Annotated in this window: 102 protein-coding genes, 13 tRNA genes and 1 rRNA gene (1 of these 116 running past the window's edge); 40 read left to right on the top strand and 76 right to left on the bottom strand. The window is 40.4% G+C overall.

Translation table 11 applies throughout. The features are described from left to right. Both SFC47_RS07940 and sleB read left to right on the top strand, forming a co-directional pair. Positions 1-2,398, top strand: partial view of a S8 family serine peptidase gene (locus tag SFC47_RS07940; protein WP_411253734.1) — the 3' portion only. Its footprint begins 1,337 nt before the window's first position; the window shows 2,398 of its 3,735 coding nt (coding positions 1,338-3,735); its start codon lies off the left edge, out of view; its stop codon occupies positions 2,396-2,398. 379 nt (positions 2,399-2,777) lie between these two features. Continuing rightward, positions 2,778-3,500, top strand: coding sequence for a spore cortex-lytic enzyme (gene sleB, locus SFC47_RS07935; RefSeq protein WP_411253733.1), 723 nt, complete (start codon positions 2,778-2,780; stop codon positions 3,498-3,500). A gap of 50 nt (positions 3,501-3,550) precedes the next feature. Here the strand turns inward: sleB and purU are convergent, their stop codons facing one another. After that, the gene (gene purU / locus SFC47_RS07930; protein WP_411253732.1) at positions 3,551-4,450 is read right to left on the bottom strand and encodes a formyltetrahydrofolate deformylase; all 900 of its coding nucleotides are present in this window, start codon (positions 4,448-4,450) and stop codon (positions 3,551-3,553) included. Between the two features lie 157 nt (positions 4,451-4,607). Here purU and SFC47_RS07925 point away from each other — a divergent pair, with 157 nt between their 5' ends. Together SFC47_RS07925 and SFC47_RS07920 are read left to right on the top strand one after the other, a co-directional pair. Then, on the top strand, positions 4,608-5,327 hold the full coding sequence (locus SFC47_RS07925; RefSeq protein WP_411253731.1) for a metallophosphoesterase family protein: 720 nt from the start codon (positions 4,608-4,610) through the stop codon (positions 5,325-5,327). A gap of 520 nt (positions 5,328-5,847) precedes the next feature. Further along, the gene (locus tag SFC47_RS07920) at positions 5,848-6,318 is read left to right on the top strand and encodes a GNAT family N-acetyltransferase (RefSeq protein WP_411253730.1); all 471 of its coding nucleotides are present in this window, start codon (positions 5,848-5,850) and stop codon (positions 6,316-6,318) included. 29 nt (positions 6,319-6,347) lie between these two features. Here SFC47_RS07920 and SFC47_RS07915 read toward each other — a convergent pair whose 3' ends face one another. Then, the gene (locus SFC47_RS07915; protein WP_411253729.1) at positions 6,348-8,441 is read right to left on the bottom strand and encodes a sensor domain-containing protein; all 2,094 of its coding nucleotides are present in this window, start codon (positions 8,439-8,441) and stop codon (positions 6,348-6,350) included. Positions 8,442-8,913: 472 nt separating this feature from the next. On the opposite strand from SFC47_RS07915, the gene SFC47_RS07910 reads away from it, so the two are divergent. Continuing rightward, a complete protein-coding gene (locus SFC47_RS07910; protein WP_411253728.1) occupies positions 8,914-11,058 on the top strand; it encodes an ABC transporter permease subunit in 2,145 nt (714 codons plus the stop codon). A 712-nt stretch (positions 11,059-11,770) separates the two neighbouring features. Here the strand turns inward: SFC47_RS07910 and SFC47_RS07905 are convergent. Next, positions 11,771-12,997 carry a helix-turn-helix domain-containing protein gene (locus SFC47_RS07905; protein WP_411253727.1) on the bottom strand — a complete coding sequence of 409 codons (1,227 nt, stop codon included), beginning with the start codon at positions 12,995-12,997 and terminating at the stop codon, positions 11,771-11,773. Positions 12,998-13,179: 182 nt separating this feature from the next. Here SFC47_RS07905 and SFC47_RS07900 point away from each other — a divergent pair, with 182 nt between their 5' ends. Both SFC47_RS07900 and SFC47_RS07895 read left to right on the top strand, forming a co-directional pair. Further along, entirely contained in the window at positions 13,180-14,475 is a 1,296-nt protein-coding gene (locus SFC47_RS07900; protein WP_411253726.1) for an MFS transporter, read from the top strand. A 336-nt stretch (positions 14,476-14,811) separates the two neighbouring features. Further along, on the top strand, positions 14,812-15,006 hold the full coding sequence (locus SFC47_RS07895) for a hypothetical protein (protein WP_411253725.1): 195 nt from the start codon (positions 14,812-14,814) through the stop codon (positions 15,004-15,006). Between the two features lie 37 nt (positions 15,007-15,043). Here SFC47_RS07895 and SFC47_RS07890 read toward each other — a convergent pair whose 3' ends face one another. The 9 genes from SFC47_RS07890 to SFC47_RS07850 all read right to left on the bottom strand — a co-directional run bounded on the left by SFC47_RS07890 (position 15,044) and on the right by SFC47_RS07850 (position 25,413). After that, a complete protein-coding gene (locus tag SFC47_RS07890; RefSeq protein ID WP_411253724.1) occupies positions 15,044-16,069 on the bottom strand; it encodes a LacI family DNA-binding transcriptional regulator in 1,026 nt (341 codons plus the stop codon). A gap of 106 nt (positions 16,070-16,175) precedes the next feature. Then, positions 16,176-18,281 carry an ADP-ribosylglycohydrolase family protein gene (locus SFC47_RS07885; RefSeq protein WP_411253723.1) on the bottom strand — a complete coding sequence of 702 codons (2,106 nt, stop codon included), beginning with the start codon at positions 18,279-18,281 and terminating at the stop codon, positions 16,176-16,178. Between the two features lie 18 nt (positions 18,282-18,299). Further along, entirely contained in the window at positions 18,300-19,460 is a 1,161-nt protein-coding gene (locus SFC47_RS07880; protein ID WP_411253722.1) for an ADP-ribosylglycohydrolase family protein, read from the bottom strand. A gap of 12 nt (positions 19,461-19,472) precedes the next feature. Then, positions 19,473-20,939 (bottom strand): extracellular solute-binding protein, encoded by a 1,467-nt coding sequence (locus tag SFC47_RS07875; protein ID WP_411253721.1) that lies wholly within the window; start codon positions 20,937-20,939, stop codon positions 19,473-19,475. Positions 20,940-21,031: 92 nt separating this feature from the next. Beyond that, positions 21,032-21,913 (bottom strand): carbohydrate ABC transporter permease, encoded by an 882-nt coding sequence (locus SFC47_RS07870; protein WP_411253720.1) that lies wholly within the window; start codon positions 21,911-21,913, stop codon positions 21,032-21,034. 15 nt (positions 21,914-21,928) lie between these two features. Continuing rightward, entirely contained in the window at positions 21,929-22,831 is a 903-nt protein-coding gene (locus tag SFC47_RS07865; protein WP_411253719.1) for an ABC transporter permease, read from the bottom strand. After that, entirely contained in the window at positions 22,800-23,726 is a 927-nt protein-coding gene (rbsK, locus tag SFC47_RS07860) for a ribokinase (RefSeq protein ID WP_411253718.1), read from the bottom strand. Before rbsK ends, SFC47_RS07865 begins: the two co-directional genes overlap by 32 nt. Positions 23,727-23,738: 12 nt before the next feature. After that, positions 23,739-24,050: a DUF4387 domain-containing protein gene (locus SFC47_RS07855; protein ID WP_411253717.1), complete on the bottom strand. Its 312-nt coding sequence runs from the start codon at positions 24,048-24,050 to the stop codon at positions 23,739-23,741. A 1-nt stretch (position 24,051) separates the two neighbouring features. After that, positions 24,052-25,413 carry an acyclic terpene utilization AtuA family protein gene (locus tag SFC47_RS07850; RefSeq protein WP_411253716.1) on the bottom strand — a complete coding sequence of 454 codons (1,362 nt, stop codon included), beginning with the start codon at positions 25,411-25,413 and terminating at the stop codon, positions 24,052-24,054. A 613-nt stretch (positions 25,414-26,026) separates the two neighbouring features. Here SFC47_RS07850 and SFC47_RS07845 point away from each other — a divergent pair. Both SFC47_RS07845 and SFC47_RS07840 read left to right on the top strand, forming a co-directional pair. Then, positions 26,027-26,956, top strand: a complete 930-nt coding sequence (locus tag SFC47_RS07845) for an ABC transporter ATP-binding protein (RefSeq protein WP_411253715.1) — start codon at positions 26,027-26,029, stop codon at positions 26,954-26,956. Position 26,957: 1 nt separating this feature from the next. Beyond that, entirely contained in the window at positions 26,958-28,079 is a 1,122-nt protein-coding gene (locus SFC47_RS07840; protein WP_411253714.1) for an ABC transporter permease, read from the top strand. Between the two features lie 35 nt (positions 28,080-28,114). Here SFC47_RS07840 and SFC47_RS07835 read toward each other — a convergent pair whose 3' ends face one another. The 12 genes from SFC47_RS07835 to SFC47_RS07780 form a co-directional block, all read right to left on the bottom strand. Further along, complete coding sequence (locus SFC47_RS07835; protein WP_411253713.1) at positions 28,115-29,509, bottom strand: amino acid permease; 1,395 nt, start codon at positions 29,507-29,509, stop codon at positions 28,115-28,117. Between the two features lie 213 nt (positions 29,510-29,722). Next, complete coding sequence (locus tag SFC47_RS07830; protein ID WP_411253712.1) at positions 29,723-30,349, bottom strand: metal-dependent hydrolase; 627 nt, start codon at positions 30,347-30,349, stop codon at positions 29,723-29,725. 114 nt (positions 30,350-30,463) lie between these two features. Next, the gene (locus SFC47_RS07825; RefSeq protein WP_411253711.1) at positions 30,464-32,257 is read right to left on the bottom strand and encodes a S9 family peptidase; all 1,794 of its coding nucleotides are present in this window, start codon (positions 32,255-32,257) and stop codon (positions 30,464-30,466) included. Positions 32,258-32,330: 73 nt separating this feature from the next. After that, complete coding sequence (locus SFC47_RS07820) at positions 32,331-33,224, bottom strand: aminoglycoside phosphotransferase family protein (RefSeq protein ID WP_411253710.1); 894 nt, start codon at positions 33,222-33,224, stop codon at positions 32,331-32,333. A 106-nt stretch (positions 33,225-33,330) separates the two neighbouring features. Then, positions 33,331-33,585 (bottom strand): hypothetical protein, encoded by a 255-nt coding sequence (locus SFC47_RS07815; RefSeq protein WP_411253709.1) that lies wholly within the window; start codon positions 33,583-33,585, stop codon positions 33,331-33,333. Between the two features lie 156 nt (positions 33,586-33,741). Next, positions 33,742-34,245 (bottom strand): DoxX family membrane protein, encoded by a 504-nt coding sequence (locus SFC47_RS07810; RefSeq protein WP_411253708.1) that lies wholly within the window; start codon positions 34,243-34,245, stop codon positions 33,742-33,744. Positions 34,246-34,917: 672 nt separating this feature from the next. Next, the gene (locus SFC47_RS07805) at positions 34,918-35,421 is read right to left on the bottom strand and encodes a DoxX family membrane protein (protein ID WP_411253707.1); all 504 of its coding nucleotides are present in this window, start codon (positions 35,419-35,421) and stop codon (positions 34,918-34,920) included. Between the two features lie 147 nt (positions 35,422-35,568). Further along, positions 35,569-36,528 (bottom strand): carbohydrate kinase family protein, encoded by a 960-nt coding sequence (locus SFC47_RS07800; protein WP_411254087.1) that lies wholly within the window; start codon positions 36,526-36,528, stop codon positions 35,569-35,571. A gap of 55 nt (positions 36,529-36,583) precedes the next feature. Continuing rightward, a complete protein-coding gene (locus tag SFC47_RS07795; protein WP_411253706.1) occupies positions 36,584-38,053 on the bottom strand; it encodes a glycoside hydrolase family 32 protein in 1,470 nt (489 codons plus the stop codon). A 78-nt stretch (positions 38,054-38,131) separates the two neighbouring features. Then, positions 38,132-39,751, bottom strand: a complete 1,620-nt coding sequence (locus SFC47_RS07790) for an ABC transporter substrate-binding protein (protein WP_411253705.1) — start codon at positions 39,749-39,751, stop codon at positions 38,132-38,134. A 20-nt stretch (positions 39,752-39,771) separates the two neighbouring features. Further along, positions 39,772-40,659, bottom strand: coding sequence for a carbohydrate ABC transporter permease (locus SFC47_RS07785; RefSeq protein ID WP_411253704.1), 888 nt, complete (start codon positions 40,657-40,659; stop codon positions 39,772-39,774). A gap of 15 nt (positions 40,660-40,674) precedes the next feature. Beyond that, positions 40,675-41,610, bottom strand: a complete 936-nt coding sequence (locus SFC47_RS07780; RefSeq protein WP_411254086.1) for an ABC transporter permease — start codon at positions 41,608-41,610, stop codon at positions 40,675-40,677. 210 nt (positions 41,611-41,820) lie between these two features. On the opposite strand from SFC47_RS07780, the gene SFC47_RS07775 reads away from it, so the two are divergent. Beyond that, positions 41,821-42,726: a nuclease-related domain-containing protein gene (locus tag SFC47_RS07775; RefSeq protein ID WP_411253703.1), complete on the top strand. Its 906-nt coding sequence runs from the start codon at positions 41,821-41,823 to the stop codon at positions 42,724-42,726. A gap of 512 nt (positions 42,727-43,238) precedes the next feature. Here the strand turns inward: SFC47_RS07775 and SFC47_RS07770 are convergent. From SFC47_RS07770 to SFC47_RS07760, 3 genes are read right to left on the bottom strand one after another with little or no spacing between them, the layout of a single operon-like run. Next, positions 43,239-44,549 carry an ABC transporter substrate-binding protein gene (locus SFC47_RS07770; RefSeq protein WP_411253702.1) on the bottom strand — a complete coding sequence of 437 codons (1,311 nt, stop codon included), beginning with the start codon at positions 44,547-44,549 and terminating at the stop codon, positions 43,239-43,241. Positions 44,550-44,576: 27 nt separating this feature from the next. After that, on the bottom strand, positions 44,577-46,157 hold the full coding sequence (locus tag SFC47_RS07765; protein WP_411253701.1) for a response regulator transcription factor: 1,581 nt from the start codon (positions 46,155-46,157) through the stop codon (positions 44,577-44,579). Further along, positions 46,132-47,928 (bottom strand): cache domain-containing sensor histidine kinase, encoded by a 1,797-nt coding sequence (locus SFC47_RS07760; protein ID WP_411253700.1) that lies wholly within the window; start codon positions 47,926-47,928, stop codon positions 46,132-46,134. The genes SFC47_RS07765 and SFC47_RS07760 overlap by 26 nt, the downstream gene beginning before the upstream one ends. A gap of 204 nt (positions 47,929-48,132) precedes the next feature. On the opposite strand from SFC47_RS07760, the gene SFC47_RS07755 reads away from it, so the two are divergent. Continuing rightward, on the top strand, positions 48,133-49,050 hold the full coding sequence (locus SFC47_RS07755; RefSeq protein WP_411253699.1) for an aldo/keto reductase: 918 nt from the start codon (positions 48,133-48,135) through the stop codon (positions 49,048-49,050). An 85-nt stretch (positions 49,051-49,135) separates the two neighbouring features. Here SFC47_RS07755 and SFC47_RS07750 read toward each other — a convergent pair whose 3' ends face one another. From SFC47_RS07750 to SFC47_RS07700, 11 genes are all read right to left on the bottom strand, one after another. Further along, complete coding sequence (locus tag SFC47_RS07750; RefSeq protein ID WP_411253698.1) at positions 49,136-49,291, bottom strand: hypothetical protein; 156 nt, start codon at positions 49,289-49,291, stop codon at positions 49,136-49,138. A 124-nt stretch (positions 49,292-49,415) separates the two neighbouring features. Further along, a complete protein-coding gene (locus SFC47_RS07745) occupies positions 49,416-50,549 on the bottom strand; it encodes a hypothetical protein (protein ID WP_411253697.1) in 1,134 nt (377 codons plus the stop codon). Beyond that, positions 50,542-51,111 carry a sigma-70 family RNA polymerase sigma factor gene (locus SFC47_RS07740; protein ID WP_411253696.1) on the bottom strand — a complete coding sequence of 190 codons (570 nt, stop codon included), beginning with the start codon at positions 51,109-51,111 and terminating at the stop codon, positions 50,542-50,544. Before SFC47_RS07740 ends, SFC47_RS07745 begins: the two co-directional genes overlap by 8 nt. A 142-nt stretch (positions 51,112-51,253) precedes the next feature. Continuing rightward, complete coding sequence (locus SFC47_RS07735) at positions 51,254-51,724, bottom strand: hypothetical protein (protein ID WP_411253695.1); 471 nt, start codon at positions 51,722-51,724, stop codon at positions 51,254-51,256. A 266-nt stretch (positions 51,725-51,990) separates the two neighbouring features. Beyond that, complete coding sequence (locus SFC47_RS07730) at positions 51,991-52,131, bottom strand: hypothetical protein (protein ID WP_283952744.1); 141 nt, start codon at positions 52,129-52,131, stop codon at positions 51,991-51,993. A 109-nt stretch (positions 52,132-52,240) separates the two neighbouring features. Next, positions 52,241-52,870, bottom strand: a complete 630-nt coding sequence (locus SFC47_RS07725) for an AmiS/UreI family transporter (protein WP_411253694.1) — start codon at positions 52,868-52,870, stop codon at positions 52,241-52,243. A gap of 248 nt (positions 52,871-53,118) precedes the next feature. After that, on the bottom strand, positions 53,119-54,126 hold the full coding sequence (locus tag SFC47_RS07720) for a MupG family TIM beta-alpha barrel fold protein (RefSeq protein ID WP_411253693.1): 1,008 nt from the start codon (positions 54,124-54,126) through the stop codon (positions 53,119-53,121). After that, positions 54,123-55,484 (bottom strand): PTS transporter subunit EIIC, encoded by a 1,362-nt coding sequence (locus SFC47_RS07715; RefSeq protein ID WP_411253692.1) that lies wholly within the window; start codon positions 55,482-55,484, stop codon positions 54,123-54,125. The genes SFC47_RS07720 and SFC47_RS07715 overlap by 4 nt, the downstream gene beginning before the upstream one ends. Positions 55,485-55,582: 98 nt before the next feature. Continuing rightward, positions 55,583-56,437 (bottom strand): MurR/RpiR family transcriptional regulator, encoded by an 855-nt coding sequence (locus tag SFC47_RS07710; RefSeq protein ID WP_411253691.1) that lies wholly within the window; start codon positions 56,435-56,437, stop codon positions 55,583-55,585. A 24-nt stretch (positions 56,438-56,461) separates the two neighbouring features. Then, a complete protein-coding gene (gene murQ / locus SFC47_RS07705) occupies positions 56,462-57,364 on the bottom strand; it encodes an N-acetylmuramic acid 6-phosphate etherase (protein ID WP_411253690.1) in 903 nt (300 codons plus the stop codon). A 119-nt stretch (positions 57,365-57,483) separates the two neighbouring features. Beyond that, positions 57,484-58,347 carry an HAD family hydrolase gene (locus SFC47_RS07700; RefSeq protein WP_411253689.1) on the bottom strand — a complete coding sequence of 288 codons (864 nt, stop codon included), beginning with the start codon at positions 58,345-58,347 and terminating at the stop codon, positions 57,484-57,486. Positions 58,348-58,453: 106 nt separating this feature from the next. Between SFC47_RS07700 and SFC47_RS07695 the strand changes: the two genes are divergently transcribed. The 4 genes from SFC47_RS07695 (at position 58,454) to SFC47_RS07680 (ending at position 64,093) form a co-directional block, all read left to right on the top strand. Further along, positions 58,454-59,557 (top strand): CdaR family transcriptional regulator, encoded by a 1,104-nt coding sequence (locus tag SFC47_RS07695; RefSeq protein ID WP_411253688.1) that lies wholly within the window; start codon positions 58,454-58,456, stop codon positions 59,555-59,557. 114 nt (positions 59,558-59,671) lie between these two features. Next, positions 59,672-61,084, top strand: coding sequence for a glycolate oxidase subunit GlcD (glcD, locus tag SFC47_RS07690; protein WP_411253687.1), 1,413 nt, complete (start codon positions 59,672-59,674; stop codon positions 61,082-61,084). After that, positions 61,081-62,406 (top strand): (Fe-S)-binding protein, encoded by a 1,326-nt coding sequence (locus tag SFC47_RS07685; RefSeq protein ID WP_411253686.1) that lies wholly within the window; start codon positions 61,081-61,083, stop codon positions 62,404-62,406. Before glcD ends, SFC47_RS07685 begins: the two co-directional genes overlap by 4 nt. Before the next feature lie 484 nt (positions 62,407-62,890). Then, a complete protein-coding gene (locus SFC47_RS07680; RefSeq protein ID WP_411253685.1) occupies positions 62,891-64,093 on the top strand; it encodes a CynX/NimT family MFS transporter in 1,203 nt (400 codons plus the stop codon). Positions 64,094-64,206: 113 nt separating this feature from the next. On the opposite strand, the gene SFC47_RS07675 is transcribed toward SFC47_RS07680, so the two are convergent. From SFC47_RS07675 to SFC47_RS07665, 3 genes are all read right to left on the bottom strand, one after another. Then, positions 64,207-65,130, bottom strand: coding sequence for a hypothetical protein (locus SFC47_RS07675; RefSeq protein ID WP_411253684.1), 924 nt, complete (start codon positions 65,128-65,130; stop codon positions 64,207-64,209). 2 nt (positions 65,131-65,132) lie between these two features. Next, a complete protein-coding gene (locus SFC47_RS07670) occupies positions 65,133-66,023 on the bottom strand; it encodes a hypothetical protein (protein WP_411253683.1) in 891 nt (296 codons plus the stop codon). A 180-nt stretch (positions 66,024-66,203) separates the two neighbouring features. Further along, positions 66,204-66,713: a DoxX family membrane protein gene (locus SFC47_RS07665; protein ID WP_411253682.1), complete on the bottom strand. Its 510-nt coding sequence runs from the start codon at positions 66,711-66,713 to the stop codon at positions 66,204-66,206. Positions 66,714-66,975: 262 nt separating this feature from the next. Here SFC47_RS07665 and SFC47_RS07660 point away from each other — a divergent pair, with 262 nt between their 5' ends. Further along, positions 66,976-68,388, top strand: coding sequence for a LysM peptidoglycan-binding domain-containing protein (locus SFC47_RS07660; RefSeq protein WP_411253681.1), 1,413 nt, complete (start codon positions 66,976-66,978; stop codon positions 68,386-68,388). Between the two features lie 89 nt (positions 68,389-68,477). On the opposite strand, the gene SFC47_RS07655 is transcribed toward SFC47_RS07660, so the two are convergent. Together SFC47_RS07655 and SFC47_RS07650 are read right to left on the bottom strand one after the other, a co-directional pair. Further along, complete coding sequence (locus SFC47_RS07655; RefSeq protein WP_411253680.1) at positions 68,478-68,990, bottom strand: DoxX family membrane protein; 513 nt, start codon at positions 68,988-68,990, stop codon at positions 68,478-68,480. Between the two features lie 578 nt (positions 68,991-69,568). Further along, positions 69,569-70,225: a GGDEF domain-containing protein gene (locus tag SFC47_RS07650; RefSeq protein WP_411253679.1), complete on the bottom strand. Its 657-nt coding sequence runs from the start codon at positions 70,223-70,225 to the stop codon at positions 69,569-69,571. Positions 70,226-70,518: 293 nt separating this feature from the next. Here SFC47_RS07650 and SFC47_RS07645 point away from each other — a divergent pair, with 293 nt between their 5' ends. Next, a complete protein-coding gene (locus SFC47_RS07645; RefSeq protein ID WP_411253678.1) occupies positions 70,519-71,037 on the top strand; it encodes a hypothetical protein in 519 nt (172 codons plus the stop codon). Between the two features lie 23 nt (positions 71,038-71,060). Next, positions 71,061-71,198: a hypothetical protein gene (locus SFC47_RS07640; protein WP_411253677.1), complete on the top strand. Its 138-nt coding sequence runs from the start codon at positions 71,061-71,063 to the stop codon at positions 71,196-71,198. 399 nt (positions 71,199-71,597) lie between these two features. Here SFC47_RS07640 and SFC47_RS07635 read toward each other — a convergent pair whose 3' ends face one another. Together SFC47_RS07635 and SFC47_RS07630 are read right to left on the bottom strand one after the other, a co-directional pair. Continuing rightward, positions 71,598-72,113, bottom strand: a complete 516-nt coding sequence (locus SFC47_RS07635) for a DoxX family membrane protein (protein ID WP_411253676.1) — start codon at positions 72,111-72,113, stop codon at positions 71,598-71,600. A gap of 161 nt (positions 72,114-72,274) precedes the next feature. Next, complete coding sequence (locus SFC47_RS07630) at positions 72,275-73,285, bottom strand: DUF3231 family protein (protein ID WP_411253675.1); 1,011 nt, start codon at positions 73,283-73,285, stop codon at positions 72,275-72,277. 295 nt (positions 73,286-73,580) lie between these two features. On the opposite strand from SFC47_RS07630, the gene SFC47_RS07625 reads away from it, so the two are divergent. Continuing rightward, the gene (locus SFC47_RS07625) at positions 73,581-73,772 is read left to right on the top strand and encodes a hypothetical protein (RefSeq protein WP_411253674.1); all 192 of its coding nucleotides are present in this window, start codon (positions 73,581-73,583) and stop codon (positions 73,770-73,772) included. Between the two features lie 60 nt (positions 73,773-73,832). On the opposite strand, the gene xylE is transcribed toward SFC47_RS07625, so the two are convergent. The 3 genes from xylE to xylA all read right to left on the bottom strand — a co-directional run bounded on the left by xylE (position 73,833) and on the right by xylA (position 78,266). Then, a complete protein-coding gene (xylE, locus tag SFC47_RS07620; protein ID WP_411253673.1) occupies positions 73,833-75,254 on the bottom strand; it encodes a D-xylose transporter XylE in 1,422 nt (473 codons plus the stop codon). A 106-nt stretch (positions 75,255-75,360) separates the two neighbouring features. Then, positions 75,361-76,863 carry a xylulokinase gene (xylB, locus tag SFC47_RS07615; protein ID WP_411254085.1) on the bottom strand — a complete coding sequence of 501 codons (1,503 nt, stop codon included), beginning with the start codon at positions 76,861-76,863 and terminating at the stop codon, positions 75,361-75,363. Between the two features lie 71 nt (positions 76,864-76,934). Then, positions 76,935-78,266: a xylose isomerase gene (gene xylA, locus SFC47_RS07610; protein WP_411253672.1), complete on the bottom strand. Its 1,332-nt coding sequence runs from the start codon at positions 78,264-78,266 to the stop codon at positions 76,935-76,937. Between the two features lie 230 nt (positions 78,267-78,496). Here xylA and SFC47_RS07605 point away from each other — a divergent pair, with 230 nt between their 5' ends. Further along, positions 78,497-79,690 (top strand): ROK family protein, encoded by a 1,194-nt coding sequence (locus SFC47_RS07605; protein ID WP_411253671.1) that lies wholly within the window; start codon positions 78,497-78,499, stop codon positions 79,688-79,690. Between the two features lie 54 nt (positions 79,691-79,744). Here the strand turns inward: SFC47_RS07605 and SFC47_RS07600 are convergent, their stop codons facing one another. Then, complete coding sequence (locus SFC47_RS07600; protein ID WP_411253670.1) at positions 79,745-79,999, bottom strand: hypothetical protein; 255 nt, start codon at positions 79,997-79,999, stop codon at positions 79,745-79,747. Positions 80,000-80,160: 161 nt separating this feature from the next. On the opposite strand from SFC47_RS07600, the gene SFC47_RS07595 reads away from it, so the two are divergent. Further along, positions 80,161-80,298 (top strand): YvrJ family protein, encoded by a 138-nt coding sequence (locus SFC47_RS07595; RefSeq protein ID WP_095246428.1) that lies wholly within the window; start codon positions 80,161-80,163, stop codon positions 80,296-80,298. A 225-nt stretch (positions 80,299-80,523) separates the two neighbouring features. Further along, positions 80,524-80,718 carry a hypothetical protein gene (locus SFC47_RS07590; protein ID WP_411253669.1) on the top strand — a complete coding sequence of 65 codons (195 nt, stop codon included), beginning with the start codon at positions 80,524-80,526 and terminating at the stop codon, positions 80,716-80,718. 27 nt (positions 80,719-80,745) lie between these two features. On the opposite strand, the gene SFC47_RS07585 is transcribed toward SFC47_RS07590, so the two are convergent. Continuing rightward, entirely contained in the window at positions 80,746-81,372 is a 627-nt protein-coding gene (locus SFC47_RS07585; protein WP_411253668.1) for a class I SAM-dependent methyltransferase, read from the bottom strand. Positions 81,373-81,549: 177 nt separating this feature from the next. Between SFC47_RS07585 and SFC47_RS07580 the strand changes: the two genes are divergently transcribed. From SFC47_RS07580 to hxlB, 7 genes are all read left to right on the top strand, one after another. Then, positions 81,550-82,308, top strand: a complete 759-nt coding sequence (locus SFC47_RS07580) for a sugar phosphate isomerase/epimerase family protein (protein WP_411253667.1) — start codon at positions 81,550-81,552, stop codon at positions 82,306-82,308. Beyond that, positions 82,305-83,264 (top strand): sugar kinase, encoded by a 960-nt coding sequence (locus SFC47_RS07575; RefSeq protein WP_411253666.1) that lies wholly within the window; start codon positions 82,305-82,307, stop codon positions 83,262-83,264. Before SFC47_RS07580 ends, SFC47_RS07575 begins: the two co-directional genes overlap by 4 nt. A 1-nt stretch (position 83,265) precedes the next feature. Next, entirely contained in the window at positions 83,266-84,549 is a 1,284-nt protein-coding gene (locus tag SFC47_RS07570) for an MFS transporter (protein WP_411253665.1), read from the top strand. Between the two features lie 311 nt (positions 84,550-84,860). After that, positions 84,861-85,499 (top strand): bifunctional 4-hydroxy-2-oxoglutarate aldolase/2-dehydro-3-deoxy-phosphogluconate aldolase, encoded by a 639-nt coding sequence (locus tag SFC47_RS07565; RefSeq protein ID WP_411253664.1) that lies wholly within the window; start codon positions 84,861-84,863, stop codon positions 85,497-85,499. A 133-nt stretch (positions 85,500-85,632) separates the two neighbouring features. Continuing rightward, positions 85,633-86,610 carry a LacI family DNA-binding transcriptional regulator gene (locus SFC47_RS07560; protein ID WP_411253663.1) on the top strand — a complete coding sequence of 326 codons (978 nt, stop codon included), beginning with the start codon at positions 85,633-85,635 and terminating at the stop codon, positions 86,608-86,610. 202 nt (positions 86,611-86,812) lie between these two features. After that, positions 86,813-87,439, top strand: a complete 627-nt coding sequence (hxlA, locus tag SFC47_RS07555) for a 3-hexulose-6-phosphate synthase (protein WP_411253662.1) — start codon at positions 86,813-86,815, stop codon at positions 87,437-87,439. A 3-nt stretch (positions 87,440-87,442) separates the two neighbouring features. Then, a complete protein-coding gene (gene hxlB, locus SFC47_RS07550; RefSeq protein WP_411253661.1) occupies positions 87,443-87,991 on the top strand; it encodes a 6-phospho-3-hexuloisomerase in 549 nt (182 codons plus the stop codon). 386 nt (positions 87,992-88,377) lie between these two features. Here the strand turns inward: hxlB and SFC47_RS07545 are convergent, their stop codons facing one another. Continuing rightward, entirely contained in the window at positions 88,378-88,944 is a 567-nt protein-coding gene (locus tag SFC47_RS07545) for an LOG family protein (RefSeq protein ID WP_411253660.1), read from the bottom strand. 441 nt (positions 88,945-89,385) lie between these two features. On the opposite strand from SFC47_RS07545, the gene SFC47_RS07540 reads away from it, so the two are divergent. Beyond that, the gene (locus SFC47_RS07540) at positions 89,386-91,080 is read left to right on the top strand and encodes a DUF2207 domain-containing protein (RefSeq protein WP_411253659.1); all 1,695 of its coding nucleotides are present in this window, start codon (positions 89,386-89,388) and stop codon (positions 91,078-91,080) included. A gap of 116 nt (positions 91,081-91,196) precedes the next feature. Then, positions 91,197-92,354, top strand: a complete 1,158-nt coding sequence (locus tag SFC47_RS07535) for a pyridoxal-phosphate-dependent aminotransferase family protein (RefSeq protein WP_411253658.1) — start codon at positions 91,197-91,199, stop codon at positions 92,352-92,354. Positions 92,355-92,462: 108 nt separating this feature from the next. Here the strand turns inward: SFC47_RS07535 and SFC47_RS07530 are convergent, their stop codons facing one another. The 7 genes from SFC47_RS07530 to SFC47_RS07500 all read right to left on the bottom strand — a co-directional run bounded on the left by SFC47_RS07530 (position 92,463) and on the right by SFC47_RS07500 (position 98,068). Continuing rightward, positions 92,463-93,245, bottom strand: coding sequence for a triose-phosphate isomerase (locus SFC47_RS07530; protein ID WP_411253657.1), 783 nt, complete (start codon positions 93,243-93,245; stop codon positions 92,463-92,465). Continuing rightward, entirely contained in the window at positions 93,238-93,912 is a 675-nt protein-coding gene (gene dhaL, locus SFC47_RS07525) for a dihydroxyacetone kinase subunit DhaL (RefSeq protein WP_411253656.1), read from the bottom strand. Before dhaL ends, SFC47_RS07530 begins: the two co-directional genes overlap by 8 nt. Before the next feature lie 2 nt (positions 93,913-93,914). Then, positions 93,915-94,913: a dihydroxyacetone kinase subunit DhaK gene (locus SFC47_RS07520; RefSeq protein ID WP_411253655.1), complete on the bottom strand. Its 999-nt coding sequence runs from the start codon at positions 94,911-94,913 to the stop codon at positions 93,915-93,917. Between the two features lie 250 nt (positions 94,914-95,163). After that, positions 95,164-95,964 carry a DeoR/GlpR family DNA-binding transcription regulator gene (locus SFC47_RS07515; protein WP_411253654.1) on the bottom strand — a complete coding sequence of 267 codons (801 nt, stop codon included), beginning with the start codon at positions 95,962-95,964 and terminating at the stop codon, positions 95,164-95,166. Between the two features lie 294 nt (positions 95,965-96,258). Beyond that, entirely contained in the window at positions 96,259-97,251 is a 993-nt protein-coding gene (locus tag SFC47_RS07510; RefSeq protein WP_411254084.1) for a dihydroxyacetone kinase subunit DhaK, read from the bottom strand. 63 nt (positions 97,252-97,314) lie between these two features. Beyond that, positions 97,315-97,656, bottom strand: a complete 342-nt coding sequence (locus SFC47_RS07505) for a Lin0368 family putative glycerol transporter subunit (RefSeq protein WP_411253653.1) — start codon at positions 97,654-97,656, stop codon at positions 97,315-97,317. A gap of 13 nt (positions 97,657-97,669) precedes the next feature. Next, positions 97,670-98,068: a Lin0368 family putative glycerol transporter subunit gene (locus SFC47_RS07500; protein ID WP_411253652.1), complete on the bottom strand. Its 399-nt coding sequence runs from the start codon at positions 98,066-98,068 to the stop codon at positions 97,670-97,672. A 382-nt stretch (positions 98,069-98,450) separates the two neighbouring features. Here SFC47_RS07500 and rpiB point away from each other — a divergent pair, with 382 nt between their 5' ends. The 4 genes from rpiB to glpX all read left to right on the top strand — a co-directional run bounded on the left by rpiB (position 98,451) and on the right by glpX (position 102,667). Further along, the gene (gene rpiB / locus SFC47_RS07495) at positions 98,451-98,915 is read left to right on the top strand and encodes a ribose 5-phosphate isomerase B (RefSeq protein ID WP_411253651.1); all 465 of its coding nucleotides are present in this window, start codon (positions 98,451-98,453) and stop codon (positions 98,913-98,915) included. 23 nt (positions 98,916-98,938) lie between these two features. Next, positions 98,939-99,622 (top strand): fructose-6-phosphate aldolase, encoded by a 684-nt coding sequence (gene fsa, locus SFC47_RS07490; protein ID WP_411253650.1) that lies wholly within the window; start codon positions 98,939-98,941, stop codon positions 99,620-99,622. After that, complete coding sequence (gene tkt, locus SFC47_RS07485) at positions 99,606-101,624, top strand: transketolase (protein WP_411253649.1); 2,019 nt, start codon at positions 99,606-99,608, stop codon at positions 101,622-101,624. Before fsa ends, tkt begins: the two co-directional genes overlap by 17 nt. Positions 101,625-101,743: 119 nt before the next feature. After that, positions 101,744-102,667 (top strand): class II fructose-bisphosphatase, encoded by a 924-nt coding sequence (glpX, locus tag SFC47_RS07480; protein ID WP_411254083.1) that lies wholly within the window; start codon positions 101,744-101,746, stop codon positions 102,665-102,667. A 314-nt stretch (positions 102,668-102,981) separates the two neighbouring features. Here glpX and SFC47_RS07475 read toward each other — a convergent pair whose 3' ends face one another. Continuing rightward, the gene (locus tag SFC47_RS07475; protein ID WP_411254082.1) at positions 102,982-104,166 is read right to left on the bottom strand and encodes an amidohydrolase; all 1,185 of its coding nucleotides are present in this window, start codon (positions 104,164-104,166) and stop codon (positions 102,982-102,984) included. 141 nt (positions 104,167-104,307) lie between these two features. On the opposite strand from SFC47_RS07475, the gene SFC47_RS07470 reads away from it, so the two are divergent. The 4 genes from SFC47_RS07470 to ahpF all read left to right on the top strand — a co-directional run bounded on the left by SFC47_RS07470 (position 104,308) and on the right by ahpF (position 108,920). Next, positions 104,308-104,970, top strand: a complete 663-nt coding sequence (locus tag SFC47_RS07470; RefSeq protein ID WP_411253648.1) for a hypothetical protein — start codon at positions 104,308-104,310, stop codon at positions 104,968-104,970. A 59-nt stretch (positions 104,971-105,029) separates the two neighbouring features. Further along, positions 105,030-106,556, top strand: coding sequence for a glycine betaine uptake BCCT transporter (locus tag SFC47_RS07465; RefSeq protein ID WP_411253647.1), 1,527 nt, complete (start codon positions 105,030-105,032; stop codon positions 106,554-106,556). A 256-nt stretch (positions 106,557-106,812) separates the two neighbouring features. Next, positions 106,813-107,376 carry an alkyl hydroperoxide reductase subunit C gene (gene ahpC / locus SFC47_RS07460; RefSeq protein WP_411253646.1) on the top strand — a complete coding sequence of 188 codons (564 nt, stop codon included), beginning with the start codon at positions 106,813-106,815 and terminating at the stop codon, positions 107,374-107,376. Positions 107,377-107,390: 14 nt separating this feature from the next. Next, on the top strand, positions 107,391-108,920 hold the full coding sequence (ahpF, locus tag SFC47_RS07455; RefSeq protein WP_411253645.1) for an alkyl hydroperoxide reductase subunit F: 1,530 nt from the start codon (positions 107,391-107,393) through the stop codon (positions 108,918-108,920). Between the two features lie 264 nt (positions 108,921-109,184). Here the strand turns inward: ahpF and SFC47_RS07450 are convergent, their stop codons facing one another. Continuing rightward, positions 109,185-110,045 (bottom strand): DUF1002 domain-containing protein, encoded by an 861-nt coding sequence (locus SFC47_RS07450; RefSeq protein ID WP_411253644.1) that lies wholly within the window; start codon positions 110,043-110,045, stop codon positions 109,185-109,187. Between the two features lie 443 nt (positions 110,046-110,488). Beyond that, positions 110,489-111,493 carry a DUF3231 family protein gene (locus SFC47_RS07445; RefSeq protein WP_411253643.1) on the bottom strand — a complete coding sequence of 335 codons (1,005 nt, stop codon included), beginning with the start codon at positions 111,491-111,493 and terminating at the stop codon, positions 110,489-110,491. A 266-nt stretch (positions 111,494-111,759) separates the two neighbouring features. On the opposite strand from SFC47_RS07445, the gene SFC47_RS07440 reads away from it, so the two are divergent. Continuing rightward, entirely contained in the window at positions 111,760-112,722 is a 963-nt protein-coding gene (locus SFC47_RS07440) for a S8 family peptidase (protein WP_411253642.1), read from the top strand. A 133-nt stretch (positions 112,723-112,855) separates the two neighbouring features. On the opposite strand, the gene SFC47_RS07435 is transcribed toward SFC47_RS07440, so the two are convergent. The 15 genes from SFC47_RS07435 to rrf all read right to left on the bottom strand — a co-directional run bounded on the left by SFC47_RS07435 (position 112,856) and on the right by rrf (position 115,334). Continuing rightward, entirely contained in the window at positions 112,856-113,596 is a 741-nt protein-coding gene (locus SFC47_RS07435) for a hypothetical protein (RefSeq protein WP_411253641.1), read from the bottom strand. Positions 113,597-113,723: 127 nt separating this feature from the next. Beyond that, positions 113,724-113,797 (bottom strand) — tRNA-Gly (locus SFC47_RS07430). Positions 113,798-113,808: 11 nt separating this feature from the next. After that, positions 113,809-113,882: transfer RNA gene (locus tag SFC47_RS07425), tRNA-Cys, on the bottom strand. A 68-nt stretch (positions 113,883-113,950) separates the two neighbouring features. Then, positions 113,951-114,035: transfer RNA gene (locus SFC47_RS07420), tRNA-Tyr, on the bottom strand. Positions 114,036-114,058: 23 nt separating this feature from the next. Next, positions 114,059-114,131: transfer RNA gene (locus SFC47_RS07415), tRNA-Phe, on the bottom strand. A 51-nt stretch (positions 114,132-114,182) separates the two neighbouring features. Next, positions 114,183-114,259: transfer RNA gene (locus tag SFC47_RS07410), tRNA-Asp, on the bottom strand. Positions 114,260-114,312: 53 nt separating this feature from the next. Then, positions 114,313-114,405 (bottom strand) — tRNA-Ser (locus SFC47_RS07405). Between the two features lie 10 nt (positions 114,406-114,415). Beyond that, positions 114,416-114,488: transfer RNA gene (locus tag SFC47_RS07400), tRNA-Ala, on the bottom strand. Between the two features lie 20 nt (positions 114,489-114,508). Beyond that, positions 114,509-114,585: transfer RNA gene (locus SFC47_RS07395), tRNA-Pro, on the bottom strand. A gap of 7 nt (positions 114,586-114,592) precedes the next feature. Next, positions 114,593-114,669 (bottom strand) — tRNA-Arg (locus SFC47_RS07390). A 30-nt stretch (positions 114,670-114,699) separates the two neighbouring features. Continuing rightward, positions 114,700-114,784 (bottom strand) — tRNA-Leu (locus SFC47_RS07385). 37 nt (positions 114,785-114,821) lie between these two features. After that, positions 114,822-114,897: transfer RNA gene (locus SFC47_RS07380), tRNA-Thr, on the bottom strand. A 64-nt stretch (positions 114,898-114,961) separates the two neighbouring features. Then, positions 114,962-115,037 (bottom strand) — tRNA-Val (locus SFC47_RS07375). 66 nt (positions 115,038-115,103) lie between these two features. Beyond that, a tRNA-Glu gene (locus SFC47_RS07370) sits at positions 115,104-115,178 on the bottom strand. A gap of 39 nt (positions 115,179-115,217) precedes the next feature. Beyond that, positions 115,218-115,334: ribosomal RNA gene (gene rrf, locus SFC47_RS07365) — 5S ribosomal RNA — on the bottom strand. Between the last annotated feature and the right edge of the window lie 9 nt (positions 115,335-115,343).

Here is a 115,343-nt window from a genome sequence, read left to right as displayed (position 1 = left end):
AACATCTATGGCCTCCCCACATGTTGCTGGTGCTGCTGCCATTCTAGCACAGCGTCATCCTGATTGGACTGGCCAAGAGCTGAAAGATGCCCTAATGAGTACCACAAAGAAGCTAGATTATATTAAGCCATTTGAAGGCGGGACGGGCCGTCTTGACGTTGCCGCTGCTGTCTTTGGTAAAGTACGTGCAACAGGTTCACTCGATTTCGGATTCTTTGATTGGCCGCATGAAGACGATAGTCCTGTAGAGAAGACCATTACGTACACTAATGACGGTGATTCCGAAGTGACACTGGACCTAACTGCTTCCGTTTCAGACAGCAATGGTAAAACAGCGCCTTCAGGAATGATCACACTTTCATCAGATAAAGTGACGGTGCCGCCTAACAGCAATGCTGAAGTGAAAGTGACACTAGATCCAATGCTTGCTGCAATGGGTGCTCGTTATCAAGGTCACATTTCAGCCGCTATGAATGGTGACACTGTAGTCCATACCGCTTTGGCCATGATAAAGGAAGAAGAGAAATATCCACTTACCATCAATGCAACCGACCGTAATGGCTCACCTGCCCTTGCCTACTTTAATCTCGTTGGTCCGAGTGGCGTTCCAGAGTTTTTGGCAGTAGACGGGACAAGGGAACTGAGATTGGTGCCAGGCACCTATTCTGTTATGAGTATGATGGATGTTGATAGTGATACAGACCATAGGGGTGTGGCACTTGTTGGTGATCCAGAAATTAACCTGAACGGTCCACAAACCGTTGAACTGGATGCTCGCAAGGCAAAAGAAATTCAAGTAAACGTTCCAAATAAAACAGAAGCAAATTACAGAAAACTTGAATATTACCGTAATACCGGCGAAGCAAGTATGAATGATATCTACGTTATGCCGGTATGGGTGGATAAAATGTACGCACAGCCTACAGAAAAAGTGGAAAAAGGGGAATTCACCCTGGCAACACGCTGGCGCCTGGCGGAACCAATGCTGACTATCAAGTTCCAAGGCAAAGAGCTGGATGATATCCCTCAGGCAGGAAGTACGCTACTAAAAGGTATTCACAATTTAGCGGCCGTCTATGCAGGAAAGGGTGCGCCGGAAGATTATGCTGGTCTTGATGTGAAAGGTAAAGCCGTTGTCGTGGAGCGCAGTGATGAAGTCTCAGGTCAGGCACGTGCTGCTGCAGCATTGGAGGCTGGAGCAAAGTTTTTGATAATGGTAAATGATCAGCACCAAGAGCTCAGTGAATGGGTTGGAATTGAAAATCCGGATTTCTCACTCTCCGATTCTCCATTATCAGTAGCTGGCGTAAGCGGTACAGAGGGTAAAAAGCTCGTGGATGCAGCAAAGACAGGAAAATTGACATTAAACATAAAAGGGAATCCTGACAGTGAATTCATTTATGACCTTGTTGATATGCATCACGGAGCAATTCCACAGGATTTAACCTATGCTCCAAAAACAAAGGATCTGGTAAAAATTGATTCAGAATATAAATCTGATCAAAATGCATTAGGTGCGGAGTTCCGCTATGATCTTCTGCCTCACAGTTTCGCAGGAACTGGGTTCTTACAGCAGTTGTCACTTCCATCTGCCCGTACCGAATGGGTATCCGCCCAAGAGGGAACATCTTGGTACCATCAGGCTGGTGTGTATGACGCACAATGGGAAGTACGTCAGCCAAAAGTGATGTACAAGCCTGGTCAAAAGTTTGCGGAAGAATGGTTTTCACCAGTTGTCCGTCCGCGTCTTGGCGATGGATTCTGGGCACCTTACCGTGACCGCAACTACATGATTATTAATATTCCTGCCTGGGCGGATTCAGGTAATGGACACACAGGAGCAGACATGAATTATCCTGGGGAGCAAACGATAGAGCTTTATCGAGGAGATACGCTCGTGAAAAAAGGAAATGGGCAGGCAATTTACTCTTTTGACGAGCAGCCAGAGGATAACACGAAGTATCGAATCGTAACGGACGCTTCCCGAAGTCCTGAACGTTGGGATACCTCTGTTCGTACCCATACTGAGTGGGAATTTTGGTCTAAAAAAGAAGATGAATTCCGCTCTTCATTGCCGCTTCTTTCACTAGATTATAAAATCGATACCGACATGAACGGTGATGCCATTGCAGGTAAATCAACTCAGCTTGGCTTGTCTGTGCATCAAATTCCGGATGCAAAAGGAAACGGGGTCGTTAAAGGTGCGGAATTAGAAATTTCCTTTGATGAAGGCAAGACGTGGGAAAAGGCAGCTCTTACTGCAGACGGCAATGGCTGGACAACAAAGATTAAGCATCCAAACAAACCTGGTAACAGTGTCTCCCTCCGTGCAAGTGCCTGGGATGACAAAGGTAATCGTATTAAGCAAGAAATAATAAAAGCATATGGATTAAGGTAAGCACGAAAAAATGATACAAGAATTGACGTATGAATTACATACGTCTTTTTTTGTTTAGATGTGGTTAAGCAGCCCCGATGATGAATAGACGGAGAAATTCCGCCTATTTAGTAAATACCATCGTATATTAGCCTAAATAGAAGGAGAGATTCCGCCTATTAACTCTAAAAACGTAATAACTGGAGATTTTTTTTTGAATAAACGGAAAACCTCCGCTTATAAACCCCGAAACGAGCGTCATTCTGGAGTTAACCGGAATAGCTCCGCTTATTTTACTATTGCCGGATCCCCGGTTACTGAGAGGAACAAGTTTTATGAGTAAAAGACAAAAAATATGGAAGGATATAACTAACTCAGTAAAAGGTTAGGAGGATGAACATTGCAGAGGAAAGTTTGGTTTAAGATTCCACTGATTCTTATTTTTCTAACTGTTACATTTTTTGCAGATAGCGACCAAGGGAAAGAAATCCATGCGTTTTCTAACCAGGTTCTCCAGCAGGGCTCTTCCGGTGAAGATGTGATTGAGCTGCAATCGCGCCTTACGTATAATGGCTTTTATAAGAGTAAGATTGACGGTGTGTTTGGCTGGAATACTTACTGGGCAGTTCGAAACTTTCAGGATAAGTTCGGTCTTCCTGTGGATGGAATTGTCGGAGCGAAAACAAAGGCAATGCTGGTGAAAGCCACCAAATATGAAAAACAAGGGAATACAGGCGGCAGCAGCAGCGCCAATGTTCCAAACGGCTACAGCCAAAACGATATTCAGCTGATGGCAAACGCTGTATATGGAGAAGCCCGCGGGGAACCGTATATCGGTCAAGTTGCGGTAGCTGCCGTTATTCTGAATCGAGTGCAAAGCGCCTCTTTTCCTAATACAATCGGAGGCGTCATCTATGAACCTGGTGCCTTTACGGCTGTTGCCGATGGACAAATCAATCTAACGCCAAACGAAACCGCAAAAAAAGCAGTGTTGGATGCCATAAATGGCTGGGACCCTACCGGGAATGCCATTTATTATTTTAATCCCGATACCGCAACAAGCAGCTGGATCTGGAGCAGGCCGCAGATTAAGAAAATTGGGAAACATATTTTTTGTAAATAAAAAAGCTGGCTCAGGCGGAGTCCTTTTTCCGCCTAGTCAGCTTCTTTTTTTTAAAAAACAATCGTCTTGTTTTGATGAACAATAATTCGGTCTTCGATATGCCATCTTACTGCCCGTGCCAATACGCTTCTCTCCACTCTGCGGCCAATTTTTTTAAGATTGTCCACATCATCATGGTGATCTACGCGGGCGATATCCTGCTCGATAATCGGTCCTTCATCAAGGTCGTTGGTCACATAATGGGAGGTCGCTCCAATTAACTTTACACCGCGGGCATGGGCACGCTCGTAAGGTCGAGCTCCAATAAACGCAGGTAAAAAGGAATGATGAATATTAATGATTTTGTTTGGATTAGCGGCAACAAAATCCGGCGTTAAAATTTGCATATAACGTGCCAAGATTACTAAATCAATATCATACTCTTTTAACAGCTGCAGCTGCTGTGCTTCCACCTCTTTGCGTATATCCTTATTTGCTGGAATGTAGTAAAACGGAATATTTAATCCTTCTACCGCTCCCCTTGCATCCTCATGGTTACTGATTACAAGAGCGATATCTGCCATTAAATCACCGCTTTGCCATTCCCATAACAATTCAAGCAAACAGTGAAGCTCTTTAGACACAAAGATTGCTGCTTTTTTCACATGATAGACATGCGTTAAATTCCATTCCATCGAAAAGGTTTCAGCGATACCAGCAAAATTCTCCTCCATCTCCCTCGCCTTTTCCTTTAGACCTGGGCATTCAAATTCAATTCGGATAAAAAATACTCCGCCTTCAGGATTCGTAGAATACTGGCTTGATTCAATAATATTCGCCTGATAGGAAAATAAAAATTGCGAGATGGCTGAAACGATCCCTGGCTGGTCCGGACAGCTGACAAGTAAACGTCCGCGGTTTCTATTTTCTTTTTGAAATAAGTCAATTTGGTCCTTTATATATGTGTTCATTTTTTTGTACCCTCTCTAAATATTAATAGAAAAGATTATACAGCAGTCAGCTGATTTTAGCGAAGTTTTTCTTGAAAATTCTAATTTTTCCTTCCTTCCATTTTTATTTTACAAGAAAATAATGGTAGAATTTTTGTAAAAGGAGGTTTGCTGTGATATGAAAATAGCTTTCATTTCTGACATACACGGGAATGCCATTGCTCTAGATGCCGTCCTCGAGGATATAAATACACAAGGAATTGATAAAATCTATGTCCTTGGTGACATCAGTTATCGTGGACCAGAGCCTAAACGCTCTTTAGACATCGTCCGTTCTTTACATACCGAAGTGATAAAAGGAAATGCCGATGAATGGGTAGTGCGCGGCGTAAGGAAAGGTGAAGTTCCTGACAAAGCGTTGGAACTGATGAATACTGAACGTCAATGGATTGTGGAACAGCTTGAACCCTCAGATATCGATTATTTGAACAGCTTACCCGCTCAATTAAATGTAACAATTAAGGATGTTCAAATTTCTGCCTTTCATGCTACACCTGAAAATTTATTTGATATCGTGCTGCCAAACGCCGACGACAGCCATATCGAAAACAGGTTGATGAAGGCACATGATGCACAGGTTTATGTTTATGCTCATATCCACAAGCCATATATTCGTTTCTTAAGTGGCAAGGTCATCATGAATATCGGCAGTGTGGGGCTGCCATTCGATGGTTTGGCTAAGGCATCTTACGGATTGGTAGAAATCGAAGATGGCCATTTGAAGACGTCCATCAGAAGAGTAAGCTATGAAATAGAACGCGCTGCGGCACTCTATCATGAAGTCAACTATCCAAATGCAGAAATGATGAGTAACGTCATACGGACGGCAAGAATATAAAATAAAATACCTATAGAGGGTCCATAGTGACCGAAGCAATGCTGGAAAACTAAGTAGGGTACCTATAGAGGATCCATAGTGACCGAAGCAATGCTGGAAAACTAAGTAGGGTACCTATAGAGGATCCATAGTGACCGAAGCAATGCTGGAAAAATGAGTAGGGTAGCTATAGAGGGTCCATAGTGACCGAAGCAATGCTGGAAAACTAAGTAGGGTAGCTATAGAGGGTCCATAGTGACCAAAGCAATGCTGGAAAACTAAGTAGGGTAGCTATAGAGGGTCCATAGTGACCGAAGCAATGCTGGAAAACTAAGTAGGGTAGCTATAGAGGATCTATAGTGACCGAAGCAATGCTGGAAAACTAAGTAGGGTACCTATAGAGGGTCCATAGTGACCGAAGCAATGCTGGAAAACTAAGTAGGGTAGCTATAGAGGGTCCATAATGACCGAAGCAATGCTGGAAAATTATCGCCGCAGACTTTAAAGGCGGCGGTTTTTTTTTAAGAAAGGGAGTATTGTCATGCAGTTATTTGTAAAAAAGATGACTGAGGAATACGCGAAACAGATTCTTTCATGGAAATATGAACCACCCTATGATTTTTATAATAACGAAGAAAGCTCTGAATCTCTTAACGAGTTACTAGAAAACCCTTATTATGCAGTGCTTGATACCGACGAAACCCTCATCGGCTTCTTTTGTATAGGCAGTGCAGCTCAAGTTCCATTCGGCCGAACACAGGGTGCTTATACGGAGGATTTAAGTGATATTGGAGTTGGTATGAACCCTTCTTTAACAGGTCAAGGTTTCGGTGCGGAATTCTTCTCATTCATCCTTTCCTATATTCTTGAAACCTATAAGGTTGAGTCTCTCAGATTAACAGTTGCTGCATTTAATCAAAGAGCGATCACCCTCTATACGAAACTCGGCTTTGTTAAAAAGATGAAGTTTAGTAGAGGCGCTGTCGACTTTATCATTATGGTAAAGAAATAAAAATGGCCGAAGACAAATTTGTCTTCCGCCTATTGAAATTTACCCTGCAGTCCCTGTTGTTTAGAAGTAAATAATGTTTCAATATGTTTAACACTAGTGGGTCTGCTAAAATAGTAACCCTGCATGTTATGGCAGCCAATGCTGCATAGAAATTGATATTGACTAAGCTCCTCCACACCCTCTGCTACCACATTCATTCCCAAGTTCCTGCCCATTGCTACCAATGTTCGGCATACAGACCGCTGATTTTTATTTTCTAATCCTTCAATAAATGATTTATCAATTTTTATAGTATTAAACGGATATTGGACAAGATAACTAATCGAAGAATAGCCGACACCAAAATCATCAAGAATGAGATCGACTCCGATATCCTGCAACTCGTTGATCGTTGTTAACGTTTTCTTGACATTTGTCATTGCCGTCCGTTCTGTAATTTCTATTTTGAGTAAATGTGACGGCAAATCATAGCGTTCAAGCGTATCTTTCACATTTTCAAGGAACGACTCAAGATTGATTTGCCTTGCAGGAACGTTAATCGAAACATAAAACGGCGGGAGATTCTTTTCAGCCCATAGCTTACGCTGTCTGCAGGCTGTTTCTAATACCCAGTTGCTTAATTTGATGATGAGATCGGACTCTTCGGCAATTTGAATAAACTCTCCTGGCGAAATTGCCCCTAAAACAGGATGATTCCAACGAAGAAGTGCCTCTAACCCTATCACTTCTTTTCCGTAAACATCCACGATAGGTTGATAATCCAAGTATAATTCCTTCTTTTCAATCGCTTTATGAAGATATTGTTCAAGCAGCAGTTTTCGCGATAGGCTCGTTGACATTCCCAGTTCATAAGGCTGGATTCCCACACCGCTTTCCTTTGCAAGATACATGGCGTGGTCAGCCTTCTGAATTAATCCTTCTGCCTCATAACCATGGTCCGGAAAAATACTCATCCCAATACTTGCACTTAGGACATACTCATTTCCTAGCAGCCTGATTGGCTTTGCAATAATCCCGTTAATCCTTGCTGCTGTCTCGAGGAGATCTTCTTTTGAGGTAAGATTAGTAAGCAAGATGACAAATTCATCTCCGCCTTGGCGTGATATTAAATCGTCATTTCTTAAACTTAGCTTTAACCTCTGTGCAATCACCTGTAATACTTTATCACCCATTTTATGCCCCAGCGAATCATTAATATATTTGAATCGATCAAGGTCCAGGAATATTACCCCTACCATTTTTTCCTTTTCCCTTGCTTCACTTAACACTTTATGGAGCTCATGATCCAGTTTTCTTCTGTTTGGCAGACCAGTCAGGGAATCATGAAAAGCTAAAAAGGTAAGTTTCTCTTCTGCACTTTTTCGCTTCGTGATATCTACTACAATTCTGTCAATCCGAATGGGAAGATGCTGGTGTTCAGTGAAAATTGGAACAATAAAATCAGACACCCATTTTTGCTCTCCGCTTTTAGTCACAATACGGTATTCATGCAGAGATGATTTCCCCTTCTTCACCAGCTCTATATGCTTGTAAGCGCCCATTTTATCTGCAGGCAGAACGAACTGCTCCCATAAATGGGGATGTGCTAGAAACTCCTCTTCACGATAGCCAAAGATTGTCTGGCATACTGGCGAGATTGAAATCGTCTCCATCGTTTTGACATCCAGGCTCCATAAACAAATTTCAATGCCCGTGAAGATATTATCCCAATGACTAGGGATTGAACCGGCAGAATGACGTTTTTCACTCGCGATATTGGTAATATAACCACAGATACCAAGAATCACGCCATCTACTTCGACCGGAACAGATAGAATATCTACAAACATCACAGTACCGTTCCGGTGTCTTAGCTTCGTTTGAAACGTGAGCTTTTCACCTTTCAGTACAGCTTTAATATGGTCAATTGTCCTATCAATCTCATCTTCTTCAAGGATTGAAACAAAATTTCTTTGATACGGGTACTCGCTCATGTACCCAGTTAATTCTTGAACAGTATCATTTGAGAAAACTATACTTCCTTCCAAATCCATTAAGTAGCAAGGATATGGCACATCTTTTAGTAAGGGCTTACAGACTTCAAGATACGTATTTATATCTGGCTTTTTGATCTCATTTCTCAAAAGAAAACTCCTTTCTACGACCACGAGAATCAACAACAACTACTAAGGTGACCATATACTAAATCCATTAAATTTGCTGTGATAGATATCAACAAACTTAGACAATTTTTTTGAATCCCACTACTAATCAAACGTTTGATTAAAAGTACATTCAGTTCCTGCAGGGAAAAGAAACTGGTCCATTTCCTGGAAAATATTTTGTCGCTAAGAAGTCGAATAACAATCTATTTTGTTTATCTATAATGCTAAAAATTTTTTAAATTCCATGTAACTTTTTTCAAACCCATTTCGTCAAAATCCCAAGGATTGAAATAATTGGAAATTTTAAAAAGGTGGACGCACCTTGACCAGACGCTGGAACTAGATTAATTAAGTTGAAAAGGGGGAATATTTAGAATATAATTTTCTTTACGTGACACTGCAGCTATTATGCGAATGTAGTAATTTTGAGGAGATAATGGGGTGGGAGATTTTGAAGTTTGTTAGATTAATTACATACTATATACTTGGAATAATATCGATATTTTTTGTGAGTATTTTTCCACAATATTTTTCCACTAGAGAAAACCCTGATACTCCAGGTTATTTTGAACAATTGATTACTTTTGGCAAGGACTTGTTCAAACCAGAAACATGGATTTATAAATTTGAAACATCCCAAACTGGCGGGGCCCCGATGATGGAGATTATGGGACCGGCATTTATTTATTCCATGCAAATCCTCTTAGGGGCTCTTTTAGCAGGTTTTGGGATAGCGTTATTTCTAGCTTTAGGGTCAGCTTTTTTGCCTAAAGCAGTGCTGACTCCAGTGAAAAGACTGCTCGATATACTTGAATCGGTTCCAGACTTGATTCTCGCGACATTATTACAAGTTTTATCTATTCTTATCTTTAAAACGTTTGGACTAGATTTATTTGAAGTGGCCAGTTATAAAGAAAAGGCTTATTTTGCCCCCATCGTCACCCTGGCAATCTTACCGCTTGTCTCTATGTTTAAGATTTTACTGCTTATGATAGAGGAAGAGTTTTTGAAGGTTTATGTCACCTTTGTAAAAAGTAAAGGGATAGACAAATTCAATATTTTAATTAGGCATATCTTAAAAAATATCATGCCGCTATCGTTTCATCACATTAAGATTATCATTTGGGGAACACTTTCAAGCCAATTTATTATTGAACGGATATTTAACGTCCATGGTCTAACTTATTTCTTACTTGGAAACTTCCAGCCAATCACCATTTTCGTTACCCTTGGTCTTATTTTTTCGCCCTTTTACTTTCTATTTCAGTTAGTAGATTTTTGGCTCAAAGAAGACCAGCCCCTTTCTTACGAAACAAGACGGAGTTCTTGGCAGCACAAAATGGCAATTGGAAATATCATAGGCGTAGTAAAGAGGTTTTTTGAAAATATTCTTTTCTCCCTACAATCTATTAACCTAAGAAAATTATCACCGTTTCGTCCAATGATTAATGTACTTTTTACCTTTGGCAGACACATGAAAAATTGGAAGTTTGCTCTCGGTGCCATATTTTTCATTATTACCATTAGTTACAGTATCTTTTATTCTGTCACAACCGATAACCATGTTGACCAAGTAAGACTTTATTACGCAGAAGATGGGGCAACGCTGCTAAGTGCAATGCCGCATGCACCTACAAAGCCGTTTTTCTTTGGCTCTGACAAATTAGGATTCAGTCTTTTTGATCAATTAGTAATTGGCGCGAAGTATACGCTGATCTTTGCTTTGTTAATCGCCTTATTACGGGTTCTTGGCGGGCTGTTGTTTGGGGTCATTTATGCTTTCCACTTAGGACCGCGTACCCAGCACTGGCTTGGCAAGTTAATCGATTCAATTCATTTTCTGCCATTAAGCATGGTTGCGTACATCCTGCTTGCTCCCATCTTAATGCCTGCGTTTACCGGTTTTGGTTATGAATTTACCTATACCTTTACTGAACGTGTTTTACTCGAGATGTTTATCTTAACCATCCTTGTTGTTCCGTTAACAAGTGTTTTATTAGGGAAAGAGATAAAGCGGGTTCTAGATTATGAATTTATTGCCAGTGCGCGTGTTTTAGGCGGCAGCAGATTTCATTTGTTCTGGCGTCACATTTTCCCGCATATTGGTCCCCGATTAACGATTTTACTGGGGACTCAATTTATCCAAGTACTATTAATCTTTATTCATTTGGGGATATTTAAGTTTTTCTTTGGCGGGACAAAACTTGACTTTGATCCGATGGGCGCTGATCCGCCAATGTCTATAACCCATGAATGGTCAGGATTAATTGGTGAAATCGGAAGAACCACCATCGCTTCCGGCCGCTACTGGTACTTGTGGATACTGGCTGCCTTTATGCTCGCGATCTTTGCGATGCAGCTGATTATCCAGGGAGTGAAAGAAGTGCAGCAAGTGAAAGTCGGCGTGTTGTATAAGCTTCCAAAAGCACGCAAAGTAAAGGTAAAACAGGCAAGTGAAGTTCCTACCTATCAAATTACCAAGAATAGTTTCAAGGTGATTGGAAACATAGACAAACGGAATGAACCTGAGGCTGAAAGGAAGATCGAGAAGGGGTTAAAACCAAGGTTCAAACGTGGGATTGAACGAGGTATTTAAAGAATCTCCCAGTACAGTAGATTTCACCTCTGTACTGGGAGATCTTTTTAAATTGGGGGTAGATCCATTGTTATTGGCTCTGTTATAAATGAATGACACTTCGTATGGAAAATAAGCGGAGAATTTCCGTTTATTTTGGGAAATACCTATATTTCTTTTAGTATAGGCGGAGGTTTTCCGCTTATTTGACCAAAATCATTGGATTTTGCCTTATTTAAAGCAGTTAAGCTGAATTTCTCCGCTTATTTCCGCCTCTTTAGCTTACTCCTATACAATAGACGGAAATTCTCCGCCTATGAATACTCATGCCCTGCACGAAAATCAACAATGAATAATAACAATGCCAATTTACGAAATACAGTTTGATGAGTCCCATTTCATCTGGTATATGTAAGTTTTGGGGTTCATGAGCGCTTTATGAGTCCCATTTCATTTTGTATTTGCGAGGTTTGGGCTTCATAAGCGCTTCATGAGTCCCATTTCATCTTGTATCTCCGAGTTTTGGGCTTCATGAGCGCTTCATGAGTCCCATTTCATCTGATATTTGCGAGGTTTGGGCTTCATAAGCGCTTCATGAGTCCCATTTCATCTGATATTTGCGAGGTTTGGGCTTCATGGACGCTTCCATGAGACCCGTTTCACCTAATTTCAGCGAGGTTTGGCTTCATGAACTCTTCATGAGCGTTTCATGAGACCCATTTCACCTGGGCAATTACGATTCTTTATTTTTGATATTTTGATAGGTATCAAAAGCAAATTCCTTATATGGCGAAGCTGGAAGGCCTTCGAATTTCTCTACTGCTATTTTGGCAGATTGGAGCGCATCCTCTATCTCTCCAAGCTCAGAATGACATAGTGCTTTATAGGAATAGCGAATATAAATGAGCGCAAGATCAAATGGGTGATGGGTGTCAGCAGGTGTCTCCACTTTTTCAAAATGATGAATACCATCCTTATACTCTCCAAGTCCGTAAAGGGACTTTCCTTTTTCAATTATATATAAGGGTTCCACAAATTCCTTCCCTGCTGGATCTGCCAAATAATCATCAATGATTTCTAATGCTTTTGTGTATTCTTGTTTCTCGGTATTAAGTGTCATCGCCACGATTAGGTCGTGAACGAGGATAGATAGTATATCATCCGCAAATTCACCGTATTGCTTTAATTTTCGTAAATACAGTTCTCTTCTTTCTGAATCGCCAATCATCATAGCATGTCCCGTACTCAGTCTGTACAAATCGTCTGTCCTGTAAAAGATTTTATGCTTTTTTGAGAATTTAATCGCCTTTTCCATTGTTTCGGTGGCAGCAATATCATCCCCGACAGCAAAGTGCAGCACCGCTTCTGTGTAATCAAGGTCAACAGTGGTCATTGGATCAATATAGGCATGATGTGATTCTATCGCTGCACGTTCGGTTACCAGGATTTCTAATGCCTTTCGATAATCATGCTGAATGAATTTCACCTGTGAACGAAAAATCGCGATTTGTGCACGGTTAGCGGTTAAATTCATGTTGTCATACATGACCGCAGCTTGTTCACAGAACTTCTCCCAGCCTGATCGTTCTTCTTGATATAGACTTCGGCTGTAGAGATCCAAGAGACGTGCCGATTCATAGCCTTGAGTCAGTTTTTTAATAAGTGGTTCTATAAGAGTCAGCAGCTGTTGATATTTATCTGGTGTGGTTTCTTTTTTCTGGTTATAGATACTTTCAGCCTTTTCAAGCGTTTCTCTTAATTCTTGGGTGCTGATTTCTTCTAACAAATCTGTTACTTCCACCTCTAATCTCTTTGCAATGTACGCAAGACTTTCCATTGATGGCTTTGCTTTATTGTTTTCAATGAGGCTGAGCATGCCTTTTGTAAGTTCTGTCCCGGCCAGTGCTTCAAGAGTCAGCTTTTTCTGCTTTCTTATTTTTCGTATGGTGTCTCCTAACATATCTGCACCCTCCTCAAGTAGTAATTAGTTTAATTATATTTAACATCTCCTTAAATGGGAAGGTGTAAACAAAATGGGCTAAAACTTTGTTTAATTTAATTAAACTTTTACTTGATTTGGAAAAAACTTCATGTTATGCTTTGTTTAATTAAATTAAACTTTTTTCAGAAAGAGGAGATAGCATGGATAGCACAATGATGCTGAAAAAGGCGACATATCATCTTTGGACATTCACGATAAGCAAGTTGATTTCATCCTTTGGTTCACAGGTATACTCATTTGCAATAAGTTTTTACATTTTACAAGCAACAGGGTCGGCAAAGAGTTTTGCACTTAATCTGATCTGCAATGTGCTGCCGCGTACGATTGCAGCTCCATTTGCTGGCTATATCATCGATAAATATCCGCGGAAGACAATTGCGATTGCCTCTCAGATTGTGACGACCATAGCCATCGGTGGATTATTAATCACAAGCCTCACATCTGGACTATCCTTAAGTGCGATTTACATTACATCCTGCATATTGTCTCTTACTTCCATGTTTTCTGGTGTGGCGTTTACATCCTCGATCACTGGGCTTGTGGATGAAGCAAGGATTCAAAAAGCGATGTCTTTAAATCAGATGTCGATTTCTTTTGCTGCTATCGCCTCTCCAGCAGTTGGTGGATTATTGTATGGTGTGATTTCCATGCCAGTATTCCTAATTGTATATATGGCTGCCTCTGGTGCTGCAATTGTTCTCGAATCGACGATGAACTTTACTTTATTCTCCAAAAAGGCTGAACCCGTTGAAGCTGTGAAGGAATCTATGTGGCAAGGAATGAAAGCCGGAATTTCTTATTTAAAATTACAGCCGGTACTGATGACCATTATTTGGATCGCCTTATTAGTAAATTTCTTTTTCAATGCTTTCCAGGTTGGATATTCTTATATCCTGATTGAAAAATTAAAGATGGCTTCTCAACATTTTGGTTTAACCGAAGGTGCCTTTGCCGTTGGTATGCTGATTTTGTCCATATATCTATCTGTCCGAAAAGATGTGAAGTTTCCGCTGCTTGTTGCAAAAAGGGGAATTAGTATAATGGGGGTCATCATGGGGATTACCGCATTACCTTTACTAGTTTCGATGGGGTATAACCTTATGTTTTGCTACTTCATCCTTCTTGAATTTGTCCTTGGAGCTTGTATTGTTTTCGTCAATACGCCGACACAAGTGATGATGCAAAAACAAATCGATGATAAGTTTAAAGGCCGTGTTTTTTCGATTGTCGAAACCTTTGCGATGGCATTATCGCCTTTAGGAATGATTATCTATGGATTTTTGTACGACGTCTTCCCGGCCCACTTGGTCCTGATACTATCCTCGGGTTTCTTACTGGCTGTTATTTTCATACTTGCAAGACCTGCAGTCATTCGAAAAGTTCACCCAGAACTAGCAGTGGAAAAGACCGTAAAGAAAAGTGCAGAGGCATTTTAAGCGAGGACTGTTTGATGTGACCGATTCCATTTTTAATAGCGGTTTCGGTCACATAGACTGATTAATCATTCTCTTGACCAACCTTAAATGTGAAATGAGAATGAGAAAAATAATTGGATATAGGCAGGCAGAAAGTTATCCTATCCAACTACAAAGTAATTAGTCACACCGTTTCTCATCCGGCTGAAAATGGCACTTTACTCATACAAATGCCCATGAATTTGTGGGATAATATTCCAAACCTCTAGTATCTTTGCCCTGATTTATTATTCTAGTCAATATCCTCCTTCTCCAGTGAATAAGATGAAGTAATCCCCGGAAAGGAGTGAGAAGAGTATGAGTGTATTAGACCGAAGTCCTTTTTTATACTTTTTCTGCATCCTCGCTGGTTTCGCCTTGTTAAGGGTACCGTTAACGGGAGTTCTCGGAACACTGAATCCATTAGTCGACCTAATTGGAGTCCTGGCTATTCTTTTATTCTCTTTTGTGTTAATCATCCAAGGGGTGCTTTATTTAGTTAAACGAAGGTAAAAAATAGGGAGACCAGCAATGTGATGCTGGTTTCCTTTTAGATTTGTTGATTACCTCTAAAACCCACGGTTGATTCACGCTGTACTAACTTTACGCGCAAATCGTATTCCATTGTTTCATCTTCAACTTTTTCAATCATATTAATCAATTTCGTTGTTACAGCAGCACCAATATTGTAGGTCGGCTGTTCGATAGTACTAAGTGCAGGCTCGACAAACTCAGTTAATTTGATTCCATCAAAGCCAATGATTGCAATATCTTTTGGAACCTCTTTGTTAAGAAGTTTCATGGACTTCAATGAACCGATGGCCATTAAATCATTGGCTAAGAAAATTCCATCAACATCACCATTTTCCTTCAACAGCTTTTCCGTCAACGCCTTGCCGCTTTCTAAGGAAAAATCTCCTTCGAGAATGACTGGATCCTGTTCAGGACATTTGCAAGCTAATGTATCCAGATAGCCAACCTTACGTTCAAAGGATGGAAGAAAGGAATGTGGTCCGCTGATATGGGCAATTTTTTTGCAGCCAATCTGGATTAAATGTTCCGTTGCGATTTTCGCACCTTCATAATTATCAATCCATACAATATTTTCTGAGTCCAGCTTCACAGCACGGTCGACACCGACAAATGGAATATTTAGACCCTCCAATATGGCTAAGAAATTCTCATCTACTTCAAAAGAGGCCAAAATAAAACCATCGATATATCGCCGTTTAAAGTTTTCCCAAAATTCCTCATCCTGCAATTCTGCTTCATCAGAGTTAATTAATAACAAACTGTAGCCTTTCGCCTTCGCTACTTTTTCAATCGCTCTTACCAAGTCCGGGAAGAATGGATTCGTCATGTCCGGGATAATTAATGCAATTGTGTTGGACTTCTTCTTCGCTAGTCCCCTGGCAATTTCATTAGGTTTATATTCAAGGCGGGACATAACCTCTTGGATCTTCTTTTCGGTCTCTGCGCTCATGTAGCTATTTTGATTAAGATACCTGGAAACCGTCGCAACGGACACTCCCGCCTCCTTGGCAACATCTCGGATGGTTACTTTGCTTTTGTTCACAACTACTCGCTCCAATTGTCTATCATATTCTTAAAAAAAGGGCTTGGACCATCGATATAATTACTTTCATCATATCTCATATCCAAGCCTAATTTGAGTATCTTCGTTAATTTATTTCTCTAATCTTCACAGAGTGAACTTTCCCTTCACCCTTCTCATGACAGCCAAATCCGTACATGCCGTGAGAATAGCGCGTATCATTTGCCTGAACGACAACTGAATCATTGATTGAAAAAGTTAGGCAAGCGCCTTTACACTCCAATTTGAAGGTATAGGTTTTTCCATGCTCCCAGTCAAATGCTGCTGTTTTTAATACCTTAATACCAAAATCATTCTGCACAAGCGATACCTGACCATCACCATCAAAGCCAGCTGAGTAATAACGTTCCGTTCCAAGGGCACGGAAGATCAAATGATGGCTGTTGCCAAACATCGGCGTAATCTCTGCTTCTACAACATAATCCTTGGCATAATAATTTCCGCTGTATGAGGAGCAGTCCTCTTCTGTTACATAATTCATCAAGTCATTGTCAAGTGTCCATTCTCCGTTATGATGGGCAAAAGGAGTGATGCACTTAAATTCAACGGACTGCTTTGAAAAATCGATTGAATAGTCAGCATTGCCGAAGATATGGAACTGATCGATGAAAAATCTTCCGAATGCGCGATTGGTTAAGCTTGATGGACTTTCTACCAGATATCCTACTTCATCAATAAGATCTCCGTTTGTCTCTGGAATCGTAAATACAATATCATTCCAGCTTTGATTTTCTAAGGTCACAGGCTGTAAGTATACTGATTCCTTACTAAACGTTTTTCGAATGTACGGGGTAATAATGATGTCACTGCCCTGGAACTGGTCCAAGAAAATTTTCACCGCAACACTTTGTCCGCTGTATGCAGTTGGAGCGAATGTCGGTTTATATTTTTCATCATTAAATTCTTCACGTCTGTAAAAAGGCTTGTAGAAAATTTTACTTTGATCTCCTTCATACATCCGGTCAATGATTACTTCTAAAGATCCCTGGCGTTCAAAGCCTTGCTCATCACTATGCCGTAACATGGTTTTGAAGCTGTTATCTGTCTTAAATCCATGAGTTGAACCAGGAAGAGTAAAATCAAAATACACTTCGCCATTTTTCACACTATCTGCAAGCCACTCAGGTGCTGTTACCCCATTTACTTTGTAGCCGAGCAGTGTTAATTCTTTTGTAAACGTAGGGATATCAAAAACATTTAAGTAACCGGATACACTCGAAGTGACAATTGCATCATTAATTGGTTTACGGTAATGCGCTGGGATTGCTTCAATTCCATGTAAAACACCAACAATTGTACCTACGTTACCAGCGTTACAGTCGGTGTCCCATCCACACATCGTAGCAATTTCAATCGTTTTAGCAAAGCTGCCTTTTCCGTATAAAAGGGAAAGAATGCAAACACCAGCATTCGGAATGATATGACAGATACCTGGATATTTGTCATAACCCCATTCATCTTCAAGATATTGACGGCACAGTCTGAAGTCATTTGGATTTTTCTCGTAAAAATCAATGACGGCCTTGACTACCTTCGTATAGAGCGAGTCTTCTGGAATCGTGCTGAGTCCCGCCTCAATTACTTCTTCAATAGAAGCGGCAGAGAAAGCTTTTGAAATACACGCTGCAATAAATCTTGCACCATATAAGCCATTTCCATCATGTGACACACTAGCAGCCACTTCTGCATAATGGGCAGCTTTTTCGATTTGATTTGGAAACAATAATCCCCATGTATCAATGAAAATCTGGCCGCCAATTTGTTCCGCCATCACAATTCCATTTGTCTCGGCAGCACCAGAAAGAGGTGCTGGTATCCCTTTTTTCAAATTGTTGTAAGCTGTGTGTTCAGTACTAATGCCTTCGCCGCCCCACCAGAACATGCCAATACCATTTCTGGAGTAATTTAACCATGCCTTGCCAACGTCCTCAGCTGTGAGTTCACGGTCAATGGCATCATCATAAAGTGCACGAATAAAATAGATTGGTCCATTTGCGTCATCGTCTGCCGCAAAAGTCTTATAATCCTTAACGTAACCTGTAACTTCTCCATAGAATTGCTGGATTCTTTCAGGTGTCCATTCTGTAGGCTCAACGGGTGCTCCAAGACGGATTCCGACATTCATCCCTAAAAAGCCAGCATATACTTTTTCCAAGTAGTTCCGAGGAATCATTCTAACTCACTCCTTGCCTTAGCAGTTGTTTTCCAAATATGCTTTTCTATTTTCATTTACACGTATATCTTCAAGAATGATGTTTTTTGCTGCTTGTGCAAATGAATTTGATAATTCAACGAGGTTCATTTTATTGGTTTCTTCTAATAGTTTGATATCTTCATCACGAATCACCTTGGCACCGTACATCGCTCCTAGAATAACCCCAATCATGACGCCAATTGAATCTGTATCTCTGCCGGAATTGATTCCATCATAGATAGATTTGTAGAATTCGCCGTCATTTAGAACGATAAAAGCAAGGGCCATTGGTAATTCTTCAATCGAAAATAACCTGCTTGGCGTGTAATGGTTAGAAGGAATTCCGATTTTCTCAATTTTTCGATGAACGTCATCTCCCATTGGAGAATACTTGGCAATCACTTTTTGGAAAGAGGCAATCACTTGATCCATCGATGCTTTCTCTGCACGAAGCTCTCTTGCTGCTTGTGTCATATCGATAATCGCCTGCTTCGTTCCATCCTTCGCAAAGCGGATGGCTGTTTCAACAATTTCATCAACGGTAACGTTTTCTTCGAAGGCCTTCGCTACACACGCAGCTAAGACCCCCGCAGCTTCTAGTCCATAGCTGCTTTGATGACCCATTGCGAACAAAATCGCTTCGTCATAAGCAGCCTTTGGATTACCGGCATTAACAATACCAATTGGAGAAATATACATGGCCGCACCACAGTTAATCATATTTCCGATGCCGCCTTCTCTTGGCTCACAGTTTGCTAAAACATGGCGCATGAAAATATATTTCTCTGGATAAAATAATCGGTCGATAATTAGACCTTCGCGTCCAAATTCAGGTATATAGGTTTTTTTATAGGAAATCTCTTTCACAAATTCATTCCCAAGATCGTAGGCATCCAGATGGCGCTGTTCTTTTAAATAAACATGGATGAGAGCAGATGTCATTAACGTATCATCTGTCACAATGCCATTCCCGCGCATTTTGCCAAGTGTTACTTCTTGTGGTGCATCTGCCTTATACCAGTTTGTTTTTAAAGACTCAACACGTCCGTACATTTCCTTAATTTGCTCATAGCTTAATTTTTCAATTGTAGCCCCCATGGCGTCACCTAAAGCCGTAGCTAAGATGACACCCTGAACACGTTCCTGAAATGAAATCATTGAAAGAACTCCTTACTTAATAGTTTTGTTTGCGTATTCCGTTAATTCTTTACCGCCGGCTTTTTCCCATTCCTTCACAAAGGTATCGAAATCATCAATCGGACGTTTGCCGGTAATAATGTCTGTTGCATATTCTTTATAAAGATTTTCCATTGCATCCCACTTAGACACATGCTCTTCAGGAATGATGAAGTTATTGTCTTCGCTGTAGAATTCCTTCGCAAGCTCTTGTGATTTAACAGCTGGTTCGCTTAGCAATGGAGTTTTTAATGGCTGTTCTGTTTTAAGCTCTGTTCCTTCCCAATATCTTGCATACCATTCGCCATAATACTTGTCTGTTAATTCAATTTGACCATCAACAATGTTATAGTGTTCTCCTTCAAAACCAAGGCGGTCAAACATTTGACCTTTCGGGCTTGCTAGGTAATCTAGAATTTTAAACGCAATCTCTTTGTTTTCAGATTGAGCTGAAATCGCCATACCACGTGATTCTTTTGTAACATCTGTTGGAGCAAATCCTTGGAACTCACCTTTTGCAGGAGGCAGGACAACTAGCTCTGCACTATCACCATTTACCTGCTTCATTTTACCGTTATAAAGGTCAACGACTTTACCGTTTGTTCCAACAATGACACCTGTTTCCCCATCATAGAATGCCTTTTCTTTTGTATCCCACTGCTTTGTAAGGTATTGCGGGTCAAGGATGCCATCTTTATATAGCTTGCTATAGAATGCCAGCTTTTCTTTTTCATTGTTTGATACTTTTGAGTACTCGTAGGTACCGTCATCTTTTTTCAACCATGTTTGATTAATACCAAATGCCATTTCAAACACATAGTCTAACTCCGTAATGTCCCCTGCTACAGATACACCATTTTTTGGTCCGTTCGGAAGGGCTGTTAATTCCTTGAAAAACTTGTAGTAATTATCACTTGTTGGGTTTGCCAAAAATTCCTGTGCACTTGGTACTTGATTGAACCAATCTGCTCTAACAACCGGTGTTTTAGAATCAAGCGGCTTTAGCCAAAGAAGATAAGGGTAGTTTGCTAACCTTTTCTCATTGTAAGGCTGAACGAGATCCTTCAAATACTTTGAATCCTTAATATATGGTGTTAAATCTTCTAACAAATCCTGTTCAGCAATCTGCTGGTCTCCACCTTGGAAGTAGATTAAATCAGGGATATCACCGCTGTATAATAACAGGTTCAGCTTTTCTGAATAATTCCCTTGCGGTACCTCAACTAATTCAATATCAACATCAATATTCTCATCCGCTTTTAAAGCCTTTTCTAAATTATCATAGTACTTCACAGCTGCTGGGTTAGAAGGACCATCATCCTTCATAACTAAACGAAGCGTAGTCTTGCCGTCCTTACCTGTGCCCTTAGAATCCTTCGCATTATCCTCAGAACACGCAGCCAAACCAAACGCCATAACCAAACTCATCGCACCAACCATAAACTTCTTGTTCTTCTTCATCTAACATTCCTCCTCAGATCTGTTCATAATAGCAAAGCAATGTATAAAGATTGTGTATAAATGCGTTAAAATGCATAAACGGTGCCTGTCACCTAGTCTTTCACTCCGCCTTCCAGCTGTCCTTTTGCATAGAATTTAAGGATTAGCGGGTATAGCAACAACAGCGGGATGATGGATAATATGATTGTTCCGGCTTGCAGGGATCCAAAGTCGAGGGCTGCGATTTGGTCTGCGGTTAGGATGCCTTGTGATCCTAACATGGTGGTGTTGTCCTGTTGGACGACGAATTGGCGCAGTACCACTTGCAGCGGCCATTTATTTGGGTCCGTGATGTAGATGGTCGCACGGAAGTATTCATTCCAATGATAAACTCCATAAAATAAACCTAATGTTGCCAATGCTGGTTTGGATAATGGAAGCATGATTTTCGTGAATATCCGGAAATGACCTGCCCCATCAATTCTCGCAGCCTCTAAAATACTATCAGGAACATCCTCAAAGAATCTCATCAGGATAAATAGATAGTAGACATTAACGGCTTTATAAAGAATAAGAGATGTGTACGTATCCAATAAACCAAGGTCTTTCACCAATAAATATTCAGGAATCAAACCTGGTTCAAACACCATTAACACAATCAGAAAGATGAGCACAATCCGCTTTCCAACGAAATTGGTCCGGGCTAACACGTAAGCCGCCATTGCTGTCAGCAATAGGTTAATTAACGTACCGACGATTGTAATAAACAGCGAGTTAAAGATACTTTTAACAATCAACGGATTTGAAAGCAGAATTTTATAATTGATTAACGTAAAGCCTTCTGGGATAATCCCCAATCCGCTTAAGTTATGAACCTTCAGGGGATCAGATAATGACATAGCCAGCAAATTCAAAATTGGCACTAACACCGAAAGTGACAATAAAAATAACAAGGTATAAACAACGACGGTAAACCAATTAAATTTCTTAATCATGTAAAGTCACCTCCATTACCAAACTCCCTTACCTGTTAACCGCTTGGAAATAAAATGCGTTCCAAGGATTAATACGACACCGATGGCCCCTTTAAATAAGCTGGCCGCCGTCGCATAGGCATATTGTCCATTCAAAATACCGATTCGGTATACATACGTATCTAAAATATCAATCACACTAATGACGGAGTCATTAATCAAGTTAAACACTTGGTCAAACCCTGCATTCATAAAGAAACCAAGGTTTAAGATAAATACCGTAACCACTGTTGTTGCTAAAGCAGGTAAGGTAATGTATCTCATTTGCTGTAGATTTGAAGCCCCATCCATGCGGGCAGCTTCATATAAAGAAGGACTTATTTTCATAATCGCTGCTAAATAGAGGATGGAATCCCAGCCAGCAGTACGCCACATTTCCGAGAATACCAACACCCAGCGAATATGGTCCTTACTCGTCATAAAATCAAGTGATGGCATTTGGAAGAAGTTCCGGAGAACGTTAACGCCGCCATCTACTGGATTTAATAAACTGATCCATACCCCTGCAATAACAACCCATGATAGGAAGTGAGGCAGGTAAACAACGGACTGCACATACCCTCTAAACTTTCCGTTCCGCACCTCATTGATTAATAGAGAGAGAATAATCGGAATCGGAAAAATAAACAGCATCTTCATCGTACTGATAATAACGGTATTTTTTAATACATCGAAGAAAGCTGGAGAACTAAACAATACTTCGAAATGTTTCATTCCCACCCACTCATTATCACCAATTATTCGGTAGTCCTCGAAGGCGAGCTTCATCCCAATCAGAGGGACTACATGAAAGGTAACAAAGTAGATAATGGCAGGAAGAAGCATTAAGTATAAGATCCAGTCTTTCTTAATTTGTTTTAACTTCGCCTTCACTTTCATGACCAAGCCCCGCTTTCATTATTTCTTCTACCTCGTTCCTGTAAGGCATTCCGGTTTGGGCTCCTTTTTTTGTAACCGATAATCCAGCTGCTACATTTCCAAAGTAGATACTCTCATAAAGACCTTGCCCCTCAGAGATTCCAACAGCAAAGGCACCAGAGAATGTGTCTCCTGCTCCTGTTGTATCAACGGCATCCACTTTTATTACAGGAACATCAATCTGTTTCTCACCATCAAAATAGGTAACCCCATTAGTACCGCGTGTGATAATTAATTTATTGGGATATCTTTTGAGCAGTGTTTCCATAGATTCATTACTATCCAATATCAAACCATATTCAAATTCATTTGGAGTTAAATAGGTAATCTTTTGTATCAATTCTTCTTTTAACCTTAGTGCCGGTGCTGGATTTAAAATGATTGTTTTTCCATTCTCCGCTAATACCGGTACAATATGCTCCATCATCTCGAGAGGAGTTTCTAATTGAAAAAGAATAACATCATATTTTAAAAGTTCAGCAGCTACGCTGTTTATATAGGAAACATCGGTGTGCTTATTGGCTCCGGAAATGACGACAATCCGATTTTCACTATCACAAAGTTCAATAAAAGCCGCTCCGCTTGGCTGATTTTCAATGGTATTAAGGTGAGACAAGTCTACTTTTTCATTCTGCATTTTCCCCTTAATAATTTGTCCATTTTCATCATTGCCAATCGAACCAAACAACGCGACATCTCCGCCTAAACGAGAAGCGGCAACCGCTTGATTCGCGCCTTTCCCCCCTAATGACAGGAAGAAATGATTACCTAATACCGTCTCTCCGAGCTCCGGTAATCGGTCTGCTTCAATCACATAATCTATATTAATACTGCCAACGACTGCTATTTTTCCCATTGTCTTAACCACCTACTCTATCATGATCTTCATTAATGGAGCATGCTGCTGTGCACCATAGACGTCTCGATCTCCGACCGTACCTGAAGAGGTTTTTCTAGCCATTGTAATTTTCACTCCAAGTGCCTGGTCAAAGAACACGAGATGATGGACCTGATCTTCTGTAATATTGTAGAGCTTACAAATTGTTTCAATCGAAATCTTTCCAGAGTTCTTTACACGTTCGTAATTTTCTTTTGAATCAAACAAAATATCTAATGTCAGTTCAAATGGTCCAGAATTCTTACTTCTTAATACCTTTGCTAGTTCAAAAAGAGAGGTCATCTTACATTTCCCCCTGCACATATTGGATTTTGAAAGGATTTTGTGTGATTTCCATTAAGTGATAAATGGAGAATTCATAGACCGCTCCAAACTCAATATCACTAGGTGCGAATGGAAATGCTAGGTTTCCAGCTGTTGACTTTCGGTTTTCATAGCCATAGTGCAAGAACGTAGAACGTACGGTAGCACAGATGGTATTTGCTAACTCCTGTGTTTTCGCAATAACTTCAAACATCGCCCCAATTTCATGACCGGTGAATGGTTCACTTTCCATTTCTCCTAGTACGGCATTCTTACCATAATTATAGAAATGAATCTCATAGTCTTCTTTATCGATTTCCGGGTAGTACTCTGCTACCTGGTCCTTAACCGTACTTTGAATTTCTTCGATATTTTCTATCAGAATCGGATCTCTAACTCCGGCAATAACAAAGGTTCGATACGCGACTCTTCTAGCTCCCTCGAGCTTAATGAACATCTTCTCTGGTTTTGTTAACTTACTTTTCTTAACCTGAACGACGCCATCTTCAATCTCCGTGAATTCACATTCACTTAAATCCAGCTCAATCCCTGGTCCGTGCAAGAGATATGGATGCTCCTTCTCATAGAAGGTGTGGGCTGCAACCGTCATCGGTGTACATTTTCTCGCTGGATTCAATGATTTAACGGTAAAAGAGTCCTCATAAATAGTCCCTAAAATACAATCCTTTGTGGTGCCTGGCACCGCACAAAGGGCACCGCATTCTAATATTTTCCCGAGGTGATAAGATAATCCCTCATCCATGCCATGATAAATTCCAATTGCCGCGAATGGAGAAGGATCATAGGCTCGTCCGCAGATGATAATATCACTATCATTCTGCAGCGCTTCTAAAATCGGTTCATGACCCATTTGCGCAACAATACTTCCTGTTTCTTGAATGATTTCATTTGAAAGCTGTGGAATATTGGCGCTTAGCGGCTTGATCTTCCCTTGGTTATTAGCTTCAATAATCTCTTCTTGTGTAAAACCAGCCCAGATAACAGCAATTTTTGCTGTAAGACCATTTTCTGCTAAAATTTCGTTTACTATATCGAGTGTCCATTCCACATGCGGTTTTGCTCCCGCTCCGCCTGCAGAACCAATAATGATTGGAATATTTCTTGGTACTCCGTTTTTCAAAATGATCTCTAGGTCTTTTTTGGATGCGCGTCTGCTGACAATCGATACGCCAGCTCCGAGCTTATGAGGACCTGCATCCGTCGAACCTGCATCAACAACAATACCGTGGATTTCCTCTTCCATTCCCCTTAGAAAAGAACTGGCTGGAAAACCATAGCCTAATATTCCACAGGGTGATAAAATGCGGATTGCTTTATTCATAGTGCATAACCTCTTTTACTGAGTGATTGATCTAACGATAAATGGGTGTTTATTTATTGGTTAACTGATGAAATAATCTGTAACCGGTTTCATATGCTATAAAAATAATAGCCATATTTGGCTTAAATATTACGGTTCTGTCTGTAACCGGTTTCACATTTTCATAGTATCATACATTTTTTAAACTTCCAACAATAAAATTCATTTTTTCGTCATTTTTTTTGAAATGGTATTTTATGATTCTTGAATTCTGATTGAAATGGTGGGTTACGTTCCCCTAAATAAACGGAGATTTTCCGGTTAACTCAATTATGGGGCTCGTTTCGAGGTATATAAGGGGAGTTTTTCCGGTTATGCAAAGCAAAATCCCCCATTTTCATGTTTTTCAAGTCAATAGGCGAAATTCCTCCGTCTATATAAGCCCTTTTTTATAAAAATTTCTAATTAAGCGGAAAATCTCCGTCTATTAATCTGCCTGGTTCATTCATAACCTAATCCCCCAACAACCGATACATTACTAATTGAACATAAAGTTCGAATGATTTACCCAAAACAAACATATAGAAAAACAGGGCATTAGTCCGAAGGTTTAATGAAAGGCAGGGGGAAGAGTATGAAGGTCCTAGAAGTTAAGAACTTACAAAAATCATTCGGAGCTATCAAAGCTGTACAGGATATCAGCTTCTCGGTAGAAGCAGGTGAAGTGTTCACCATCATCGGACCAAATGGTGCAGGAAAAACGACCACACTTGAAATGATTGAAGGCTTGGTCCCGCCTGACCACGGCGAAATCCATTTTGGAGATATGAACTGGGGTAATCACGCTGTTGCCATAAAGATGAAGATTGGTGTTCAGCCCCAGTCTAGTGCCATGTTTGACTTATTAACACCTGAAGAAAACCTCGACCTTTTTGCTACTTTTTATGAAAAGGCACGGCCAACTGAGGAAATCCTAAAGCTTATTAATTTAACGGAACATCGTAAAAACCAAGTAAAGAAACTATCTGGGGGTCAGCGGCAGCGGCTCGCGATTGGACTTGCGATGATTAGTGACCCAGATATCATCTTCCTTGATGAACCAACAACCGGTCTTGATCCACAGGCGCGCCGGCATATTTGGGATATCATTCTTGAGCTAAAGAAATTAGGAAAAACCACCATCCTAACCACACATTATATGGAAGAAGCAGAAAAGCTGAGTGATCGTGTCTGTATTGTTGACCAGGGCAGCATCGTCACCATCGATACTCCCTCGGCCCTGATTGAAAAACTAACAGAAGAACGAGAAGTTCGCCTATCCTTCTTAGATGGTGAAAAGGCAGCGGAAGAGGCAGCAAGATTCGCAGACACACTTAACTCTGTTGCCCGTACTGTGCGTGAAGGTGAGATCGTAAAGCTTTGGACGATCAAGCCGGAGGATACTCTTTTAGATTTGTTTCAATTTACAAAAGAGCACAAGTTTCAGGTGGAACAGGTCGCAATCCGTGAAATGAGTCTCGAGGATGTGTTTATTGCTTTTACGGGTAAGGAATGGAGGGATTAGCTTGAGCAATTTTAACCAGTTCAAAAAAATGTTCTCCGCACAATTAAAATTGACTCTTCGTGAAAAACAAGCCTGGTTTTGGGGCATCTTCTTCCCTGTTATCTTAATGGTCATCTTCATGGTGATTTTCAGCGGAAGTTCTGATGATGAATTTCAATCTGAAATTGCGATAGTAGCAGACAATCCAAATCCAACTTCAGAAATGCTGTTAACCCAAATTAAACAACTGAATATCCTTGATGTAAAAAGCGGGGAGCCTGTCAGCCGGGAAACAGCTGATCAATGGGTGAAGGATAAAGAAGTTGATGCGGCGATTGTCTTACCTGAATCTGCACAGGATACGTCTTTCGTCCTTGTCGTAAACAAGGAAGATGAGCGTGGGGTAACCACCCAAGCATTATCTGCCATTCTCGATAAAATGGTTCAGCAGGCAAACCTATCAGCTGTTGGCGCAGCACCTACTTTTGATATTCAATTTGAATCACTTACATCAGGAAGTAACGAATTAAACTATACAGACTTTCTATTAACAGGGATGATTGCGTTATCGATTGCCCAAGGCGGGTTGTTTGGAATGGTGGATATGGTAGAGATGCGCCGCAAGGGCCTAATCAAAAGACTGCGGATGACTCCTGCAAAAATGGGGATCTTCGGCTTGAGTGACATGGTTATGAGGCTGTTATTCAGCGTTGTCCAAATTCTTCTATTATCATTAATCGGAGTTTTCATCTTTGGTGCAAATCTGTTTATCAATTTTCCTAGCCTTATTATTGTCTTTTTAATCGGAGCGCTTTCCTTTAATGCTTTAGGTTACCTTATCTCGTCCTTTAGCCACACACAAAATGCTTATATGGGAGTGGCCAACATTGTCAGCTTTGTCATGATGTTTTTGAGCGGAGTTTTCTTTCCGGTTGAAACGATGCCGGATTGGCTGCAGCCAATTTCTAATCTTCTGCCGCTCACCTATTTTGCTGAAGGCTTGAGAGACAGCATGGTGTATGAGACAGGGCTATTCTCCAGTACACTGTGGTTTGGAATTGGAGTAGTAATCATATGGGGTGCATTAGCCTTTATGCTTGGAGCATTGTTATATAAAAGAAAATCGATTGTTGCTGCTAGATAAAAAAAAGGAAGGGGCTCCCCTTCCTTTTTTTATCATTATCCGACTTTTTCTGCTGAAGTGCGATCTAGCTTTTCTCGTTTATGATATCCCTTTCCATAATAGAAGGCTGTTAGGATTCCCAGCCAAAGGGGTCCTACAATTAATGCAACTCTTGTATCTGGGAAGAACGCCATTAACCCCACGACTAGAAGCAAGAATGCTAATGAAAAATAAGATGTGAACGGGAATAACGGCATCTTATATTTTAACTCTTTAGATTGTGCTGGAGTTAAACTCTTACGATACTTGATTTGAGATAATAATATCATCGACCATGTCCAAATAGCGCCAAACGTTGAAATCGCTGTAACCCATGTAAATACTTTTGCTGGTACTAAATAGTTAAGTATAACACCCACTAATAAGGCACCTGCAGTAACCAGTACGGCTAAACTAGGAACACCATTCTTGTTTAATTTACCAAGTCCCTTTGGTGCCTCATCATTTTCAGCTAAGTTAAATAGCATCCGTGCTGTACTAAAAATACCGCCATTACACGATGATAGCGCAGCCGTTAAGACCACAAAGTTTATAATTCCAGCGGCAGCTGGAATTCCGAGCTGATCAAAAGTCAATACGAATGGACTGCCTTGTGCACCAATTTCGGTCCATGGATAAATTGACATAATCACAAACAAAGCCCCTACATAGAAGATTAGAATTCTCCAAAAAACAGTATCAATCGCTTTCGATAATGTTTTTTCCGGATTCTTTACTTCCCCGGCGGTAATTCCAATCATTTCAATACCCAAGAAGGCAAACATCACCATTTGTAACGACATCAGAACACCAGTGATTCCATTGGGAAGGATTCCTCCATTCTCCCAAAGATTACTGATACCAGTTGCAATACCGCCATTACCAATCCCGAATAGTATCATTCCAAGACCTGAGACAATCATGAAAATAATCGTTACGATTTTAATTAAAGCAAACCAAAATTCAAGTTCGCCATAGGCTTTTACATTTAGAAAATTGACAGAAGCCATAATGACCAGTGCGGCTAGTGCCCAAATCCAGCGAGGCACTTCAGGGAACCAATATTCCATATAAATTCCCGCTGCCGTAATCTCAGCCATACACGTTACAACCCATAAGAACCAATAATTCCACCCCGTTAAGAAACCTGGCAAGGCGCCTAAATAATCCCGGGCATATTGACTAAATGAACCGGCCACTGGTTTTTGAATCGCCATCTCACCAAGCGCCCTCATAATAAAGAACATAATCATACCGGCAAACGCATAACCCAGAATAATACCTGGTCCAGCTAACTTAATTGCCGTTGCTGATCCGAGAAACAGCCCTACTCCAATCGCTGCTCCTAATGACATAAGCGTAATATGTCTTTCTTCTAAACCTCTTTGTAATTGATTCGGATTTTTCTTCATGGTTTACTCCCATTGATGAATTAATGTTAAAACTTTGTGAAATTAATATAACATATCTGTGAACATTTTATTTTGTGGAATAAAGACAAATCTATTAAAAGAATTTTTTTTAGATGACAAATGGATTACATCGGATAAAAAATTATTGATTTGAGCTGGTTACTTTTCAATAACGAAGAACAGCCGCAATTTCTTCAATGCGGCCTGACTACTCTATATTTCTATCTTTGAAACTGGTAACAACAGCTTAATCCCGCGTCTATTAAACGGCAGTATTTTTAAGTCAGCGATTAAATGACTGATGTATCCACCTAGACAAGCATAGAAAACACCATTGATCCCGAGGGACATTTCTAGTTTGGAAGCGATGAATCCAAAGAAAATCACACCCAGGATAGAGTGAGTATAACTGCGATGCGAGGTAATAGACGCAAATATAACAAACACCCCAAGTAAACTTAACCATACTTCAGACAATGAGATTCCTCCGATTGTGACGCCTATTCCTGTAATGGTTAACATGTGCTTTTGTTTGATGAGTGATGAGACCAGTATAATCAGAATCCCGACCCCGATTCCCAGCCATTGATCGACTGCTCTTCCCTCATAAAAGCTATAAAAAACCATCAGGACTCCAATGAATAATGCAGCCAACCGTATCACCTTATGTGATAAGGTGATTTTACCACGAAGCTTACCATCAATATCTAAATCAGGCATTAAACCCGAAACTGCTCCTAATCCAACGAAAAGGAGAGTCTCTGCTGGCGTGGAATGAAAAGTGTTGGCCGCGATAAATCCTGCTGCGGCTCCAATGGCTGTATGTGCGGTACCATTCAATGTTAAATCCACCTCTATCATTGTTGTTACAGCCTATCTTACACCAAAACATTTGTTCTGTTTAGAAGTTTATTAAAAAATCCTACTATTATCCTATTAAAAAATAGCCAGGCATCATCCTGGCTCCTTCCCTAAATATTTTTTTAAAAACTCTGCCATCTCCGTATAGGAACTTAGTTTATTTTTCAGCTTCATCATCGAATGTCCTTCCTCTTCAATCCGGCTATACTGGACGGGATGATTTCGCTCCTTTAGTTTCTTTACAATCTGATCCGATTCCTGAATGGGAACACGCGGGTCATTGACACCATGAATGACCATTAGCGGTGCATTAATTTTATCGGCATGATTCACCGGGTCAATTTTATCAAAAAAGTCGCCATCAACTTCAACCGTCCCATATTCTTTTTCTCTTAACTTTTTCCGCCAAGGACTTGTTGTGTTTAAAAACGTGCGGATACTTGACATTCCGACGATATCAATGGCAGCGGCCCAAAGTTTCGGAAAGTGACTGATGACAGCGAGAACGACGAAACCTCCATAGCTGCCGCCGACAATCGCGGCTTTTTCCATATCAATTTCCCCTGTTTTCCCAAGATATTCCATTAATAAAATAACATCCTTAATCGCATCCATCCGTTTCCGTCCATCATCAAGATGGGTATAAGTTTTTCCATAACCTGTACTGCCGCGGATGTTAGGAGCAGCGACTGCATATCCTTGGCTTAAAAAATATTGCAAAAAAGGGCTGTACACGGCGCGGCTTTGACTTTCCGGCCCACCGTGAATGTAGATTACCACTGGGGATTTTCCCTTACTAATAGCAGGCTTATAATAAAAAGCAGGTATCGACAGACTGTCAAAGGATGGAAAAGTGATTGATTTTGGCTCAACTAATTTCTCCTCTAGAATGGGGGTCCGCGAAATGTAGGTAAGCCGTTTTGCTTGGATGGTCTTTACATCAACCTCCCAGATGTCAGGAGGATGTGCGGGCCCATTTAACACAAAGCCCAGCTTTTCGTAATCCGGCGAAAATCTAAGATTGTACATTACGCCCATGGGTGTTTCCCAGTTATACAATTTCGTTTTCTCCAGGTCGACTAGAAAACCCTTGGATATCCCCCCTTCATTCATCGAAAACGCTAATTTGGTCTTATCCTTGTTCATGACTAAGTCTTCAAAATCCCACTCGCCCTCTTCAAGCCACGTAAATTGCTTACTCGCTATCTCAATCATGGCGAGGCCGAAGAACTCTCTGTCTTGATTGGTTAATAGATAGAGATGGTCGGCCTCTTTATTGAAATGAATATCTTTGTAGCCCGCTTCACCTTTATGATTGGTAATCCAGTCCATTTTTCCCGTTAAAAGTGAAAATACCCCTAAATCATGATCAAGGGGCGTGTTTGTTTTTTTAACTAATAGTGACTTTCCATCAGGAAACCATTTTTCAACCATAAAGGTACCTTCCCCGGTAAAGACAGTGCGGATTTCCAAGGTCTCTAGATTTTGAATATAGATATCTAAGTAAGCTGGATGTCGGCGGTTACTCGACCAAGCAATCCATTTTCCATCAGGAGAGCTGTCACCGAACATATGAAGATGTTCCGGGGAGTTGGTTAACGCAATTTTTTCGCCATCCTCCTTTAATAAGTACAATTGCTCCTTTTCATCGCCATCTGCATCCATCCCAAAGACCAAATCTGACGATCCCGCAATATATTTAATAAAGGTGATTCCTTTCATAGAAAAAGAGGTCTGCGCTGGCCACCGATTCTCACGAGTTAGCTCCCATACCTGCGGGATTCCTGTATAGTCAGTAATAAAACTGATTTTCTTACCCGTAGGATCATATTCAAAACTCTTCACCATTCGCACGTGTATATAAGGGTCAATGGTTATTTCCTTCATTCCATTCCCACCATTCACGATGACTTTTTTAAAACGCTGCCTCTTTAATTCTATTTAAATAGGTTTGGGTTCATTACTCTAGAAATTCAATAAACCATTTCACACATTGATAGGTTTGTTCCCATTCTGGACTATGATCCTCAATCCCCCAAGCAGCATAAAGTGTCCCTAAGGCAATCGAGGCTTTTAAGAGCCGCTCTTTATCCAGCCCCAGTTGTTGACTGATGGTATCCACTCGGAGCTTCAGCGTGCTTTTTGGATCAACCTTTGAATCTAATTGATTGACTAAAAAAGAAACAACATCAAAATACGAATCCCCTGCAACGCCTTTTGGATCAATCGCCATCCAGCCCTTTTGCTCGGAATACAAAATATTTTCATGATGCAAATCACCATGCAGCAGCTCGGGACCAACTGATGTTTGAATTATCTCTTGAAAAAACTTTTCTGCCAACTGAACATGTTCCATTGAGATCTGGATATTCCCTGTTTCCCGGTATCTCTTAAGCCCCTCGAACCAGTGGATAAGGGATGGCGTAGACCCGCCATTTGGCAAAGGTCTGCGAATGGCCTTCCAAACCTTTATAAAATTCTCTAATACAATCCTTTCATCGGTCTCCTCTGACAGCATGATTCCCGGTACAAGCCGCTCCATCAGCATAACACCATTTTTTGGATCCGCCTTTAAAATCCTCGCACACCCTTCACCGTCATATGCCTCTATTGTCACCATCTCATTACTAGTATCAAAATTAGGGACACCCAGCTTTAAGATTAACGGCGTACCCTGCGTATCTCTTACCTTTATTACATAGTTATAGGAAAGGTTCGCAACTGGACCCTCACTTGTGAGCTCCCACTTTTCTAAAAAAGTTTGGACCGTAGACTCTAAAGACTGCAGCCAGGTCTTTCCATCCGTCCCAAAAGCATTGATGATTTTTTCTTGAAATTCACTTGAAATTTGCATAATATTCCCCTTCATCCTTTTACTTTTACAAGGAATAAAGTATTCCACATTCCTCATCATTTTTCCTCTTTGTAACAAAAAAAAGGAAGGTTCCCCTTCCTCATCCTTATAACATAGACCCTAAAAATAAAATTGCTAACCCAAAAATCATAATAAGTGCCACATAGCCGATCGCGCTAATGATGGTAATAATCCAGCCGATTAACTTGCGGTTGGTTCGGATCAGGAAAATCCCTAAGGCCAGTGCACCGAAAATGAACCCCAGAATTCCCCAAAGAATCGGGCTTTTCCCATACTTGCGTGCCTCAATAACCAAATAAATCGTAATAACAATATTTAATATCAGACCTAAACTTTCCAATTGGTTCAACTCCTTCTATGTAATTGAGATGTTTCCTTGTTAAAAGTATACCAGAAATCGCAAACCTTAAGGAAATCCCTTCCATATAAGAATTACGTAATCTCCACATAAAAAGACGATTCGAGGGGGACGAATCGTCTTTTTTGCTGTCTGTATTTAGGCTGTTGCTTTTGCCTTACCTTTTCTAACTGTTTTGTTGATGAATGGAACTACCCAGTAGTCTAAACCGTATTTACCTGCGTTGAAACCTGCAGTTAAAATGATGAAGCCTAAGAAAATGTCTGTTGGGTTGTGTGATACTGTGCCTGCTAGGAAAAAGCTGAAGTTCATTACTAAACCGAAGAACATGGCAGCAGTTGTTAAGCATCCAAGCATAAGTCCTAGACCGATTAAAGTTTCGCCCCAAGGAACGATGAAGTTGAATGCATCGATGTTCGGCAGTGCAAAGCTTTCTAGGAAGTTTACATACCAGGTGTAAACCATATTGCCATCAGGACCAGTTACCGGTTTGGCAATTGCTCCTTTTAGGAATCCAGAAGCATCAAAGCCGCCTGTAATTTTATGAAAACCTGCTGTGAACCAAGAATAGCCAAGGTATAAACGAATAATAGTTAAGATAGCTGCTGAGATTTTATTTTCTCTTAAAAAGTTGTTAAACATAAGTCATTCCTTCTTTCAATTTTGGTTGTTCTTTATACTTACACTATACTCGTTTTTACCGTTTGAAACATGAATATGTGAATAATTTCACAATATATTCAAGATGATTTGGCAGAATTATGAACAGCCACAAATTTGCGTTTTAGACAAGACGGTTAGTCTGCTTTAGGATATCTAGGAACCTACGACAGCAATCATTTTTTCTTATTAATAAGCAATGCACATTGGGTTATGGACTAATTCACCTTCAGGGCGCGGCGATTTGTTCTTAAGACCCTGGGTTGGGGACTAATCCATTGTGCTGCTCTGTGCGATTTGTACTCAAGACCCAGGATTGAGGACTAATCCTTTGAGTGGTATCGTGTGATTTGTACTCAAGACCCCGGATTTAGGACTAATTTTATGAGCGGCTCCTACGATTTGTACTCAAGACCCCTGGTTGGGGACTAATCCTTTGTTTGCCTCGTGCGATTTGTCCTCAAGACCCCGGATTGAGGACTAATCCTTTCCCCAACTCGTGCGATTTGTCCTCAAGACCCCGGATTGAGGACTAATCCTTTGCCCAACCCATGCGATTTGTACTCAAACCCCCCGATCCAAAGCTAAACTTGAAATACTCTGAAATGAAAAAGACGATTCGAAAAAGGATCGAATCGTCTTTTTTGTTTGTATTTAGGCTGTTACTTTCACTTTATTTTTTCTAATTGTTTTGTTGATAAATGGAACTACCCAGTAGTCTAAACCATATTTACCAGCGTTGAAGCCTGCTGTTAAGATGATGAAGCCTAAGAAAATGTCTGTTGGGTTATGAGATACAGTACCTGCTAAGAAGAAGCTGAAGTTCATCACTAGTCCGAAGAACATCGCTGCTGTTGTTAAGCATCCAAGCATAAGTCCTAAACCGATTAAAGTTTCTCCCCAAGGAACGATGAAGTTAAATACATCAATGTTCGGGAGTGCAAAGCTTTCTAAGAAGTTAACATACCAGCCGTAAACCATATTGCCATCAGGACCTTTTACTGGATTTGCTACTGCATTTTTCAAGTAGCCTGAAGCGTCAAAGCCGCCTGTAATTTTTCCAAAACCTGCTGTGAACCAAGCATAACCAAGATATAAACGAATAATAGTTAAGATTGCTGCTGAGATTTTATTTTCTCTTAAAAAATTGTTAAACATAAGTCATTCCGCCTTTCAATATTTGGCTGTTCTTTATACTTACACTATATTGGATTTCAGGGGTTATTAACATGGGTATAGTGTTAAGTTCACAGTTTGTTAGAAATGTTATGGCGGAATGTTGAACAACTATATTGTGTCAGGAGATCATACAGATAAAATGTCTTCTATCGCTGGGATTGCAGTAATAGCACCAACCTTCGTACAAACCAATGCACCTACTTTATTACTGAAATAAATCATTTCTTTAAGTCTTTCAAAATCTGCAATCTCAAGGTTAGCTTTCGCAAATTGGAACAGTGTTGCCCCGACGAATGCGTCACCTGCACCTGTAGAGTCAATCGATTTTATTTTTACACTAGGAACAATCTCGCTATTTTGCCCATTTGACAAATAAGTTCCCTCACTGCCTAATGTTACTGCGACTATTTTTGCTCCTAATTCATGAAGATAATTGGTTCCCTCAGCCACTGTTTTGATTCCTGTTATGAGTTTTAGCTCCTCATCACTCACTTTTACAAAATCCGCTAAACTGATTCCTGCCTTTGCCAATTCGATAAATTCAGGAATTCTGTTTTTCCAGAGATCTTTTCGATAATTAGGATCAAATGAAATAAATTTCCCTTGTGCCTTAGCATTGTTCATTACCTGAAAATAAGTGGATTGAAAAGGGTCGCTCAATAAAGCAGTTGCAGAGCCAAAATGATGAATTGCCGCCTCATTTAGCTGATCGGTATCAATTTCTTCTTCCATTAAAAGAGCATCCGCCCCGCGATTAAATACAAAATCTCTTTCACCATTTGCCTGCAAGGATACAAAGGCTAATGTGGTTGGATGGAAATCATCAAACACGACCATTGATGTATCTACTTTGGCGTCATCAAGTGTCTTCTTTAGAAAATGTCCGAATGGGTCATTCCCTACTTTTCCGCTAAAAAGAGCAGTACCTCCTAATTTCGCAATCGCCGCACAGACATTAGCCGGCGCTCCTCCAGCCTGTTTTTGGAAATTTTGTCCCTCTAGTAGGTTAATATCCACATCGGTACAGAAAAAATCGATTAATAATTCACCCATGCATATAATTGATGAACTCAAACCAAACACCATCCTTTTATAAAATAAAGCTCTAACCAATTAACCGATTAGAGCTTCCACACTTTACTTACTTGCTCCAAATGGAATCAAGTTCCGTTACTTTTAATTCCGTCACATTTGTAGTTCCTTCATTTGAAAAAACCTTGAGTTCTTGCCCTGCCCCAGACGGGAACAATAAACTTGTAATGGCAGCTTCACCATTGTTTGCAAACACCTCAATAGAGGAAGTATCTAAGAACAGTTGAAGTTTCAGCCTTTGCTGATTCAACTTTAATGGGGCTTCTTGTATAGCTCGAAAGGATGTCGAAAAGCTATGGTCCCCAGAAAGTGTCCGATCGACGAATAACTTCTCTTCTGCTGCATTATAGCCAATGACGGTTTTTTCTTGTTCAGAATGCTGTATGATAAATCCAAATTGGATTGAATTTACTTTTTCAAATTCGATTGTTATTTCCATTAAAGAATGCGTTAACGGGAACGAAACTCTTTTTCCTGATTCAACTGAAATTTTTGAATAAGATTCTGTTTCTTTTCTAATCTTACTAACCTCAGCAACAGGTTGTTGGAATAAGCGGACGCCGGCCTCGGTTGCAGCTAAGGATAATTCTCTTGGTAAGGTCATTGCGCTTCGCCAGCCTTTAGTCGGGACTTGATTGGCATAGCGCCAGTTACTCATCCAGCCAAGATAAATACGTCTTCCATCTTGGATATCCGACCAACTTACTCCGGCATAATTATCTCTTCCGTAATCTAACCAGAGAATTGTCGAATCATCATGGTCATTTACAAATGTGGTTCCATCAAACTGACCGATAAAATATTGTGTTCTGGAACCTTCTGCTGTTTCACCGTTATCCCCGATACTTACAATCAATACCCACTTTTCCTGTCCGCCATCTACTGGCAGCTTGAAAAGGTCAGGGCATTCCCATACACCATCATGCGACCCAGCTGTATGTCCAAATTCGCTGGCAAACTCCCATTCTTTTAAGTTTAGAGAAGTATAAATCGTAATCGTTTGCCCAGTCGCCAGCACCATCACCCATTTATTGGATTCTTCGTGCCAAAACACCTTAGGATCACGGTAATCGGTAATGTTAATGTCTGAAAGGACAGGATTGCCTTCATATTTTACCCACGTTCTGCCATTATCCTTACTGTAAGCTAAGCTTTGTTGCTGGAGCGGACGGTCAGAATCTGGATAGGTGCCTGCACTTGTATAAATCGCAACCAAGCCTGGTTGATTTTTTTCAAAAAATTCTGTTGTGTTGTTCCAATCAACGACGGCGCTTCCTGAAAAAATGGCTCCCAGTTCATCCGGATATAATGCAATCGGAAGGTGCTCCCAATGAATTAAGTCTTTACTAACGGCATGTCCCCAGTGCATCGGTCCCCAAGTCGTACCATAAGGATGGTATTGGTAGAACAAATGATATTCATCATTTAAAAAGACCATTCCATTCGGATCGTTCATCCACTTTTCTTCCGGTGAAAAATGAAATTGCGGCCGATACTGCTCTTTATAGGTGTGTGTCATAATTTTGCTCGCTCCTTCTTTCTATTAAATAAGTAAAAGGCTGTACGCATGTCCAAGCACTGCACAGCCTTTTTCTGTTTATTCTTGATTTCGGTCATAGCCCTTTTGTTTAATGTCTAACCATTCTTGCAGCCCGAGGCGATCCAATTCTGCTAAATACTCTTTCCATTCTTTTTCAACGCCGCCATTGGCAATCCATTCCGCACGTTTTCGTTTAATATAAGCAAACATATCTGTTTCGATTACTGAAAGTCTGTCCAGGTCCTCAAGCGAGAAAAATACACGCGGGTAAATATTATCGGCTTCCATGTAAGGAACCATTACTTCTTTCATTAGATTCAATCTCCAGGCAGCATCATCTGGTTTTGTAGTCACTGTACCGTAGTAGCTGTCTAAAATCGCTAACGGTCCGCCGACAGAAGTCTTTTCCCTCAATTCAACTGGTGCTGTACCTTCTAAAGGAAGATGTTTTAACATGTTTGTTGCTTCATCCATACCAAAGATGTTTTGCTGCTTTTCGTCACCATACGTACCCCAGTTATTCTGTACGGATTGAGACGGATCATAAAGCTGATCAATCCACTTTGCTGTTAATTCAAGGTTTTTATTTGCTGATGTTACGACTAACCGTGAACGGTCAAAGCCCATTCCATTTGTTCTTGCAACATTTTGATGTCCTTCTGGACCTTTTAATGGAGCTAACAGGTCGTAGTCATCGCCCATTCCAGTGATATTTCCTTTGTCCCATGTGAAGTACAAACCATATTTCTCATCTCGTCCTTTTGCAAGATACGTATTCCAATCATGTTCAAATGCTTCGATATCGATTAATCCTTCATTGTATAAATCGTTGAGCCAGCTGATCGCCTTTTTATAGCTTTCATCAGCCGCGGTAAGTTTCACTTCTCCATCATTCGTGACAACCGTGAAATCCCAGTTATCGCCTAGTCCAAATGCACCGAATAATGAATGTGGATCCTGCCCGCCATCATTAATAATGAATGACATTGGGATTTCATCCGCTTCACCATTTCCATTTGGATCCTGCGTTTTAAATGCGATTAATACTTGCTTAAGCTCTTCTGTTGTTTTCGGAACATCTAATCCTAATTTCTTTAACCATTCCATATTAATCCATGGAAACGCGTCAAGAGAGTGAATACTTTCTTTTCCTTCACCTAATTCCTCAATCCATGGGAATGCATAGATATGACCATCTGGAGCTGTCATCATCGCCTTATACTGTGGTGCTTTTTCAAGGACAGCTTGTAAGTTCGGCATATACTGAATTAAGTCTTCAACCGGAACGATTACTCCATCCTTCGCATGCTTTAATAATTCATAATCGCTGAAACCTGCATTAAAAATCGCATCTGGAAGCTCTCCACTTGCAATCGCAAGATTTCGTTTTTCACCAAAAATATCAGTTGTATAATTTCTCCAATCAATTTTCACACCCGTTTGATCTTCTAAGCGTTGAAAAATTAACTTTTCATTTGGATCCCGAGGAGCTAATGGCGAACTGGAAGTCATAATCTTTAATGTTTTTTCCTCTTTCAATGGAAAGGTAATATCCTTCAGCCCATAGTCCTTTGAAGAAAAACTTTCGGAGCCGCCGCTTTTACTTGTGCAGCCAGTAAGAAGTAAAGAACCTGAAAGTAATAGAGCTGAAGCCGTCGTAAACATTCTTTTTTTCATAATAAACCCTCACTTTTGTTTTATTTTAAAGAACCTACCATTACTCCCTTTTCAAAATACTTTTGGAAGAATGGGTACATAATCAATAACGGTAAACTTGCAATGACGATCGATGAATAGCGGATCATCTCTGATATTCTCATTAGCTCGTTCCTTGCCTCTACATCCGCAACCATTCCAGGCTGTACCTCATTTTGAATCAGTATTGAACGCAATACTAATTGCAGTGGATGCAATTCGCGGTCATCAAGGTACATCATCGCATCGAAGTAGGCGTTCCATTGTCCAATAAAGGCATATAAAGCTAGAACAAAGATAATTGGTTTCGATAGCGGTAAAATAATACTAAAGAAAATTTTCAAATCGGAGGCACCATCAATTCGCGCTGCTTCCTTCAGTTCATTTGGTACCGCTTTAAAATAAGTTCTGGCAAGAATAATAAACCAGACATTAACCGCACCAGGCAGGATTATTGCCCAAATGGTATTCAGCATTCCTAAATCACGAATAACGAAATAAGTAGGAATTAATCCTCCTCCGAAAAACATTGTAAATAAGAAGAAAATCATGAACACCTTTTTACCAACTAATCCTTCTACCGATAATGTATATCCAGCGAAGAGACAAACCACTACGGTCACAACCGTAAAACCCGTTGAATAAAGGAGAGAGTTGAAAAATCCTCTCATAATGGTGTCATCTGTAAAGAGCCGCTTATAGCCTTCTAAGGACCAATCAGAAGAATTTAAGAAAAGTCCTTTTCGAATGATTGCATTCGGTTCTAGAAAGGATGACAGAAATACATATAATAGTGGTCCTACTATTGCAAGGACAATGATCGTTAGTAGAATATTATTGGTCACAAGCAGTATTCGGTCGCCCTTTGCATGTTTGATTTGATTGTTCATACTTTTCCTCCTTCCTTAAACGAGTCCTTCACCTTCGTTTAGTTTCTTAACTACTTGATTGACTACCCCAAGTAAAATCACATTCACAACGGCATTAAATAATCCAACGGCGGTCGCAAACGAATAATCTCCTGCCAGCAGACCTCGTTTATATACATAAGTGGCAATAATTTCTGATGATGGTGAATTCATTGATGTTTGCAAAAGATACGCTTTTTCAAAACCAATTCCCATGATTCCTCCAGCAGCTAAGATAAACAACACAGCCATCACTGGCTTAAGCGTCGGAAGATCGATATGCCAGATTCGTTGGAGGAGAGATGCCCCATCAAGTGTTGCTGCTTCATGAAGCTGCGGGTCAACATTCGCAAGTGCTGCTACATAAACAATCGATGCCCAGCCTGCCCCTTGCCAAACTCCTGACCAAATGTAGATGGTTCTAAAATAATCTGGGTCAGACATAAATGATATTGGCTTATCCAAAAAGGTTGATAACAGTGCATTAACAGGTCCAACAGGTGATAGGAAAAGAAAGACCATTCCCGAAACGACAACCACCGATATAAAATGTGGTGCATATAGAGCTAACTGAACATTCTTTTTCACACCCGATTTTCTAAGCTGATTCAACATCAATGCCAGAATAATAGGAATCGGGAAACCGATTAGTAGTTCAAATGAACTTAATTTAATCGTGTTCATCAAGATTTCCATGAAGTTAGGAGAAGTTAGGAAACTTGTAAAATGTTTAAAACCTACCCACTCACTTCCCGCAATCCCCCTTATTGGACTAAAATCCTTAAAGGCTATCGCAGCCCCGTATATTGGGATGTACTTAAAAATAACGGTAAGAATTACGGCAGGAGCAATAAGCAAATATAAAATGTAGTTCTTTTTGATATATTGAAGGTTCCTGCTTAGTTTAGTAGGTTTACTTGTATGAACCGGCATGACTTGCTCTGTTTTTACTATTTCTTCCACTCTCTTACCCTCCTATCTATATAATCCGTTGAAAGCACTTTCAACATGGGTTAAATATAACAAAAGGAAGAAAGGGAAGAGTTTAATATTTTTGGTTAGTGCAGTTTAAAATTTTCGGAAGTTTGACATCGCTTTCACTCCTCCTTTTCGATATGATGGGAGATAGAAAGGATGTGGGATATGGCATACAAAGCACGAAGTGTATCAATGGTTTTAAAGGTTTTAAGGATTTTGAATAAACGAGAGAAATTAACCGAGGATGACCTGAGGTATTATCAAAACCAAGAAAAAGGATTCCAAGGGGAATTACAGTTTGATAAATTGACAGAGAAACTCCAGCGTGACTGTCATATTTTGAATGATTTACAGCTTGATAGCAGCAAGTCTAGTTTTCAACTTGATTCATCCCTTATTTTTCAAGACACCCTTTCACTCTTTGAGGTGAAAAATTTTGAGGGCGAGTATATTTATGGCGCTGAATATTTCAAAACGATTAGCGGACGGGATATCCAGAACCCGCTAGATCAGCTCAAACGAAGTAAGTTACTGCTGAGCAATCTCCTTCAATCATTAGGAAGTAAACTAACACTTGAAGCATACGTTATTTTCATTAATCCCCAGTTTACATTATTCCAGACTCCACCTGATCTGCCCTTTGTACTTCCAACCCAGCTTGACAACTTTATGAAAAAATTAGACCTGAAGCCATCACGGCTCAATCAGTCGCATAAAAATCTAGCGGACAAGCTAATTTCCTTACATCAAACCGTACCACCTAATATCCATCTTCCTGCCTATAAATATGAGACGATAAAAAAAGGGATGACCTGCTTTGGATGTGAGTCGTTTGATGTGACCGTTCAGGGAAAGAAAGTAGTTTGTCTTCATTGCGGGTGCGAAGAAATGGTTTCATCTGCTATTTTGCGTATGGTCGGGGAATATAAGTTACTATTTCCAGAAAGGAAAATCACTACAAATGAAATTCATGAATGGTGCAGAGTAGTTAATTCTAAAAAAACCATAAATAGGACATTGGGAAAGCATTTAGTGAGCAAAGGAGTTCACCAATGGTCTTATTATGAATGAAATGCGGATAATTGACAGTGTTCAAGGTAAATCTCTGGCTCTCTTGTTAGGTTTTGTCCTTCGTCCCCTTGATGAAAGACTAATCTCTCGTACTCTTGCTGAGATTTGTCCTTCATGCCCTTGATGAAAGACTTACCTCTCACTCTCTTGTTGAGATTTGTCCTTCAACCCCATGATGAAAGACTAATCTCTCACTCTCTTACTGAGATTTGTCCTTCATCCCCTTGATGAAAGACAAATCTCTCACTCTCTTGTTGAGATTTGTCCTTCATGCCCTTGATGAAAGACTAATCTATCACTCTCTTGTTGAGATTTGTCCTTCATCCCCTTGATGAAAGACTAATCTATCACTCTCTTACTGAGATTTGTCCTTCATGCCCTTGATGAAGGACTAATCTATCACTCTCTTGTTGAGATTTGTCCTTCATGCCCTTGATGAAAGACTTATCTCTCGTACTCTTGTTGAGATTTGTCCTTCATAAGAAAAATCCTCTAGTTCCTAAACTAGAGGATTACTTTTTAATATCTTTTAAACCATTATTAATCTTTTCCGCTGCTTTATTCGCAGCGGAACTAACATCTTTTCCTTCCCTGCCTACTTCCTCGAATAATTCTTTAATCGCTTCGCTGATAACGGGATAGGCTGGCGTTACCGGCCGACTTTTCGAGTAGTTTTGGTCTTGTTGGATAAAGATATTTTTAGGATATTCATTGAGTTCAGGGAAGGATTTCGCTACCGAATACCTTGCAGGTAAATCACCAGTGATTTCCACAAACAGCTTCGAACCCTCATACCCTGTAGCAAACTCAACAAAATCCCATGCCTCATCTGGATATTTGGTTTTCGAGGAGATCCCAAGTGCCCATCCGCCATTCGGTACTACCTGATACCGCCCCTTCGGAAGCGGGGCAATGCCATAGTCTTCTCCTAGAATAAAACCAGGGGTTCGCTGTAATTCCGATATAGCCCAAGAACCCAATATCGTCATCCCAAGCTGATTATTTTCAAAAGGCGCAGGAGGCATTTCAACCGCCGCTACTCGGTGATTACGATATAAGTCTTGATAAAATTGCAAGGCCTCTAATGCTTCTTTAGAATTGATAAACCCCTCTGCGGTTGTTCCATCAGGACTAATCACACTTGCACCGAACTGCCATAAAATTGGCATTTTAAAATAAGCAGGTCCTTCTCCAACATTAAATCCTTGAGCGGGGTCTATCCCGATCACACCTTTTGCTGGATTGTTGATTTTTTTAGCAATCCCAAGCACTTCATCCCACGTCATGGGATTGTCAGTATCACCTGATGGAAAGGGGATTCCAGCCTCCCTGAAAAGATTCATATTGTAAAATAAGGCAATACTCGATTCCACAATAGGGGCAAGGTAAATTTCATCATTATAGGTTAAACCGTTTAGTACTCCCTTAGGGATATCTTCAATATTCCCTTCCTCTTTCATATAAGAGTCAATCGATAAAAGCGCGCCTGAATTGGCATAAAGAGCCAGATTTGGACTGTCAATCGCCATAATATCGGGATGGTTTCCTGCAGCTAGTTCCGTACGCAGCCTTAATTCGTATTCATTTCCCCAATGCATCGATTGCATATTAATTTTAATATGGGGGTGCGATGCTTCAAAAGCTTCGATTACCTCTTCATAGGCTTGATTATACGCTTGATTGCCTAAATTTCGTAAAAAGGTCAGCTCAATTTGTTTTGCCGGCTTCTCTTTCTCTGAACTCTTATTTGAAAGTGGGAAAAAATAGAAAAAGGCAAAGACTGCTAAACAAAAAAGAAGTATGATAGCGATCCATTTCTTCAACTGTATCTGCTCCTCCCTTCAATAGGCCTATTCCCCTATCGAGTTACGAAATTCAACCGGTGTTTGTCCAAAGTGTTTTTTAAAGACCGTACTAAAATACCCTGAGTTTGAAAAGCCAACTAAGTTGCTGACATCAATAATTTTCAGCTGTTTATCCTTCAGTAGTTGTTTAGCCTTTTCCATTCTTAATGTAACCAGATAATCACTGAAATTCTGGCCGACATGATGTTTGAAGGTTTCTGATAAATGGGCACTATTAATGTGAAATAAAGTAGATAATGTGGTAAGGGATATTTCACTAGCATAATGCTGGTCCAAATAATGGCGGATACTATCAATTAATTTCTTATTAGAAAAACGTGCAAGACGTACCTTTTCAATGATTAACGAGGCTAATTGTGTCAAATCCTCTTTCACTTTATGCTGTGAATAAAGCTTCCAAATATTTTGCTGGCAATTCCAAATCGTATTTTGGATGTCTTTCGTCTCAACATCATACTTTTTGGCTAATGACCCTAACATAAATAGCACTTGGTTGGCCGCGAATGAAAACGACATAACGGAACGACCTTTGGAACCTTCGAAAACCTTCTGTAAATTGTCTTTAAAAGCAGAAAAATCGAGATTTTCAATAGAATTGGTTATCCGTTTTTCGTAATCTGGAGAAAAATCAAACACTCCTGCACTTGCGGTTGTTTGGTCCAGAATCTGAGACTTTGAACCAAGCTGGCTTTGGCTCCATGCAAGTAAACTAGAGATATATCCGCTCCTATATTCTGACAGTCCATTCACAATCGTACCAATTCCAATGACAGTTTCTAATTTTAATAACTTGTTAACGGTTTGTTGAACGTGTACGACAAACTGATCAGTTGATAGAGAATTGGTGTCCACTACCTTTAAAAATTGAACCATATTTGGGTAGCTGGGATCCGTAAACATATAGGTCGCTGTTTGCTGTTGGGCGATTTCCTTACACAGCAGCTGAAATGGGATTCTTAGTTCGTCTAGACGAATAGGATCGTCACTTTCTCTTATTTCCACTGTAAAAAATTGTACTTTTCCATTTTCATTTGCCAGATTTTCTAACTGAAGCTGCTGAAGCCTTTCAGTCACAATTGGAAGCTGTAATACTTCTTCTTTTGCTAAATGGAGGATAAATTGTTCCTGCAAATCTTGTAAATGAGAATGTACAAACCGGCTCATTTGGGCGATTTCAATTTGTTTTCTTTTCTCATCTTCTATTTCTTTCCGTATCTTCCTCAATGCTTCTACTAATTCATCAGGGGCGACAGGTTTCAATAAGTAGTCTCTGACGCCTTGTTGCAGTGAATTCCGCACATATTCAAAATCAGAGTAACCCGATAAGACAATGACCTTTACATGAGGAAACTCTTTGTGGCAGCGTTTTGCTAATTCCACTCCATCCATAATAGGCATTCTCATGTCCGTGATCACTACATCGATATCTTTGGTTTGGAGGATTTCGAAGGCTTCTTTCCCATTTGAAGCCTCTTCCTCAATTTGGAAACCTTCTTCCTCCCAATCCACTTTTAATCGTAATCCTCTACGAATTTGAATCTCATCGTCCGCGATTAACACTTTCATCCTGTCTATCCCCCCTTTTTACATCAATCAGCAGTGTAATCTTAGTGCCCTCATTCTTAATAGATTCTATGCAATAGGAAAAATCATTTCCGTAGGTAAGCTTTAATCGTCCAAGTACATTTCTAAGACCAATGCTGTTCCCTTTGCTTTCTAACACAATCATTGTTTCATCATTTTGCTGTAAGTCTGAAATCAATTCTTCTGACATCCCTATACCTTTGTCTTCTACGGTGATGCTGATCTGGTTCCCAGCTTTTTTAGTTTTAATAAAAATATCTGCAAATGTCTTTTCGCTAAAACTATATTTCACAGCATTCTCCACGAGTGGCTGTAAAATGAATTTTATAACGGGGAAGGTTTGCGTGTCAGGGTCTACATCCATTTGAATTCTGATTGTGTCCTCATATCTCAACTTTAATATGTTCGTGTAACTTTTGATGTAGTTTACTTCTTCACCTAACGAAACAATATTGCTTTTTGAATTTAACGAATATCTCAGCATTTTTCCTAAATAAACGCTCACATTCATCACTTCTTTATTTTTCCCTTGAAGCGCTAAACTTCCAATAATTTCTAATGTATTATTTAAAAAGTGAGGATTTATTTGCAGTAATAAGGCTTTATATTCTGCATCTTTCCGGCGTAAATTGGCTTCATATTCTGTTTCAATTAAATTCTGTAATGTGTCAATCGTATGTTTTGTTACGTCGATCAGGTAATCTACCTCATTATTTTGCGATTTAATATCAGGCAGAAAACTCTTCGCCTCTGAAAATTCTCCCCTTTCTATTAATCTCATCGCTTTTTCAAGTTTCCCTAAAGGACTCGTAATATTGTTAGACATAATATAGGAAGCCACAAGGGTTATAATAAAAAGGATTGCACTTGTTAACAGAAGGTTGTGCTGCAAATGATTGACTCTAGCGAACAATTCAGACTCCGTCACTTCACTGATTAAAATCCAACCGCCAACCGGCAGCTTTTGGAAGAACACCAGATACCTTTCCTTCTGATAAGAAGCCTCAATCAGCCCTTCTTGGTCATCGCTTGCGGAAATTTGTTTCAAGCTTTGCTGCAGGATCGAACTTGGGGTCTTAATAGTACCTGACAAAATGTTTTCACCATGCTGATTTAACAAATAGGTATGCTCATTTTGACCCTTCTTTATTTTATTTAGTGCCGTTTCAAGTAAAACCGAAGGGAAATTCACCTTTATGACTCCTGCCGATATCATCGTATTGGTATCAATCAAGGGGAGAATATAGCTATTGATCTTCCTCACTTGCATTTCATGACTTTGCTGAAAAGGATCTAAATGTGATTTAACATAATCCTGGTTATTTTGGGTAAAATCTTTGTACCATTCCGTTTCATGAAGGGTAGGATGATTACCCCAAGTCCCCGTTCCATTATCCAGCAGCACTGAAATGGACATCGCATTAGAATTGTTTATCATGATTGATGACAGCCCCTGTCTAAGCTGATTCATCGATGAGTCAATTTCTTCTGCCTCTGCACCTCGTCTATTTAATCGCAGCCATTCTTGAGTAGTCTGGTTAACTAGGACCTGCTTGCCTAAGTCCTCGGCCTGGGAGGTGATGGAATCAACATAAAGTGAAAACTGATCCATCATTTCTATGGTTAATTCTTGTGTTTGTTCTCGAATAACAGATGTAAAAAAATTGGGAATCACGATTGAAAGAATAACAAATGGAATGGTTAACAAACAAGTAAAAACAAGTAATAAACGATTTCGTAATGAAAAAAGCATGTTTCCCTCCTTTCCAAAAAAGAAGTGGTAAAACCCCTTTCATTGATTAAATAGTAGGAATAATCAATTATAGCATTTAAATAATACTAGACTCTAGTGCATGAAAAATGGCTGCGAATTGTAAATTTTGATACACTCCGTCACATGTGTCAAAATAGGAATTGTGAATACCAATAGAAATTTTCCTTAATGGAGGTTATGACGATGAGAACAATGAAGCTGGGAAACAGCACATTAGAAGTGCCAGTGGTTGCCGTTGGCTGCATGCGGATTAAATCACTTGAAAAGAATGAGGCTGAAACTTTTGTCCAAAGTGCACTAGAAGAAGGCGCGAACTTCTTTGATCATGCGGACATTTATGGCGGCGGGGCTTGTGAGGAAATTTTTGCTGATGCGATACATATGAATCCAGCGGTTCGTGAAAAAATTATCCTGCAATCAAAATGCGGTATACGCAAGGGGATGTTTGATTTTTCAAAAGAGCATATTTTAGATTCCGTAGATGGAATTTTAAAAAGGCTGAACACTGAATATCTTGATGTTTTACTCCTGCACCGTCCTGATGCCTTGGTAGAGCCGGAGGAAGTAGCCGAGGCTTTTGATAAACTTGAGAGTTCTGGGAAAGTCCGCCACTTTGGTGTGTCCAATCAAAAACCTATGCAGATTCAACTGCTGCAAAAATATGTGAAGCAGCCGCTCGTAGCCAATCAGCTGCAATTGAGCATCACCAACGCCAATATGATTTCTAATGGGATCAATGTAAATATGGAGAATGACTCAGCGATTGACCGCGATGGCAGTGTCCTTGATTTCTGCAGACTGAACGATATTACCATTCAGCCGTGGTCACCATTCCAATACGGATTCTTTGAAGGCGTGTTTTTAGGAAACGAAAAGTTTCCAGAATTAAATCAGGCAATTGATGAAATCGGTGCTAAGTATGAAGTCAGCAATACGACTATTGCCATCGCGTGGCTGCTGCGCCACCCAGCCAAAATGCAGCCTGTTACAGGAACTATGAATGTGGACAGGTTAAAGGATTGCTGCAGAGCAAGTGAAATAAATCTAACACGTGAAGAGTGGTACAGCATCTATCGTGCTGCAGGAAATATCCTGCCATAATTTCACACAATAAATGACGAAGGAGTGCCCCGCTTGGGCACTCCTTGTTTTATTACTGCCTGAGGCTGGGCTCTATCCCCTGCCCTTATTCATCATCTACCTCGCCGTCGCCAATTTCATCTTCCTCTTCCACATCTTCAATCTTTTCCCCTTCCTCAGGCGGCTCATCATTACCACAGCCTGTAAGAGAGAAAAGAGAGCCGCTTAAAAGCAGCATCAATAAAAACTTCTTCCACTTCATATCAGTTCAAACCCCCTTTATCCTAGCTTTTCCAGATTAATCAGCATTATGAGGAAGGAGGATTTTAAATTTGAACTGTCCGTCTGGGGTGGACAGTGTCCACGAGTGGTGACAGGCACCATTCTTAGAAGATGTATTCTAGTTTCCAGATACCAGCTTTGTTTTTCTTTAATGAGTATGTTGTTTCTCCTTTGACACCAATTGATGCGTGGTTATTGTTTTTCTGTATCTCCAAGTTTCCTATGTTGGCTTTGATTTTTTCAAGTTCTATCTGCAAGGTTTTTGCTTCTTTTTCATATACGCTGTCGACGAAGTTTTGGTAATGAGGCATCTTAGTGCTTTCATCATCAAATAATTCATACATCGTTACGGTATGATTGAATTCTAATGCCTGCACAAACATTAGGAAGATGTCCTCCGGCTCCAACCCCTTCAGAACATCATCATTCCCTGTTTGATAGAATTTTTCATAAACGGGGGAAAGTTGATCCGAAATTACTTCAAACTCTAATGGCACTTCATCCATTACACCCGTATTACCAGTTTCCTTTAATCTCAATTGTGTACCATTGACTGCCGCAATATCTGCACTGTCCACCTGTTCACCTGTACTCCTAAAGTCCATTCGATACCAGGATAATGTTACATTCCCCACTATCTTTTCGCCTTGGTTAATCTTTAACAATTCAAGGACTTCGTCTTTATTTTCAGCAAAGTTGGAAATCGAAATCATTGGAATTCTGGCTGCACCTTCAGGAGCGGGAAGCTTCTTTGCCTCGGCCTCATCAGGATAAAACCATAGCTCTTGCGATTCCTCTATATAATGGAACATACCGCTCATGGTTTCAGATCCCGTAAACACTGCTTGGAAGGGTGAAGCAGGAAAATACCTGGCACTTGGCGAAACGGATTTTACTAGAAAGCCGCCCAGCTGTGTTCCCAATTCTATGGTTTTCGGGTCGAATTTAATCCCGGCAACTTCTGGAGTGTTGTTGATTGGTGCATTTTGCTGAGAAACAGAGTTCTCTTTGGAAAACAGCCCAAGCTGATTACCCATGTAACCCCCTATAAGGAAAAAGAATACAGCAACAGCAGCAAAGGACATCACCAAAGGAAAGAACCGATTTTGTTTTCTTTTTGAACTTGCTGCTTCTCGAATCTTTCTCCTTACACCCCGTTTATCCTCTTCGGTAAAAAAAGCATCCGAAGAAATATGTTCATCCATTTCTTCTTTAATAGTGTTAAGATATTTATCCATTTAACTCACCCCGTCCCAATAGATCTAAGCCTAGTCGTAACTTTTCCCGGCCTCGATGAAGTCTTACTTTAACCGTGCTTTCACTAATATTTAATAGCACCGAAATTTCATGAATGGAAAACTCTTTATAATAAAACAAAATGATAACTTCCCGGTATTTAATAGGCAGTTTAAGAATTTCCTGCGCTAGTTCACTTCTAGTGGACTGTTCCAGCAGATTATTCTCTGGACCTTTGTTAGTCCCAATAAAATCAAGAAGATTATTGGTATAACTCATTTTTCGGTAATGCCAGCTTTTTAAGTAGTCCTTGCATTTATTAATCGCAATCGAGTACACCCAAGTCTTTAAGGAACTTCTTCCCTCGAAAGTTCCCAGTTTAAGATAAAGTGTAAGAAAGATTTCCTGTGTTAAATCCTCCGTAAGTGCATAATCCCTAATATAGGTAAAAACCAAGCGCTTGATGGTTTCCCCGTAATCATTCATCAATATTTCTATAGCGTTGTCGGTGTTCATATTTAAGATATCTATTTTTTCATTGTCCGTATCATCCAGCAATTCCATACCCCTGCCCCCTTCTCTACAGTTTCGACGATTCAACTAATATAGAGGTTACAAAAATTTGTAAAAAAGTTGGTGCCTGTCACCGCTCGTGGACAGTGTCCACGAGCGGTGACAGGCACCATTTATACATCACTGTATATTCTCATCCTTCCTCTGCCTCTGATTCCTCTTCCTCTGTTTCTGATTCTTCTGCCTCTATTGCTTCTTCAACTCCTTCTTCTTGTTCTTTTTCGGCTTTGATTCTGATGATTTCTTCGTTTAGTTGTTCGAATGCGTTGAGTCTGTGGTTGGCGCTGGCCAGCAGGTCATCGATGATGACGATGAATTTTTCGTAAGGGACACCATTTTCGCTGCAGCCTGTGATCATTTTGAGTAAGTCTTTTTCATATAAATGGTAGCGTTCTTTAAAGGTTTTCGAATCCATGGTTAAGAAATACTCGTCTTCGACGACGAATTCGTTAAACACTTTTTTCGTTAAACGTTTTTTGGTAATTTCTATTTCTTGTTTATCCTTTTCATTATCGTAGTGGGCTTCATCTTCATACTCAGAACATAGCGTGTCATAGATTTTCTCCAGCAGCTCGGTTGGATTCAAATATTTCAATTCATCCATATAATCCCTCCTCCTTTTATAATTGCCCAAAAAGGATACTTATCGACGGTCAAATAAATTCATAAGCTTATTGTTACCGAACTTTTGCTTCCTATCGAATTTGGAGAACAATAACTGCACTATTGTGACCCAAACTTCATTCATCCTCGTTTTTCGGGCACAATACCCACACGATTGTGACCCAAACTTCATTCATCCTCGTTTTTCAGGCACAATCTTTCTATAAGAAAAAAAAGAATCCTAATCAACAAGGATTAGGATTTGTATTAAGAGACTTGATTAGCTAGGATGGTTACTAATGCACTTAGTATAATCGTGCCAATCATGATATTAATATAAAGCAGATTCTTTTTCATTTTTTTCTTACGCATTGATTCTTCTGGTGTCATCCACATACTTTTTGCCACAAACTTTACCCCTTTTTTACCTTCTAGCTAGTTATAAATGTATGAATAGTAATAACATCTATTAATTATACAAAAATAACAGATTGCGTCAATAGTAGTATGATGGCTTTTAAATAACTTGTACCTTTTGTACGTTTTTCTCTTTTTTAAATAGTAGCTTTGGACTAAAAAGACTGACTACGAAAAAGACGATCGTCAGAATTAGCACCCAAGTCCAAATTTGTTGGACAGCTGGTGTATTCCAAACACCTACAAAGTACAGCATCGCTGGAATCGTAAGGGTTACCCACGATAGAACGATGGCTGCCATACCAACGTAGCCATCAATTTTCTTATTAAGAGAGCCGGTTAGGAAGAATAACGACCATAAAAATGCCCACAATCCCCATGTTAACCCATTAACGACATCATGAAATTGAATAAAAGAGATGACCGTATACACAACCGCAATAAGGGAAACCCACAGGCTAAACCAGCCCAGACCACTGCCATTAAGCCCCTTCACAGAGGTAACCCCAACGTATAGGTACGTTAAACCAAATAAAAAGATAGCCGCATTATTATATAAATCCCAATTACCTTGACTCGAGGTCATGATTAAATAAAAAGGATTAATGATTTGGATCACTCCGACGAAAAGATTAAAATAGCCAACTGCTTTACCTTCTGCCTTTCCTAAAAGCATTAGACCATTTAGAAAAAGTACAGCACCTGATAAAAATAAACCAACAAAACTCATAGTAATCGCTGTGAAAATGGACTTTTCACAACTTTCCCCTCCTTTAAAATAGAAAAAAGCACTTTCCCTCCTCAGATAAGAAAAGAAATTGCCTTCTTAAAAAATAGCATTATTTAATACCTGTACCAATATAGCATAATAAGTGAACAAAAGTTAAGGAAGGTTTGAACAAAGTGTAAATTAAGTTTTTCCATTTTCCCCATATGTGCCCAATGCAAAAAACTACCCCCAAAAGGAGGCAGTTCTCTTTATGCATGTATGAATTTTACCTTTTGACCAGGCTTAAGATAAGAAAGAAACACGATATCATCCTCGACAACTTTTCCCACCACATTGACCCTTTCATCAGCAGGCAAATCACACAGGGTGATTTGGACCTCGCCACGATACCGTCCATATGCGTCATTGTCTCTTGTGATACTGCCAAGCCAACGTTCGCTCGAATTCTCAGGAAGTATTGAATCAGCACTTCTAGTATCCATAAACCGCAGAACATCTCGTGAAAAATCAGGTCGAAGCTTAAACTCTCCTTCTTGGAACCCTTCAATTCGTATTTCAATAGTAGAATTGGAATCAAAATCGATTAATCTCCTAAGTAGATCCTCACTCGCCTCTGGGTCACCAATATAGACATCACAAACACCATAATGGAACAATTCCAATGCCGCCAAAAATGGGTCTATTTCTCGGTGTTCTTCCAAGGTTGGCAGTCCTTCAAACAACGGACCACGTTTTTCCCCGTCACCTGGAATATAGGCACTAACCGGAATTCCATACTTCTCAAAAAGTTCATTTTGCCGCTGAAAAAACCAATCAGATAATCCGGTCTCAATTCTTGGATAGAAATTATGCCAGGCAAGCAGCTGACTCGCTTTTAATCCACCAGCCAATAAAGCACGGATATCTTCCTCAAAAATAATACTGGCATTCAGCGCAAGCTTAAATTCCTCCGCAAGCTTCAAAATCAATTCATTCTCAAAAAAATCATCAAGTCTGAGACCGCTGACGCCAAGTGATTTTAAATCAAATAAACTATCTAATCCTAAGTGACCTGGTGTCTTTAATGATACATCTGCATAAACCTCTATCCCTGCATCCTTTGCACACTGTAAGAGTACCATTGCACGACCCGCTAAATCTCCAGACTCTTCTGGGATGTGAAGCGAGGTAAACGCCCGCTTCACACCCATTTTTCCAGCTCGTTCAATTCTCTCTTCTGCTAAAGGATCATTTAGATAGAAGGAAATACCGATCAATCAAACTCACCAGCCATATCATCATTGAAACCGAATAGGTACGTGAACAAGAATCCTGCTGCATAAGCAATTAATACCCCGACTAAATAAAGGACAACCTGACCTGCAACTACTAGGAACGCAAGCGGCAGACCAGATACACCGATCGCGATGGTTGCGATACCAAATGCTGCTTGGAACGCACCGCCGACACCAGCACCTAAACATGCAGTTAAGAACGGACGGCCTAATGGTAGTGTAACACCGAAGATTAATGGCTCACCAATTCCAAGAATACCTGCTGGCAGACCACCGCCAATTGCTCTTTTTAAACGAGTTTTCTTTGTTTTAAGATAGATAGCAAATGCTGCACCGACTTGACCTGCTCCACCCATTGCTAAGATTGGAAGCAGCGGGTCATCACCAATTGTATTGATTAACTCTAAATGAATCGGTGTTAAACCTTGGTGTAAACCAGTTACAACAAGCGGAAGGAACGTTGCACCAAGAACAAATCCAGCAACGACACCGCCCATATCAAGCAATGAAGTTAAACCTTTTGTGATAATATCTGAGAAGAAACCACCAAGCGGCATAAAAACAAGATAAGTAACAATACCAGTAACCAATAAAGCCACAGTTGGTGTGATGAAAAGATCTAAACTAGTTGGAACAAACTTACGTACACGTTTTTCAACTAAAGCGATAAAGATGGCTGCAAACAATACGCCAATTAATCCACCGCGTCCAGGAAGTAAATCTGTACCAAACAAATGAATACCCGCAACAGCCGGGTTAATGATTAAGATACCCGCAATCGCACCAAGTGCTGGCGACCCGCCAAATTCCTTCGCTGCATTGGTACCAACTAAAATACCTAGGTAACCGAATAATCCACTTCCAATAACGGATAAAATCGTTGCAAGCTGAGAATCACCCGCTAACCAGCCTGCTTGAATTACCGCTTTTGTGATCCCGGTAATTAATCCTGATGCAACAAGGGCTGGGATTAATGGAATGAAAATACCAGCGATTTTACGTAAAAACATTTTAAACGGTGTTGCATTCTTTTTATTGATTTCTGCTTTTGTGCTCGCCGCTTTCTCTTTTAAATTGATTCCGCCAGCTGCGTCAATCAACTTACCGAACTCTTCTGTTACTTTATTTACTTTTCCAGGTCCAAGAATGATTTGAAGCGTTTCCTCTTCAACCACTCCAAGAACTCCATCAATTTTCTTAAGGGCAGCCTTATCGACCACACTCTCATCCTTCGGTGTCACGCGAAGTCTTGTCATACAATGTGTGTAATTGCCAATATTAGTGGATCCGCCTAATTGTTCCAGGATCTTTTCAGCTAATATTTTATTTTCTCCTGCCATTTTAATTCCCCTACTCTCTGTTGTATTTTTTTCATGAATCATGTGATCTATTTCCCCAATGAACATGGTGTAATAGTGTTCACATCACCCCCCTAAGTTCAACTTCTTTCTTTAATAAACCGTATCGCATCTCTGGTTTGATCAATTGCATGAATCGTTTGTTCATACTGAACAGTGGCCATCGACAAAAACAAAATATCCATCATATATAACTGTGCAAGACGTGATGAGGTTGCCGCACTTCTGAAAGCTGCTTCCCCTGCATAAGAAGTAAACAGTTTAATATCAGCAAGCGAAGCGACAGACGATTGTCCGTACTTAGTCAAACTAATCGTTTTTACACCGCGTTCTTTTGCAAGCGATATTACTTTAACCACCTCGGCTGTTTCACCAGAGTGCGAGATGGCAAACACCACATCATCCTCTTTGGCATTGGCAATCAAGGTTGCCACAAGGTGTGTATCAGTAAAAGCGGTTGCATTTTTTTGAATGCGAAGAAACTTCTGCTGTGCGTCTTTCGCAATAATATTTGAGGCGCCAATTCCGAAGAAATGGACATTCTCTGCAGGCAGCAATATCTGTACGGCCCGCTCCAGTTCCTCATAGTTGATGATCTCCGCAGAATCACGGATACTCTGAATACTATTGCTGGTAGTTTTCTGGACAATCGAGAAATAAGATTCACCAGGCTCGATGTCACGATACCCTTGTTCGGCGGGCTTCACCATATCGCCCGCAATTCTCACCTTTAAATCTTGAAAACCATTCAACCCGAGTGACTTACACAAGCGAATCACTGCAGCTCCACTCGTTTTCGCTTGAGCTCCGATCTCATTAACAGTACTGTTCAACACACTTTGTGGATTCTCGAGAATGAATTGAGCAATTTTCCGTTCAGAAGCCGGAAGCTGTTCCAGCATATTTTGAAGCATTTTTAATCCGCCTGCAGCCACACTACTACCACCTTTTCACCAAATCTATTGTTGAATGGCGATTTTTACATAGCCATTCGCTTCTGTTAATAGCTTTTCTGCTTCCTCTTTCGTGGTTTCACGTTTGATCATCACAATCGCTGTTTTCACCTGCAGCCCTGATTTTTCCAATGTTTCTAATGCAGTTTCATAGGAAACTCCAGTGATTTTGCGGATAATCCCAATCGCGCGTTCCTTTAATTTAAGGTTGCTCACTTTTACATCTACCATTAAGTTCTCGTAAGCCTTACCTAAAAGAATCATTGATGAAGTTGAAATCATATTTAAAATCATTTTGTGAGCTGTACCTGATTTCAAACGAGTTGAACCAGTCAGCACTTCTGGTCCGACAATGACTTCAATCGCTTGGTCAGCTTCCTTACTAATCGCTGCATTTTTATTACACGATAGCGCAACGGTTTTTGCTCCAATGCTTCTAGCATAGCGAAGTGCTCCAATCACATAAGGTGTCCGGCCGCTGGCTGCAATTCCGATCACGGTGTCGTTCTCTGTTAAATTTAAATCCTTCAGATCATTAACACCTAATTCCATGCTATCTTCGGCACCTTCAACTGCTTTAAGAAAGGCACCCTCTCCTCCTGCCATTAGCCCGACTACCATTTCTGGTTCTGTGCTAAATGTTGGCGGACATTCCACTGCGTCTAAAATGCCAAGTCTGCCGCTCGTTCCGGCACCTAAATAAATCAGGCGGCCTCCTTTTTTAAAGGATTCAAACACAAACTGAACGGCTGTCTCCACTTCTGGCAGAACTTCATTGACAGCTAGTGCCACCTTTTGGTCTTGGTCGTTCATGATTCGTAATATATCAATAGGACTTGCAGTATCAATCTGCATAGTCTCTTCGTTTCGGGATTCGGTCGTTAATAATTCAAGATTTTCTTCAATCATTTCCTGATCCTCCTCGGAGTAGTCTTTTCTAGTTGTAAGCGATTACTATGCACTCAATATATCATGTTTGAAATGATAATTCAACATTTTTATAAAAATAGTGAAATACCGTTTCAATCCTATTCTAGTAAATAACGACGAATTGCTTGTGCCACGCCTGCTTCATGATTACTCCCGGTCACTGTATCGGCCAATTTCTTCACTTCGTCCGGTGCGTTTCCCATCGCAATCCCTAGTCCTGCAGCACTGAGCATAAGGGAATCATTGAAATTATCGCCAATCGCAGCCATTTCTGAGATGTGAATATCGTACGCCTCACCAAGCTTTACTAGAGAGGAGGCCTTACTAACCCCAGCAGGTGAAATCTCTAAATTTAAGAAGTTGAAACTGCTGCTGATTTCCATACTCCCTACCTGTTTATCAATACTCTTTGAAAAATCAGCAAGTTTACCCTCATCATTAAATACAGCAATTTTTGTAATTACAGGATGATTTCTTTTTACATAGGTATAAAAATTATCAACCATTTTCACCTGACATCGGCTCCTGAAGCTCTCTCGTTCTGTAAGATCTGCTCCTGTTTTTTCAAGAGCGAGGATATTATTCTCAATCCAGTTCTGATTCCATTTCGTTTCTCTAGGAACAAGCAGGGTATCTCCTTCATAAAAATGAGCATAAATGCCTTCGCCTTCACACAACTCCCAAAAACTCATAAGGTGATCGTGCCCGAAGGCAGCCTGCTCACTAACTTCCCCACTTTCATCAAGAATCACAGCTCCGTTATAAGCAATAATCGGCTCCCCTTTTAATCCAATTGTATTGGCAATCCACCTAGTAGAAAGAGGTGACCTGCCGCTTGTGATAATCACTCTTCCTCCTCTTTCACGGAACTCATGAATCGCCTCGATATTTTCCTTATCAATCTCTCTTTGTTCATTTAATAGTGTTCCATCCAAATCCGTCGCTAGTAGTTTATATTTCATGATATTCTCCCCTTTGCACTTTTATTTCATAATGATTATAGTACTAATTAAAATATTATTTCAAAAATACTTCTTTCCATTATTTTTTTAAAGAGGTGTCACAAACATGCTTCAACCAGAGCTTGCTGAAAAAATTGTTAGAGAAGTTCAAAAGTTAATAGCAGAAGAAATTATTGTTGTGAACACAGAAGGCATCATCATGGCAAGCACCAATCAGGATCGGCTCGGCACCTTTCACGAAGGAGCCTTCATCACTTCACAGCAAAAGAAAAAGCTGATTATCACCGAGAAGGATGTTATGAAATTAGAAGGAGTTAAATCTGGGATCAATCTTCCTATTTTCTTTCAACATGAGGTCATCGGCGTTATAGGGATCACAGGTGACCCTGAAATGGTTACTCCTTTTGGGGAAATTATTCGAAAAATGACTGAGCTGCTAATCAGTGAAAATTACTTTGGGGAACAGTTTGACTATCACTCACGGGCGATGGAAACCTTTGTCCTTGAGTGGCTGCAGGCAAAAGAACCAAGTCCGGTTCTGCTTGAACGTGCCCGGGCGCTCTCGATTAGTCTGGATCTTCCACGTACTGCGGTCATTATCGAATTGGGACAAGGTAAGTTTCCATTATCAAGGGATGTGTGGTCGACGATTTTGAATTCCTTTTCGCAAAATAAAAACGATGTACTAACAAGGTCTGGGAATGAACGGATCATTATGTTAATCGATTGTTCTGAAGCCATTCAACCAACCTCACTCAAAAGCCGCCTTCAACAATTTTTACACTATATCAATAAGAGTTTTGGGATTTCCGTCTATGCCGGAGTTGGCCAATGTACGCTCCCTTCCACTCTGCACCATTCCTATGCACAGGCTGAACGTGCTCTAAAACTGGCTGAAAAAAATAGAAGTATTATTTTTGATGAGGAATTAACACTCGAGATGATTACCGGGGTCCTGACACAAGAGGTAAAATCCGAATTTATTCAGCGGACGATTGGTCCTATTTTAAAAGAAAAAGACCTATTGATGACCTTAAATGAGCTATTTAAACAAAACCATTCATTGAAAAACACAGCACAATCGCTGCACATTCATATCAATACCCTCCATTATCGTTTAAAGAAAATCGAGGAGCTGACCCATTTAAACCCCAACACCATCCATGATTTGTTTTGTTTGTATTTCGCTGTTCAACTTTTGGATGAATAACTAAATACAAAGCAATTTATTACTAAAAATTTGTATGTTTATCTATAGCAGGCTTAGGCCTGTTTTTTTTATACTTTAAGTAGTATGAAAATAGGACGAACTGGGGGAAATAACATGCTCTCGAATGAAGTAAAAGATAAGTTAATCTCAATCGTAACGAAGGAAAACTTCGATGATTCAAAAATAGAACGTTTAGTCTATTCCTATGATGCAACGCCAAACTTCCAATCAATGCCGGATGCAGTCGTCAGTCCGCGAAATAGAGAGGAAGTAGCTGAGATCTTGAAGGTTTGTAATCAATATGGAGTTCCGATTGTTCCGCGCGGCTCCGGTACCAACCTTTGTGCAGGTACGTGCCCAACTGAAGGCGGAGTGGTCCTTCTTTTTAAACATATGAACAGAATCTTAGAAATTGATGAAGAAAATTTAACGGTTACCGTGCAGCCAGGTGTGGTGACACTTGATATGATTCATGCCATTGAGGAAAAAGGTCTTTTCTATCCACCAGATCCAAGTTCAATGAAAATCTCAACGATTGGCGGTAATATCAACGAGAACTCCGGCGGCTTGCGCGGACTCAAATACGGTGTAACGAGGGATTATGTGATTGCACTTGAAATCGTATTGCCAAATGGCGATATCATTCGAACAGGCGGAAAGCTCGCAAAGGATGTAGCCGGATATGATTTAACGCGGCTGTTTGTCGGCTCTGAAGGAACACTTGGTGTGATTACCGAAGCCACGTTAAAATTGATTCCAATGCCTGAAACACGGAAAACAATGCTGGCACTTTACCAAGACCTTTCAGCAGCTGCAAGGTCGGTATCTAAAATTATCGCCAATAAAATCATTCCAACAACATTGGAGTTTCTCGATCAAGCAACACTAAAGGTTGTTGAAGATTATGCCCAGATTGGCCTGCCGACAGACGTCCAAGCGGTCCTGTTAATTGAGCAGGACGGTCCGCCGGAAGTGGTTGAGCGCGATATCGCTAAAATCGCTGAAGTATGTAAGCAGGAAAACGCGGTATCGATTCAAATTGCTGCAACTGAAGAGGAAGCAATGGCGCTTAGAACGGCACGCCGGGCAGCACTCTCTGCAGTGGCACGATTAAAACCAACAACGATTTTAGAAGATGCGACGGTCCCGCGTTCGGAAATTGCCAACATGGTAAAAGCAATTAATGAAATTACCGAAAAATACAATCTGACCATTTGTACCTTTGGTCATGCCGGTGACGGCAATCTTCATCCTACATGTGCAACGGATGCGAGAGACCATGATGAAATGGAACGCGTTGAAAAAGCATTCGCTGAAATCTTTGAAAAGGCGATTGAACTAGGCGGAACCATTACCGGCGAACACGGAGTCGGAGCAATGAAGGCACCGTACTTAGAATGGAAGCTGAAAAAAGAAGGAATCGCAGCAATGATGGGAATCAAGCAGGCGTTTGACCCGAACAACATCATGAACCCTGGAAAAGTGTTTGCCAAAGACAGCAAGAAACGGGTGGTGATTACAAGATGACAACCTTACTCGAGCAGGAAAAAATTCAACAGCAATTTAAAGAGCGGATGAATGAAGATGAGCTGCTAAACTGTATGCGCTGCGGCTTTTGTCTGCCAACCTGCCCAACCTATATTGAATCAGGGTACAAGGAATCTCATTCACCCCGCGGACGGATTGCGATGATGAAAGCGGTCGTCGATGGAATTGTCGAACCCGATGAGGAGTTCGAGCGTTCACTTGAACTATGCCTTGGCTGCCGGGCATGCGAACCAGTCTGTCCTTCCGGCGTGAATTACGGTCACTTACTGGAAGAGGCAAGAGATATTATTAATCAAAACAAGAAGCATTCACTACCTGTCAGGGCTGTTAGAAAAACGGTATTTGAAGGGTTATTCCCTCACCAAAACCGGATGCGCACGATGGTAGGTCTTCTCGGATTTTACCAGCGCTCTGGAGTTCAGACTCTTGCTCGGAAAGTGGGTTATTTAGGGCTGTTACCTGACAATCTAGCCACTATGGAAAAAGTACTGCCTAAAGTACCGACCATGAAAGAAATGAAGAACCGTCCGGAACATCTGCCGGCATTAGCTGAGAAAGTACACAAGGTAGCGTTTTTCAGCGGCTGTTTAATGGATACGATGTTCCTGAAAACAAACGATGCGACGATGAAATTATTGCAACTAGCCGGCTGTGAGATTGTAATCCCTAAACAGCAGACCTGCTGCGGGGCTCTTCACGGACACAGCGGTGAAAAGGATGCAGCGAAGGAGCTTGCGAAGAAAAACATTGCAGCCTTTGAGGATTTAGGGGCGGACTTTATTATTACCAATGCAGGCGGCTGCGGTGCCTTCCTTGTGGATTATGATCATCTGCTTAAGGATGACCCTGTTTGGAGTGAGCGGGCTGCAGCGTTCAAAGCGAAAATAAAGGATATTTCTGAAATCCTCGTGGCAGTTTCTTTTCATAAAAAAGTGAAACTAGAGCTCCCGCCTCAGGTGATTACCTATCAGGATTCCTGCCATTTGCGGAATGTAATGAAAACTGCCTCTGCTCCCCGGACGCTATTGGGGGCGATAAAAGGGGTACAGTTCAAAGAAATGAAAGAAGCTGACCGCTGCTGTGGTTCTGCTGGAATCTATAACATCGTGGAGTCGGAAATGTCGATGGTCATGCTCGACTATAAAATGGTCCAGGCGAAAGCAACTCATGCGACTACCATCGTAACCGCAAACCCTGGCTGTTTGCTGCAAATGCAGTTAGGAATTGAGCGTGAAGGCTTGTCTGGCAAGATGCGCGGTGTTCATATTGTGGATTTGTTAGCGGAGGCAGTGAAAGAATAGGGTAGTACTCGGTATGAAAAAGGCTTTCGATAACAGGTGCTTTGTTGTTATATGATTTAGGAATTGGACGTATGGATATGGCATACGTCCTTTTCTTTATTTATCAAGAGGGTTACCTGTTGGTTGTGGAGTCAGGTTAGTGCCCGGGCTATTAGACGGAGAAATTCCGCTTAATTAGCAAATTTAATAAAAGGGACTCGAATAGACGGAGAGATTCCGCCTACTGACTCAAAAGGCACGAAAATGGACGATTTTGCATTGAATAGCCGGAAAACCTCCGCTTAAATCCCTCGAAATGAGCTCCATTTTAGATTTACCCGGAAAATCTCCGTCTATTTTTTACTTTGCTGGTTTTGATTGAATAACTGCAATTTCGGGAGATTTATTCCTCAATCAGAGGGAATTAGAATCCCTCTTTCAGCCTCTCTTCCAATAATTGTGCTATACTTTAGAAAGTTTGTTTAAGAGAAAGAAGGTACTTTTCTTGGAATTATTAGAGTCAAAAGCAAATGCTAAATCAACCTATTTATATTTTTTTATTATCGGGATTGTCCTCGTAGCCTTTAACCTGCGTCCAGCCATCACTTCTCTTGGGCCGTTAGTCGGGTTAATCCAAGAGGATGTTGGGCTTGCACATTGGAGTGCAGGTTTATTGATGAGTTTACCTTTAGTGGTGTTCGCTGTTATGTCTCCACTTGTTCCTAAAATAGCAGATCGTTTAACCAATGAAATGACTTTGATTATTGGATTAACATCCCTTTTAATCGGTATTTCAATACGCTCGATTCCACTGACCTTTTTCCTTTTCGCCGGGACTCTTTTGGCCGGGTTAGGAATCGCGATTGGAAATGTTTTGTTACCAGCGGTTGTGAAGGATAAGTTTCCAGAGAAATTCGGCTTAATGACAAGTGTTTATTCCACCTCAATGGGATTAATTGCTTCCCTTGCTTCAGGAGTCAGCATTCCTTTGGCAATGGATTTGCACCTAGGCTGGCAGGGAGCTCAAATCGTCTGGGCGATCCCAGTAGTTGTGGCCATCGTCGTGTGGGTGTTTCTTCGAAAAAGTAACGGAAAAGATTCCAGAGTCATTCAAAGGAAGCAAGATGCCGGCCATAATAAACTATGGCGTACTCCCCTTGCCTGGCAAATCGCGATTTTTATGGGTTTCCAGTCCTTTTTATTTTATGTAACGATTTCTTGGCTTCCTGAGATCCTGCATAGCCATGGAATCAGCATGGGGACAGCGGGATGGATGCTTTCTTTTACCCAGCTGGTTGGATTACCCGCAAGTTTCTTCATTCCTGTCCTTGCAGGACGTGCTAAGTCGCAGGTATGGATTGGATTCATATTAGGAATGTTCGCCGTTGGCGGTTATAGCGGATTACTCTTAGGCACATCCTATCCAATTTTAATCATAAGTATTGTCTTGATTGGATTAGCCTTGGGAGGAAGTTTCCCCTTAGCGCTTACTTTTATCGGACTTCGCGCTCGAAATGCAAACCAGGCCGCAGCGTTATCCGGGATGGCACAATCAACAGGCTATCTCCTAGCGGCAGTCGGTCCATTGATTATTGGCTATTTATTTGATTTAGCACATTCGTGGACCATTCCGATCATTACTCTTATTTTGGTTTCTGTTGTTGTCATCATATTTGGAATGTTATCCGGACGGAATCGGTATGTGTAAATTGGACAGAGAAAATGCTTGGAGTGTGCGGCTCCAAGCATTTTTTGCTTTTTAGATATTTCTTCTTGAAAAAAACCGAAGGAAATATCCCTCGGTTTCTTATTGAATACATATTAATTTTTTAAATCAATCGTAGCAACACCGTCTTCTTTTGTTGCTGCAACTTCTTCCGTTTCGACTTCAGTTTCTACAACAGCAGTTTCTTCGGAAGTTTCAGCGGCTTCAGTATCTTCAGCCGGTACGTCTTCAGCAACTCCTACTGCTTCTGCTTCTGCAAGAACAGCTGAATTGTCTGCTGCATGTGCTTTTGCATTATCGCTTGCTTTTACACTAGCTTGTGACTTTGCTTTGTTTGCTGCAGATGGGTTTACTTTTTCCTCTTCTTCAACATCTTCATCTTCTTCGTCATCTTTCGTTTTTACAATTGCGTCTTTTTCAAATTCGATGTTTTTGGAATCTTCGTCCTCATCATCTTCTTCAATACGGATCACTGAGTCAGAGTCAGAATCTGTATCTTCATTTTCTTCTTTTGCATCGTCATCTTCATCTTCCGTTTTTGCAGCAACATCGTTATTAACGTCTACAGTTTCTTCTTCAGAATCTGTTTTTGTATCGACAACCGTTTCATCTGTTGTAACTTCAGCTTCTTGTTCCAACTTAGGTGTTGTTTCTGTTACTTCCTCTTCTACAACTACATCTTCAGCTTTTTCTCCCTTTCCATGAACAGCTGAATTTGGTGCTGCATGCATTTTTGCATTTTCGCTTGCATGGACGCTCGCCTGCGACTTACTTGCTTTTTCTTTTTGAGGCTTAGCTTCATCCTTTGCCTGTACAGCTGGTGCAGCCGGAACAACTGGTTTAGCATTAGCATTAGCATTTCCGTTACCTGATTGTTTCACTTGAACTGTTTTTTCAGCCTTTGCGTGATCTGGTCCTGCAGCTTCAGTAAACTGACCTCCAGCAAAAATTCCAAACGATAATGCTCCAGCAAGTACAAAAGATTTAGTAACTTTATTAGGGTTTAAGTAATGTTTCATTTTTAATTCGCTCCTTTTATTATCATGATCCGTGGCATATACTGCGGGTAACATTGGTTAATAAAGGAGCATTCTTCAGGCGGCTTCGATGGCGGAGCATTCACCCATTGAGTATTCATCAATGCCAGCCGGGAAAGATACGGCTGGACGAGTTTGTTTTCAAAGTAGTGTCTATCCCATTCAAACCATTTATCCAGCAAGCTTAAATTATTTATTCCATGATTGACCCGATCATTTGATTGACCCCCTGAACTGCTGCTTCTCTGTGTTTGGTTCAGTGTTTGGTTCACTTTAGGTATCTTTTCCTTTTGTACAGGAGCTTTCTGCGGCTCCTGCTCAACGGATTCTGATGCCTTTCTGTCTATATCTTCTCCGCGCAAAACGACAGGATTATCTGCCTTTTCAACTTTACCTTTATCCTGGATATAATTTTTAGGATTCAATTTTTCTACTGTTGGTTTTGCTTGGACAGCCTCTTTTTGTTTGGGCCCATTGCCCTGAACAACCTTTTCAGCCTTCTTAACCTCAGACTTTCCGTTTCCATTTGCCTGCACTGGAAGTTGTTTTTCCATCGCGGCCTGATTTGGAATATTTGGGGCTGACTGCTGTTTAGCTTGTGCTTGATTGTCACGTGCATGTTCAGGAATTGACTTATTCAGCGATTTCGCCTCTTCCATCTTTGCCTGAGCTGGGATTGTTTCAGGTTCTGGTCCTGAAGCCGGTTCTGATACTGGTTCTTCTGCAGGTTCGGATACTGAAGCATGATCCGGTATAGAAGAATTAGCTTGTCCCTTTTGGGAACGAAGTTCATTTTTCTCAGCAAAAGCATTGTCTGGAAAAAACATCGCCGCACTAACCATTAGAGCGAATATAAGAAATTGGCGGAAGTGCACTATTTCACCCCCTTTCAATGAAACGTTACGTTCATGGACAATATTCGAGTTAAACCGTCATTTTTTGTCGTTTTTCTTAATAAACCATTCTTTTCACCCAATCCCCGCAACAATTTGGGTAATTTTTAACATACAAAAAGACGATTCGGGGGGAACGAATCGTCTTTTTGTACCTACTAGTTAGGCTGCTGCTTTATTTTTTTCAGAATGTGTCTTTGTTGTTTTACGAATGAATGGTACTACCCAGTGGTCTAAGCCGTATCTGCCTGCGTTGTATCCAGCGCTTAAGATGATGAAGCCTAAGAAAATATCAGTTGGGTTATGAGATACAGTTCCTGCTAAGAAGAAGCTGAAGTTCATTACTAAGCCGAAGAACATGGCAGCTGTTGTTAAACATCCAAGCATAAGTCCTAAACCAACTAATGTCTCGCCCCATGGGATGATAAAGTTGAAGACATCGATGTTTGGCAATGCAAAGCTTTCTAGGAAGTTGACGTACCAGGTGTAAACCATTTTGCCATCTGGACCAGTTACTGGTTTTGCGATGGCTCCTTTTAAGAATCCAGAAGCATCAAAGCCGCCTGTGATTTTATGAAAACCTGCTGTGAACCATGCGTAGCCGAGGTATAAACGAATAATAGTTAAGATAGCTGCAGAGACTTTATTTTCCCTAAGAAAATTGTTAAACATAAGTCATTCCGCCTTTCAAAATTTATTTGTTCTTTATACTTATACTATACTCGTTTTTACCGTTTAAAACATAACAATGTGAACAATTTCACAATGTGTTCAAAATGATATGACGGAATGTTGAACACGGCAGATTAGCAGTATTTTTGACAGGCGGACTATTGATAATCAAACATCATGAACGAAAAATGTCTAGACAGATGTCACAATATTCCACACCTACATATAGTACATTATTCATAGAAAAGTGGGAGGCGTTCGTTTGCTAATACATGTGGTCCGGAGCGGAGAAACACTTTGGCAAATTGCCAATACTTATAATGTAAGTATGAATGGAATTATTGAAGGAAACGGCCTGCAAAACCCAAATCAACTGGTGGTTGGTCAGTCGTTAGTTATACCGGTACTAGGTACGCGGCATGTTATAAAAAGCGGTGAAACGTTATGGTCCATTTCACAACGATATAATGTGACCATTAATGCAATTATCCAAGCAAATCAAATCACCAATCCCAATGTTTTATATCCTGGAACCCGCCTTTTGATCCCATCAAGAATTCACGTCATTCAGCCGGGGGAAACATTATGGCAAGTGGCTAACAGATACGGAGTTAGTGTTCAAGCTCTGATTAGCGAGAACCAAATCCAAAATCCAAACCTTATTTACCCGGGTTTACAACTAAGAATTCCAGTGAAAAAACCAACGATTGAAGTAAATGCCTATTCCTATCAAGCGGATGCGCAAGGTGCTGAGACCATCCATGATCTCGGTGACTATCTTACGTATGCAAGTCCCTTTGCTTATCTAATTAATGAGAACGGCGAATTGCAGCCTGTTCGCGATGATTTAATGATTCAAGCCGCGATAGAAGAAAACGTCGTACCGATGATGTCGATTACCAACTTTACCTCAACGGCAGCCGGTTCCAATCTAGCTCATACCATTTTGGCGAGCCCAGAATTACGAGATAGAGTCATCACGAATATGCATCGGATTATGGAAGAGAAGGGATATCAAGGAGTAAACATTGACTTTGAAAATGTATTACCGGCTGACAGGGTGAATTACAATCAATTTCTTCAGCTGACGGTTGACCGGCTTCATCCAAGAGGCTATTTCGTTTCAACCGCAGTGGCTCCGAAAGTGAGTGCGACTCAAGCGGGGTTGTTATATGAGGCACATGATTATGAGGCACATGGGCGGATTGCAGACTTTGTTGTGCTTATGACCTATGAGTGGGGATATCGGCTAGGTCCGCCGCAGGCAATCTCTCCTATTAACCAAATGAGACGTGTTGTGGAATATGCGCGATCCGTGATGCCAGCAGAAAAAATATTCTTAGGGTTTCAAATTTATGCCCGGGATTGGCTCCTTCCCCATGTTCAAGGTCAAGAAGCTGAAACCTTTAGTACGCAGGAAGCAGTTGCTCGTGCTGTAAAATACGGAGCCGCGATACAATATGACACCCTTACCCAATCACCATTTTTCCGTTATGTCGATGAGCAGGGACGGAGTCATGAAGTATGGTTTGAAGACGCGCGAAGCGCCCAAGCGAAATTCGACTTGGCCAAAGAATTCAACCTGCGCGGGATTAGTTACTGGGCATTAGGATATCCTTATCCATCAAATTGGACTTTATTAAGAGACAATTTTAATATTAGAAAGTTAAGTTAAACTAGAGCCTCACTATTTAAGAAAATGGTTAAAGCAAAAAAAAAAAGACGATTCGAGGGGGAGCGAATCGTCTTTTAGTGTGCTGCGGATTATGCAGCTGCTTTCACGTTGTTCGTAGATTTCTTGCCGATTGTCTTACGTATGAATGGAACCACCCAGCGGTCTAAGCCATATTTTCCAGCATTGAAGCCTGCAGCTAAGATGATGAAGCCTAAAAAGATGTCTGTTGGGTTATGAGATACAGTTCCGGCTAAGAAGAAGCTGAAGTTCATTACTAAGCCGAAGAACATAGCCGCTGTTGTTAAACATCCAAGCATAAGTCCTAAACCAACTAACGTTTCGCCCCAAGGGATGATGAAGTTGAAGACATCGATGTTTGGCAGTGCAAAGCTTTCTAGGAAGTTAACGTACCAGCCGTAAACCATATTGCCGTCTGGACCGGTTACCGGTTTTGCGATGGCTCCTTTAAGGAATCCAGAAGCATCAAAGCCTCCTGTAATTTTATGAAAACCAGCTGTGAACCATGCGTAGCCAAGGTATAAACGAATAATAGTTAAGATTGCTGCTGAGATTTTATTTTCTCTTAAAAAGTTGTTAAACATAAGTCATTCCGCCTTTCAATATTTGGTTGTTCTTTATATTTACACTATAGTACGTTGCAACAGTTTATAACATAGGTATAGTGGTAAGTTCACAGTTTGTTTGAAATGTTATGACGGAATGTTGAACAGCATTTATGCTGTATGGATTACTGGTGGGTGTACGAGAGTGTTTTCTGCCATACGAGAGTAATTTCTCGCTATCCGAGAGTGTTTTCCGCCATACGAGAGTGTTTTCCGCTATCCGAGAGTATTCTCCGTTATCCGAGAGTATTCTCCCGCTATCCGAGAGTATTCTCCCGCTATCCGAGAGTATTCTCCCGCTATCCGAGAGTATTCTCCCGCTATCCGAGAGTATTCTCCCGCTATCCGAGAGTATTCTCCCGCTATCCGAGAGTATTCTCGGCCATCCGAGAGTGTTTTCTGTCATCCGCGAGTATTTGCCCGCCATCCGCAAGTATTCTCCGCCCATCCGCAAGTATTCTCCGCCCATCCGCAAGTATTTTCCACCCATCCGCAAGTATTCCTCGCCATCCGCAAGTATTCGCCCAACCTAACAAAAAAAAGCTAAGAGACGCCCCCTAGCCCAGGGTGTCTCTTAGCTTTTTTTGTGATTTTAATTGATACATATTTTGATCGGCCACTTTTAAGAGCTCGTCAAGTTCCTTGCCATACTTAGGAAAGAGAGCTGAGCCTATTGATACACTTATTTTCACATCATGAAAGGAGAGCTGGTTCAAATTTTGATGAATTCTCTCTATCATTTTATCCAAATCTACCTTTCTTTTAATATCGGGTGATAGAATGAGGAATTCATCTCCGCCCCAGCGGGCTACTATATCTGTTTTCCTTACGCTTCTTTTCAACTGATTCGTGATCATAATTAAATACTCGTCTCCCAATTTATGTCCCAAGTGGTCATTGACCAATTTAAAGTCATTTACGTCTAGGAGCAGAACTGCACCGCTCTGGCCATTTTGTTCTACCCTTGGTTTAATAGTTGCAAATGCAGTCTCAACATATCTTCTGTTATAAATTCCCGTTAACGGATCCTTCTCAGAATAATATCTTGCCTTATCGTATTGCTTTCCAAACCACCAAGCAAGCATCAGCAAAATGGGGCATCCTATATATTCAATCCAGCCAATATACCCATCTCTTATAAAATAATAAGATGTATATAGCAGATTAATGAATAAAACTATTAAAAAAGTAATGATTCTGCCTTTATATTTCACGTTATCAACATCCTCATTTAGTAGCTTAATATGGTTTACAAATTAATTTTACTATATATAATGGTTAATTTAGTAATAACATTGGTAATAGTCAGAAATTCGGCAAAATACGACTGATTTCTTCCTAACCAATCGTTTGATTAAAACAACCACAACCCTTTTGAACAAAGGACTCTTATCCAGTCTCTTGAGAAAAATCTGTCGATAAAAAGTTGAGCGTCACCCACCTAAAATTTCCCTTTTTATATTAAAAATCATATAATAATAGTAAAAAAGTTCTAGGAGAATATTACATGGAAAATCAAAAAAAGGAATATCCTATCTGGGCATGGTTTGTTCTAATCGGCGGCGGGTTATTTTTACTAAAAGCGATGCCAGGCATGCTTCTAACCATTACGATCCCCATATGGAAACCTGATGAAATTAGCTTTTTCACCTTCATATATATTCCACTTGTCCTCGGTATTCTCGGTGTGACACTTTGGGGGTTAAAGAAGGCTTTTTCTGCCATAAAGGGGCATCAAAAGACCAGCATAATACCAACTCCGAGCAAAAAAGGATCTGATTTACACACCTCAAAAAAGCCAGTATGGCCATGGGTTGTAATTGGGGCTGGTGCTGTGTTGGTAATTGGAACTGGGCCGGCAGCTCTTATGCTGCCAATCATGCCGCTCTTCTTAGCCGGGATGTCTACCGATTCTTCGGACACCCCTAGTTATGTACCACTCCTCATAATGGTCGTTGGATATGGGCTGATGATTGGCTATACCATCCTGCTGGTAAAAGCGATTAAAAGATTAAGAGCGAAATAACTCTATTAAGGAGCATCATTACCATGTCTACATTACTAGAAAACATTAATAAAATAATCCAAAAATCTATGAAAGAAAATAACATCCCTGGAGCAGCTGTAGCGATCATTAAAGAACGTGAGATTCTATTATCTCGTGCTTGGCGCTACCCGAAAATCTAGATATGTTATAAATACGTTCCCTAAGTTGTCTTGCCCTAATCTATAACCAGTGTAATAAGCGGAGGTTTTCCGGTTAAATACAAAAAGGAACTCTTTTTGGGGTATTTAAGGGGAGGTTTTCCGGTTAATCGAAGAAAACATTATCTTTTTCACGCTTTTTGAGCAAATAGGCGGAATCTCTCCGTCTATTGGCGCCCTTTTCAATAGTAATTTCCAATTAAGCGGAATTCTTCCGTCTATTTATCAGGTCGGAAGCCTACCCCATTCCCGAACCGATAATTGCGGACCCTCTTGATCTTAGAGACCCTGATAAATAAAGAAAAAGACGTATGTGTATCCATACGTCAATTCTTGTGTCATCCGAAGACGATTACCGAATCGTCTTTTTTGTAACTCTATTTATGCTGCTGCTTTTGCTTTGTCTTTACCGATGTATGTCTTAGCAGTTCTACGGATGAATGGAACCACCCAGCGGTCTAAACCATATTTACCTGCATTGAAGCCTGCAGCTAAAATGATGAAGCCTAAGAAAATGTCAGTTGGATTGTGAGATACAGTTCCGGCTAAGAAGAAGCTAAAGTTCATTACTAAACCGAAAAACATAGCAGCTGTTGTTAAGCATCCTAATAGAAGTCCTAAACCAATTAATGCTTCGCCCCAAGGTACGATGAAGTTGAATAATTCAATGTTTGGAAGTGCAAAGCTTTCTAGGAAGGTAACATACCAGCCGTACACCATGCTGCCATCCGGCCCTTTCACTGGGTTTGCTACCGCATTAGCTAGATATCCTGAAGCATCGAAACCATCTGTAATTTTATGAAAACCTGCTGTGAACCAAGCATAGCCGAGATATAAACGAATGATAGTTAGAATAGCTGTTGCAATCTTATTTTCTCTTAAAAATTTATTAAACATAAAGCATTCCGCCTTTCAAATTTTACTTGTTCTTTATACTTACACTATATGGGAAATCGACAGTTAATAACATAGGTATAGTGGTAAGTTCACAGTATGTTTGAAATGTTTTGACGGAATGTTGAACAGCTGATGATGTTGGTTATTATGTCCTAAATAGTTCAGCTTTTGTTGGATAATTTCCTTCGGTCTTCCGCTAACGGCGGCTGCTCAAGCCAGCCATTTTCGATTAAAAGCTCTGCCCCATCTTCGGCATAGCGACCTATGTCAGCCATAAGATAGGTGTACTTCAATGCTAAATCTCTTCTTTGGGAAACCGATAAAGCAGCTCCCAAATATCCAACTCCGGCAGAAACCAATACAACAATATGAAACAGCATCAGTTTATCTGAATATGGTGGTACGGTTGAATCGGTAATTTCAGATACCCATGATTGTGGTGATGTGAGATCCTCTTCCGAGAGAATTTTGCTCATTATATCAAATTGCTTTTTGCAAATTTCTTTCCCTCTTTGAAAATATTTTCGCAGCTTCTCGGACTGACAGACCTGACCAAAGGCAATTTCTAATACGGCCTTGGCGACGGTTTTTTGCATATTGTAACTGATCCCGCTGATTTCAATCGCATTTAACGGTCTCTTATCCCCGAACCAGCCAGTTAAATAGCTTTGTTTATGTACAAATTCAACCTGCTTCGGCGTATTAATACGCGGAGGTTTACTATAAATCCCCTTTTTCAACATCAATTCAACAATTCGACTATGAAGCTCCATGGCTTCGGTATTACACTCGTTGAAGAATTTTCGTTGATCCTCACGTACAGAAATACTGACGGCTCCTGCATAGCCAGTCAGACCATGAATGGTCATAATCAACATATAAACAAGCATAAATGTATCAGTAAATAAACCTGGGGCATTAAGATTTACGTCGTCTTCCGTAAAACCCTTTGGAATAGGAAAGTTTTCCTGATTAAAAAAATGCTTTATCTTCTCAATATGTGCTTTTGATAAACTTAGTGCATATTCCAGCACATCCTTAACCTCTTTATCCTGCGTAGTCAAAATGGCATGACTAAGGACACAATCGGCCATTGAATCGTTCATATATTGTGTCCAAAGATTGGATATCTCTCCCGTAGTTAAAGAAACCTCATGTAGATTTCTTTCCATAAAACCCCTCCCAAAATTCCACATAATGTTATTATGCAAAATTCCTCTTAAATCTATTAGGGTATTTGTCGAAATTTAGACGTTATTACAAAATAACTTCTATTTCTCTTTCTCAGGAACGAAACCATAGTTTAAAGAGTATAGTGAGTCCTGCAAGATATATTAAAATCATTTACTCTTTTTTCAATTTTTCTACTTTTTAAATGGGTGTTCACAGTACAAAGGAACTGTGTTACTATCGGTAGGGTTTTGGGAATGGAATCCACTCCTACCGGTATATTACTATTCGAGGTGCATGATGAAAGCAAACAAATTTATACAGAACGAAAACACAAAACTGTTAAATGACATCATGAATTTAAAGATAAAGCTTAATGACTTATACAATTCTGCAGGACCTAATACTTCTGATTATGTAAATCTAAAGATCACTCTTGACTCCCTGATGCATGAATACTTTAACGAGAAGATTGAACGCCTGATTTAAAAGAAAGAGACCAGCTTAAATTTTAGCTGGTCTCTTTTCATTCACGATATAACGTACTGCTTACGATACTTTCTGTTGACTGATGTTACCTTTTTTCCATAGGTTGTCCATTTGCTCAAGCGTTTTTCCTTTTGTTTCTGGAATCCACTTCCATACAAACAGGGCAGAAAGAACACTCATTAGACCATAGAATCCGTACGTTAAACCACCGCTATATTCCATCATCATTGGATAAGTAGCAGAGATGAAGTAGTTCGCAGCCCATTGTGCTGCAACGGCTATGGCAACTGCCTGGCCACGAATTTTATTTGGGAAGATTTCAGAAATTAGTACCCAGCAGATAGGTCCCCATGACATCATAAAGGAAGCTGTATAAATAATGATAAAGACTAAAGTACTCACACCAATAACATTACTAAAAGCAAGACCTGCCACCCCAAACATCCCAATGGCCATTCCAATGGAACCCGTTATCAATAAAGGCTTACGTCCCCATTTATCTACTGTATAAATAGCAACAACGGTAAAAATGACATTGACTAATCCCATAACGATTGTCTGCAGCATCGAAGCATCCTTTGCCGCTCCCATGCTTTCAAAAATACGCGGAGCGTAGTATAAAGCTACATTGATTCCGACAAATTGCTGGAATACAGAAAGCAGGATCCCGATCACAATAACCAATTTTCCATATAAAAAGAGATTTCCACTAGAAGTATCGTTTGACAAACTTACGGTTTGTTTAATTTCAGCTAAAATAGAATTGGCTTCTTTGGAGCCATTTATCTTCGTTAAAACCTTAAGTGCTTTAGAATCTTCCTTTTTCATCGCTAAGTAACGCGGCGTTTCAGGTACAAATAATAAGAGGATACCAAACAATAACGCCGGAATTGCTTCAGAAGCAAACATATATCTCCAGCCTATTTCATTGATCCATTCCAGAGGCTGTCCATTCGCAATGCCCCAGTTGACAAAGTACACAACCAGCATTCCAAAAATAATCATAAACTGATTAAAAGAGACCATTTTCCCGCGAATATCAGCTGGTGCTATTTCACCTATATACATAGGCGTAATCGCAGAAGCCAAACCGACACCAATACCTCCGATGATACGATAGATATTAAAAGTCAGCAACAAAGCCATACTAGGCTCCCCTTGGGTAAAGAATAAAAACTCAGGAAACCCCGACCCTAAAGCGGATAGAAAAAAAAGTACCGCTGCTACAATTAGCGAATTCTTTCGTCCGAATTTCGATGCAAAATATCCCGATACCAAGCCGCCAATTATACATCCAATCAAGGCGCTTGAAATCGTTGCGCCGTGTGCTAAGGTTCCTAATCCTAAACTATCAATTAAATAAGATTGTACCGATTTTTCCGCACCAGATATCACGGCCGTATCATATCCAAAAAGTAATCCGCCAATCGCAGCAACGAGTGTAAGTGAAAAGATATAAAGTGAGTTTCGATTTTTCTTCATGATAGTCTCGTAAGACAGATACTAGTCCCAATTTCTATGGTATCTGTCTCTATACCCCCTTTTTAATTGGTTTTGAGTTAACGAACTTTTTTCTTCACTACCTTCGTTACTGTTTTCTAAACCTTTTTAATCCTTCATTCAGTTCTTTTGTTTGCACATATACCTGCTTATATAATTGGAATAGCTGTTTATATTTCTCGACATTTTCAGGTATAGGTGTATACGCTTTCTCAGAAGAGATAAAAACATTGGCACATTCCTCTAAGGAGTCATACCACTCACACCCATATGCAGCCAATATGGCAGCACCAACAGCTGGTCCTTGTTCACTGGATAACTTGACGATTTTCGCATTGAAAATATCCGCTTGAATTTGGAGCCACTCCTCATTCTTCGCCCCTCCTCCAATCGAAATGACAGTATCAATATTCTTGCCGCTTTCTCTAAAGATTTCAATAGATTCATTTAATGAGAAGGTAATTCCTTCAATGACGGAGCGCACAAAGTCATTCCGATTATGACTAGAATCCATGCCAATAAAACTGCTCCGAATCACAGAATCTGCGTACGGTGTACGTTCACCTGCTAAATAGGGTGTAAATAAAAGGCCGTTCGCCCCAATCGGAACTTCGGTTAATCCAGCCAACAGCGAATCAAAGGATTCGTGTTCTGCAAATGTATTCTTAAACCAGGTTAAACTATGCCCAGCAGCAAGAGTTACCCCCATTGTGTAAAAGGCATTTTCTTCTCCATGGTTAAAATAATGTACTTTCCCCTGAAAATCCCGGTTATTGCGCTCTTCATATGAAAGAACTACACCAGATGTACCAATACTGCACAGAGTCTTCCCTTCAGAAAGAATTCCAGAGCCAATCGCACCACAAGCATTATCGGCACCGCCGGCAAACACTTTTGTATCGACAGATAAGCCAGTCAACTCTGCGATCTCTTCGGTAATATTTCCTACATATTCATGAGATTCCACTAATGGAGGGCAAAGCTTAGCATCAATTCCAAAGATATCGCATAGTTCCTCGCTCCACTTTTTCTCACTTACGTTTAACAATAATGTGCCCGCGGCATCTGAATATTCACTATGGATAGCCCCCGTCAACTTATAGCGAAGATAATCCTTCGGCAGCAAGAAAACTGATGCTTGTTGTAAAATCTCAGGCTCATATTGTTTTACCCATAAAAGTTTTGGTAACGTAAATCCCTCTAACGCTTGATTCTTAGTGATGTCTAACAGACGGTCTTCCCCTGCCAATTCATTAATGAGCTGGCATTGCTCCGTTGTTCTTGTATCATTCCAGAGGATTGCATTTCGTAAAACATGATGCTCTTCATCTAACAGAACAAGTCCGTGCATTTGCCCGGAAAAACTGATCCCTTCAATATCGGAAACGTTTCCACTAAATTGTACAACAAGCTCCTTTAGAGCATCTACACTCTTTTCTACCCATTCCTTCGGCTCTTGTTCACTATAACCGGACTTTTCTTGAATTAACGGATACGGCCGTGAAACTTCATTACAGACCTTCCCTTCCTTATTTACCAGCAGCACTTTTACAGCGCTCGTCCCAAGATCAATTCCAATTACATATTTCACATCAATCATCCTTTTAAAAAAGGATGTACCAGAGAACAAATAGTTCCCCAGCACATTCCTTATATTATTTTTTAGGCATTCACTGTTGCATATGCTTCTAAAATGTATTTATTTAATGTTGATTTCAGTTGTTCTGTTCTGCCTGATTTGTTTTCAATTTTCGTAAGACCAAGTGCATATTGCTCAAGCTTACGGAAGTCTGTTTTCCCTTCAACAATTTCAAGTCCAATGCCATTTGTATAACTGCTATAACGATCTGCAATAAAGTTATCAAGCACTTTATCCTCAATTAATCGCTGCGCTACTTTTGCGCCAATGGCAAAGGAGTCCATTCCAGCAATGTGTGCATAGAACAAATCCTCAGGGTCAAATGAAGTTCTTCTCACTTTGGCATCAAAGTTCAATCCTCCAGAGCCAAGACCGCCATTCTTTAGAATTTCAACCATTGCTAGTGTTGTAGAATAGATATCTGTTGGGAACTCGTCTGTGTCCCAGCCAAGAAGCGAATCGCCTTGGTTTGCATCGACAGAACCTAACATTCCGTTGATACGTGCTACATGTAATTCATGCTCAAAAGTGTGTCCTGCAAGCGTTGCATGGTTTGCTTCAATATTAAACTTGAAGTAGTCTTGTAATCCGTAAGATTGTAAGAATGATAGACTAGTTGCAACGTCAAAATCATACTGATGTTTGGTAGGCTCTTTCGGCTTTGGCTCAATTAAGAACTGAGCATCAAAGTTAATTTCCTTTGCATAATCCTTCGCCATATGGAAGAAACGTGCTAAGTTATCAAGCTCAAGCTTCATATTCGTGTTAAGCAAGGTTTCATAACCTTCACGGCCGCCCCAGAACACATAGTTTTCGGCACCTAATTCTTTACCGACTTCAAGACCTTTCTTTACCTTTGCCGCTGCATACGCAAATACATCCGCATTTGGAGCTGTTGCAGCCCCGTGCAGCCAGCGCGGGTTTGAGAACATGTTCGCTGTATTCCATAATAACTTTGTTTTGCTAGTTTTCATGTATTCTTTAATCATTGCAACGATTTCATCTAAGTTCTTAAATGTTTCGCTTAAAGTTTCTCCTTCAGGAGCAATATCTGCATCATGGAAGCAGAAGAAAGGAACATTTAGTTTTTCATAAAATTCGAATGATGCCTCTACGCGTGCTTTCGCAAGATCCATCCCAGAAAGCTTGTTGTATGGACGTTCCATTGTTCCTTGTCCGAACGGATCATTTCCTTCCATCGTGAAAGTGTGCCAGTATGACACGGCGAAACGAAGAAGGTCCTCCATTCTTTTTCCATTGATGATTTCTTCTGGATTGTAAAATTTATATGCTAGTGGATTGATAGAATTTTGGCCTTCATATTTAACAGTGTTTACATTTTTAAAATAGCTCATCCTTCATTCCTCCAAATGGTTTTTATGGTTTGTCATCGTTTTCAATTATGAGAAAACGTTTCCTTCTTGACTACAGTTTGATTGTATCACCGCAAACTTAGTTTGTCTAGTGGATGAACTAAGTTTATTTTTTGTAAATTATATGGTATATATGAAATAGACAATTCAACTGGAGATAGTAGAAATAGACAAAACTCTCCCGCCATTATGAAAACTGAGGGGTAAACAAAATGAGTTGGAATCAACAATTGGTAAAGATAAGTAACAAAGCACGAATCTTGCAAACCATTAAAGGGGAGGCTCCCATTTCTCGTGCTGATCTTTCAATTCAATTAGGACTAGCGAAAGGAACCGTCTCCTCGTTAGTAAACGAATTAATCGACGAGAAAATGTGCTATGAGATGGGCCCGGGGAAATCAAGCGGTGGACGGCGTCCCGTCATGCTGTTATTTAATGAGCGTGCGGGGTACTCGATCGGAATTGATTTAGGGGTTAATTATATATTAGGTGTTCTTTGTGACCTATCAGGAAATATTGTGATTGAGACCATGAAGCCTATGAACAATATGGAATACGGAGAAACACTTAAGACCATTAAAGAGGTAATCAAAACACTTGCCGCCTCCTCACCTGAAAGTCATTATGGAGTGGTTGGCATTGGTATTGGTGTGCCGGGAATTGTAAGTGGAGATGGACAAAACATCCTTCTCGCTCCCAATTTAGGATGGAAGAATGTTAATTTAAAGCAGGACATTGCCGACGAATTTAATCTCCCTGTCATTATTGAAAATGAAGCAAATGCTGGAGCCTGCGGAGAAAAACATTTTGGCGCAGGAAAAGAATATGATCATGTAATTTATGTAAGCGCCGGCATCGGACTCGGGGTTGGATTTATTTTAGAAGGCAGTCTTTACCGCGGCGCAAATGGCTTTTCTGGAGAAATGGGTCATATGATTATCGATATCAATGGGAATAAGTGCAATTGTGGAAGCGTTGGCTGCTGGGAATTGTATGCATCTGAACAAGCTTTATTAAATGGAGCAAAAGAGTTGAGCCTATTCGATCAGGAAGAACCTTTAAGCCTTGAAACTTTATGCAAACTCGCAAGCGATCATGAAGAGATACGGGATTTATTTAAAAACATTGGTAAATATCTAGGTATTGGCATTAACAATATTATTAATATCTTTAATCCCCAGCAGATTATTATCGGCAACCGTTTATCCATTGCAGAGGAATGGTTACTTCCCTCTATTAGAGAGGTAGTGGAAAGTCACACATTAAAGCAAAGTGCACCGAACTTGCAAATTAACTTTGCCGATTTAAAATCCTATTCAACCGCAGTCGGAATTTCAACCTTTGTTACCGAGGATTTTTTGAAATCAGACGTGGGAGAAAATTTAGCTAGCCGCCTGAAGGGTTAGATTAAATGAAAATATGAAGCTGACCCAAGTAGTCGTCATCCACGGCCATTTGGGTCAGCTTCTTTTATAACTGCATTGATCCAAATGGTTTTCTCCGTATGCTCTTCGGGCATTCCAAATCTCCTGGAGTGACCCAATTGCTATTTTCATGTTCTCTTCGGGCACTCCAAATCCTCTTGGAGTTACCCAATTGCTATTTTCATGTTCTCTTTGGGCACTCCAGCTCCTCTGCATTGACCCAATTGCTTTTTCTGTATGCTTTTCGGGCACTCCAGTCGGCTCCAGCTGAGATTTATTTTTTCTAACCATGTCCTTTTGCCCTTCTTTTCTATATATAAAGAGTATAAGGAGGTAAATTCATAGAGTTTCCAGTTTGCTGCGGAAAGATGTCCCGAAATATGCAATTAAATAGAGCAGGAAACCGGATTCTAGTAGAATCCGGCCTGCTTACTAGAAAGGAGTGAAATATCGTGGAGCAGATGATACCTCTCATCAGTGAGGTCGGATTCCCTATCATTGTCACCCTTTACCTGCTATATCGAATTGAGTCGAAGCTGGATATGGTGGTTCAATCGATCCAGAATCTGCCCGAGCGCATGAAGGGATAATGGGAAATTAATAGAACCTTAAACCTTTATTCATAATTTGTTCATACTTAGGGGGTAAGATAAATGACATGAAGAGGACAAACTTTTTTCTCTCTTTCATAACCCCCTTTTATAAGATTTCTTTTTTGATTCGGCAACTGGCCGAATCTTTTTTTTTATGAACATGAAACCTTTTACAATTTTTTCCGTCTCTTGATTGGAAATTTTTTTAAAAGGAGGGTTTTTATGAATTTGAAGATGAAGAAATGTCTAGCCTGCGGCGGTACTGCCTTTGCTCAATCTGGCAGCCACTTTCGCCTCACCTTCTCAGAAAAAAGTTTTACCAAAGGTTTGGAAACAAACTATACGGTGTGTACAACTTGCGGTGAAGTGCTGTCTATTAAGATTTTACACCCAGGCAAAAATAGGCATAAAAAGTGAGGAGTGCCTCTTTTTGCCGGGCATTGTCTATTGGCCTTTCTGACACTTTACCAATATAAAATTGATAGAAGGTTTATTTTTCATTTCCTTATTGGGTTCGTCTATCTCTGTAAACTCTACCAGTCCGTATTTTTCAAAGTCTCGTTTGATGGAATCAGCATCATAAAAATACATTTTCACGCCTTCCATGATCTCATAATAGTCTTCAGCCAACTGTTTACCCTTCGCAAACATTGGGGCTTTTTTTGAAACGGTTGTCAATATTAAATATCCATTTGGCTTTAGCTGATTGAAACAATCTTTGATAAACTTCTCTCTCTCAGCTTCATTCAACAAGTGAAGAAGAGCATAAGAAAATATGCCGTCATACTGTTTGTTATCAAATGGCATGTCCGATACAGAACCATGATAAATAGGACAATCAATTCCATTCTGCCTCGCTAAATCAATCGCCGTTTTTGAAATCTCAATACCGGTTACCTTGATTCCATGGTCAATAAAAATCTTCGCATTCCTGCCATATCCAATTCCCGGGATTAATATATCTTTTATGTTCTTTTCAAGGAAAAAATCCTTTGCCAAGATGGCTGAATCTGCAGGTTCAAACCCCCACATCGTTTGTTTATCGATAAAACTGGATTCCCAAAATTCCATCTAACTCAATCTCCTTTAGGCTTTTTTCATTTATTATAGTGGTTTAAATCAAAAAATAAAAAAATTATTGTTGCAAGAGCGCTTTCATTGGGTATATAATACATCCATAAACCGATTTACTAAACCGGTTTACTAAAACGATTTATTACCTCAATACTTCAAAGTAGGTGTCATACCATGCAAAAAGTGATTGTCCCTTTAAATGCTTTTGATAGATTGGAAGTGTTAGAGAAAGGGCAAGCTTCCTTTATAAAACTCATTGCGAATTCAGGTGCATATGGAATCGAGATACGCAGAGAGTTATTTTCGAAACAAGATCCATCCTTAGATAGCTTGAAGCAAGAATTGGAACAACATCAACTCTTTACCGTCTTTTCTGCTCCAATAGAATTGTGGAAAGAGGATTATCAACTTAATGAACAAGATTTAGCAACCATTTTTGAAGAAGGAAAAAAGCTCGGAGCAAAGTGGATTAAAGTTTCACTAGGGCATTTTGATAAAACGCAATCAAAGCTCAGCTCCCTTCACACTTTTTTAAAGCAGTACCCTGAACTTCAACTGTTTGTTGAGAATGACCAGACGCTGCACGGCGGTAATATTGCTCATTTAAAATCCTTTTTTGAAAGCGCAGCCGAAGAGAACGTTCCGGTGAAAATGACCTTTGATGCTGGAAACTGGTACTATTCTAAACAGTATGTACGAGAAGCATTAACGCAGCTTTCCCAATATGTTCATTATCTTCATTTAAAACAAGTGGATCAGGAAAACGGTGAACTTGTAACGGTACCGCTTCAGAGAAATATTGGTCATAGCTGGGAAATGGTGATGAACGGTCTTCCAAAAGACATAGTAAAAGCACTTGAATTTCCAATTGAGCCAAAGGAAAGAACCAAAGAGTTTATTCAAATGATGACAGAAAGCGAGGCATTAGCATGAAACAATTAGATGTCGTAACTTTTGGCGAAGCAATGGCTATGTTTATGGCAAATCACCCTGGTTCCTTACATGAAGTCAGCGAATTTACCCGCGAACTTGCTGGAGCAGAAACAAATGTGGCCATTGGTTTAGCACGATTAGGATTCGGCTCTGGCTGGGCAAGTAAAGTAGGCAGTGACGCATTTGGTACTTTCATTATCAATCGGCTTAAAAATGAAAACGTCAACATCGATCATGTATTATTGGACAGCAAATACCCAACCGGTTTTCAATTAAAGTCGATGGTGTTTGAAGGTGATCCAGAGGTTCAATACTTCCGAAAAGGATCGGCTGCAAGCCACCTAAATAAAGATGATTTCAATGAAGCGTATTTTCTAGAGGCAAAACACCTTCATATGACGGGGATTCCCTTAGCACTCTCAGAAGATGCACGGGGATTTGCCAAACATGCTCTAGCTTTTATGAAAAAAAATAATCGCAAGGTTTCGTTTGATCCGAATTTACGGCCGACTCTTTGGGCATCACAAGAAGAAATGGTAAAAGAAATCAATGAAGTGGCTTTCCAAGTGGATACCGTGTTACCAGGACTTAGTGAGGGTGAAATTTTAACCGGTTTTAAAAATCCAAGTGACATTGCTTCCTTTTATTTAGATAAGGGCGTTAAGCTGGTTGTGATTAAGCTGGGACCAGCGGGAGCTTACTATAAAACAGCATCCGAAGAAGGAACCGTACTCGGATTTCCTGTTGAAAAAGTTGTTGATACAGTTGGTGCCGGCGATGGTTTTGCGGTTGGAGTCATTAGTGGTCTTTTAGAAGGACTCTCCATTAAAGACGCAGTAATTCGAGGGAATGCAATTGGTTCATTAGCGGTACAGTCACCTGGAGACAATGACGGCTACCCAACGAAAGAGGAATTAGCAAAATATATAGAAAAAAACTTACAGGGAGTGAAATAACATGAAACAAACCATTGCCAAAAAAAGATGGTTCTATCTGATTCCAATTGCCTTTATTACTTACAGTCTTGCCTATCTTGACCGTGCCAATTATGGATTCGGAGCCGCTTCAGGATTAGCGAAGGACTTAGATATCACAGCGGCGACCTCCTCCCTGCTCGGTGCTCTTTTCTTCTTAGGATATTTCTTCTTCCAAGTTCCGGGTGCAGCTTATGCAGAGAAAAAGAGTGCCAAGGTCCTGATTTTTTGGTCATTGATCGCTTGGGGCTTACTCGCAACTGCTACTGGTATGGTCACAAATGTGAAGTTACTATTCGTGATTCGTTTCGCGCTTGGGGTCGTAGAAAGCGCTGTTATGCCGTCCATGCTTGTACTCTTGAGCAACTGGTTTACGAAAAAAGAACGTTCTCGTGCCAATACCTTCTTAATTCTTGGTAACCCAGCAACTGTATTATGGATGTCAATTGTTTCTGGTTATTTAGTAGAATCTGTCGGCTGGAGATGGATGTTTATTATCGAAGGTCTTCCGGCTGTTGTTTGGGCATTCATTTGGTGGAAATTAGTTAATGATAAACCGCGTGACGCAAAATGGTTAACCGACAAAGAAAAGTCTGATCTTGAATTACAATTAGCAAAAGAGCAAGAAGGAATTAAGCCTGTTAAGAACTATGGTGAAGCCTTTAAATCAAAACCTGTTATTTTACTTAGCATTCAATACTTCCTATGGAGCATTGGTGTCTATGGGTTTGTAATGTGGCTTCCTTCTATTATCAAAGCAGCGCCGAATATGGATATTGTCACAACAGGCTGGTTGTCTTCAGTCCCTTATATCTTAGCGATTGTTCTAATGTTAACGGCTTCATATTTCTCTGATAAAATGATGAACCGCAGTGCATTTGTATGGCCATTCCTGTTAATTGGCGCCATTGCCTTCTATGCTTCATATGCAATTGGAACACAGCATTTCTGGATTTCCTTTGTATTGTTAGTCATTGCAGGTGGTGCGATGTATGCTCCATACGGTCCATTCTTTGCAATTATTCCTGAAATCCTGCCGCGCAACGTTGCCGGTGGTGCAATGGCTCTTATTAACTCTATGGGTGCATTAGGATCATTCGTTGGTGCTTATATCGTAGGTTATTTGAACGGTGTTACAGGTGGATTTGGTGCTTCTTATATCTTTATGGCAGGTTCATTATTCCTTTCAGCAATCTTAACAGTTTGGGCGGTAAATACCGCAAAAAAGGATAGCACGAAGCCCGCAGATATGAAAGTGAGCGCGTAAGTTTAAAAAGCGGAAGCGCCTTGCACAGGGGCTTATGTCTAGACGAGCCGGCGAGAAGGTTGCTCTTTAACCTTCTTGACGGATTGAATGAAATGTGGAGGCGACTGCTCTGGGACGAAGGCATAAGACGACCACTGCAAGAAGGCGCTTTTTGCCTTCTTCAGTGGGTGGCTTATGCCTCGAGTCCCAAGGAGCCGCAACTAGACACCTTTATGACCCGAGCCCCTAGGCGCTGGAGCTAGATTCAAAAAAAGGTAAACAGCCTTAGGTTTTTCTAAGGCTGTTATCCATTATGAGAGGAGATTTTTTACATGGGTGTGGAAGAAATCAAAAAACGTTCGGTGGTTGCGGTGATTCGCGGTGCAAGTATTGAAAGTATTATTCCAATGGCTGCTGCTTTAAAGGACGGCGGAGTTACAGCACTTGAAATTACGATGGAAACACCAAAAGCACTGGCAGTAATTGAAAAAGCTGCCGATGTGTTTGGAGATGAAATGTTTGTTGGTGCCGGAACGGTATTAGATGCCGAAACTGCCAGGGCAGCGATTTTATCGGGAGCAAAGTTTGTGTTTTCACCGACTGTTCGAAAGGAAACGATTGAAATCACAAAACGCTATGGGGTGATCAGTGTTCCAGGAGCGTTTACGGCTACTGAAATCCTGACTGCTTATGAGTACGGTGCAGATGTTATTAAAGTATTTCCAGCAGGAAGCGTAGGACCAGGTTATTTTAAAAATATTGCCGGTCCTCTTCCCCATATTCCACTAATGCCAACGGGCGGCATCGATATGGAAAATGCAAGCGACTATATTCGTTCCGGCGCTGTTGCCGTTGGAGTGGGAAGTTCATTGGTGGATCCAAAAAAAGAGTTAACTGAACAGTATTTAGCTTTGATTACAGAAAATGCAAAAAAACTGATCGGCCAAGTCCAGACTGCAAGAAAGGCATAACAGGAAGAGGATGACACATGCATGCGTCATCCTCTTTTCTATTAGGTGACTCCTATTCCTGCAGCGCCACTAGATAAATAGTGGATTTGCCGGTAAAATGAAAGCAGTGATTAACAGAAAGAGGAAGATAGGCATGGAAAGAGTAACAATGGCCGATGTGGCCCGTGAAGCAGGTGTTTCAAAGAGCACCGTTTCTCAATATTTGAATAAACGCTATGAATATATGGGTGAAAAAACAAAGCAGAAAATTGAAGATGCCATCACCACCCTTGGCTACCAGCCAAACTTTTTGGCGCGAAGTCTAAAACAAAAGCGCACATCCCTGATCGGAATTATTGTCGCGAATATAACCCACTATTTTTCAACAGAGGTCAGCCGGGCGATTGAAGATTTCTTCCATCAATACGATTTGCAGGCAATCGTCTGCAACGCGGATGATAACCCTGAAAAAGAAAAGAAATACATTGAAATGCTGCGAGCCAAACAGGTGGATGGTCTGATTATTTTTCCAACGGGGAAAAACAATGCTTTATATGAAAATATGGTCAAGCAAGGCTATCCAGTGGTGTTTGTGGATAGAAAAGTGGAAAACCCCGATGTATATACCGTCATCACCGATAATGCCGAATCCACCTACAAGGCAATTCAGCACTTCATTGAAAAAGGTCATCAAAATATTGCCTTCGCTGTACAGCCGTTAACAGTCAGTACCCGGATTGATCGATTGGAAGGCTACAAAAAGGCATTAATGGATGCCGGGTTAGAATTGAATCCAGACTTTATTATTGAAGGAACTATCGTGGAAATGAAGGGGAAACTAGAACAGCTCTTTTCCCAGGATGTAAAGCCAACGGCATTGTTCGCCGCAAATGATCGGGTTTTTATTGCACTCGGAGAATTCCTAAAGGAAAAAGGAATCAAATTTGGAGAAGACCTGGATGTAGTCGTGTTCGACAATATCCCATTCTCACAAATGCTAGAGCCCTCATTATCCTTTATCATCCAGCCCGCAGCCGAAATGGGCAGAAAAGCAGCACAGCTGCTCTACCAGCAAATACAAAAAGAAAACCAAGAACCAGAAATATTTGTATTTCCAAGCAAATTGATGTAGGTATGTTGGTGCCTGTCACCGCTCGTGGACACTGTCCACCTCAGGCGGACACACAACCGAAACCTAAGCACCTTAACGAGTGGACTAGTGCCTGTCACTAGTCCACTTTTCTATTGAAGAACGCTTACAAATGAAGTATAATCAATTCATAAACCGATTTAGTAAATCGGTTTATCTAACTGCCGAAAAAGGAGTTTGAACGATGAAAATACAGCTTGCTTTAGATCGAATGGAAATAAACGAAGCGATAGATTTAACAAAAAAAGTGGCTGATTCCATTGATTGGATTGAGGTTGGGACCTCATTGATCAAGGAATATGGGATGTCCAGTGTCAGAGAGATGAAACAAGCCTTCCCTGACAAAACGATTGTTGCCGATATTAAGACGATTGATAATGCCCGTTATGAATTTGAAATGTATTTTGAAGCTGGAGCGGATGTCGCTACCGTTATGGGCGTGTCTCCCCTTGTAACCATTGATGTTTGTATGGAAGTTGCACAGCGCTACAACAAAACAGTAATGATTGATTTATTAAATACATCAGAGCAGCAAAAAAGAGATTTAATGAAATATAAAAATGCCGTATTCTGTGAGCATGTGAGTAAGGATCAACAGGAAGAGCTTGGTGCCTCTAATCATGGTTCCGGAAATAAAAACATCTATGAACCCGGGATGACGATTGCAGCAGCAGGCGGAATTACGCTGGAGTCCTTGGAATCCTTACAAAAGACGCTCAACCCATCTATCGTCATTATTGGTTCAGCGATTACAAAGGCAGAGAATCCAGCAGAAGCTGCGGCAAAATTTAAACAAGTGGAGGTCCTATAAAACATGTTACTCATACCGACTATCATAAAAGAAATTGAAACAGTGTTAAGTCAAGTTAAAGAAAACCAGCTGCAAAATATTGCCGGCCAATTGCAAAAAGCTAAGCGTATTTTTGTTAATGGTGAAGGACGTTCGGGGCTAATGGCAAAATCATTTGCGATGCGCTTAATGCACTTAGGGGCAACGGTTTATGTTGTAGGTGAAACCATTACACCTTCCATTGAAGAAGGCGATCTATTAGTTGCCATTTCCGGCTCTGGAACAACTAAAAATGTCGTTTGGACTGCTGAAAAAACAAACTCACTTGGCTGTTCAGTTGTGGCTGTTACCACAAATCCTGAATCGGCTTTGGCACAAGCGGCAACCACGGTTCTTCACGTTCCAGCTGCTACCAAGTATCGCCGTGAAAACGAACTAAAAACCATTCAGCCGCTTGGTTCGCTATTTGACCAATGTGCTCATCTTGTTTTTGACACATTATGTCTTCTGTACAGCGCCCTTACCCAAGTGGACCATGATGCTGCATTTGGGCGTCATAGTAATTTAGAATAGGACAAAATTAAAGACCCACTTCAAATGGGTCTTATTTTTTCGACAGCATATGCTAGCATTCCGCCTTAATTAAACGATTAATTAAAGTGACGGAAAACCCTTTTTCAAAACGAACTTTAAATAGTTTTCCGGGAAATATTTTGTCGATAATTCCCAAATAGCAGTGCTCCAAAATCCGTCAAAATCAATCTAGTTTTTTAAAACGAAATAATCATCCCATCTTTCCCAGCATAGGTCCCTATCGTGGCATCCATGTAATTCACAATGACATCTTTAGGATGAAATTTCTTGATAATTTCCTGTTTATGTATTTATTTATCCATTCAGGCACTGCTATAATTCACATGATAAAAGCAGTGAGTTCCACTGCTTTTTCCAATGCTTTCTTATTCGAATGCTTTTATCGAAGGAGCTTCATAGTGTAGAAACTTATCGAGCAGTGCCGCCGGGTCTTCCTCAATAATCGCCATCGAACCGAATTTTTCCTGCAGAAACTTCTGTTCAATCATATGCTCGAACAATCGAATCAGCGGGTCGTAATAATGGTTGATGTTGAGAAGACCGCATGGTTTTTTATGGAGCCCAATCTGTCCCCAGGTAAAAACTTCGAAAAATTCTTCCAGCGTTCCCGTCCCGCCAGGCATAACCACAAATCCATCCACTAACTCGGCCATTTTGGCTTTTCGTTCATGCATGGTATCAACAGTGATTAATTCCGTCAGCCCCTTATGGGAGATTTCGCGTTCCTCCAGAATTTTAGGTATCACACCAATCGCATGTCCGCCCTCGTTTAACACCGTATCAGCGACCGCTCCCATTAATCCGATACTTGAACCGCCGTAAACCAGGGTAATATTCCGCTTTGCAAGCTCTTTCCCTAATTGAATCGCCCCTATTTTATAGGCCTCTGAAGCACCCAAACTAGAGCCGCAATAAACCGCCACTCGTTTCATGCTGAACCCTCCTCCGTTTCGTTGTACTAAGATTATAGTGAAAGATAAAACGTAAAACAAACTAAAAAAATGAAAAATTTTTTTTATTGCCATCTTTGGATGGGTGACAGGCACCAATTTTTCTAAAAATACCTCATATTGAAGAGGAACCCAATTGTTAATAGAAACTTCTACATACATTAATAGTTTTTTCATAATTAACAGGTATGATGTTTTTAAGAAAAGGATAGACTATTACTATTATTATCTACCTTTTTTTTCAAGAACCCCCTATTGTTTTATTTTTATTGATTCGGCACCTGGCCGGATCTTTTTTTTTCCTTAAAATAGCTTACGTTTTAATAAACAGTTCTAATACCTAATCTTTAGTTGTGGAATATCGTTGAAACCTCCCCCCTTTTCTTTCGTATTACTATTATTAGGAAAGAGGGTGACACGCACATGCTAAAAAAATGGTTTACTAGCTTGCTATTGGCTGCATTGTTATTCAGTTTCCCCCACCAAGGTTTAGCTGTAGAATTTTCAATTAACAATGTGAAAATCGACGCTTTCCTACGGGACAACGGGGATGTAGAAGTAGTAGAAACGCATACGTATGAGTTTGAAGGTGAATTTAACGGGATTACTCGTGAAGTGGTTCCGAAAGAGGGAGCTGCCATTACTCAATTTACGGCAGACGAGAATGGAAAATCCTTAAGAATTGAAACAGAAGATGATCTATATAAAATTCACCGAAAAGGTGAGAATGAAAGTATTACAGTAACACTCCACTATACAATTGAAAACGGACTAGAAGTCTATCAAGATGTTGCACAATTTTACTGGCCATTTTTTGATGATCGAAATGAATCCTCTTATGAAAATCTTTCAATCACCATTCATCCACCTGCCCCGGCAGAGGATGTCATTGCCTTTGGATATGATGAGGCGTTTACGAAAGATAGTATTCAGGAAGAGGGGTCTGTCCTTTTTAAGCTAGGGTATGTACCAAGTAATACAAATGCCGATATCCGTGTTGCCTATCCTGCCGAGCTTTTTCCTAACGCCCCCATCACCGTAGATAAACCGATGAAGGAGGATATTCTTAAGGCAGAGCAAGAACTCATTGTGCAGGCTGCAGCTGATGCACAAACAAGGGAAATTCTTTCTAGAATAGGCACAATTGGCCTCCCTGCTTTCTCTATTATTTTACTACTGTTAATTATACGTGATTGGCTGTCCGCACGTTTAAGGCGAATTGAGTTAACTCGTGAAGAAACCCCGTTTCTTTCCGTTCCAAAACAAATCATGAGTATACCAGCTACCATCTTCTTTACAAACAACAGCTACCTTCCGCCGCAGGCGATGGCAGCAGGTTTGCTAGATTTGGTCCGCCAGGGTTATGTGGCTAAAACAGCAGATGACCAGTTTAAAAGGCTCAATCCAAAAGGAAAGCTGAAGCATGAGAATATTTTATTAGAATGGTTTTTTGATAAGATTGGCAGCAAATCTACCTTTACCTTTGATGACTTAACGGCTTATACGAAAAACAAGAAAAACCACGCTGCATACCACCTATTTCAAAGAGAATGGCTTGGTGCCATTAAAGAAGAGGTGGATCGCCATTCCCTTTATGAAAATAAAACAACCTACCGATTTCTTGTTGGTTTTTCAAGTGTATTGATACTGCCGTTTTTATTCCTTTTTCCGATTTATGATCTCCTTGGCTCCTTTCTCGCAGCACTCTTCCTGTTTCTTGCATTTGTTATCTATGCGATTGCTTATCGGCCAAAGACCTGGGAAGGCGCCCGTATACTCTTCGACTGGAAGCAGTTCAGGGTGCGTTTTAAGGAAACGTCTCAATCCGATTGGGAAAAATGGTCAGAGGACGACCGTATGCGTGTCTATATTTACGGACTCGGTATTAGCAGCAATGACATTAATCGTAAGAACGATGAGCTGATAGAAGCATTCATTACACCAGACAAAAATTCATACGATGACGGTGTCTTTTACTCCATTGTCTATATCGGTCCCTTCACGTCTACAAGTTTTCTCTCTGCTAATCAATCAACCACTAGCAGCGATGGCGGCAGCTCAAGTTCCAGTGGCGGTGGTGGAACTGGCGGCGGCGGAGGAGGCTCCGGTGCATTCTAAATGAAGCTTGAGGGTGCCTCAAGCTTCATTTATTTTATCAGAAAATACTGATAATATTGTTCTTTGATGGAAATCTATACTATTATAGAGTAAGAGAAGAAAAAGGAGGTATAGAGATGTATCCAAATATTTTGCGGCACCCGGGACCTACACCCATTCCAAAGAAGGTTCAACTGGCGATGAATCAAGACATGATCAGCCACCGCACCCCGGAGTTTGTGCGATTATACCAAGAAACAACCAATCGTGTGAAGCCTGTGTTTGGGACAAAGCAAGAAATTCTGCTCCTGCCATCAGGCGGTACTGCAGCTCTAGAAGCAGCCGCAGTGAATACTGTTTCACCTGGGGATGAGGTGGTGGTAATTACCGTCGGCGCCTTTGGTGATTATTTCGTCTCAATTTGTGAGAAAAATGGGTACAAGGTACATAAGCTTGAAAAAAGCTGGGGCGAGGCGTGTACCGAAGAAGATTTGATTCAGTTTCTAAAACCTTTATCGAATATAAAGGCCGTGTTTGCCACCTATAATGAAACCTCAACAGGAATTCTGAATCCAATCGAAAAACTAGCAAAAGTGGTTCGTTCACAGACTGATGCTTTATTTATCGTCGATGGCGTCAGCTGTCTTGGCGGTGCTCCTGCTGAGATGGACCAATGGGGAATCGATATTCTAGTAACCGGATCGCAAAAAGCGATGATGCTCCCTCCTGGCCTGGCCCTTTTAAGTGTCAGTGAAAGAGCTTGGAAAGTGATAGAGGAAAATCATACGTCTTCTTATTACTTAAATTTACAGAGCTATCGCGAATGTGCTTCCAAAGGAATGACACCTAACACTCCAGCCATTTCATTGATTATGGGACTTTCCGCGGTCTGTGACCTGATTGAGGAGGAAGGCGGATTTGCACAAACTGTTGCTAGACATGAATTAATGAAAAAAATGGTTCGCGAGTCGATGAAGGCACTTTCTATTGATTTGTTGACATCTGATGACTACGCATCACCAACCATTACCGCTATTTGTGCTCCAGAAGGAATAGAATTGTCACCGTTCCTCAGTCATCTAAAGGAGAAATATCATCTTGATTTTGCCGGAGGCTTAGGCCATCTGCAAGGGAAGATTTTCAGATTTGGCCATATGGGCTATTGCTTCCCAAGTGATATCCTTCAAGCTGTTTCACTTATCGAAGCTGGATTGCAGGATTTCTCTTACTCCTTCGAACCAGGGGCAGGAGTATTAGCTGCACAAAAGGTTTTTTTGTCTGCTCAGCAGAAGTAAGTCTAAAAAGAGGCATGGTCCTAGTGACCATGCCTCTTTTTTCATCTAATGATATCCAAATACTTTTCATTGCCCCCAGGACTACTATATGTCTACTCTCATAGTCTACTAGCTTCTACTAGAGACAGCAGTACCATGAATGGTAGACAAGATTTCTCTAAAGCTCTCCATATTCCAAGCAGCTCTTCCGATAAACAGGCCATTTACATCCTCGTTTTCAAGATAGCTCATGAAGTTAGTTTGATTAACGCTTCCTCCAAATAATATCGGAATAATTTTACCTCGTTCCCCAAACAATTCTACTAATATAGCACGTATATGTGAATGAACTTTGCCTACATAATCTGTCTCTGCGGGTTTTCCTGCTTCTCCTATCGCCCATACTGGCTCATAGGCAATCAAGACATTATCCACTTGATCTTTACTGATTCCTTGCAGTGTTACTTTCAATTGCGCTGAAATCACTTCTTCGGTAATTCCATGATCTTTATGCTGAAGATTCTCACCAATACAAATTAATGGTTTAAGACCGTGACGCAAGGCAGCCTTTGCTTTTTTATTAATATCCACGTCATTTTCATTATAATATTGTCTTCTTTCAGAATGGCCTAGTTCCACAAGATCCAGGCCAATTTCCGATAACATCATCGGCGAGATTTCACCTGTATAAGCTCCTTCTTCCTGCCAATGCATATTCTGGGCGCCTAATTTTAACCTGGAAGAACCAACGACATCTTTAATCGGCCATAATGAAGTGTAAGGCGGAATGATAAAGACCTCAACATTACTATCCAATTCCTCAACTATGCCGATTAATTCCTTCGTGTAACTAGTCCCTTCATGAAGGGATTTATGCATCTTCCAGTTGGTACCAATCCAAATCTTATTCATTTTTATCGCTCTCAGCTTTTTCTACCCATTGCACCATAGATTTGAAAATAATCCATACCGTAGTTGCACCCGCATCCTGAAAACCAATAGCACGTTCACCCATCGTTTTGGCACGGCCAAATTTAGCAACATAGTTCTTCGTATTTTCTACCCCAGCTGCTGCACTAGCTTCGGCTTGCTTTAAGGCATCAAGCAAATTCCTTCCTTGATCAAGACTAGCTTGTAACGACACAACTGCAGGTTCTAGTGCATCAATCATCGTTTTGTCACCTAAGTCAGCTTTACCACGCTCTTTTACACCTTTTAATCCATTTGTAAAAATAGTTGTCAGTAATTCTAAATTTAGCGAATCAAAGGAATCCATTTTTCTTACTCCACCACTGAACATGGTTCCAAAGATAACGCCAGAGGCGCCGCCCATGTTATTAATCATCGCTTTTCCAATTTCTTTAAAAATCCCATTAATATCAGAGTAATTTTCAACAGTTAATTTCTTATTGGCATTTGAAAAACCAACATGCATGCCGATACCATGATCTCCATCCCCAATGGCACTGTCTACCTCAGTTAACAGTGGTTTGTTGTTCATAACCTCTTCCCCAACATAAATCAGCATTTCTTTTGTTTGTTGAATTGTTAGTGAGTTTAATAGCGTCTTCATTTCCATTTTTATCTCCCCTTTTTCATATAAAACGGCGAATATGCCGGTTGATTATAGTATCCTTTTAATTCTTCATCCATGCGGAACAATGTAATTGAAGCACCGCCCATTTCTTGCGTTGTGCAATAACTATTTACATCTGTTTCATGGATTGTAATCCCTATACTTTCAAATACTTCAGCAATTCTTCGATTGATAATCATTAATTCCATTAACGTCGTTGCACCAAGGCCATTGACGAGCACACATACCTCATCACCACTTATAAGTGTCATATCTTTAATCAAATAATCTAGAAGCATATCTGTTAACTCATCAGCAGGTAATAGTTTGGTACGATTTATACCTGGCTCGCCGTGGATACCCATTCCAAATTCGATTTCATCGTCTGCTAGCTGGAAAGTGTACTTTCCTGTACCCGGGATCGACCCTGGTGTTAATGCAACTCCAATCGATCTTGTTGAGTCGTTGGCTTTTTGTGCTATGCGTGCTACTTCTTGGAGTGATAGTCCTGCCTCTGCAGCAGCGCCTGCAACCTTTATCACAAAAACATCCCCTGCTATTCCTCGGCGATCGTTTGCACGCTCTAACGGGGCAGATGCAACATCATCACAAACAATAACACTTTTTACCTCGATATCTTCCATTTCGCAGAGTTCTGAAGCCATATCAAAGTTCAAGGTATCTCCTGAGTAATTCCCATAGAGATAAATAACGCCTTTTCCTGAATCGATTGCTTTGGTTACTTCAACAATCGTGTTAGGTGTCGGTGCCGCAAAAACATTGCCAATAGCTGCGCCATCTGCCAGTCCCTCACCAACAAATCCAATAAATAATGGTTCATGACCGCTGCCGCCGCCAATCAGAATACCCACTTTGTCTTTTCGATTCTTACGTACGACCCCATTTACATCCTTCAACTTCTCGTAATCACTGCCGAATGCGGCTATAAACCCTTCTACCATTTCTGTTACAACATTTTCTGGGTCATTGATTATTTTTTTCATAATGGTTCCCTTCTGGATATACCCTGTTGTTTAAAAAATGCCTTTAAGCGTTTACATTTCAAGGCGAAAATAGATAAAAACTATTAATTTATATTTTCATTTTACTATTAATCATTCATGCGTGTCAATTCATTTATTATCGTTTATTTTCATTTTCTTTCATTTTATTTTCACTTATTGCATTTTCTCTATTAAACAAGCACTCCTAAGCCATGAATGGTTTGAGAAGTGCTTGTTCATTCTTTTATCATTAACATCCGCAGTCATTAAAACCAGGCTCTACTGTCATTATGCCAATCTGTTTTTCCTCCAATTTTCCACGATAATCTTTTGGAAGATCACAGTCTGTAATTATTATATCAATATCATCTATTGATGCAAAGGAAGCAATGGAGTGCTTGTTAATTTTGGTATGGTCCAGCAAGGCTACAACTTTCTTAGATGCCTTTACCATAGCTTTCTTCAGTTCCACTTCGTAAACACTAAAATCCATTAATCCCGCTTCAAGCGAAAAACCATTCGCTGAGGTAAACATTAGGTCAATATGAATTTTATCCAATATACTTACTCCCAAGCTCCCCTCTAATGAATAAGAACCTCTTTTCACAATACCGCCCAGCAAAATGACCGTAATATCAGGATGTTCATTTAACTCGAGTGCAGTATTTATACCGCTCGTGACAACGGTTAATTGAATGCGCATTTCTTTCAATAGCTTAGCCAGCTCCAGTGCCGTTGAGCTTGCGTCCAACATAATGCATTGTGAATTTGTAATCAATTCCAATGCCTGTTTGGCAATCAATGATTTTTCTTCTTTATTTTTCTTTTCTCGGCTCGAAAATCTAGTTTCATTTTCCAAATCCTCGACTAAAAGCGCACCGCCATGCGTTCTTTTTAACAGACCTTCTTCTTCCATTTTGGTAAGATCGGTTCTTAGTGTTGCTTCAGATACGTCCATTTCCTCAGATAATTCCTTTATCGTTACCCGCTGGCTCGCGTAAAGCTTTTCCATAATAATTTTTCTTCTCTCCGGTGCAAACATTTTAGACATCCATATCCCCCACAGTATCCGAATTTATTATCCATATTTATCATTAGAAGCACAAATGATACATATGTGCCTCAAAAATTAAAAGTATATAATACTCATATTACATCATATCTTTGTCAAAATGTAAGTATTTTGACACATAACGCAAAAAAATGAAAGTAAATAATAGTAGAAAAGTATTCAGGCAAATTTCAGCAAGAGGTTGGAAAGACGGGGATTTCACGCAGCTCTTACAAGAAAAATCTTATTTTATAAAGGTGAACCTTCAAAAGGTCCACCTTTATTGATTGTTCATTAAATTTTAAAGTATGGTGTATCACATGGAGCATCAAGCAATTCCTTTAACTCGTTATCTAATTTGATTAGAGTAATCGACATGCCGACCATATCCATAGATGTTGCATAGTTACCTACTAATGATTGATGGATTTTAATTCCTTTTTCTTCTAATACTTCCGCTACTCTTCTATAGCAAATATATTGATCCATTACCGGCAGCCCGCCAAGACCATTCACAAGTACAGAAACTTCTTCTTCAGCTTTAAGTTCAATATCTTCTAAAATATATCCAAGAATTTCGTCAACAACCTCATCAGCTGGTTTTAGCTTTGATCTGCGCACACCAGGTTCACCATGGATTCCCATACCCACTTCCATTTCCCCAGCATCCATTTGAAAGATATGTTGTCCTGTCGCTGGATGTGTGCAGGAAGATAGTGCAACCCCCATTGATCTAGTATTGTCATTTGCTTTTTCAGCGGCACGTTTTACTTCATCTAAATCAAGACCTTTTGCTGCGGCAGCTGCTGCTGCCTTAAAAACAAATACATCACCAGCTACCCCGCGTCGCTCTAGATGACTCTTTGATGAATACACATCATCTGTTACACGAACGGTTTCAACACGAATACCATCATCTTCTGCCATTTCAACCGCCATATCAAAATTCATCACATCACCTGAATAATTTCCATACATAAACAAGCAGCCTTTACCTGCATCCACCGCTTTTACTGCATTATAACAATGCTCTGGAGATGGAGACGTATTAATATTCCCAATGACAGCAGCGTCAGCAAAATCTTTTCCCACATAACCTAAGAATAAAGGTTCATGCCCGGAGCCTCCGCCAATAATGACACGTACCTTGCTTTCTTCACTCATTTTCTTACTAACAACCACACGACCATCCGTTTCATGCAGCTCAGCATAATTTTTGTTCGCTTTGCAATAGCCTTCTAGCATTTCCTCTACAACATCAAATCCATCATTTACTAATCTTTTAATAGCTGTTTTTTCTGCAACATCTTGATTTTTCATATTTTATCATCCTCACAGTTTTATAGTTTTTTATAAAAATAATGATAGTAAATATCCGCCAGCTATGCCGCCAACTACTGCTGCGGTAACATTGGTTAACGATTTCTTAACCTTTCCGCCGGTTAAGACTGAAGCGACAAACACACCAACACCCGCTGCCCACCCCATATCGACCCAGGCGTCGCCGCTTTGATGAATAAGCGGTTTGTCAATACCGTGGTTCATGGTCCATACGGTTCCGACGATAAACGCTGCGGCAACCCAGCCGCCAATCGGTCCCCAGTTTTCAACCATTTTGCCCCACATCATCCGTATCGCAAACGGAAAGATAAATCCACCAGCAATCGTTGTTACTGCCATTGCAACACTCATCCCCATTCCCCCCTTAAGCAGTCTTTTTCTGTTCTATAACGATTTCTGCATGTTCCACATTTTTCTTCGCCATGTCTTTCTCGATATACGCTGCAGCGACCCCGCCTGCAACCGCTCCGACCGTAACGAGCAGAATGGTTGGCAGTGAATCGACGAGTGTACTTGAACCATTCATGAAAAAGTCCCTCATCATTCCACAAATCGCAATACCAAGACCCATATCAACAAAAGCGGAGTCATCCTCATGATCAATTAAGCCTACATAGTGGTTCATGTACCACATTGGTCCGATAATAAAGAAAGCTGCAAGCACACCACCCATGAGTCCATACTTGCTAGAAAGCGGCCCCCAAACACTCATAACAATCATCCCAGCGATACAATATCCAATTACACCACGTGAAAACTTCATTTTGGTCACCTCACATAAAATAGGTATTTTATTTTGAAAAATATATTGCAAACTATCATTTTTAATTGTTTTCTTCCCTACCTCCCCCAACTAGTTTCCTCCGAGAAAGTGCTTTCATTTGTGTAAGCTTATTTTATCGTTTAGATTCGTTTATTGTCAATATCTTTTGTTTATTTATTTTTATTTTCATTTAACTTCTGATATAACATTGATTTTAATAGAATTATCGAAAGCTAATATCCTCAATGATAACAACATCTATAGTAATACGATTGTATTCATCGATATATTTTCGTTTATTTTCGTTTGTTAATAATTTTGTTGACATAAACGAAAATAAATGAAAAAATATGAGTAGATTAATTAAATAGGAGTGATAGTAATGAAAATTGGAATTGGATCAGATCACAACGCTTTCCGTATGAAAGAAGAATTAAGAAAATACGTTACTAGTTTAGGTCATGAAGTCGTAGATTACGGATGTTATTCTGAAGATGAAGTCGATTATCCAGGAGTAGCCTTTAATGTAGCAACAGATATTTCACAAGGTAAGCTTGAAAGAGGAATCCTTGTTTGCGGAACTGGTATCGGAATGTCCATCGCAGCGAATAAAGTCCCAAATATTCGTTCTGCTCAATGCCATGATGTTTTTTCTGCAGAGCGTGCCCAGCTTAGCAATAACGCACAAATTATCACTATCGGAGCAAAGGTAATCGGCGATGAACTTGCTAAACAAGTAGTGAAGGCCTACCTAAATGTTTCCTTCCAAGGTGGAAACTCTGCAAGAAAAATCGATCAAATCATGGATAAAGAGAAAGAATTTCTGCTTAGCGGTTTAAGCTGTTAATTTTTACAAAAGGAGAATATGAAATGAAATTTTTCCTCGATACAGCAAATGTAGAAGAAATCAAACGAATTTATACGTTAGGACTTGTCGATGGTGTGACAACAAACCCAACGATCATCGCCAAAGAAGGACGTCCATTTGAAGAAGTAATTAAAGAGATTTGCAGTATTGTAGATGGACCCGTTAGCGCAGAGGTCATTGGTCTAAAAGCAAAGGACATGATTAACGAGGCGCGCAGTATTGCCAAATGGGCGGATAATGTAGTTGTAAAACTTCCTATGACAGAGGAAGGATTGAAAGCGGTTCATATATTAGCAAAAGAAAACATTAAAACAAATGTCACGCTTATTTTTTCGGTCGCACAAGGCTTAATGGCGGCAAAAGCAGGCGCAACTTACATCAGCCCTTTCCTTGGCAGACTTGATGATATCGGAGTTGATGGCGTTGACCTGATTAAACGTTTAAAAACTGTCCTTGAGAACTATGGACTACAATCAGAAATCATTGCTGCAAGCGTTCGTCATATTGGCCATTTGGAATCTGCCGCAGAAGCAGGTTCACATATTGCCACTGTCCCAGGATCACTTTTCCCAAAGTTATGGGGTCACCCTTTAACAGATAAGGGAATTGAAAGCTTTTTAAAGGATTGGGACTCCTATAGTCAAACACTAGAGAATGCAGGTGAACAATATGCAACAGTTAGATAACCAAGTGGTTCAAGCACTTCGTGTGCTTTCCATTGATATGATTGAAAAATCAAACTCTGGCCATCCAGGTCTGCCAATGGGTGCAGCTCCAACAGTCACAGCATTATGGAAAAACCATCTCCAATTCAATCCAACAAATCCGAGCTGGTTTAACCGTGACCGTTTTATTTTATCCGCTGGACATGGTTCAGCATTAATGTACAGCTTACTCCATGTGTTCGGCTATGATATGCCCATGTCGGAATTACAGCAATTTCGTCAAATGGGAAGCCTTACTCCTGGCCACCCAGAATATAAACATACACCTGGTATAGACGCAACAACTGGACCACTGGGGCAAGGAATTGCAATGGGCGTCGGGATGGCAATGACGGAAGCCCATTTAGCTGCGAAATATAACCGTCCAAACTTCCCTGTTGTCGACCATTACACGTATTTATTATGCGGGGATGGTTGTTTAATGGAAGGAATCTCTTATGAGGCTGCTTCCCTAGCAGGTCACCTGCAATTAGGAAAGCTAATTTTGCTCTATGATTCAAATCAAATTTCATTAGATGGCAATTTAGATCAAGCGTTTTCAGAGAATATCGAGGCAAGATTCTCTTCCTGCGGCTGGCAAACATTAGTTGTTGAAGACGGAAACGATTTAGATGCCATAAACGAGGCAATTGCCCTGGCAAAACGTGAGAAAAACAAACCTGCCATCATTGAAGTAAAAACCGTAATCGGATACGGAAGTCCAAATAAAGCTGGAAAATCAGCTTCACACGGTTCCCCGCTCGGACCCGAAGAGGCTGCTTTAGCAAAGAAAAATTACAATTGGGAGCTTCCTCCTTTTACATTGCCAAAAGAAGTAGAGGAATTAAAATCATTATACCAGGAGCGAGGTATTCAAATAGAAGCAGAGTGGACACAGCTCTTAATCAAATTCTGTCAGGCGTATCCTGAACTTGCTGACGAGATTCAAGCGCTTGTTAATGGAAACTTGCCTGGAAATTGGGACGAGGCACTAAAGCTTTATTGTGATAGTGATAAAGCGCTTGCTACAAGAGAGGCATCGGGTATAGCCCTTAATCAAATTGCAGAAAATCTACCTACCCTTTTTGGAGGATCAGCAGATTTAGCTTCCTCAAACAAAACGATGCTTAAAAATGCTGGCGACTTTAGTGCTGTTAATTATGGAGGGAAAAATATTTGGTTTGGAGTTCGCGAATTTGCGATGGGCGGTATTCTTAACGGGATGGCCTTACATAGCGGTGTTCAGCCTTTTGGCGCTACATTCTTTGTCTTCTCAGATTACTTACGATCCGCTGTCCGCTCTGCAGCCTTAATGGGACTCCCGGTTACTTATGTAATGACACACGATTCAATTGCGGTCGGTGAAGATGGTCCAACACATGAACCGGTTGAACAACTCTCCTCCTTCCGAGCGATGCCTGGACTGACGGTGATTCGACCTGCAGATGGCAATGAAACAGTTGAGGCCTATCGCTATGCATTTTCTCAAAAGGAAAATCCAGTTATGCTTGTATTGAGCCGACAAAATTTACCAATCCTTCCAGGCAGTCATGAAAGAGCAAGAGACGGAATTTCAAAAGGTGCTTATGTTATCGCTGAATCAGAAGGAAGGCAAGCAGATATTATTTTAATTGGTACGGGTTCAGAAGTATCTCTTCTCGTTGAAGCGAAAAAGGTCCTTGCTGAACAAGGTATTGATTCTTCCGTTGTCAGCATGCCAAGCTGGGAATTATTCGATAAACAATCAGAAACATATAAAGAATTTGTCTTACCAGCCAGCAATCAACGTCGCTTAGCCTGTGAAATGGGCTCAACCCACGGCTGGCATAAATATGTTGGTCGCGAAGGCAAAATCATTGGTATAGATACTTTCGGTGCCTCCGCACCAGGAGACGAACTTATGAACCAGTTCGGATTTACAGTCGAAAATGTTGTAATTCAAGCCAAACAAGTCCTCTCTGCTGCAACGGTGAAAGCCAACTAATTTTTTCAGAAAGACTGTATAACTGTTATTTATGGTTCTACAGTCTTTCCTTTTTTTTAACTGAAAAGGAGGAAAACGTTTTGCAAACGAAAAGTAGAGTCTGCACACAAAACTTGGTAATGGATTTTCTTGCAGTATCTCAGCATGCTGCCATTGCTTCCTATCCTTGGATTGGCAAGGGAAATAAGATGGAAGCGGATGGGGCAGGCACAACTGCGATGCGCGATCGAATGATGCGTATCGATATGCACGGTAGAATTGTTATCGGCGAAGGCGAAATGGATGAAGCACCTATGCTTTATATAAATGAAGAGCTCGGAACTGGTAACGGCCCAGAGGTAGACATCGCCGTCGATCCTGTTGAAGGAACGACGTTAATGGCAAAGGGGCAGGAGAATTCACTTGCCGTTATCGCTGTCGCAAGTCGCGGTAGTTTGCTGCACGCCCCAGATATGTATATGAAAAAGATTGCTGTTGGCCCGAAAGCAAAGGGAGCCATCAACATTAATTTACCCTTATCGGAAAACCTAGCAGCTGTGGCGAAAGCACTCGGTAAAGATATTAGGGATATCAATGTGATGATTCAAGATAGACCTCGTCACCATGATTTAATGAATGAGGCAATCACAGCCGGAGCGCGTGTCAAATTGTTCTCGGATGTCGATATTACAGGTGCCATCGCAACAGCCATTAATGAAATAGATGTAGATTTATTAGTAGGAACTGGTGGTGCTCCAGAAGGCGTTATTGCTGCCACTGCCTTAAAATGCCTAGGAGGAGACTTCCAAGCTCAGCTTCTGCCGCAAGATGAAGCTGAACGAAATCGTTGTATCAAGATGGGAATCGTACATCCAGAAAAGACATTAACAATCGATGATCTCGTTAAATCAGATGACTGTTTCTTTGTGGCAACTGGAATAACAGATGGACCTCTTTTGAATGGGGTGAAGAAAACAGGCAATGGTACTATGAAGACCCACTCTCTCGTTATTGTCGGTGGAGAGATAAGGAGTTCTCAATCTGTTGAAGCTAGCTTTTATTAGTAGACTTCTTTGCTACACGAAACACTAAGGAAGAACTGGGTGCCTTGTAAAACGGCATCCATTTTTTTTGAGAATGAATTGGCATATATTTTTTCTTAGGATGAGCTTTGAGCAACCGATTTGATTAATAGACGGAAGAATTCCGCTTATTTTAGAAATAGTATCAAAACTAGCCTTAATAGACGGAGAGATTCCGCCTATTAACTTAAAAAACGTGAAAATGATTAAGTTTTTTCTAAATAACCGGAATGCCTCCGCCTATATCCCTCGAAAAGAGCTCCATTTTGCAAATAACCGGAATATCTCCGGTTATTTTACATTTCAAAATAACTGCAGACAACCTGACCTACTGCTTTCGCGGCTACCAAAAGCGCAGCTTCATCGATATCAAATTTCGGATGATGATTGAAGTAAGGATCTTCCACCCCTTTTGGTGTACAGGCAATGTAAAAGAAGCAAGCCGGGAATTTTTCAGCATAATAAGCAAAGTCTTCCGATGGAGCCATAGCCGGGAATTCCTTCACTTCTTTTATATCCGGGTCTTTCAGGCTGCGTAAACTCTCGGCCACGAATGCCGTTAGACGAGGGTCATTGTATAAAGGAGGATAATCTGGTGTATAGGTTAGCTCACAGGCAACGCCGAATTCTTCTTCAATTCCTCTTACCATCTTTTTCACTTCTTTTTCAATTGTGTCCTTTGTTTCTGTCGTCATATAGCGAATATCACCTTCAAGTTCAACACTGTCTTTAATCACGTTGAATGTCCCTTTTCCATCAAAAGATCCAATTGTAATAACCCCAACGTCGAACGGACTTAATCTCCGGCTGATGATTGTTTGCGCAGCAGTTACAAAATGCGCTCCGGCAACAATCGCATCGTTCGCGAGGTGAGGGGAAGAACCATGCCCTCCTCTTCCTTGAATCTTCAATTTCATGTAGGCACGTCCATTGAAAGAATACCCCGCATGATACCCGACTGTTCCACTAGGTCCCATCGGCAGCAAATGAATGCCAAAAACAACATCTAAATCATCAATCAATCCAGACTCGACAATACTTTTCGCTCCGCCTGGCGGGACTTCTTCTGCATGCTGGTGAATGATTTTAATAGTACCCGGAATGGAGTCTTTTAATTGGATAAGGCAGTCAGCCAAAACTAACAAGTAAGCCGTATGACCGTCATGACCGCACGCATGCATGACCCCTTTATTCTTAGACCGAAATGGCACTTCTGCTTCTTCTAAAATAGGAAGAGCATCAAAATCAGCCCGAAGACCAATGGTTTTTCCAGGCTTCCCTCCTGTAATAGTTACGATTATGCCATACCCATTCCCAACATTTGTTTGAAGATCAACATCTTTTCCTTTATAAAAATCTGCAATATATTGAGCTGTTTTTTCCTCTTTAAAAGAAAGCTCCGGATTCTCGTGTAAGTAGCGGCGGATCTCGATGATTTCTTCTTTCCGTGATTCTAACATTCTCATTAGATCGCTTTTCATCATTATCGTCTCCCTTTTCGATAGCAAGCTTAAAAGGTTCTTTCAATTAATGATTTTCTCTAAAATAAGACATCCTATTTAATATAAGAAAAAACGATACTTGTTATCCAAGGAACATATGTGTTGAAGGGAGTTCACTTAATGAAACTGTATCAAGTACGAAAAGGGCAATTTGTTTATTTTAACAATGAGTTACATAAGGTATACGGGGTAAAACCCATGTATAAACTATCGATTCACCTGATCAAGCTTAGGGATTTAACGCAGCATATTACCAATGCCGTCAGCGTTGAAAAATATAAACCAAAGGAACTCGACAGCTTTGTTTTTAATCATAAGGCCTATACGCTCAGCAGGGACCGAAAAGCAGCCGCAGGAGACTATATATTAATTCATAATCCCATGCCTGATTCCCTGGATACCTATACATTGAATGAAATTGAACTGGTCGAATCCTCGGATAACCACGGGGTTATCACCAGTAATTCACACGGGGTCAAACATAATGAGTACATGTTAATGGTTCCAGGACGTTCGGCTGACAGCAATCGCATCGATTATAAAGACAAGGTTTCGTTTGAAGAGGAGAGCTTGAGTGATGGAGAGGCGCTAACCGTGGACAGTGACCTTTTACCCTCGTTAGGAGATATCTATAAAATGAAAGACCAGCACTCATCCTTTGAATCGATGGTGGTCGCCATCAAAGACCAAACCGTTTACCTAGGAGGCGGATTAGAACTCACCCTCGAAGAACTGTTGAACACTGAAAAATGGGAGTTCCAATATAACCTCCTTGATAAGTGATTTACCTTTTAGCATTCTCCCAAAATACATCTGACACTAAGCAAGACTAGGAGGTTTCTATGGAAAACCAAAATAAAAAAGGTAACAGCGTTTTTATCATATCATTATTACTAACTCTGATTTTTATCGTATGGGGAGTCTTTTTTACCGATAACCTCGCAAAGGTTACCGATATCATTTACAATGGCTCGATCGATTACCTGGGGTGGGTCTATCTTGGAGCTACCTTGTTCTTCGTCATCTTTTCGATCTATTTACTGTTTTCTAAGTACGGAGATATTCGTCTCGGCAAAAAAACAGACCGTCCCGATTTTAACACGGCGTCCTGGCTCGCGATGTTATTTGGTGCTGGTATGGGGATTGGAATTGTGTACTGGAGTGTCGCTGAACCCGTCACTCACTATACATCTCCTCCCTATGGAAAAGGCTATACAGTGGATGCCGCCAATACAGCGATGCAATATACATTTTTCCATTGGGGACTAGACCCATGGGCAATTTACACAGTCATTGGTTTAGCTCTTGCCTTTTTTCAATACAATAAAAGGCTGCCCGCGGCCATAAGCTCCGCCTTTCATCCAATATTAGGAGATAAAATTTACGGTCCAATTGGAAAAACCATTGATATTCTATCAATCTTCGCAACCGTCTTTGGGATCGCGACATCTTTGGGCCTTGGCGCCATGCAGGTTACCGCCGGAATGCATGACATATTCGGCGTTCCCAATGAGTTATTTGTCCAAATGATTGTGATTGTGGTCGCAACGGTTATTTTTATCATTTCCATCAATACTGGGCTTGAAAGAGGGATCCAATACTTATCCAATGCAGCAATGATCTTATCTTTTGCGATTATGCTGCTGATTTTAATCGTGGGTCCAACGCTGACAGTCATTAAGGTATTTTTTAATACGACTGGCCTTTATATTAGTGACTTTATCCATATGAGTTTGAGGTTAAGGCCCTTTGGTGAAGGGGAATGGATTGCCTCCTGGACGCTATTTTACTGGGCATGGTGGATTGCCTGGGCACCATTTGTTGGTATGTTTATTGCCAGGGTTTCAAAAGGAAGAACAGTAAGGGAATTTGTCATTGGCGTCCTTGTTGTTCCTACGCTCGGAACTTGTCTATGGATGTCCATTTTTGGCGGCTCCGCGCTTGAGCTTGTTCAAAAAACTGGTAACGAAGATCTGGCAAAGTATATAACTGAAAACGTATCATTGGCAATCTTTACATTTTTTGATTATCTTCCATTAAGTTCCGTGTTAAGTATTTTAGGATTTGCCGTCGTAGCGATATATTATATAACCGTAGCCGATACTGCCACCTTTGTGTTAGGGATGCTGAGTGAAGGCGGTACATTAAATCCATCAAATAAGATAAAAATGACATGGGGGGTCATTCAATCCGCTTTAGCTGCCGTTTTACTATTAGCTGGCGGTTTGGATGTATTACAAACCGCTTCGATCGCGGCCGCCCTGCCTTTTGCGATTATCATGATTGTCATGTGTTTCTCATTACGAAAGGGGTTGAAAAGTGAAGTAGAACTTCAAAGGCGCAATAAAAGAAACTTGCATCAAACCTAAAAACTATCATCCAGACACAATATCATGTATGGTTAAGATAGTTATCTAATAAGGGATTGCAGTTTTTTTAGAAAAGTCAAAAAATGTTCAAAAAAATGTAATCTTTCTAGTTGACAAGACCATGGCTTTTAAGTAATAATAAACATTGTATTAGAATTATTCTAATTTAGGTATTACTATTTGTTGTGAACAATTCTCACAACAAAGGAAAAATGCAGTTCGCTTTTTCCCAACAAATTTTAGGAGGAAATAGATAATGTCATTAATCGGTAAAGAAATCCAAGCATTTACAGCAAACGCGTACCACAACGGAGATTTTATCACTGTTTCAGAAGCAAACTTTAAAGGTAAATGGAGCGTTGTATGCTTCTATCCTGCTGATTTCACATTCGTATGTCCTACTGAATTAGAAGACTTACAAAACGAATATGCAACATTAAAAGATCTTGGTGTTGAAGTATATTCTGTTTCAACTGATACTCACTTCACACACAAAGCATGGCACGATCACTCACCTGCTATCAGCAAAATTGAATATATTATGATTGGTGACCCATCTCAAAAAATTACTCGCGCTTTCGATGTTCTTGATGAAGAAGAAGGTCTTGCTCAACGTGGAACTTTCATCATCGATCCAGACGGCGTTGTACAAGCTATGGAAATCAATGCAGGCGGTATTGGCCGTGACGCAAGCACAATCGTGAACAAAATCAAAGCAGCACAATATGTACGCAACAATCCAGGCGAAGTTTGCCCTGCTAAATGGCAAGAAGGTTCTGAAACACTTAAGCCAAGCCTTGACCTTGTAGGAAAAATTTAAGGAGTAGATTAAAAATGTTACTAGATGCAGATATAAAAGCTCAGTTATCCCAGTATCTTCAACTGATGGAAGGTGAGATCCTTCTTAAAGTTAGCGCAGGAACCGATGACGTCTCTCGCGACATGCTGCTATTAATTGATGAATTGGCAAACATGTCTTCTAACATTAAGGTTGAGAAAACAGAACTAGAGAGAACACCAAGCTTTAGTGTAAACCGCATCGGTGAAGACACTGGTGTTACCTTTGCTGGTATTCCTCTAGGACATGAATTCACTTCCTTAGTACTCGCTCTCTTGCAGGTTAGCGGAAGAGCACCAAAGGTTGATCAAAAAGTCATCGACCAAATTAAAGCCATTAAAGGCGAATACCGCTTTGAATCTTACATCAGCTTAACCTGCCACAACTGTCCTGATGTTGTACAAGCCTTGAACATCATGAGCGTTCTCAACCCTGGTATTTCCCATACCATGATTGATGGTGCAGCATACAAAGCAGAGGTTGAAGCAAAAGACATTATGGCAGTTCCAACTGTTTTCCTAAATGGTGAAAACTTTGGCGGCGGCCGTATGACGATTGAAGAAATCCTTGCTAAAATGGGATCTGGAACAGATGCTTCCGAGCTATCTGATAAGGAACCATTTGATGTGTTAGTTGTCGGCGGCGGACCAGCTGGTGCAAGTGCAGCGATTTATGCAGCTCGTAAAGGTATCCGTACCGGTATCGTTGCTGAACGCTTTGGCGGTCAAGTAATGGATACAATGGGTATTGAGAACTTTATTGGTACGAAATATACAGAAGGTCCAAAAGTAGCAGCAAGTCTTGAAGAGCATGTCAAAGAATACGACATCGATGTCATGAATCTTCAGCGTGCGAAATCCCTAGAAAAGAATGAATTCGTTGAAGTTGAACTTGAAAACGGTGCAGTTCTAAAAAGTAAAACCGTTATCCTATCAACAGGTGCCCGCTGGCGTAATGTCGGCGTTCCAGGTGAAGCTGAGTTCAAGAACAAAGGTGTAGCATATTGCCCGCACTGTGACGGTCCTCTTTTCGAGGGAAAACGCGTAGCTGTTATTGGCGGCGGTAATTCTGGTATTGAAGCGGCCATCGACCTAGCGGGAATCGTTAAGCATGTAACCGTCCTTGAGTTTGCAGCGGAATTGAAAGCTGATGCCGTACTGCAGGACCGTTTATACAGCCTGCCAAACGTAACAGTAATCAAGAATGCTCAAACAAAAGAAATCACGGGTACTGACAAAGTAAATGGTATCTCTTATATGGATCGTGAAACTGAAGAAATTAAGCATATTGAATTAGAAGGTATTTTCGTTCAAATCGGTCTTGTTCCAAACACAGACTGGTTAGGAGAAAATATTGAACGTACTCGTATGGGTGAAATTGTTGTCGACAAACATGGCGCAACAAGCATCCCTGGCGTATTTGCCGCAGGTGACTGTACAGATAGTGCTTATAAGCAAATCATTATCTCAATGGGATCTGGTGCAACAGCAGCCTTAGGTGCGTTTGATTACCTGATTCGCAATTAATATGTTAAAGGACTCGTCAACTTGACGAGTCCTTTTTTCGTAATAGACGGAGGAATTCCGCTTAATTTGTAAAAAGTAATAAAAATAGCTTAAATAAACGGAGAGAATCCCCCTATTGCCTTCAAAAACTTGAAAAAGAAGAATCTTTTTTTACATAGCCGGAAATTCTCCCCTTATATCCCCCGAAATTGGCTCCATTCTGCATCTAAGAGGAAAATCTCCGCTTATCTTACTTTCGCAAGCTATTCAATTAAGGATTTAGGTTCACTTAGCAAAGAGCGCTTGTATTTCATCAATCGAGCTATTTAAAAAATCCTGCAGCCTCTGTAAAAATGACTGTCCTTCCTCTGATTGCAAAAATGTAGAGATTTCACTTAATTGTTCTTTAACCTGGTTCCAGTCAATATCCATTCCCTTCAGACCGTTGAAGAATTCTACTAATTTATCTATCTCTGCATCTGTTAACGTAATCCCCAGCTCCGCTGCCACCTGTTCAATAAGTGCGCGCAGGTCAGCTTCTGTTTTCGGTTCATTCTTAGATATTTCTTCTTTTACTTTTCCCATTAGAAGAGCGGCATTATCTGCTCCAATCGAGTCACCAAGCTGTGCAGTTTTCACCATTTCCTCATTTGCTGCTTTTTTAATTTTTTCCGGAATTTCTTTATTCGTTGTGGTTTCATAAGCTTTTATAATACCTGTCAAGGCAGCTGTACCGGAAACATCAAACGGAGCTGAAATCCTTATGACTGCATCCTTTACACCAGCTGTAGTTAAGGCATTGATATACATCTCATCCGTAACCCATGTAATATTGCTCGTTTCTACATCTAACCCGGAACCTTTCGCACCCATGGTTATGCTCGCGGATGAGATCGCACGTGAGCCAATTTGTGCCTTAGGAATAAACTCCCCTAAATAATCATGCTCTTCTTGATTGGATACCGTAATTCTCTGTGCATTTTCCGGTACCTCTAACTCTATTAACAGCTCATTTTTTTGCTGTTCCGTTAGGTTTTCCCCTAAGGAAACGATACTATCTCCTTCTACTGCATCTGCAAAACTTATAGACGGAACTGCTAATAGCATCATTATCGTAAGCAACAGTGTTTGTAGTTTTCGATTCATAAAAAAACCTCCTTTATTACATGAAGCCATTCATATAAATGGTTCATGCTGGCCAATTTATTTATTGAAAAATTGGCTTTGCATTATCGTAACATAGTGTTTTGGGATTTTATGAAAAGAATAGGTTACATTTATGCAAATTCAATTAAGACTGTTACATAGTAGATAGTTATGTTACTGCCATTAGTTAAAAATACAAAAAGCTTACAGAATATGACCTTGATAGCCGTTTTATTACAGTGATAACCATTCTGAGTCACGCAGATAAAAACATTAGTTCGATAAAAACACAATTATAGTACTGTTAACGATTAGTAACACCATAGAAAGGAAGAGTCAAAGACTTTCTTGAAAACCACAGAATTATGCTGGTAATGCAGGCAAGACCTTAAATTTAGCTGTTTGTTTCAAGCTGCTAAATTTAAGGACTTTTTCAAGCACAATTAAATTTCATTTAAATGATTTCTGTTAATGGATTGTGGGGGTTGTTCTAGCCAGCCTCGATTTATCAACACCTCAATCCCTTCCCCGCCATAACTCGTAATGTCTGTCAATAGTAAAGTATATTGAAGGACTAAATCCTTTCTCATGGTGGTAGACAAAGCATAGGCCAACAAATAAATACCTGTTGAAGTGGTTGTGCTGACAAGATACATAATGAGCTTATCTGAAAATGGAGAAATTGCAGAATCTGTTACTTCCATACTGACAGGAATGTTACCTAGATGACCTTCCTTTTTTAAAATCTTATTTAAAACATCAATTTGTTTTTCAGCTAATTTTTTCCCTTTCAGTAAATATTCCTTTATTTCCTTATCTTTCATTACTTGGATTAATCCAATTAAAAGTATTAACCCTATATAATTTCTTTCAATGGTATAAAAAATTTCACCCAGCTCTATTACATTTAATGGGTTCTTCTCACCAAACATTGAGCCTATAATGGTCTGTTGTTTTTTTGTAAACTCTACTTCCTTGGGATAAGGTATTTTAGGCGGCCTGTCATAGATTCCTTTAGAAAGCATTAAATTTAGGGATTTCTTATATAAATTAGTCTTTGTTTTGAGACATTCATCAAAAAATTCAACGACATCGTTCCTTGCTACCTTTGTGAGAGCTGTAGCGAAATAAGGAACTGTCAGTTGACCCGCACGATAAACAAAACTTAGAGCAAATAAATCTGTAAAAAGGGCAGGAGCTGATAGATCAACATCTTTATCAGAAAATCCCTTTGGGATAGGAAAATCCTCCTCAAGAAAGATGGATTCAATTTTATTCAATTGTGACTGTTCCAACAACAAAGCTTCTTCTATAATTGGTTTTATTTCAGAATCCTGAAGATATTGGAGAAAGTGTATATAAAAGCAGATTGTTGCAGTATTTTGTATATATGTAGTCCATAGTACTGTAATCTCCGGAGTCGTTAACTGAATATTTCGCTCTTTCATTTTTATCTCCCTATAGTGTAATAATGTATGATTATAGAATGTGATAATTTAAATAACATTATTCCCTAGAGGAAACGTAGAAATCGTATTGGACTAAAAAGACTAGCAAAGAAAATTAGAAAAGCTAGGTCTCATTTTCTATTTACAGGAACATTAGTTCGATAAAAACACAACTATAGTAACTGGTTTAATAGATTCTGAATTGTTAAACTATTAATAACTCCCTAGAATTCACTTAAAAACCAATTCTGTCAGGAGGGATACGAATGGAACAAATAGTACGTTTAATTCCGTATCAAGTGAATGAAGTGGTTGAAGTGGTATCTGAGGTACCAAAAGGGATTGAGATGATTGGAGCTCCAATCATCTGGGAGAAAACGAAAGGTAAGGGGATTACAGTTGCAATATTGGATACAGGCTGTGATGTTTCCCATCCTGATCTGAGTGAAGTGATTATCGGCGGACGGAACTTCACGCATGATGACAATGGAAATCCTGAAGTATACATTGACTACAACGGCCATGGAACACATGTGGCGGGCACCATTGCAGCTGTCCAAAACAATAACGGAGTCGTTGGTGTGGCACCAGAAGCAAATTTACTGATTTTAAAAGTGCTCGATAAAGATGGTTCAGGACAATATGACTGGATCCTCAACGGCATTAACTATGCCGTTGAACAGCAAGTGGATATTATCTCTATGAGCCTGGGTGGTTCTCGAGATTTACCAGAGCTGCATCAAGCGATTCAAAACGCTATCGCCCATCAAATTCTTGTCGTATGTGCAGCTGGAAATGAGGGTGATGGACAGGATTCTTCAGATGAATTCTCCTATCCTGCTTCCTACAATGAAGTCATCAGTGTCGGAGCCATAGATCTCGAGCGTCGTTCCTCTAACTTTTCTAATTCGAATAATGAAGTCGACTTAGCAGCGCCTGGTGAAGAAATCCTCTCAACCTATTTAAACGGCAGATATGCAAAACTATCAGGAACTTCAATGGCAACTCCGCATGTATCAGGAGCCCTTGCACTCATTAAAGATAGTGTCACAAAGAAATTCGAGCGAAATCTGACAGAGCCTGAGCTTTATGCTCAGTTAATAAAGAGGACCGTTCCACTAGGAAACTCGCCAAAACTTGAAGGTAATGGACTCTTGAATTTGACCGTAGAGGCCTACTTGTCAGATGTGTTTAAGGAAAAATTATCTGCTCAGGTGTTGAAATGGTAAAGGAAAAGCAACTCCACTTAGCAGCTCTTAAATAGCAAAAATAAAGGTGCCTACTATCATAAATAGGCACCTTTGTTGTTATATATGTAGATGTATTCTATTATTCTACCTACTAATTACATAATGTTGGATTTCATCCCATCCCATTAAAAACACTCTGATTTTTAAATGCCTCAAATGGAACCATCATCTTCCCTTCGTCAATCCCTGTACCTCGTTTTTTAGAACCTTCCATAAGGTCATAGAAATCCTGGTAGGTCTCTGCAAATTCTTTGAATTTCGTTTTGCTTTTTTCAACATTCTCATTTGTTGTATAAAAGATGTCTAATCCCATATCATAAGGCAATTCAGTGGAGAATAGGTTAGAAAAGGCTTCATATTCCTTTTCGACGTTAATATTTGGTGATAGATATTCATTTACAACTATATCGATGACAATTGGATAGCCAGGGATTTCTTCTTTATATCGTTCAAGTGAAAAATCTTTTTTATTCGTAATACTGCTCTCTCCCCACCCGACATAGACTTTAATGGCATAGTTTTGGTATAGATTTTTCGCCACAGTCTCCACACGATCGCTAATTTCTTTTTCTGCTAGAACTTGTATGTATTCATCAATGATCCAGGTACCATTCTTACCGATTTTTGCTAAAAATTTCAAACTGGGGTCATAAAGAGGGGCAGCAGTTACTTCAAATGTATCGTTTTCCAAAACATCATATCTCTTGCCTATCGCAAGGATCTCAAATTCTTCATTATATTTTTCTTCCAGGAGTTTTTTTGCTACTTCATCATCTCTTTGGCTTGAACACGCATTCAAGATGAATACAGTAATAACTAGTAATAGTAACATACTTATACGTTTTAATTTCACCAAACCACCCTTTCAAAAAACTGACAATAAAAAATCATTATACAATAATGACTTTTTTTATACATCTATCCTTAGACATAAAAAACCACCTTAAAAAGGTGGTTTTAATTGTTGTATGTAAAATTATTGGAGCGGGTGATGAGAATCGAACTCACAACATCAGCTTGGAAGGCTGAGGTTTTACCACTAAACTACACCCGCATATTAACATTTGGAGGCAACACCCGGATTCGAACCGGGGATAAAGGTTTTGCAGACCTCTGCCTTACCACTTGGCTATGCTGCCCAATTGTTAAAGAGCTAACCCAATTTCACTAAAGTGAAATCCTAAGGCTATTTCTAATAAAAATAACTTGGTGGAGGGGGACGGATTCGAACCGCCGAACCCAGAGGGAGCGGATTTACAGTCCGCCGCGTTTAGCCACTTCGCTACCCCTCCATTATAAATTTTAAAAAAAATGATGGCTCAGGACGGAATCGAACCGCCGACACAAGGATTTTCAGTCCTTTGCTCTACCGACTGAGCTACTGAGCCATACAATCTATATCTATATCAACAGTAGAGTTAACCTACTGATATAAAAAATGGCGGTCCGGACGGGACTCGAACCCGCGACCTCCTGCGTGACAGGCAGGCATTCTAACCAACTGAACTACCGGACCAATGTTTTCTTGAAAAAGCAGCGTCAATAAAAAAAGTTGCTGAAGTAATAATATGGCGGAGGAAGAGGGATTCGAACCCCCGCGCGGTTTAACCCGCCTGTCGGTTTTCAAGACCGATCCCTTCAGCCGGACTTGGGTATTCCTCCGAATTATAAGTGGAGCCTAGCGGGATCGAACCGCTGACCTCCTGCGTGCAAAGCAGGCGCTCTCCCAGCTGAGCTAAGGCCCCGTATACTTTATTGTTTAGAATGGTCGGGAAGACAGGATTCGAACCTGCGACCCCTTGGTCCCAAACCAAGTGCTCTACCAAGCTGAGCTACTTCCCGTTATATATGGCGCGCCCGAAAGGAGTCGAACCCATAACCTTCTGATCCGTAGTCAGACGCTCTATCCAATTGAGCTACGGGCGCAATATAATCATAACTATTTAGCTTAAAAAATGGTGCGGGTGAAGGGAGTCGAACCCCCACGCCTTGCGGCGCCAGATCCTAAGTCTGGTGCGTCTGCCAATTCCGCCACACCCGCATATAATGAAAATGTTTTGCTAGAACTAATGAAAAAATGGTGCCGGCGAGAGGACTTGAACCCCCAACCTACTGATTACAAGTCAGTTGCTCTACCAATTGAGCTACCCCGGCAAATAATGTAGATATTTTTCTTGGTGAAATTTTGAAAGTTATTTTCACTATCGTGAAAAAACTATGGTGGAGGATGACGGGATCGAACCGCCGACCCTCTGCTTGTAAGGCAGATGCTCTCCCAGCTGAGCTAATCCTCCATTTTGATTGGGACTTGTTTTTGCTTTCGCGGAAGGAACGGTATTTTCGCTGTCGCGAAAAAAAGTTGGTGACCCCTACGGGATTCGAACCCGTGTTACCTCCGTGAAAGGGAGGTGTCTTAACCACTTGACCAAGGGGCCGGAACTGATTTTGAGAAAAAAAATAGCCCCAATGGGGTAGCCTGGCAACGTCCTACTCTCACAGGAACTTTCGTTCCAACTACCATCGGCGCTGAGAAGCTTAACTTCCGTGTTCGGTATGGGAACGGGTGTGACCTTCTCGCCATTATTGCCAGACTTATTTTG

Source organism: Neobacillus niacini (assembly GCF_046591715.1).
Lineage (GTDB): Bacteria > Bacillota > Bacilli > Bacillales > Cytobacillaceae > Neobacillus > Neobacillus niacini_L.
This window is presented reverse-complemented; position numbering and strand designations above follow the sequence as displayed.

Bases quoted from the DNA above. Each gene is read 5' to 3' on its own strand.
- SFC47_RS07685 (WP_411253686.1), top strand. From the start codon at position 61,081: ATGACAACCTTACTCGAGCAGGAAAAAATTCAACAGCAATTTAAAGAG.
- SFC47_RS07565 (WP_411253664.1), top strand. From the start codon at position 84,861: ATGGGTGTGGAAGAAATCAAAAAACGTTCGGTGGTTGCGGTGATTCGC.
- SFC47_RS07625 (WP_411253674.1), top strand. From the start codon at position 73,581: ATGATGAAAGCAAACAAATTTATACAGAACGAAAACACAAAACTGTTA.
- SFC47_RS07450 (WP_411253644.1), bottom strand. From the start codon at position 110,045: ATGAATCGAAAACTACAAACACTGTTGCTTACGATAATGATGCTATTA.
- purU (WP_411253732.1), bottom strand. From the start codon at position 4,450: ATGAACACATATATAAAGGACCAAATTGACTTATTTCAAAAAGAAAAT.
- rbsK (WP_411253718.1), bottom strand. From the start codon at position 23,726: ATGGGAAAAATAGCAGTCGTTGGCAGTATTAATATAGATTATGTGATT.
- SFC47_RS07440 (WP_411253642.1), top strand. From the start codon at position 111,760: ATGGAACAAATAGTACGTTTAATTCCGTATCAAGTGAATGAAGTGGTT.
- SFC47_RS07700 (WP_411253689.1), bottom strand. From the start codon at position 58,347: ATGAAATATAAACTACTAGCGACGGATTTGGATGGAACACTATTAAAT.
- glcD (WP_411253687.1), top strand. From the start codon at position 59,672: ATGCTCTCGAATGAAGTAAAAGATAAGTTAATCTCAATCGTAACGAAG.
- SFC47_RS07870 (WP_411253720.1), bottom strand. From the start codon at position 21,913: ATGATTAAGAAATTTAATTGGTTTACCGTCGTTGTTTATACCTTGTTA.
- hxlB (WP_411253661.1), top strand. From the start codon at position 87,443: ATGTTACTCATACCGACTATCATAAAAGAAATTGAAACAGTGTTAAGT.
- SFC47_RS07545 (WP_411253660.1), bottom strand. From the start codon at position 88,944: ATGAAACGAGTGGCGGTTTATTGCGGCTCTAGTTTGGGTGCTTCAGAG.
- SFC47_RS07735 (WP_411253695.1), bottom strand. From the start codon at position 51,724: ATGGATGAATTGAAATATTTGAATCCAACCGAGCTGCTGGAGAAAATC.
- SFC47_RS07580 (WP_411253667.1), top strand. From the start codon at position 81,550: ATGCAAAAAGTGATTGTCCCTTTAAATGCTTTTGATAGATTGGAAGTG.
- SFC47_RS07465 (WP_411253647.1), top strand. From the start codon at position 105,030: ATGGAAAACCAAAATAAAAAAGGTAACAGCGTTTTTATCATATCATTA.
- SFC47_RS07515 (WP_411253654.1), bottom strand. From the start codon at position 95,964: ATGTCTAAAATGTTTGCACCGGAGAGAAGAAAAATTATTATGGAAAAG.
- SFC47_RS07630 (WP_411253675.1), bottom strand. From the start codon at position 73,285: ATGGAAAGAAATCTACATGAGGTTTCTTTAACTACGGGAGAGATATCC.
- SFC47_RS07805 (WP_411253707.1), bottom strand. From the start codon at position 35,421: ATGTTTAACAATTTTTTAAGAGAAAATAAAATCTCAGCAGCAATCTTA.
- SFC47_RS07530 (WP_411253657.1), bottom strand. From the start codon at position 93,245: ATGAATAAGATTTGGATTGGTACCAACTGGAAGATGCATAAATCCCTT.
- ahpF (WP_411253645.1), top strand. From the start codon at position 107,391: ATGTTACTAGATGCAGATATAAAAGCTCAGTTATCCCAGTATCTTCAA.
- SFC47_RS07715 (WP_411253692.1), bottom strand. From the start codon at position 55,484: ATGGCAGGAGAAAATAAAATATTAGCTGAAAAGATCCTGGAACAATTA.
- SFC47_RS07535 (WP_411253658.1), top strand. From the start codon at position 91,197: ATGTATCCAAATATTTTGCGGCACCCGGGACCTACACCCATTCCAAAG.
- SFC47_RS07875 (WP_411253721.1), bottom strand. From the start codon at position 20,939: ATGAAGAAGAACAAGAAGTTTATGGTTGGTGCGATGAGTTTGGTTATG.
- SFC47_RS07865 (WP_411253719.1), bottom strand. From the start codon at position 22,831: ATGAAAGTGAAGGCGAAGTTAAAACAAATTAAGAAAGACTGGATCTTA.
- tkt (WP_411253649.1), top strand. From the start codon at position 99,606: ATGCAACAGTTAGATAACCAAGTGGTTCAAGCACTTCGTGTGCTTTCC.
- SFC47_RS07605 (WP_411253671.1), top strand. From the start codon at position 78,497: ATGAGTTGGAATCAACAATTGGTAAAGATAAGTAACAAAGCACGAATC.
- SFC47_RS07590 (WP_411253669.1), top strand. From the start codon at position 80,524: ATGAATTTGAAGATGAAGAAATGTCTAGCCTGCGGCGGTACTGCCTTT.
- SFC47_RS07635 (WP_411253676.1), bottom strand. From the start codon at position 72,113: ATGTTTAATAAATTTTTAAGAGAAAATAAGATTGCAACAGCTATTCTA.
- SFC47_RS07585 (WP_411253668.1), bottom strand. From the start codon at position 81,372: ATGGAATTTTGGGAATCCAGTTTTATCGATAAACAAACGATGTGGGGG.
- SFC47_RS07500 (WP_411253652.1), bottom strand. From the start codon at position 98,068: ATGAAGTTTTCACGTGGTGTAATTGGATATTGTATCGCTGGGATGATT.
- SFC47_RS07750 (WP_411253698.1), bottom strand. From the start codon at position 49,291: ATGAAGTGGAAGAAGTTTTTATTGATGCTGCTTTTAAGCGGCTCTCTT.
- SFC47_RS07775 (WP_411253703.1), top strand. From the start codon at position 41,821: ATGGCATACAAAGCACGAAGTGTATCAATGGTTTTAAAGGTTTTAAGG.
- SFC47_RS07570 (WP_411253665.1), top strand. From the start codon at position 83,266: ATGAAACAAACCATTGCCAAAAAAAGATGGTTCTATCTGATTCCAATT.
- SFC47_RS07835 (WP_411253713.1), bottom strand. From the start codon at position 29,509: ATGAAGAAAAATCCGAATCAATTACAAAGAGGTTTAGAAGAAAGACAT.
- SFC47_RS07445 (WP_411253643.1), bottom strand. From the start codon at position 111,493: ATGAAAGAGCGAAATATTCAGTTAACGACTCCGGAGATTACAGTACTA.
- SFC47_RS07845 (WP_411253715.1), top strand. From the start codon at position 26,027: ATGAAGGTCCTAGAAGTTAAGAACTTACAAAAATCATTCGGAGCTATC.
- SFC47_RS07905 (WP_411253727.1), bottom strand. From the start codon at position 12,997: ATGTTAGGAGACACCATACGAAAAATAAGAAAGCAGAAAAAGCTGACT.
- SFC47_RS07855 (WP_411253717.1), bottom strand. From the start codon at position 24,050: ATGACCTCTCTTTTTGAACTAGCAAAGGTATTAAGAAGTAAGAATTCT.
- SFC47_RS07755 (WP_411253699.1), top strand. From the start codon at position 48,133: ATGAGAACAATGAAGCTGGGAAACAGCACATTAGAAGTGCCAGTGGTT.
- dhaL (WP_411253656.1), bottom strand. From the start codon at position 93,912: ATGGAAATGAAGACGCTATTAAACTCACTAACAATTCAACAAACAAAA.
- xylE (WP_411253673.1), bottom strand. From the start codon at position 75,254: ATGAAGAAAAATCGAAACTCACTTTATATCTTTTCACTTACACTCGTT.
- SFC47_RS07895 (WP_411253725.1), top strand. From the start codon at position 14,812: ATGAGTGTATTAGACCGAAGTCCTTTTTTATACTTTTTCTGCATCCTC.
- SFC47_RS07780 (WP_411254086.1), bottom strand. From the start codon at position 41,610: ATGCCGGTTCATACAAGTAAACCTACTAAACTAAGCAGGAACCTTCAA.
- SFC47_RS07880 (WP_411253722.1), bottom strand. From the start codon at position 19,460: ATGATTTCATTTCAGGAACGTGTTCAGGGTGTCATCTTAGCTACGGCT.
- murQ (WP_411253690.1), bottom strand. From the start codon at position 57,364: ATGATTGAAGAAAATCTTGAATTATTAACGACCGAATCCCGAAACGAA.
- SFC47_RS07785 (WP_411253704.1), bottom strand. From the start codon at position 40,659: ATGAACAATCAAATCAAACATGCAAAGGGCGACCGAATACTGCTTGTG.
- SFC47_RS07850 (WP_411253716.1), bottom strand. From the start codon at position 25,413: ATGAATAAAGCAATCCGCATTTTATCACCCTGTGGAATATTAGGCTAT.
- glpX (WP_411254083.1), top strand. From the start codon at position 101,744: ATGGATTTTCTTGCAGTATCTCAGCATGCTGCCATTGCTTCCTATCCT.
- SFC47_RS07925 (WP_411253731.1), top strand. From the start codon at position 4,608: ATGAAAATAGCTTTCATTTCTGACATACACGGGAATGCCATTGCTCTA.
- SFC47_RS07640 (WP_411253677.1), top strand. From the start codon at position 71,061: ATGTCTACATTACTAGAAAACATTAATAAAATAATCCAAAAATCTATG.
- SFC47_RS07825 (WP_411253711.1), bottom strand. From the start codon at position 32,257: ATGAAGGAAATAACCATTGACCCTTATATACACGTGCGAATGGTGAAG.
- SFC47_RS07575 (WP_411253666.1), top strand. From the start codon at position 82,305: ATGAAACAATTAGATGTCGTAACTTTTGGCGAAGCAATGGCTATGTTT.
- SFC47_RS07820 (WP_411253710.1), bottom strand. From the start codon at position 33,224: ATGCAAATTTCAAGTGAATTTCAAGAAAAAATCATCAATGCTTTTGGG.
- hxlA (WP_411253662.1), top strand. From the start codon at position 86,813: ATGAAAATACAGCTTGCTTTAGATCGAATGGAAATAAACGAAGCGATA.
- SFC47_RS07505 (WP_411253653.1), bottom strand. From the start codon at position 97,656: ATGAGTGTTGCAATGGCAGTAACAACGATTGCTGGTGGATTTATCTTT.
- SFC47_RS07475 (WP_411254082.1), bottom strand. From the start codon at position 104,166: ATGAAAAGCGATCTAATGAGAATGTTAGAATCACGGAAAGAAGAAATC.
- SFC47_RS07745 (WP_411253697.1), bottom strand. From the start codon at position 50,549: ATGGATAAATATCTTAACACTATTAAAGAAGAAATGGATGAACATATT.
- SFC47_RS07725 (WP_411253694.1), bottom strand. From the start codon at position 52,870: ATGAGTTTTGTTGGTTTATTTTTATCAGGTGCTGTACTTTTTCTAAAT.
- xylA (WP_411253672.1), bottom strand. From the start codon at position 78,266: ATGAGCTATTTTAAAAATGTAAACACTGTTAAATATGAAGGCCAAAAT.
- SFC47_RS07560 (WP_411253663.1), top strand. From the start codon at position 85,633: ATGGAAAGAGTAACAATGGCCGATGTGGCCCGTGAAGCAGGTGTTTCA.
- rpiB (WP_411253651.1), top strand. From the start codon at position 98,451: ATGAAAATTGGAATTGGATCAGATCACAACGCTTTCCGTATGAAAGAA.
- SFC47_RS07655 (WP_411253680.1), bottom strand. From the start codon at position 68,990: ATGTTTAACAACTTTTTAAGAGAAAATAAAATCTCAGCAGCAATCTTA.
- SFC47_RS07540 (WP_411253659.1), top strand. From the start codon at position 89,386: ATGCTAAAAAAATGGTTTACTAGCTTGCTATTGGCTGCATTGTTATTC.
- SFC47_RS07740 (WP_411253696.1), bottom strand. From the start codon at position 51,111: ATGGAATTGCTGGATGATACGGACAATGAAAAAATAGATATCTTAAAT.
- SFC47_RS07520 (WP_411253655.1), bottom strand. From the start codon at position 94,913: ATGAAAAAAATAATCAATGACCCAGAAAATGTTGTAACAGAAATGGTA.
- SFC47_RS07800 (WP_411254087.1), bottom strand. From the start codon at position 36,528: ATGGTGTTTGGTTTGAGTTCATCAATTATATGCATGGGTGAATTATTA.
- ahpC (WP_411253646.1), top strand. From the start codon at position 106,813: ATGTCATTAATCGGTAAAGAAATCCAAGCATTTACAGCAAACGCGTAC.
- SFC47_RS07695 (WP_411253688.1), top strand. From the start codon at position 58,454: ATGCTTCAACCAGAGCTTGCTGAAAAAATTGTTAGAGAAGTTCAAAAG.
- SFC47_RS07470 (WP_411253648.1), top strand. From the start codon at position 104,308: ATGAAACTGTATCAAGTACGAAAAGGGCAATTTGTTTATTTTAACAAT.
- SFC47_RS07665 (WP_411253682.1), bottom strand. From the start codon at position 66,713: ATGTTTAACAATTTTCTTAGGGAAAATAAAGTCTCTGCAGCTATCTTA.
- SFC47_RS07645 (WP_411253678.1), top strand. From the start codon at position 70,519: ATGGAAAATCAAAAAAAGGAATATCCTATCTGGGCATGGTTTGTTCTA.
- fsa (WP_411253650.1), top strand. From the start codon at position 98,939: ATGAAATTTTTCCTCGATACAGCAAATGTAGAAGAAATCAAACGAATT.
- SFC47_RS07675 (WP_411253684.1), bottom strand. From the start codon at position 65,130: ATGAAACATTACTTAAACCCTAATAAAGTTACTAAATCTTTTGTACTT.
- SFC47_RS07760 (WP_411253700.1), bottom strand. From the start codon at position 47,928: ATGCTTTTTTCATTACGAAATCGTTTATTACTTGTTTTTACTTGTTTG.
- SFC47_RS07920 (WP_411253730.1), top strand. From the start codon at position 5,848: ATGCAGTTATTTGTAAAAAAGATGACTGAGGAATACGCGAAACAGATT.
- SFC47_RS07765 (WP_411253701.1), bottom strand. From the start codon at position 46,157: ATGAAAGTGTTAATCGCGGACGATGAGATTCAAATTCGTAGAGGATTA.
- SFC47_RS07600 (WP_411253670.1), bottom strand. From the start codon at position 79,999: ATGGTTAGAAAAAATAAATCTCAGCTGGAGCCGACTGGAGTGCCCGAA.
- SFC47_RS07885 (WP_411253723.1), bottom strand. From the start codon at position 18,281: ATGATTCCTCGGAACTACTTGGAAAAAGTATATGCTGGCTTTTTAGGG.
- SFC47_RS07900 (WP_411253726.1), top strand. From the start codon at position 13,180: ATGGATAGCACAATGATGCTGAAAAAGGCGACATATCATCTTTGGACA.
- SFC47_RS07795 (WP_411253706.1), bottom strand. From the start codon at position 38,053: ATGACACACACCTATAAAGAGCAGTATCGGCCGCAATTTCATTTTTCA.
- SFC47_RS07790 (WP_411253705.1), bottom strand. From the start codon at position 39,751: ATGAAAAAAAGAATGTTTACGACGGCTTCAGCTCTATTACTTTCAGGT.
- SFC47_RS07810 (WP_411253708.1), bottom strand. From the start codon at position 34,245: ATGTTTAACAACTTTTTAAGAGAAAATAAAATCTCAGCAGCTATCTTA.